This is a genomic window from Pseudolabrys sp. FHR47 (genome assembly GCF_005153485.1).
Lineage (GTDB): Bacteria > Pseudomonadota > Alphaproteobacteria > Rhizobiales > Xanthobacteraceae > Pseudolabrys.
In genome coordinates this window covers 446,547-558,807 of record NZ_CP039740.1, presented here as the reverse complement: position 1 = coordinate 558,807, position 112,261 = coordinate 446,547, and the positions used below count along the sequence as shown (strand labels likewise).

Annotated in this window: 109 protein-coding genes, 1 tRNA gene and 1 pseudogene (2 of these 111 only partly in view); 44 read left to right on the top strand and 67 right to left on the bottom strand. The window is 63.9% G+C overall.

All coding sequences use genetic code 11. The annotated features are described in order from the left end of the window. The 21 genes from hypE to E8Q40_RS02620 form a co-directional block, all read right to left on the bottom strand. A protein-coding gene (hypE, locus tag E8Q40_RS02720; protein ID WP_137042941.1) for a hydrogenase expression/formation protein HypE crosses the window boundary here: on the bottom strand, positions 1–946 show its 5' portion. Its footprint begins 101 nt before the window's first position; only the first 946 of its 1,047 coding nucleotides appear in the window; its start codon is at positions 944–946; its stop codon lies off the left edge, out of view. Continuing rightward, positions 943–2,085: a hydrogenase formation protein HypD gene (hypD, locus tag E8Q40_RS02715; RefSeq protein WP_137042940.1), complete on the bottom strand. Its 1,143-nt coding sequence runs from the start codon at positions 2,083–2,085 to the stop codon at positions 943–945. Before hypD ends, hypE begins: the two co-directional genes overlap by 4 nt. Then, positions 2,082–2,318, bottom strand: coding sequence for a HypC/HybG/HupF family hydrogenase formation chaperone (locus tag E8Q40_RS02710; protein ID WP_137042939.1), 237 nt, complete (start codon positions 2,316–2,318; stop codon positions 2,082–2,084). The genes hypD and E8Q40_RS02710 overlap by 4 nt, the downstream gene beginning before the upstream one ends. Before the next feature lies 1 nt (position 2,319). Next, positions 2,320–4,602 carry a carbamoyltransferase HypF gene (gene hypF, locus E8Q40_RS02705; protein WP_137042938.1) on the bottom strand — a complete coding sequence of 761 codons (2,283 nt, stop codon included), beginning with the start codon at positions 4,600–4,602 and terminating at the stop codon, positions 2,320–2,322. 4 nt (positions 4,603–4,606) lie between these two features. Then, entirely contained in the window at positions 4,607–5,497 is an 891-nt protein-coding gene (gene hypB, locus E8Q40_RS02700) for a hydrogenase nickel incorporation protein HypB (RefSeq protein WP_137042937.1), read from the bottom strand. Continuing rightward, a complete protein-coding gene (gene hypA / locus E8Q40_RS02695) occupies positions 5,497–5,838 on the bottom strand; it encodes a hydrogenase maturation nickel metallochaperone HypA (RefSeq protein ID WP_137042936.1) in 342 nt (113 codons plus the stop codon). Before hypA ends, hypB begins: the two co-directional genes overlap by 1 nt. Next, positions 5,831–6,949, bottom strand: a complete 1,119-nt coding sequence (locus E8Q40_RS02690; protein WP_137042935.1) for a hydrogenase — start codon at positions 6,947–6,949, stop codon at positions 5,831–5,833. The genes hypA and E8Q40_RS02690 overlap by 8 nt, the downstream gene beginning before the upstream one ends. Then, the gene (gene hybE / locus E8Q40_RS02685; RefSeq protein WP_137042934.1) at positions 6,946–7,479 is read right to left on the bottom strand and encodes a [NiFe]-hydrogenase assembly chaperone HybE; all 534 of its coding nucleotides are present in this window, start codon (positions 7,477–7,479) and stop codon (positions 6,946–6,948) included. The genes E8Q40_RS02690 and hybE overlap by 4 nt, the downstream gene beginning before the upstream one ends. After that, on the bottom strand, positions 7,469–7,681 hold the full coding sequence (locus tag E8Q40_RS02680) for a rubredoxin (RefSeq protein WP_137042933.1): 213 nt from the start codon (positions 7,679–7,681) through the stop codon (positions 7,469–7,471). The genes hybE and E8Q40_RS02680 overlap by 11 nt, the downstream gene beginning before the upstream one ends. A 99-nt stretch (positions 7,682–7,780) precedes the next feature. After that, positions 7,781–8,641: a hydrogenase expression/formation protein gene (locus E8Q40_RS02675; RefSeq protein WP_137042932.1), complete on the bottom strand. Its 861-nt coding sequence runs from the start codon at positions 8,639–8,641 to the stop codon at positions 7,781–7,783. Continuing rightward, positions 8,638–9,057 carry a hydrogenase accessory protein gene (locus E8Q40_RS02670; RefSeq protein WP_137042931.1) on the bottom strand — a complete coding sequence of 140 codons (420 nt, stop codon included), beginning with the start codon at positions 9,055–9,057 and terminating at the stop codon, positions 8,638–8,640. Before E8Q40_RS02670 ends, E8Q40_RS02675 begins: the two co-directional genes overlap by 4 nt. 165 nt (positions 9,058–9,222) lie before the next feature. Beyond that, a complete protein-coding gene (locus tag E8Q40_RS02665; RefSeq protein WP_137042930.1) occupies positions 9,223–9,534 on the bottom strand; it encodes a HypC/HybG/HupF family hydrogenase formation chaperone in 312 nt (103 codons plus the stop codon). A 23-nt stretch (positions 9,535–9,557) separates the two neighbouring features. After that, positions 9,558–10,142 (bottom strand): HupE/UreJ family protein, encoded by a 585-nt coding sequence (locus E8Q40_RS02660; protein WP_137042929.1) that lies wholly within the window; start codon positions 10,140–10,142, stop codon positions 9,558–9,560. Positions 10,143–10,159: 17 nt separating this feature from the next. Beyond that, positions 10,160–10,747 carry a HyaD/HybD family hydrogenase maturation endopeptidase gene (locus E8Q40_RS02655; protein WP_137042928.1) on the bottom strand — a complete coding sequence of 196 codons (588 nt, stop codon included), beginning with the start codon at positions 10,745–10,747 and terminating at the stop codon, positions 10,160–10,162. 4 nt (positions 10,748–10,751) lie between these two features. After that, a complete protein-coding gene (gene cybH, locus E8Q40_RS02650; protein WP_137042927.1) occupies positions 10,752–11,483 on the bottom strand; it encodes a Ni/Fe-hydrogenase, b-type cytochrome subunit in 732 nt (243 codons plus the stop codon). A 10-nt stretch (positions 11,484–11,493) separates the two neighbouring features. Further along, positions 11,494–13,287, bottom strand: a complete 1,794-nt coding sequence (locus E8Q40_RS02645) for a nickel-dependent hydrogenase large subunit (protein ID WP_137042926.1) — start codon at positions 13,285–13,287, stop codon at positions 11,494–11,496. Between the two features lie 19 nt (positions 13,288–13,306). After that, positions 13,307–14,413: a hydrogenase small subunit gene (locus E8Q40_RS02640; RefSeq protein WP_137042925.1), complete on the bottom strand. Its 1,107-nt coding sequence runs from the start codon at positions 14,411–14,413 to the stop codon at positions 13,307–13,309. 223 nt (positions 14,414–14,636) lie between these two features. After that, positions 14,637–16,079 (bottom strand): nickel-dependent hydrogenase large subunit, encoded by a 1,443-nt coding sequence (locus tag E8Q40_RS02635; protein ID WP_137042924.1) that lies wholly within the window; start codon positions 16,077–16,079, stop codon positions 14,637–14,639. Continuing rightward, positions 16,076–17,086, bottom strand: a complete 1,011-nt coding sequence (locus tag E8Q40_RS02630; RefSeq protein WP_137042923.1) for a HupU protein — start codon at positions 17,084–17,086, stop codon at positions 16,076–16,078. Before E8Q40_RS02630 ends, E8Q40_RS02635 begins: the two co-directional genes overlap by 4 nt. Positions 17,087–17,409: 323 nt before the next feature. Then, a tRNA-Arg gene (locus E8Q40_RS02625) sits at positions 17,410–17,486 on the bottom strand. Positions 17,487–17,555: 69 nt separating this feature from the next. Next, on the bottom strand, positions 17,556–18,524 hold the full coding sequence (locus E8Q40_RS02620) for a c-type cytochrome (protein ID WP_137042922.1): 969 nt from the start codon (positions 18,522–18,524) through the stop codon (positions 17,556–17,558). Between the two features lie 138 nt (positions 18,525–18,662). On the opposite strand from E8Q40_RS02620, the gene E8Q40_RS02615 reads away from it, so the two are divergent. The 8 genes from E8Q40_RS02615 to E8Q40_RS02580 all read left to right on the top strand — a co-directional run bounded on the left by E8Q40_RS02615 (position 18,663) and on the right by E8Q40_RS02580 (position 27,633). After that, positions 18,663–19,718 (top strand): dipeptidase, encoded by a 1,056-nt coding sequence (locus E8Q40_RS02615; protein WP_205995769.1) that lies wholly within the window; start codon positions 18,663–18,665, stop codon positions 19,716–19,718. Between the two features lie 87 nt (positions 19,719–19,805). Further along, positions 19,806–20,507, top strand: coding sequence for a GntR family transcriptional regulator (locus E8Q40_RS02610; RefSeq protein WP_137042920.1), 702 nt, complete (start codon positions 19,806–19,808; stop codon positions 20,505–20,507). A 167-nt stretch (positions 20,508–20,674) separates the two neighbouring features. Then, on the top strand, positions 20,675–21,673 hold the full coding sequence (locus E8Q40_RS02605; protein ID WP_137042919.1) for a TRAP transporter substrate-binding protein: 999 nt from the start codon (positions 20,675–20,677) through the stop codon (positions 21,671–21,673). A gap of 57 nt (positions 21,674–21,730) precedes the next feature. Next, positions 21,731–22,282, top strand: a complete 552-nt coding sequence (locus tag E8Q40_RS02600) for a TRAP transporter small permease (RefSeq protein ID WP_137042918.1) — start codon at positions 21,731–21,733, stop codon at positions 22,280–22,282. Positions 22,283–22,308: 26 nt separating this feature from the next. Further along, positions 22,309–23,619 (top strand): TRAP transporter large permease, encoded by a 1,311-nt coding sequence (locus E8Q40_RS02595; protein ID WP_137046556.1) that lies wholly within the window; start codon positions 22,309–22,311, stop codon positions 23,617–23,619. A gap of 26 nt (positions 23,620–23,645) precedes the next feature. Then, positions 23,646–25,355, top strand: a complete 1,710-nt coding sequence (locus tag E8Q40_RS02590; RefSeq protein ID WP_137042917.1) for an IlvD/Edd family dehydratase — start codon at positions 23,646–23,648, stop codon at positions 25,353–25,355. A gap of 46 nt (positions 25,356–25,401) precedes the next feature. After that, complete coding sequence (locus E8Q40_RS02585; RefSeq protein ID WP_137042916.1) at positions 25,402–26,142, top strand: thermonuclease family protein; 741 nt, start codon at positions 25,402–25,404, stop codon at positions 26,140–26,142. Between the two features lie 3 nt (positions 26,143–26,145). After that, entirely contained in the window at positions 26,146–27,633 is a 1,488-nt protein-coding gene (locus E8Q40_RS02580; protein WP_137042915.1) for a M48 family metalloprotease, read from the top strand. A gap of 108 nt (positions 27,634–27,741) precedes the next feature. On the opposite strand, the gene E8Q40_RS02575 is transcribed toward E8Q40_RS02580, so the two are convergent. Both E8Q40_RS02575 and E8Q40_RS02570 read right to left on the bottom strand, forming a co-directional pair. Next, entirely contained in the window at positions 27,742–28,704 is a 963-nt protein-coding gene (locus E8Q40_RS02575; protein WP_137042914.1) for a VOC family protein, read from the bottom strand. A 176-nt stretch (positions 28,705–28,880) separates the two neighbouring features. Continuing rightward, the gene (locus E8Q40_RS02570; protein WP_168197721.1) at positions 28,881–29,750 is read right to left on the bottom strand and encodes a DUF2066 domain-containing protein; all 870 of its coding nucleotides are present in this window, start codon (positions 29,748–29,750) and stop codon (positions 28,881–28,883) included. Between the two features lie 170 nt (positions 29,751–29,920). Between E8Q40_RS02570 and E8Q40_RS02565 the strand changes: the two genes are divergently transcribed. The 4 genes from E8Q40_RS02565 (at position 29,921) to E8Q40_RS02550 (ending at position 35,139) form a co-directional block, all read left to right on the top strand. After that, the gene (locus E8Q40_RS02565; RefSeq protein ID WP_137042912.1) at positions 29,921–30,922 is read left to right on the top strand and encodes an ABC transporter substrate-binding protein; all 1,002 of its coding nucleotides are present in this window, start codon (positions 29,921–29,923) and stop codon (positions 30,920–30,922) included. Positions 30,923–30,948: 26 nt separating this feature from the next. Continuing rightward, a complete protein-coding gene (locus E8Q40_RS02560) occupies positions 30,949–31,959 on the top strand; it encodes an ABC transporter ATP-binding protein (RefSeq protein WP_137042911.1) in 1,011 nt (336 codons plus the stop codon). Positions 31,960–31,976: 17 nt separating this feature from the next. Beyond that, complete coding sequence (locus E8Q40_RS02555; protein ID WP_137042910.1) at positions 31,977–33,620, top strand: ABC transporter permease subunit; 1,644 nt, start codon at positions 31,977–31,979, stop codon at positions 33,618–33,620. A 97-nt stretch (positions 33,621–33,717) separates the two neighbouring features. Then, on the top strand, positions 33,718–35,139 hold the full coding sequence (locus E8Q40_RS02550) for a DUF4041 domain-containing protein (protein WP_205995653.1): 1,422 nt from the start codon (positions 33,718–33,720) through the stop codon (positions 35,137–35,139). Between the two features lie 50 nt (positions 35,140–35,189). Here the strand turns inward: E8Q40_RS02550 and E8Q40_RS02545 are convergent, their stop codons facing one another. The 6 genes from E8Q40_RS02545 to E8Q40_RS02520 all read right to left on the bottom strand — a co-directional run bounded on the left by E8Q40_RS02545 (position 35,190) and on the right by E8Q40_RS02520 (position 42,856). Next, positions 35,190–36,026, bottom strand: a complete 837-nt coding sequence (locus tag E8Q40_RS02545) for a hypothetical protein (RefSeq protein ID WP_246662988.1) — start codon at positions 36,024–36,026, stop codon at positions 35,190–35,192. 257 nt (positions 36,027–36,283) lie between these two features. Then, entirely contained in the window at positions 36,284–37,006 is a 723-nt protein-coding gene (locus E8Q40_RS02540) for a CarD family transcriptional regulator (RefSeq protein ID WP_137042909.1), read from the bottom strand. 370 nt (positions 37,007–37,376) lie between these two features. Beyond that, complete coding sequence (gene fdxA / locus E8Q40_RS02535) at positions 37,377–37,715, bottom strand: ferredoxin FdxA (RefSeq protein WP_137042908.1); 339 nt, start codon at positions 37,713–37,715, stop codon at positions 37,377–37,379. Positions 37,716–37,771: 56 nt separating this feature from the next. Then, positions 37,772–38,065 (bottom strand): RNA-binding S4 domain-containing protein, encoded by a 294-nt coding sequence (locus E8Q40_RS02530; RefSeq protein ID WP_370455225.1) that lies wholly within the window; start codon positions 38,063–38,065, stop codon positions 37,772–37,774. Between the two features lie 37 nt (positions 38,066–38,102). Beyond that, on the bottom strand, positions 38,103–41,414 hold the full coding sequence (locus tag E8Q40_RS02525; protein ID WP_137042907.1) for a helicase-related protein: 3,312 nt from the start codon (positions 41,412–41,414) through the stop codon (positions 38,103–38,105). A 557-nt stretch (positions 41,415–41,971) separates the two neighbouring features. After that, positions 41,972–42,856 (bottom strand): DUF3108 domain-containing protein, encoded by an 885-nt coding sequence (locus E8Q40_RS02520; protein WP_137042906.1) that lies wholly within the window; start codon positions 42,854–42,856, stop codon positions 41,972–41,974. 331 nt (positions 42,857–43,187) lie between these two features. Between E8Q40_RS02520 and rpmB the strand changes: the two genes are divergently transcribed. The 3 genes from rpmB (at position 43,188) to E8Q40_RS02505 (ending at position 47,462) form a co-directional block, all read left to right on the top strand. After that, positions 43,188–43,484, top strand: a complete 297-nt coding sequence (gene rpmB, locus E8Q40_RS02515; RefSeq protein ID WP_137042905.1) for a 50S ribosomal protein L28 — start codon at positions 43,188–43,190, stop codon at positions 43,482–43,484. Positions 43,485–43,732: 248 nt separating this feature from the next. Further along, on the top strand, positions 43,733–45,529 hold the full coding sequence (locus E8Q40_RS02510) for an amidohydrolase (protein WP_205995651.1): 1,797 nt from the start codon (positions 43,733–43,735) through the stop codon (positions 45,527–45,529). 184 nt (positions 45,530–45,713) lie between these two features. After that, positions 45,714–47,462 (top strand): amidohydrolase, encoded by a 1,749-nt coding sequence (locus tag E8Q40_RS02505; RefSeq protein WP_246662987.1) that lies wholly within the window; start codon positions 45,714–45,716, stop codon positions 47,460–47,462. A 9-nt stretch (positions 47,463–47,471) separates the two neighbouring features. On the opposite strand, the gene E8Q40_RS02500 is transcribed toward E8Q40_RS02505, so the two are convergent. From E8Q40_RS02500 to E8Q40_RS02485, 4 genes are all read right to left on the bottom strand, one after another. After that, entirely contained in the window at positions 47,472–48,560 is a 1,089-nt protein-coding gene (locus tag E8Q40_RS02500) for an esterase-like activity of phytase family protein (RefSeq protein WP_137042903.1), read from the bottom strand. A 136-nt stretch (positions 48,561–48,696) separates the two neighbouring features. Next, complete coding sequence (cobT, locus tag E8Q40_RS02495; RefSeq protein WP_137042902.1) at positions 48,697–50,601, bottom strand: cobaltochelatase subunit CobT; 1,905 nt, start codon at positions 50,599–50,601, stop codon at positions 48,697–48,699. A gap of 123 nt (positions 50,602–50,724) precedes the next feature. Next, positions 50,725–51,711, bottom strand: coding sequence for a cobaltochelatase subunit CobS (gene cobS / locus E8Q40_RS02490; RefSeq protein WP_137042901.1), 987 nt, complete (start codon positions 51,709–51,711; stop codon positions 50,725–50,727). A gap of 172 nt (positions 51,712–51,883) precedes the next feature. Next, the gene (locus E8Q40_RS02485; protein WP_137042900.1) at positions 51,884–52,483 is read right to left on the bottom strand and encodes a J domain-containing protein; all 600 of its coding nucleotides are present in this window, start codon (positions 52,481–52,483) and stop codon (positions 51,884–51,886) included. A gap of 117 nt (positions 52,484–52,600) precedes the next feature. Between E8Q40_RS02485 and E8Q40_RS02480 the strand changes: the two genes are divergently transcribed. Beyond that, the gene (locus E8Q40_RS02480; protein WP_168197720.1) at positions 52,601–52,882 is read left to right on the top strand and encodes a BolA family transcriptional regulator; all 282 of its coding nucleotides are present in this window, start codon (positions 52,601–52,603) and stop codon (positions 52,880–52,882) included. A 6-nt stretch (positions 52,883–52,888) separates the two neighbouring features. Here E8Q40_RS02480 and E8Q40_RS02475 read toward each other — a convergent pair whose 3' ends face one another. Genes E8Q40_RS02475 through E8Q40_RS02465 form a run of 3 tightly spaced genes read right to left on the bottom strand, consistent with a single transcriptional unit; the run spans position 52,889 to position 55,937 of the window. After that, on the bottom strand, positions 52,889–54,211 hold the full coding sequence (locus E8Q40_RS02475) for a hemolysin family protein (protein ID WP_137042899.1): 1,323 nt from the start codon (positions 54,209–54,211) through the stop codon (positions 52,889–52,891). Next, positions 54,208–55,341 (bottom strand): 3-dehydroquinate synthase, encoded by a 1,134-nt coding sequence (gene aroB / locus E8Q40_RS02470; protein WP_137042898.1) that lies wholly within the window; start codon positions 55,339–55,341, stop codon positions 54,208–54,210. Before aroB ends, E8Q40_RS02475 begins: the two co-directional genes overlap by 4 nt. Then, positions 55,338–55,937 carry a shikimate kinase gene (locus tag E8Q40_RS02465; protein WP_137042897.1) on the bottom strand — a complete coding sequence of 200 codons (600 nt, stop codon included), beginning with the start codon at positions 55,935–55,937 and terminating at the stop codon, positions 55,338–55,340. Before E8Q40_RS02465 ends, aroB begins: the two co-directional genes overlap by 4 nt. Positions 55,938–56,082: 145 nt before the next feature. Here E8Q40_RS02465 and E8Q40_RS02460 point away from each other — a divergent pair, with 145 nt between their 5' ends. Both E8Q40_RS02460 and E8Q40_RS02455 read left to right on the top strand, forming a co-directional pair. Then, the gene (locus E8Q40_RS02460; RefSeq protein WP_137042896.1) at positions 56,083–56,235 is read left to right on the top strand and encodes a histidine kinase; all 153 of its coding nucleotides are present in this window, start codon (positions 56,083–56,085) and stop codon (positions 56,233–56,235) included. A gap of 11 nt (positions 56,236–56,246) precedes the next feature. Next, a complete protein-coding gene (locus tag E8Q40_RS02455) occupies positions 56,247–57,194 on the top strand; it encodes a site-specific tyrosine recombinase XerD (protein WP_137042895.1) in 948 nt (315 codons plus the stop codon). Positions 57,195–57,292: 98 nt separating this feature from the next. Here E8Q40_RS02455 and E8Q40_RS02450 read toward each other — a convergent pair whose 3' ends face one another. Together E8Q40_RS02450 and E8Q40_RS02445 are read right to left on the bottom strand one after the other, a co-directional pair. After that, positions 57,293–58,249 carry a cupin-like domain-containing protein gene (locus E8Q40_RS02450; protein WP_137042894.1) on the bottom strand — a complete coding sequence of 319 codons (957 nt, stop codon included), beginning with the start codon at positions 58,247–58,249 and terminating at the stop codon, positions 57,293–57,295. After that, positions 58,246–59,475, bottom strand: coding sequence for a GNAT family N-acetyltransferase (locus E8Q40_RS02445; protein ID WP_137042893.1), 1,230 nt, complete (start codon positions 59,473–59,475; stop codon positions 58,246–58,248). The genes E8Q40_RS02450 and E8Q40_RS02445 overlap by 4 nt, the downstream gene beginning before the upstream one ends. A gap of 255 nt (positions 59,476–59,730) precedes the next feature. Between E8Q40_RS02445 and E8Q40_RS02440 the strand changes: the two genes are divergently transcribed. The 3 genes from E8Q40_RS02440 to E8Q40_RS02430 all read left to right on the top strand — a co-directional run bounded on the left by E8Q40_RS02440 (position 59,731) and on the right by E8Q40_RS02430 (position 62,795). Further along, positions 59,731–60,699, top strand: a complete 969-nt coding sequence (locus tag E8Q40_RS02440) for an acetyl-CoA carboxylase carboxyltransferase subunit alpha (protein ID WP_137042892.1) — start codon at positions 59,731–59,733, stop codon at positions 60,697–60,699. A gap of 170 nt (positions 60,700–60,869) precedes the next feature. Then, positions 60,870–62,381: a L,D-transpeptidase family protein gene (locus E8Q40_RS02435; protein ID WP_370455224.1), complete on the top strand. Its 1,512-nt coding sequence runs from the start codon at positions 60,870–60,872 to the stop codon at positions 62,379–62,381. A 72-nt stretch (positions 62,382–62,453) separates the two neighbouring features. Continuing rightward, positions 62,454–62,795: a GIY-YIG nuclease family protein gene (locus tag E8Q40_RS02430; protein ID WP_137042891.1), complete on the top strand. Its 342-nt coding sequence runs from the start codon at positions 62,454–62,456 to the stop codon at positions 62,793–62,795. Here E8Q40_RS02430 and E8Q40_RS02425 read toward each other — a convergent pair. From E8Q40_RS02425 to E8Q40_RS02395, 7 genes are all read right to left on the bottom strand, one after another. Next, positions 62,707–62,970, bottom strand: coding sequence for a hypothetical protein (locus E8Q40_RS02425; protein ID WP_137042890.1), 264 nt, complete (start codon positions 62,968–62,970; stop codon positions 62,707–62,709). The genes E8Q40_RS02430 and E8Q40_RS02425 overlap by 89 nt on opposite strands. Then, complete coding sequence (locus tag E8Q40_RS02420; RefSeq protein ID WP_137042889.1) at positions 62,967–63,371, bottom strand: YccF domain-containing protein; 405 nt, start codon at positions 63,369–63,371, stop codon at positions 62,967–62,969. Before E8Q40_RS02420 ends, E8Q40_RS02425 begins: the two co-directional genes overlap by 4 nt. A gap of 103 nt (positions 63,372–63,474) precedes the next feature. Beyond that, complete coding sequence (locus E8Q40_RS02415; RefSeq protein WP_137042888.1) at positions 63,475–64,776, bottom strand: TRAP transporter large permease; 1,302 nt, start codon at positions 64,774–64,776, stop codon at positions 63,475–63,477. After that, positions 64,776–65,267, bottom strand: a complete 492-nt coding sequence (locus E8Q40_RS02410; RefSeq protein ID WP_137042887.1) for a TRAP transporter small permease — start codon at positions 65,265–65,267, stop codon at positions 64,776–64,778. The genes E8Q40_RS02415 and E8Q40_RS02410 overlap by 1 nt, the downstream gene beginning before the upstream one ends. Before the next feature lie 69 nt (positions 65,268–65,336). Next, positions 65,337–66,335, bottom strand: coding sequence for a TRAP transporter substrate-binding protein (locus E8Q40_RS02405; protein WP_168197719.1), 999 nt, complete (start codon positions 66,333–66,335; stop codon positions 65,337–65,339). A 38-nt stretch (positions 66,336–66,373) separates the two neighbouring features. Then, positions 66,374–67,702, bottom strand: a complete 1,329-nt coding sequence (locus E8Q40_RS02400; protein ID WP_137042885.1) for a phenylacetate--CoA ligase family protein — start codon at positions 67,700–67,702, stop codon at positions 66,374–66,376. A gap of 7 nt (positions 67,703–67,709) precedes the next feature. After that, positions 67,710–68,489 (bottom strand): citryl-CoA lyase, encoded by a 780-nt coding sequence (locus E8Q40_RS02395; RefSeq protein WP_137042884.1) that lies wholly within the window; start codon positions 68,487–68,489, stop codon positions 67,710–67,712. Positions 68,490–68,642: 153 nt separating this feature from the next. On the opposite strand from E8Q40_RS02395, the gene E8Q40_RS02390 reads away from it, so the two are divergent. Then, complete coding sequence (locus tag E8Q40_RS02390; RefSeq protein WP_205995649.1) at positions 68,643–69,347, top strand: GntR family transcriptional regulator; 705 nt, start codon at positions 68,643–68,645, stop codon at positions 69,345–69,347. A gap of 34 nt (positions 69,348–69,381) precedes the next feature. Here E8Q40_RS02390 and E8Q40_RS02385 read toward each other — a convergent pair whose 3' ends face one another. Beyond that, positions 69,382–69,954: a Crp/Fnr family transcriptional regulator gene (locus E8Q40_RS02385; protein ID WP_168197718.1), complete on the bottom strand. Its 573-nt coding sequence runs from the start codon at positions 69,952–69,954 to the stop codon at positions 69,382–69,384. A gap of 846 nt (positions 69,955–70,800) precedes the next feature. Between E8Q40_RS02385 and E8Q40_RS02380 the strand changes: the two genes are divergently transcribed. Beyond that, positions 70,801–71,298 (top strand): protoglobin family protein, encoded by a 498-nt coding sequence (locus E8Q40_RS02380; RefSeq protein ID WP_137042882.1) that lies wholly within the window; start codon positions 70,801–70,803, stop codon positions 71,296–71,298. A gap of 56 nt (positions 71,299–71,354) precedes the next feature. On the opposite strand, the pseudogene E8Q40_RS22170 reads toward E8Q40_RS02380, so the two are convergent. From E8Q40_RS22170 to E8Q40_RS02360, 4 genes and pseudogenes are all read right to left on the bottom strand, one after another. After that, positions 71,355–71,438: pseudogene (locus E8Q40_RS22170) on the bottom strand (SEC-C metal-binding domain-containing protein); the annotation flags it as partial. A 47-nt stretch (positions 71,439–71,485) separates the two neighbouring features. Then, positions 71,486–72,799: a TRAP transporter large permease gene (locus tag E8Q40_RS02370; protein ID WP_137042881.1), complete on the bottom strand. Its 1,314-nt coding sequence runs from the start codon at positions 72,797–72,799 to the stop codon at positions 71,486–71,488. Between the two features lie 5 nt (positions 72,800–72,804). Beyond that, the gene (locus E8Q40_RS02365; RefSeq protein WP_137042880.1) at positions 72,805–73,338 is read right to left on the bottom strand and encodes a TRAP transporter small permease; all 534 of its coding nucleotides are present in this window, start codon (positions 73,336–73,338) and stop codon (positions 72,805–72,807) included. A 66-nt stretch (positions 73,339–73,404) separates the two neighbouring features. Then, the gene (locus E8Q40_RS02360) at positions 73,405–74,376 is read right to left on the bottom strand and encodes a TRAP transporter substrate-binding protein (RefSeq protein ID WP_137042879.1); all 972 of its coding nucleotides are present in this window, start codon (positions 74,374–74,376) and stop codon (positions 73,405–73,407) included. A 296-nt stretch (positions 74,377–74,672) separates the two neighbouring features. Between E8Q40_RS02360 and E8Q40_RS02355 the strand changes: the two genes are divergently transcribed. Beyond that, entirely contained in the window at positions 74,673–75,386 is a 714-nt protein-coding gene (locus tag E8Q40_RS02355; RefSeq protein ID WP_137042878.1) for an aspartate/glutamate racemase family protein, read from the top strand. A 73-nt stretch (positions 75,387–75,459) separates the two neighbouring features. Here the strand turns inward: E8Q40_RS02355 and phnC are convergent, their stop codons facing one another. From phnC to secA, 5 genes are all read right to left on the bottom strand, one after another. Continuing rightward, complete coding sequence (gene phnC, locus E8Q40_RS02350; RefSeq protein ID WP_137042877.1) at positions 75,460–76,263, bottom strand: phosphonate ABC transporter ATP-binding protein; 804 nt, start codon at positions 76,261–76,263, stop codon at positions 75,460–75,462. Next, on the bottom strand, positions 76,263–77,087 hold the full coding sequence (phnE, locus tag E8Q40_RS02345; RefSeq protein WP_246662986.1) for a phosphonate ABC transporter, permease protein PhnE: 825 nt from the start codon (positions 77,085–77,087) through the stop codon (positions 76,263–76,265). The genes phnC and phnE overlap by 1 nt, the downstream gene beginning before the upstream one ends. Positions 77,088–77,155: 68 nt before the next feature. Continuing rightward, positions 77,156–78,031, bottom strand: coding sequence for a phosphate/phosphite/phosphonate ABC transporter substrate-binding protein (locus tag E8Q40_RS02340; RefSeq protein WP_137042876.1), 876 nt, complete (start codon positions 78,029–78,031; stop codon positions 77,156–77,158). Positions 78,032–78,131: 100 nt separating this feature from the next. Next, positions 78,132–78,995, bottom strand: coding sequence for a MurR/RpiR family transcriptional regulator (locus tag E8Q40_RS02335; protein ID WP_137042875.1), 864 nt, complete (start codon positions 78,993–78,995; stop codon positions 78,132–78,134). Positions 78,996–79,181: 186 nt separating this feature from the next. Further along, complete coding sequence (secA, locus tag E8Q40_RS02330) at positions 79,182–81,983, bottom strand: preprotein translocase subunit SecA (RefSeq protein WP_137042874.1); 2,802 nt, start codon at positions 81,981–81,983, stop codon at positions 79,182–79,184. Between the two features lie 361 nt (positions 81,984–82,344). Here secA and E8Q40_RS02325 point away from each other — a divergent pair, with 361 nt between their 5' ends. The 4 genes from E8Q40_RS02325 (at position 82,345) to E8Q40_RS02310 (ending at position 85,421) form a co-directional block, all read left to right on the top strand. Further along, positions 82,345–83,304, top strand: a complete 960-nt coding sequence (locus E8Q40_RS02325) for a peptidylprolyl isomerase (RefSeq protein ID WP_137042873.1) — start codon at positions 82,345–82,347, stop codon at positions 83,302–83,304. A 163-nt stretch (positions 83,305–83,467) separates the two neighbouring features. After that, the gene (argJ, locus tag E8Q40_RS02320; RefSeq protein WP_137046547.1) at positions 83,468–84,703 is read left to right on the top strand and encodes a bifunctional glutamate N-acetyltransferase/amino-acid acetyltransferase ArgJ; all 1,236 of its coding nucleotides are present in this window, start codon (positions 83,468–83,470) and stop codon (positions 84,701–84,703) included. Positions 84,704–84,796: 93 nt separating this feature from the next. Then, positions 84,797–85,201, top strand: a complete 405-nt coding sequence (mutT, locus tag E8Q40_RS02315) for an 8-oxo-dGTP diphosphatase MutT (RefSeq protein ID WP_137042872.1) — start codon at positions 84,797–84,799, stop codon at positions 85,199–85,201. Between the two features lie 40 nt (positions 85,202–85,241). Next, on the top strand, positions 85,242–85,421 hold the full coding sequence (locus E8Q40_RS02310) for a Flp family type IVb pilin (protein ID WP_137042871.1): 180 nt from the start codon (positions 85,242–85,244) through the stop codon (positions 85,419–85,421). 16 nt (positions 85,422–85,437) lie between these two features. Here the strand turns inward: E8Q40_RS02310 and E8Q40_RS02305 are convergent, their stop codons facing one another. Continuing rightward, positions 85,438–86,328, bottom strand: coding sequence for a methyltransferase domain-containing protein (locus E8Q40_RS02305; RefSeq protein WP_137042870.1), 891 nt, complete (start codon positions 86,326–86,328; stop codon positions 85,438–85,440). 16 nt (positions 86,329–86,344) lie between these two features. Between E8Q40_RS02305 and E8Q40_RS02300 the strand changes: the two genes are divergently transcribed. From E8Q40_RS02300 to E8Q40_RS02270, 6 genes are all read left to right on the top strand, one after another. Continuing rightward, positions 86,345–87,151, top strand: coding sequence for a ComF family protein (locus tag E8Q40_RS02300; protein WP_137042869.1), 807 nt, complete (start codon positions 86,345–86,347; stop codon positions 87,149–87,151). 27 nt (positions 87,152–87,178) lie between these two features. Next, a complete protein-coding gene (grxC, locus tag E8Q40_RS02295) occupies positions 87,179–87,448 on the top strand; it encodes a glutaredoxin 3 (RefSeq protein WP_137042868.1) in 270 nt (89 codons plus the stop codon). Further along, positions 87,445–88,326 carry a carbon-nitrogen hydrolase family protein gene (locus E8Q40_RS02290; protein WP_137042867.1) on the top strand — a complete coding sequence of 294 codons (882 nt, stop codon included), beginning with the start codon at positions 87,445–87,447 and terminating at the stop codon, positions 88,324–88,326. Before grxC ends, E8Q40_RS02290 begins: the two co-directional genes overlap by 4 nt. Further along, positions 88,323–88,787 (top strand): DUF1178 family protein, encoded by a 465-nt coding sequence (locus tag E8Q40_RS02285; RefSeq protein WP_137042866.1) that lies wholly within the window; start codon positions 88,323–88,325, stop codon positions 88,785–88,787. Before E8Q40_RS02290 ends, E8Q40_RS02285 begins: the two co-directional genes overlap by 4 nt. 96 nt (positions 88,788–88,883) lie before the next feature. After that, the gene (locus E8Q40_RS02280) at positions 88,884–89,507 is read left to right on the top strand and encodes a hypothetical protein (protein ID WP_137042865.1); all 624 of its coding nucleotides are present in this window, start codon (positions 88,884–88,886) and stop codon (positions 89,505–89,507) included. A gap of 159 nt (positions 89,508–89,666) precedes the next feature. Continuing rightward, positions 89,667–89,990 (top strand): hypothetical protein, encoded by a 324-nt coding sequence (locus E8Q40_RS02270; RefSeq protein ID WP_137042863.1) that lies wholly within the window; start codon positions 89,667–89,669, stop codon positions 89,988–89,990. A gap of 45 nt (positions 89,991–90,035) precedes the next feature. Here E8Q40_RS02270 and E8Q40_RS02265 read toward each other — a convergent pair whose 3' ends face one another. From E8Q40_RS02265 to ubiG, 3 genes are read right to left on the bottom strand one after another with little or no spacing between them, the layout of a single operon-like run. After that, positions 90,036–90,923, bottom strand: a complete 888-nt coding sequence (locus E8Q40_RS02265) for a DMT family transporter (RefSeq protein ID WP_137042862.1) — start codon at positions 90,921–90,923, stop codon at positions 90,036–90,038. A 53-nt stretch (positions 90,924–90,976) separates the two neighbouring features. Further along, positions 90,977–91,318 (bottom strand): hypothetical protein, encoded by a 342-nt coding sequence (locus E8Q40_RS02260; protein ID WP_137042861.1) that lies wholly within the window; start codon positions 91,316–91,318, stop codon positions 90,977–90,979. Further along, positions 91,315–92,085, bottom strand: coding sequence for a bifunctional 2-polyprenyl-6-hydroxyphenol methylase/3-demethylubiquinol 3-O-methyltransferase UbiG (gene ubiG / locus E8Q40_RS02255; RefSeq protein WP_137042860.1), 771 nt, complete (start codon positions 92,083–92,085; stop codon positions 91,315–91,317). The genes E8Q40_RS02260 and ubiG overlap by 4 nt, the downstream gene beginning before the upstream one ends. 182 nt (positions 92,086–92,267) lie before the next feature. Here ubiG and E8Q40_RS02250 point away from each other — a divergent pair, with 182 nt between their 5' ends. The 5 genes from E8Q40_RS02250 to E8Q40_RS02230 all read left to right on the top strand — a co-directional run bounded on the left by E8Q40_RS02250 (position 92,268) and on the right by E8Q40_RS02230 (position 99,446). Continuing rightward, positions 92,268–93,521 (top strand): aspartate kinase, encoded by a 1,254-nt coding sequence (locus tag E8Q40_RS02250; protein WP_137042859.1) that lies wholly within the window; start codon positions 92,268–92,270, stop codon positions 93,519–93,521. 316 nt (positions 93,522–93,837) lie between these two features. Then, positions 93,838–96,105 (top strand): phosphoenolpyruvate--protein phosphotransferase, encoded by a 2,268-nt coding sequence (gene ptsP, locus E8Q40_RS02245; RefSeq protein ID WP_137042858.1) that lies wholly within the window; start codon positions 93,838–93,840, stop codon positions 96,103–96,105. Next, complete coding sequence (gene prfA / locus E8Q40_RS02240; protein WP_137042857.1) at positions 96,102–97,181, top strand: peptide chain release factor 1; 1,080 nt, start codon at positions 96,102–96,104, stop codon at positions 97,179–97,181. The genes ptsP and prfA overlap by 4 nt, the downstream gene beginning before the upstream one ends. Further along, positions 97,181–98,086: a peptide chain release factor N(5)-glutamine methyltransferase gene (gene prmC, locus E8Q40_RS02235; RefSeq protein ID WP_137042856.1), complete on the top strand. Its 906-nt coding sequence runs from the start codon at positions 97,181–97,183 to the stop codon at positions 98,084–98,086. Before prfA ends, prmC begins: the two co-directional genes overlap by 1 nt. A 610-nt stretch (positions 98,087–98,696) precedes the next feature. Then, positions 98,697–99,446 (top strand): DUF4167 domain-containing protein, encoded by a 750-nt coding sequence (locus tag E8Q40_RS02230; RefSeq protein ID WP_137042855.1) that lies wholly within the window; start codon positions 98,697–98,699, stop codon positions 99,444–99,446. Between the two features lie 97 nt (positions 99,447–99,543). Here E8Q40_RS02230 and E8Q40_RS02225 read toward each other — a convergent pair whose 3' ends face one another. Continuing rightward, positions 99,544–100,278, bottom strand: coding sequence for a class I SAM-dependent methyltransferase (locus E8Q40_RS02225; RefSeq protein ID WP_137042854.1), 735 nt, complete (start codon positions 100,276–100,278; stop codon positions 99,544–99,546). 162 nt (positions 100,279–100,440) lie between these two features. Between E8Q40_RS02225 and gloB the strand changes: the two genes are divergently transcribed. From gloB to E8Q40_RS02210, 3 genes are all read left to right on the top strand, one after another. Continuing rightward, entirely contained in the window at positions 100,441–101,208 is a 768-nt protein-coding gene (gloB, locus tag E8Q40_RS02220; RefSeq protein ID WP_137042853.1) for a hydroxyacylglutathione hydrolase, read from the top strand. Positions 101,209–101,299: 91 nt separating this feature from the next. After that, on the top strand, positions 101,300–101,989 hold the full coding sequence (locus E8Q40_RS02215; protein WP_137042852.1) for a flavin reductase family protein: 690 nt from the start codon (positions 101,300–101,302) through the stop codon (positions 101,987–101,989). 32 nt (positions 101,990–102,021) lie between these two features. Beyond that, complete coding sequence (locus tag E8Q40_RS02210) at positions 102,022–102,453, top strand: cupin domain-containing protein (RefSeq protein ID WP_137042851.1); 432 nt, start codon at positions 102,022–102,024, stop codon at positions 102,451–102,453. A 143-nt stretch (positions 102,454–102,596) separates the two neighbouring features. On the opposite strand, the gene E8Q40_RS02205 is transcribed toward E8Q40_RS02210, so the two are convergent. The 4 genes from E8Q40_RS02205 to E8Q40_RS02190 all read right to left on the bottom strand — a co-directional run bounded on the left by E8Q40_RS02205 (position 102,597) and on the right by E8Q40_RS02190 (position 107,090). After that, positions 102,597–103,460 (bottom strand): DMT family transporter, encoded by an 864-nt coding sequence (locus E8Q40_RS02205; protein WP_137042850.1) that lies wholly within the window; start codon positions 103,458–103,460, stop codon positions 102,597–102,599. 139 nt (positions 103,461–103,599) lie between these two features. Beyond that, positions 103,600–104,676 (bottom strand): tartrate dehydrogenase, encoded by a 1,077-nt coding sequence (locus E8Q40_RS02200; RefSeq protein ID WP_137042849.1) that lies wholly within the window; start codon positions 104,674–104,676, stop codon positions 103,600–103,602. Positions 104,677–104,872: 196 nt separating this feature from the next. Beyond that, complete coding sequence (gene phbB, locus E8Q40_RS02195) at positions 104,873–105,598, bottom strand: acetoacetyl-CoA reductase (RefSeq protein ID WP_137042848.1); 726 nt, start codon at positions 105,596–105,598, stop codon at positions 104,873–104,875. A gap of 316 nt (positions 105,599–105,914) precedes the next feature. Continuing rightward, positions 105,915–107,090, bottom strand: a complete 1,176-nt coding sequence (locus E8Q40_RS02190) for an acetyl-CoA C-acetyltransferase (protein WP_137042847.1) — start codon at positions 107,088–107,090, stop codon at positions 105,915–105,917. A 250-nt stretch (positions 107,091–107,340) separates the two neighbouring features. Between E8Q40_RS02190 and phaR the strand changes: the two genes are divergently transcribed. Continuing rightward, positions 107,341–107,925 carry a polyhydroxyalkanoate synthesis repressor PhaR gene (gene phaR / locus E8Q40_RS02185; protein WP_137042846.1) on the top strand — a complete coding sequence of 195 codons (585 nt, stop codon included), beginning with the start codon at positions 107,341–107,343 and terminating at the stop codon, positions 107,923–107,925. A gap of 105 nt (positions 107,926–108,030) precedes the next feature. Here phaR and E8Q40_RS02180 read toward each other — a convergent pair whose 3' ends face one another. Continuing rightward, positions 108,031–109,728 (bottom strand): bifunctional diguanylate cyclase/phosphodiesterase, encoded by a 1,698-nt coding sequence (locus E8Q40_RS02180; protein ID WP_168197717.1) that lies wholly within the window; start codon positions 109,726–109,728, stop codon positions 108,031–108,033. Between the two features lie 217 nt (positions 109,729–109,945). Between E8Q40_RS02180 and E8Q40_RS02175 the strand changes: the two genes are divergently transcribed. Further along, positions 109,946–110,239 carry a hypothetical protein gene (locus tag E8Q40_RS02175; RefSeq protein WP_137042845.1) on the top strand — a complete coding sequence of 98 codons (294 nt, stop codon included), beginning with the start codon at positions 109,946–109,948 and terminating at the stop codon, positions 110,237–110,239. Between the two features lie 17 nt (positions 110,240–110,256). Here E8Q40_RS02175 and ggt read toward each other — a convergent pair whose 3' ends face one another. Both ggt and E8Q40_RS02165 read right to left on the bottom strand, forming a co-directional pair. Continuing rightward, a complete protein-coding gene (gene ggt / locus E8Q40_RS02170; protein ID WP_137042844.1) occupies positions 110,257–111,837 on the bottom strand; it encodes a gamma-glutamyltransferase in 1,581 nt (526 codons plus the stop codon). Positions 111,838–111,844: 7 nt separating this feature from the next. Next, a protein-coding gene (locus E8Q40_RS02165) for a hypothetical protein (RefSeq protein ID WP_137042843.1) crosses the window boundary here: on the bottom strand, positions 111,845–112,261 show its 3' portion. The gene runs 6 nt beyond the window's last position; the window shows 417 of its 423 coding nt (coding positions 7–423); the start codon falls outside the window, past its right edge; its stop codon occupies positions 111,845–111,847.

Sequence of the window (112,261 nt, the reverse complement as noted above, 5' to 3'; positions counted from 1 at the left end):
CTTCGCCGACCACGGCCGCGTCGCGGCCGTGCGGATGCGCGCGCATGGCGGCGAGCACGACGGCGGCAGCCTCCGGTGCGACGATGGCAACGAGCTTGCCTTCGTTCGCAACATAGAGAGGATCGAGGCCGAGCAGTTCGCAGGCCGCGGCGACTTCCGGCTTCACCGGCAGCGCGTCCTCGTCGATCCGGAAACCGACCTTCGACTGCTGCGCCAGTTCATTGAGCGTGGCCGCGAGACCGCCACGGGTCGGGTCGCGCATCACCCGCAGACCCGACCCGGCGGCCGCGACCATGGCGGCGACCAGTTCGTGCAGCGCCGCCGAGTCGGATACGATCGCAGTGTCGAAGGTGAGATTCTGACGCTTCGACATGACGGCCACGCCATGGTCGCCGAGCGTTCCCGAGACGATCACGCGGTCACCGGCACGCGCCTTTTCGGCCGACAGATCGAGGCCGGCTGGCACCACACCGATGCCGGTGGTGGAAATGAACACGCCGTCCGCCTTGCCGCGCTCGACGACCTTGGTGTCGCCGGTCACGACCGGCACGCCGGCCGCGCGTGCCGCCTCGCCCATGCTGTCGGCGATGCGTTTCAGATCGGCAAACGGGAAGCCTTCCTCGATGATGAAGCTGGCGGAAAGATAAAGTGGTCGGGCGCCGGCCATGGCGACGTCGTTGACCGTGCCATGCACGGCGAGCGAGCCGATGTCGCCGCCGGGGAAGAACAGCGGCGAGATCACGTAGCCGTCGGTCGTCATCACCATACGGCCGGCGCCGACATCGAAGGCGGCCTGGTCGTTGCCCTGCCGCAGCCACTCGTTGTCGAGCGCCTCATGGAAGACGTCCGCGATGAGCTGCGCCATCGCGCGGCCGCCGGAGCCGTGCGAAAGGTCGACGCGACCGTTCTTGATGTCCAATCGGCGGCGATAGGCTTTCGGGCTCATGATGCTTTCCTTCGGGCATGATCGCGGAAGCGGCCATAGGTCCAATGCGCGGCGCAGGCGCCCTCCGCCGACACCATGCAGGAGCCCATCGGCGTTTCCGGCGTGCACACCGTGCCGAACAGCTTGCAGTCGACCGGCTTCTTGACGCCGCGCAGGATGGCGCCGCATTCGCAGGCTGGATTGTCGCGGGCGGGCACATAGTCGATGCCGAAGCGGCGCTCGGCATCGAACGCGGCATAGGCCTCCTTCAGGCGCAATCCGCTATAGGGCACCATCCCAAGGCCGCGCCATTCAAAGCTCTTGCGCAGCTCGAAAATCTCGGCGACCTCGGCCTTCGCCCGAGCGTTACCGCCCGGCGTGACCGCGCGCACATATTGGTTCTCGACCTCATGACGGCCGTCATTGACCTGCGCGATCAGCATCAGGATCGCCTGCATGACGTCGAGCGGCTCGAAGCCGGCGACCACGACCGGCTTGGCGAATTCCTCGGCAAAGAAATTGTACGGCTCGGTGCCGATCACGGTCGAGACATGGGCGGGGCCGATGAAGCCGTCGATGCGCACGGTGCCGAGGCTGCGCACGTCGGGGCTCTCCAGGATGTTTTGGATCGCCGAGGGCGTCAGCACGTGATTGCAGAAGACACTGAAATTGCTGAGTTTCTTTTGCGCGGCAAGGCGAATGGCGAGCGCGGTTGGCGGCGTCGTGGTCTCAAAGCCGATGGCGAAGAACACGACCTGCCGCTCCGGCTCGGCCTCGGCGATACCGATGGCGTCGAGCGTCGAATAGACCATGCGGATGTCGGCGCCGGCGGCCTTGGCGCGCAACAGCGACGTGCCGTGCGAGCCGGGCACCCGCATCAGATCGCCGTAAGTGCACAGCGTCACCTCCGGCCGTTCCGCCAGCGCGATTGCCGCGTCGATGCGGCCGACCGGCAGTACACAGACCGGGCAACCGGGGCCGTGGATCATGCGCACATTGGCGGGCAGCAGATCCTCAATGCCGTAGCGCGAGATCGCGTGGGTGTGGCCGCCGCAGAACTCCATGAAATGATAGTGTTTCGCCGGATCGGCAATCCGCGTGATCGTCTCGGCCAGCGAACGGGCCAGACGGCCGTCGCGATATTCGTTGACGTATTTCATGGCACACCTTCCGCCGGCGCGGCGGCAAGCTCGGCGAGCAGCGCCAAGGTGTGGCGCGCCTCCTCGGGATCGATCTTGGTCAGCGCATAGCCGACATGGATGACGACGTAGTCGCCGACCGCGACATCCTCGACCAGCGCGACCGAGACCACCTTGCCGACACCATCGAGGCTGACGCGCGCCATGCCGTCGGGCAGCAGTTCGGTCACTTCCGCTGGAATGGCCAGACACATGTTATTGCTCCCCTGCCCGGGCCGCGCGACCGGGCGCATCGAGCGTCAGCGCGGCAACCCACGCCTGGCCGAGACTGAGACCACCATCATTCGGCGGCAGCGCGCGGGCGATGAGCGGTTGCAGCCCGCGCGCACGCAAGGCCTGAGCGGTCGCTTCGGTCAGCACACGATTGAGGAAACAACCACCGCCGAGCGCGACGGTCGAAGTCCCGGTCGCGCCTGCGGCCTGCGCGGCCCAGTCGGCGAGCGCGGCAGCGAGCGTGCCGTGAAACAGCTCGGCGCCGCGCATGCGGTCGAACCCGGGCGTCGCCAGCATCCGCATCAGCACGGCCAGATCGAGCACGCCGTTATCGATGCACCAGCCCTGCTGCAGCGTGCGCGGCTGCCTGACCAGCGCCTCGAGCTGCATCCCCGCCTGGCCTTCGTAAGCCTGCGCATCGCAAATACCGAGAAGACCGGCAGCCGCATCGAACAGCCGGCCGGCGCTGGTCGTCGCCGGTACGCCGCCGGCGGCTAACATCGCTGCAAGATGTGGCGCGAGCGACTTGCCGGTAAAGCGCGTCGCGATCTCGTCGCCACGGCCGAGGCCATGCAGGACGGCGGATGCCATCCGCCATGGCTCGCGCGCCGCCAAGTCGCCGCCGGGCATGGCCATCGGCGCGAGATGGCCGAGGCGGGTAAAGCGCGCGCCATCGGTCAGCAGCAATTCACCGCCCCAAGCGCCGCCATCGCTGCCGCGCCCGAAGCCGTCGAGCACCAGGCCGAGCACCGGCGCCTCGATCCCATGCTCGGCGGCGATAGCCGCGACATGGGCATGGTGATGCTGCACCGGAATCGTCGGCCGGCCGAAAGCTTGCGCAAAGCGAGTCGAGGCAAAGTCCGGATGCAGGTCGTGCGCGATGGCGACCGGCTGCACGTCGAGGAGCGACAGGAGGTGCGAGATCGTCTGCTCGAAGAAGCGGATGCCCTCGGCGGTGTCGAGATCGCCGATATGCTGGGACACATAGGCCTCGCGGCCGCGCGTCACCGTCACCGTGTTCTTGAGCAGGCCGCCGACCGCGAGCACCGACGGCACCGAGCGCACCAGTTGAACCGGCCGCGGGGCTTGGCCGCGCGCGCGCCGCACGAAAGCAGGCGCACCGTCGACCAGCATCGTCACCGAATCGTCCACGCGCACCGCGATCGGCCGGTCATGGGTCACGATCAGGTCGGCAATGCCGGCAAGCCGGCGATGCGCGTCGTCGTCGTCGATCACCAGCGGCTCGCCGCCGGGATTGGCGCTGGTGGCAACCAGGACGAGATCGACCGGTTGTTGCTGCCAGTCGCGTCCAGGCGGGCCGCCAGCGGCGGCATGGAACACAAGGTGATGCAGCGGCGTGTAAGGCAGCATCACGCCGATACGAGACAAGTTGGGCGCGACGGACGGCGCCAGCGCGCGGCGGCTGTCGACCAGCACGATCGGGCGCTCGACGGTCGCCAGCAAGGTGCGCTCGGCAGGCGTCGCGTCCGCGACGAGGTCGAGCGAGGCCTCCGACGCCACCATCACCGCAAACGGCTTGGCGTCACGGCCCTTGCGTTGACGCAAAGCCGCGACGGCTGACTCGTTGCGAGCGTCGCAAAGCAGATGAAAGCCGCCGAGGCTCTTCAGTGCGACGATCTCGCCGTCGCGGAGCGCGGCAACGACGTGCTCGACCGGATGACTGAGCTTTGGCCCACAGTGCGGACAGGCGATCGGCTCCGCGTGGAAACGGCGATCGTCCGGGTCGGCATAGTCGCGCGCGCAATCCGCGCACAGCGCGAAGCCCGCCATCGACGTCTGCCGCCGATCATACGGCAAGCGGCGGGTGATGGTGTAACGCGGCCCGCAATGGGTGCAGTTGACGAACGGATAAAGGTGGAAGCGGCTCGCCGGGTTGAACAATTCGTCGAGGCAGTTGTCGCAGGTCGCCGCGTCGGCGGCGATACGGGTGGTGACCCGGCCCTCGCGGCTGGCGCCGATGGCGAAACCGCGTTCGCCGGTCGCGTGCGCCGCTTCGGTTTCGATCGCATCGACCCGCGCCAGCGGCGGCGTCTCGCTGCCAAGCGCGTCGAGGAATTGCGGCACCTGCGCACCCTCGACCTCGATCAGTACGCCTTCGGCATCGTTGGCGACGAAGCCGTCGAGCGCATAACGCTGTGCCAAGCCATAGACGAACGGGCGGAAACCGACGCCCTGCACCGAGCCGCGCACCCGTACGCGCAACCGGCGCGTCCGAGGGTCACTGTCGGCGAGAGCGGACTGCATCGGTTTACTCGGCCGCCTTGGCGGCACTGCGTGCCGCATCCGCCCGCTTGGCGATCCAGGCATAGAACGCCGGCAGGCCTTCGCCGCTGCGCGCCGAAACCAGCAGCACCTCGATGCGCGGATTGATCCGCCGCGCATATTCGATGGTGCGGGCAAGATCGAAGTCGAGATGCGGCAGCAGATCGACCTTATTGATCAACATCAGGTCGGCGGCGGCGAACATGTCGGGATATTTGAGCGGCTTGTCCTCGCCCTCGGTCACCGACAGCACCACCACCTTATGCGCCTCGCCGAGATCGAAAGCAGCGGGACAAACGAGGTTGCCGACGTTCTCGATGAACATGAGGCCGCCCGGTTCAAGCGGCAGCGCGTCGAGCGCATGGCCGACCATGTGAGCGTCGAGATGACAGCCCTTGCCGGTGTTGACCTGGATCGCCGGCGCGCCGGTGGCGCGGATGCGCTCGGCGTCGTTAGCTGTCTGCTGGTCGCCTTCGATGACGGCGATCGGGAATTTGTCCTTGAGGTCGCTGATGGTGCGCACCAGGAGCGAGGTCTTGCCCGACCCCGGGCTGGAGACGAAATTGAGCGCGAACACACCGGCGGCGGCCAGCCGGGCGCGGTTGGCGGCGGCATGGCCGTCGTTCTTGGCCAGAATGTCGCGCTCGACCTGCACGATGCGCTCCTGGCTCATGCCCGGCACGTGCACGCCGGCCAGCCCGGCGCCGTAATCATGCGTGCCGTGGCTGTGATGATGGTCGTGGTCGTGGCCATGATGGTGATGATGATCATCGTGACCGTGCGCGTGGTGATGGTGATGCTGATGGTCATGCTTGTGATCATGGTCATGTCCGCCCGCATGATCATGCGCATCCGCGCAACCGCAAACCGTGCACATCACTCCACCTCCAATTCCTTGACACGCAGGCCGTCGCCGGCCGTCACCTGCAACTGATAGCTGCCGCAATGCGGACAGGGATCGAACCGCTGCGTCACCGCCACCGTCTTGCCGCACGGCATGCACCAGGCCGCTCCCGGAACGCCGACCACCTCGAAGCGCGCCTGTTCGGCGATGGTGCCGCGGCTTACCGCATCGAAGCAGAAGCGCATGGCCTCCGGCTCGACATGGCTGAGCGCGCCGATCTCCAGGCATACGGCGCGCACGCGCGAAAATTTCTGCCGCTTGGCTTCTTCCTCGACGATCTCGATCACGCCCTCGCAAAGCGCCATCTCATGCATGGCCGGCCTCCGCGATACGGACGCGATAGGCGACGCACGGATCGAAGGCGGCGACGAGACGCTCGACGCGACCGCGCGCGGCGTCACCGGCGTCGAGCGCGGCGCCGCGCAGCGCACGCGCCAACGGCCCCTCGGCGTGAAAATTCCATTCGGTCGGCGCCAGGATCTCCAACCGGTCCACTCGGCCGGCGGCGTCGAGCGCTACCAGATGATGCAGCCGACCCCGCGCGCATTCGACAGCGGCAAGCCCGAGCCGGTCGTCGAGCCGATAGGCCCGAACGACGCTCGCACTGGTTTGCGGATCGTCATCCAGCAGACGGCGCAACAAATCCGGCGCATCGCGAACTTCGATCAACCGGGCCAGAAGGCGAATGGCGGCGCCGTCTGCGCCGTCGAGCGCCGCCAGCAGCGGATGGCCGGCATTGCGCGCGAGCGCGCCGGTCTCCGGCGCGCGTCCGTCGAGGCCCGGCCGGGCCGCGAACGCAGCCCCTTCGGCACGCAGACATTCGCCGACGACACCGTCGGCATCCGCGTCGAGCGGATCGAGCATGAGGCCTAAGGCGGCACCGCGCCACATCAACGGACGCAACAGCTCCGCCAGCGGCGAGGGACCACCGATCCAATCCTCGAACGCCTCGATATCGGCGAAGCATCCCGCGGGCAGGCCGGCCGCGTCGAGCGCGCCGTCGAGCGCTTCAATGTCGGCCGCGCCCGGTGCGGAACGCGCGCCGATGGTGCGCGCCGACGCAAAGACATCGCGCAGCGAAGGCGCGAAGCGGTCGAAGTAATCGCCCGCCAAGGCGACCAGCGTGCCGCGCAGCAGTTCGGTCGTGCGCTCCGCGACCACGGCCACCGCCCGCTGCCGCATGCTCGCGTCGTTGCCGCTCGTGCCACGCGCAGCCTCGATGGCCATGACGCCGGCGACGCTTTGCGCCGCAGCGCAAAGCACGAACAGCCGCGGCAATAACGCCACCGCCTCTTCGCCGGTGCGCCCACGCGCGAGTCGTCCGAATCCAACCGGCCGACGCGCCCCGATCTCGACCTCGGCCACCTGCCCCCCGCTCAGGGCGATGCTCACGTCGATCAGATCCGGGCGCATGGCGGCATTCATGGCCGCGGCTCCCTGAACTCGCCGCGCAGCAAGCTGCGGCGGTCGATGGGACGGTTCGCGGGCCGGCGCGGCGCCGGCATTGAATCAGCATCTATTTGCTCGAACTGCGCGTCGCGAATGGCGGCCAGCGCCGCCTCCGCCGTGGCGCGCGCCGATGCCGGATCGGCGAAGTCGAACATCGGCGAGAACAGCGAACAGCTTTCGATACGGCCGAAACCGTCGAGCGAACCGACGGTGAAGTCGAAAGAACCGGCCGGCAGCACGCGGCGCACGGTGGCTCCTGGTGCGGGACTATCATTGTCGTGCCCGCCGTCGAGCGACGCCCGCACGATATTCATGAACCACGGCGTCACAACGATGCCCAGCGCATGGCCTTCGTAGGCGTGGAAGCCGATCGCCTCGACATCGAGGGCAGCGTTGTAGACCGGCAGATCGCTCATGTGGCGCGCGCCGACGACGCGATAGAGCGCCACGAGCCGCTCCCCGAGCGCCCGCGCGGCGGCATCGCCTTGATCGGCTTCAGCTCGCATCCTCGAGCCTCATGAACTTCGTCTGCGACGCATCGCAGTTCGGGCATGTCCAATCCTCCGGCAGCGCCGCGAACGGCGTACCCGGCGCGATCTGCCAGACCGGATCGCCTTTTTTCGGGTCGTAGACATGCCAGCAGATGCCGCACTCCATCCGCGCTTCCGGCGCGACGCCACGTTTGCCGAAATTCTCGAAGGCGCTCATCAGAGTCTAATCCAGACCAATTGAATCATTCGGCTTGCCTTGTTATTGGCGGCGCATGATCTTGTCCGAAAACCGGTTCCCACTTTTCGGGATCATGCGCTAGAAATACGCCTCGATGATCTCGGTGAGCCGTTCGGCCGAATCCTCGAAATCCTCGTCCGCCGCCCGCGCCACTTCCGGCACGTCGCCGATTTCGAGCGTGTCGAGGATGACCGTGTCCATGGCGTTGGTGAACTGCACCGACCAGACGTGGCGCGCGCCAGTCGCCAGCACGCGGCAGGTACCATAGCCGCGCGAGAACAATTGGATCGGGCCGTTTCCCAAAGACTGCTGCAGGTGCGCCATGTCGGCCTCGTTCATCGGCAGCAGCGTGAAGTTGATGACGTGACTGCGCGCGCCGGGGCGATGCGCCGCCATGCGCTCGCGAATTTCGGCGAGCACGGGCATGACGTTCATGGCATCGGCCGGGGCATCGCCGAGCGCGACTGCGGGCGCGGTGAAATCGAGCGCCGCGCGCAGGACGATCTCGGGCACCGCGCCGATCTCGACATAGTCGCGGGCGTCGACCTCGCCCTCGACACGAACGCGCCATAGTCCGGCCAGCACCGATTCCTGGATCTGGGCGACGCGGCCATCCGGTAGCGCAACGAGCCCGCTCACCTCGCCTTCGCCGAGCACGTCCGCGATGAGCTGGCGCTCCGCGTCGTTGAGGTCTTGAAGCGTAAAGGCGCGCGACGGCGCGGCGGCACGTTGCGTGCTCAGCGCGGCGGCAAGCTGCGGCAACAAGGCCGCCGCGGCCGGACATTGCCGGGCCAGTTCCGCGCTGTCGGCGCTCGCCAGCGCCGCGATGGCGCCGGCCGCGGTGACGCCACGCCGGCCCTCCCCGCCTTCATGACCGACGGGCAGGATTGTGGCCTGCATCTCCTCTTCTTCCGCCTCGCTCCAAAACCCGACTCTCATGCCGTCTCTCCCGTTGCTGCGCAGTGCTCGGCATCCGTCGGTGCGGAGTCGATCATGCGCCCGATACGCTCGACATACGTCGACCAGTTCTGGATCTTGGGGACGACGCCGATCTTGCGGCCATGGCGCACCAGCGCGAGGCTCGGCAGCACGTTGACGCCGAAGCGTTGCATCAGCTTGGCTTCGGCTTCGCGCGTGACGATGGCCGGTCGCAGCTGGCCGGCGAAGGCCTCCACCAGTTGCGGCAGCACCACCATGACGTCATTGGCTTCCGGCCAGCGCACCGGATCGCCCGTGAAGAACAGAATTGCAGTTTCAGCTTCGCCCGGCGCCGTCAGAAAGCGATCGACCGACGCCACATCGACGGCGGGCAGGCCATGCCGTGCCGCCACTTGCGCGATGAGACCTGTGGGCATTTTCCACCCGTGCGTTTCTTATGATCCCGCTCAGGTCAGCAAGGCCTATGCCAGCACTGACAAGATGCAGCTTGGAAGCTAAGTAGTTCTAATGTGGATGCTTTCTGACCAGCGCCAACCTTAAATAACGATCTGCCGGAAATTAACTTTCCGCTTTGATGCAAATCAAACTTCCAGTGTGTCTGCGGCACGCAGAAACTCTGGCAACTGCGGCTCGCGATCAATCAGATCGGCGAACAAATGCTCGAAGCTCTTGCCCTCAAGCGCAGCCGCTAGGCCGTCGAGCGCATCGTCGATATGGCGCGCTTCTTCGGCGTCGAGCACGCGCACGGCGCTGTCGATGAACACCAACACCGAGGTCCCGACCGGCACCTCGCCCAGAAGCAACATCGAGACGCGGCGCTGCTCACCGCGTCGCTCGCATAGAGCTGAGACGCCGTCGGTCTCGACGATCGTCATCGGCAGACCAAGGCACATCGTCCGCGCTCACTTGCCGTCGATCACAGCGGCCACGCGAGGGCGACACCCGTCACCGCGATCGCCCCGCCGGCAGCGCGGGCAAGCACCGGCGCCATCCGGTATTCCCGCGTGGCGCCGAGAATGAAGCCGACGCCGTGCAGGATCGCAGTCGCGGCGACAAAACCGAGACCATAAGCAAGCGGTGAAGCCATCGCCGGCATTTCGCTGCCGTGGGCGTGGCCATGGAACAGGGCGAAGACGGCCACGATCGTCATGGCGACGCCGACCGGCACGCGAACCGCCGCTGCAACCAGCACGCCGACGGCGATGACCGACGCCGCGATCGCGGTCTCGACAGCGGGCAGCGTGACACCGGCAGCACCGAGCGCGGCACCGGCCACCATGACACCAACAAACGCCGCCGGGACCAGCAGACGAGCCGAGCCGCCGAGTGACGCCGCCCACAATCCAACGGCGACCATCGTGAGCAGATGGTCGAGTCCCGAAAACGGATGAGCAAAGCCTGCGTCGGCACCGCCAAGGACGTGCAAGCCGGTATGGGCTTGCGCCACGCCCGGCAGCCCCAGCACGGCGGCGGCGATGGCCAAGGTACGGATGGTCTTCATGAAGCGCTCCCTTAAGTTCAGATGTCCAGTGCGGCGCTGCGCCGCTCGTAAGCGTCGTGATCGATGTCGTTGGCGAGGAGCCGCCGGTCGGCCTCAAGTGGCGTCGCGCGCGGCGTAAGGTCGATGCCCCATTCGGCGAGCGCGGCCCGCGCCGTTTCGACCGCCGGACCGATCTGGTCACACACCGGTCCGGTCAGCGGGCCACCCCAATCCTCGAGGTCGAGCGGCTGACAGCCGATCAGCAGAAGCGATTTCGGCCCGGCGCCGAGCAGGTCGGCCGCGCTCAGCACTTCCTGGAATCCGGTCTGATGCAGGCTCATCTTCTTGATGCCGGTGAACTTGGGCACTTCCTCGTCGCGTACCAACATCAATGTACCGGGCTCGAGTCCGTAATCGACGGCATCGAATACGATCAACCGGTCAGCTTCGTGCACGTATTGCACCAGGTAGAGGCCTTGCGTGCCGCCATCCATGACGGTCACGTTCTGAGGGCACTCGAAGCGGCGGTGGAACTCCTCCACCGCCCGCACGCCGAAGCCCTCGTCGGCCCACAGGATGTTGCCTATCCCAAGCACCAGCACCCGCTCTGATGTCGACACGGACATCATCTCAGTCCTGCCGGTCGTCACGGAATTCGCGTTCGCCGGAGATCATCGACGAGATGATGCTCTGGCGCGACATGATGTCTTCGCGGATCGCGGCGTAGATGTGAATGATGGCGAAGACGACCAGCACCCACAGACCGAGATGATGCCAGGTGTGCACGTCCTGGCTGTTCGGCCAGATTGCGAATACCCAGCCGAACACCTTGTGCTGCCAGCTATCGATGCCGGCGCCCTCGGAATAAAGCGCGAAGCCGGTAACGATCATGAACGCGGTCGTCAGCGTGTACATGAAGAACATGGCGAGCTGCGCCAGCGGATTGTGCCCGACATATTTCTTCGGCTTCTTGACGATGAAGGCGTACCACAGGACTTCGTGCACCACTTCCTGCCAGAAGCTCTTACGCCACACCGGAACGATGAAGATTTGCTTAGCGTGCGGGTTGCCGGCGAAGGCCCAATAGATGCGCAGGAGAAAACCGACGGCAAGAATGTAGCCGGCGGAGAAATGTGCGAAGCGGATATAGCCGAACAGGAAGTTGTCGCTCGCTTCGCCCGGCATGGTCGGCACCGCCGCACCGATAAAATAGCCGGTGACGCCGAGGACCAGAATCGCGAAGGCATTGACCCAGTGCCACAGCCGCACCGGCGCTTCGTAGACATAGACCACATCGCGTTCGACGACGCGGTCGCCCTTTACGACATCGGCGGCGGTGAGACGGTGTGTGGTATCGGTCATGACCGTCCCCTCACCGCACCTTGACCTTGGCCATCTCCTGCCCGTCCGGCGCCATGACGTGCGTCGAGCAGGCCAGGCATGGATCGAAGCTGTGGATGGTGCGCAAGATTTCGAGCGGCTTCTCCGGATCCGCCATCGGCGTATCCATCAGCGACGCTTCGAACGCGCCGATATTGCCGGCCGGATCGCGCGGTGAGCCGTTCCAGGTGGTCGGCACCACGCACTGGTAGTTGTCGATCTTGGTGTCCTTGATCTTGACCCAGTGGGCGAGCGCACCGCGCGGCGCCTCGGTGAAGCCGACGCCCTTGGCTTCCTTCGGCCACGTCTCGGGCTTCCACTTGTCGGTCGAGGCGGTCGAGGAATCGCCGGCCTTGATGTTGGCGACCAACTTGTCCTGAAAGTAGCGCATCTCACGCGCCGCCCAGATGCATTCGAGCGCGCGCGCGGCGGTACGGCCGAGCGTCGAGAACAAAGCGGTCACCGGCAGGCCGAGATCCTTCAAAAGCTTGTCGGTCGGCTCCTTGAACTCCGGCTTGCCTTGGGCGTAACCAATGATGTAGCGGGCGAGCGGACCGACTTCGACCGCATTGCCTTTCCAGCGCGGCGCCTTGATCCAGGAATATTTGGCGCCTTCGTCGAGGGCCTTGATGTCGGTCTTGGTGCCCTTGGCGTTCGGCCCGAGCGCGTAATGCGGCTCGGTGATGCCGTCCCACGGGTGCAGGCCCTTGGTCTCGTCCGGATATTTGTACCAGGAGTGGGTGACGAATTCCTGGATCTGGTTCGGGTCGCGGTGATCGATCGGATAGACCTCTTTGAGGTTGCCGTTGAGGATCACGCCGCGCGGCAGCTTCAGGCTTTCCGCCGAATAGTCGTTGGCACGCTCGGGAATGTCGCCATACGACATGACGTTCTTGCCCGAGAGGCCGCCGCCATGCAGCCAGTCCTTGTAGAACGAGCCGATGGCGGCGACATCCGGGAGGTAGACCTGCTCGCAGAACGCGATCGATTGATCGATAATCGAGGAGACGAGGTTGAGGCGCTCCATGTTGATGGCGCCGACCGCGCCGGTGCCATCGACATTGATGGCGCAGGGAACGCCGCCGACCAGCCAGTTCGGATGCGGGTTCTTGCCACCATAGATCGTGTGAACCTTGACGATCTCCTTCTGGAAATCGAGCGCCTCCAGATAATGGGCAACCGCCATCAGATTGGCTTCGGCCGGCAGCTTGTAGGCGGCGTGCCCCCAATAGCCGTTCTTGAACGGTCCGAGCTGGCCGGATTCGACGAACTTCTTCAGCCGGGTCTGCAGATCTTTGAAGTAGCCGGGCGACGATAGCGGCCAATTCGAAATGCTCTGGGCGAGCTCGGAGGTTTTCTTCGGGTCGGCCGACAGCGCCGAGACCACGTCGACCCAGTCGAGCGCATGCAGGTGATAGAAATGCACGAGATGGTCGTGTACTTGCAGCGCAAGCTGCATGATGTTGCGGATCGAGTTGGCATTGTCGGGGATCTTGATATTGAGGGCGTCCTCGACGGCGCGCACGGAGGTGAGCGCGTGGGTACCGGTGCAGACACCGCAAATCCGCTCGGTGAAGGCCCAGGCATCGCGTGGATCGCGGCCTTTCAGGATCACCTCGATGCCGCGCCACATGGTGCCGGTCGACACCGCGTTGCGGATCACGTTCTTGTCGTCGACGTTCACTTCGATGCGCAGATGACCCTCGATGCGGGTCACCGGGTCGACGACGACGCGGCGGCCGCCATTGTCGAGCTTGAAGCCGTTGGGTGTGGTCATAACGGTCATGGTCGTTTTCCCTTTCGGCTCAACCGGCGGACTTGCCATTATTCGGATTGGTGCCGTTGCGACCAGCCACCACGCGCTTCACCGCCGTGACCGCCGCATGCGCCGCGACCGCGGTGCCGACAACACCGGCCGCCACCATGCCGACTTGGTCGGCGTTCTTCTCGATGCCGAACTGCTTGATGTTGGTCAGCCGCTCGTAGAACGGTCCCTTGTCCCAGAAGCCGTCCTCCGAGCAACCGATGCAGCCGTGGCCGGATTGGATCGGGAACGACACGCCGCCGTTCCAGCGTACCGTCGAGCAGGCGTTGTAGGTGGTCGGCCCCTTGCAGCCCATCTTGTAGAGGCAATAGCCCTTGCGCGCGGCCTCATCGTCCCACGTCTCGACGAACTGACCGGCGTCGAAATGCGGGCGGCGATAGCACTTGTCGTGGATGCGCTGCGAATAGAACATCTTTGGCCGGCCCTGCCGGTCGAGCTCGGGCAGGCGCCCAAACGTGGTTATGTAGGTAACCACGCCGGTCATCACCTCGGCGATCGGCGGACAGCCCGGCACTTTGATGATCGGCTTGTTCTTGATCACGCCGTCGACTGGCGTCGCGCGCGTCGGATTGGGCTTGGCCGCCTGCACACAGCCCCAGGAGGCGCAGGCGCCCCAGGCGATAATCGCCATGGCGTCGTCGGCCATCCATTTTAGCTTTTCGACGAACGGCTTGCCGCCGTCGATGCAGAACATGCCGTCCTCATTGAGCGGCGGATTGCCCTCGACGGCGAGAATGTATTGGCCTTTGTACTTCGCTTTGGTCTCTTCGAGGATCGCCTCGGCCTGATGGCCGGCCGCCGCCATGATCGTGTCGTCGTAATCGAGCGAGATCATCGACAGCACGGCATCCTTCACCAGCGGGTGCGCCGAGCGAATGAAGCTCTCCGAGCAGCAGGTACATTCGAGGCCGTGCATCCAGATCACCGGCACGCGCGGCTTGGTTTCCAGTGCGTTGGCGATGGTTGATGCGCCGATCGGGCCGAGGCCAAGGCTCGTCGCTGTCAGGCTGCAGAATTTGACGAAGCTGCGCCGCGTGATGCCCTGGCGGCGGATCACGTCGTAAAAAGTTTCGATGGCGGCGCCCATGGCCCCTCCCCTTCGCGTTTCCATGCTCCCGCGAAGCGCTTCGATAGGCGCACTGCGGCTGACGATAGGAACAGCAAGAGGCGGGCCAAGTGTTCGCGGTCCGCGTCGCTAATGTTAAGTTATTGAAATTCAAAGACGGCGATTGAGATGGCGATGCTTCGCTTCCCGTATCGATGATAAATCAATTGCAATGTCTGGAAAGCATCTTTCCATGGCGCGTCACTCAATGTGCCGTACACACCATGCAAGGATCGAATGAACGCACGACATGCTGCACTGCCACCGAAGCCGCCCCCTCGGCACCGACCGACGTGCCGACCAGAGCCTGCTCCAGCGGGCCCGGTACACCGCTCGCATCCCGCGGCGAAAAATTCCAAGTCGTCGGCGCGATGATCTGATAGCGGCGAATGCGATCACCCGACAACTCGATCCAATGGCCGAGGCTGCCACGCGCCGCTTCCACCAAGCCCACGCCAGCGCCTTCGGCCCGACGCGCCGGCCGGTGGCAGAACGGCTCGCGCAATCGAAAAGCTTTCACCCAAGTCTCCATTGCGTCGGCGAGCCGCGCGGTTTCAATCAGCCGGGCAATGACGCGGGTCTTCACATTCGCGCCAGTGCGCCGCAACAGATCGACAATGAGCGGGTGACCGTCGATCACCTGCCGCGCCAACGCGCCGACCTCGACCGGACGCCCGGCGAGCCGGGGAGCTTTACTCCATGAATAGCCGTCGGGTTTCTCGGGGTCCGGCCGTGTTTCGCTCAACGCTGGCGCGCCGGGCCCAGACTGCATCCAGGCATGCGACACGTCTTCGACGATTGTCCCGATATCGAGCGTCTCGCGCATCATCGTCGTGACGTCGAGCACACCCGCGGCGAACAGCGGAGCCGCATTCCCGTGATAGGCGCCGTAGCTCATCAGCGGGGCCGATCCGCGGCCGATGCTATCGAGCGCAAGATCATCGGCAAGCGTCAGGAAGCGCGCAAAATCGCCGCCACGACCGTCGCGCCAGCGATCGAGCGCCTCCGCTGAATCGAGCGCGAGCACGGCCTCAAGGGTGTCGTCGAACACGACCCGCTCCAGGAAGCTGCGGAAATCGGCAATGATCGCGAGCAGTCGCATCCGCTCGCCGAGATCGATCGCGCGTGTCGTTCCGCCGGGCTGAAAGGCGAGGCTGTGCGGCCATTTGCCAGCGAGAATTCCCATGATCTCCAGGAGCCGCGCTCGTGCCGGCAGAACCTCGGCTACGCAAGCGCCGTGCATCGCCGTGAACCGTTCGGCAATCAATCCATACCAGGAGCGCTCACGATAGAGGTCACGCGCGAAGTCGGGCATGAAGAAAATATAGAAATGCGTCAGATGGTCGGCGGCATTTTCCGCCGCGTGTGCCGTATTGGCGGCGAGCGTGCCGTTCTCGGCCGGCGCCAGGCCCTCGACCGCCCGCAAGGCCGCGGCCGCCGCCATCGACTGCGACACCGAGCAGATGCCGCAGATGCGCGGCGCCAGCGTCAACGCGTCAAGCGCGGGCCGGCCTTCGAGGATCTGTTCGAAGCCGCGATAAAGCGGCGCGGTTACCTGCGCCGACACCACCGCGCCATCGTCGATGTCGAGTTTGACCTCGAGATCCCCCTCCACCCGGTTGAACGGGCCGACTGTGATGCGTCTCATGGTTTGCGCCTGCCGCCACCGCCTGCCGGTGGGGCCACGATGTGGTCCGCGGTGGCATTCGCGCGCACCCGGCGAGGCGTTGCCGATTTCGACAGCGCCGCCAACGCAACGAACCAAGCCTTGGGCATGTCGAGCGGCAGACCGACGGGAATTCCCGCAAGCTTGGCGGTTTCGAGATAATTGCGCCCCGATTCAAATCCAGGCGAAGTACAGGCGATGCAGGCGAACCCGCCATGCGTACAGGAGCCGCCGCCGTTCCAGGCGCGCTGATTGCAGTCACCGACGGCCTGCGTTGCCTTGCAGCCGAGATGCTCCATCAGACAGCCGCGCTCGGAAAGCGCCTCGGCGCTGGCCTTGAACTCGTAGAACTCGTTGCGCGCACATCCATGATGGGCGAGATGGTCGGCATAGAATTTCGGCCGTCCGTACATATCGAGGTCGGAAGCGGCGAGATCGCCGAGCGCAAGCGCAGCAAGCGTCTCCATAATCCAACCGGGATGCGGCGCGCAGCCCGCGACATTGACGACCGGCAAGCCCCGGCGCGAGCGGAATCCAGCGCCGAGCGCACCGCCCAATTCGGTGTCGAGATATTGCAGCCCGCTCGCATCGGTCGGATTAGTACTGGCCGCCGGCACACCGCCGAAAGCCGCGCAAGAGCCTACCGCGACCACGTAGTCGGCGCGCGGAGCCAGCAACTTGATCCAGTCGAACAGCGAGCGACCGGTGCCGGCCACCATGTTGAAACGCCCGGTGCCGTTGGGACCACGCAGCACCGAGCCTTCGAGCACCAGCGCGTGCAGCGGGAGGCGTCCCCCGGCGATGTCGTCGAACACGGCGATCGCATCACCCGCGGTCGCCTCGCTCACGGAAGGATGCCAGAGAAGATTGATGCCGAACGTCTCCAATGCAGCGAACCAGCCGCCGGCGCCGTGCTCGAGCGCCGCCATCGTGCAGCCGCCGCAACTTCCGCCCTGCAGCCACAGCACGTTAAAGCCCGAAGAATGCATCGCACGGCGCCTATTTATGGTTTCAATGTAAGCATAAACCAAAGCCGAAACGTGTCGATATCCATATGACTCAGATCAAAGGCCTGTTCCGCCCGAGAGGGGGCTCAAGAGGCGTTGTCGATAACGGCGGGCACCCGCCTCGCCCTTGCCGATTGGTCGGTGTGCTCCGTCGGATGGGATTAGCGCCAGGCGACGGAGCACAACGAAGCTGCCGATCGAAGCCCCGACTCGATCACGGAAGGTACCGGCTCGATGAGGAGAGCGATGACTCGACCCTTGCCAGCGCGCCTGGGCTACAAATCAAAAATTTCCGTTTGAAATCATGGCGGTCCCGAGAGGAGTCGAACCTCCGACCTTCGGTTTAGGAAACCGCTGCTCTATCCTGCTGAGCTACGGGACCGTGCGCCGCGATGTAGCACACTGTTTCGCGGCATGCACAGCCCCAGAAAGCGGGCCCTTGCGCCCCAGGCTATGGCTGCCGGGCGCGTTTGAGTTTCGCGATCGCCGCCCGGATCGGCGCAAAGGGTCCGTATTTGTGCTGCGCGGCGCTGAAGCCGTCGGCATAGGGACCGAACGGCGCATCGACCGGCTTGGCGAGCAAATCCGGAAAGTCCTTGTCCAGTCCTTCGCGCTTGGGCCGTGGTTGCGACACGACATAGGCCGCGACGTCCCATGACTGCGCCGACGTCAGCCGCGCGTTGAGATAATCAACCCCGTGCGGCATGTTGAAATGCACGAAGTTGGCGAAGGTGACCAGCCGAGCCATTCCGGCGCCGTCGTTAAAGCTATCGGCGCCCCATAGAGGCGGCACCATGTAGCCCAGCGCATCTTTTGGCGATCCAATGCGAATGCCGGAGCCGTCGGTGTTATGGCATTCGGCGCAGACACGCGCGTAGATGACCTTGCCGCGTTTGGGATCGGCGGCACGCGATAATTCCGGCATTTTTCCGGTGCCCATGCCCGGCAACTGCTCGCGGCCGGGTACGCCGGTGCTCAGGAATTTGATGTAAGCGACGATGGCGCGCATCTCGGGCGCGTCATCCGGCATGACGCGTCCGTTCATGCTGCGCGTCATGCAGGAGTTGATGCGATCCTCGATGCTGATGTCGGCGCCCGAGCGGGCCGAATATTGCGGAAACTGTCCGAACAGACCGAACAGCGGCAGGCCGAATTTCTTCGTGCCGGCCTGGAGGTGACAATTGGTGCAGGCGAGATTGTTGCCGGCATAACGCTTGGCGGAATCCTGAACGTTCGGCCCGATATGCGCATAGGTGGCCGTGATGAGATCGCGGCCTTCGCGTATCCGCATGCCGGCGTCATCGCGCGGCAGTGCACCGACCTCCGGCACCGTCCAGATAGTCTGACCGTTGGCTACGCCGGTAAAGCCGAGCAGCATAACGAAAACCGCAAGCCCGCTTCGCCGAATTTTCGGTCCCATGGTCGCTCGCCCGCTTTGTAAGCCCGACTTTCCGGGCGAAAACATCGCCGGTCAAGTCGAAGCCTCCGACTGCGCCGGCGCCACCCACCCGGGCCGTGCTAGGGTGCGCCGATTCTGGTGTAGTTCAGGCAAAAAATGATGTCTTCTCCCATCCCCGTTTTCGACGGTCACAACGACGTCCTGCTGCGGCTCTATAAATCCACCTCGAAAGACCCGGTCGCCGACTTCCTGCAGGGCGAGGAGGCCGGCCATATCGACCTGAAGAAAGCGAAGGCGGGCGGTTTTGCCGGTGGCCTGTTCGCGCTCTACTCGCCCTCGCCCCGCGCGGCCAATACGACCGAGCCGTCGACCGGCGCATTTTCCCGGCCCCTGCCGCCGCCTTTGCCGATGGACGAAGCGCGGGCCTCGATCGTCGGCGAACTGGCGATGCTGGTGAAGGTCGAACGCGCCTCGCAAGGCGCGGTCGCGATCTGCCGCAACGTCGCCGAGATCAGGGCCGCCATGGCGCGCGGCGCGCTCGCCGCCGTGCCGCACATCGAAGGCGCCGACGCCATCGACGACAAGCTCCACTTCCTCGACGTGCTCTATGCCGCGGGCCTGCGTTCGCTCGGACCGGTGTGGAGCCGACCCAATATCTTCGGCCATGGCGTACCGTTCCAGTTTCCCTCGAGCCCGGACACCGGCGACGGCCTCACCACCGCCGGCGAGGACCTTGTCCGCGTCTGCGATGAGCTGAAGATCCTGATCGACCTGTCGCATATCAACGAAAAAGGCTTCTGGGACGTGGCGCGATTGTCGAAGGCGCCGCTGGTCGCGACGCATTCCAATGTCCACGCGCTGTGTCCGTCGCCGCGCAACCTTACCGACAAACAGCTTGCCGCCATTCGCGACACCGGCGGCATGGTCGGACTGAACTTCGCCACCGGCTTCCTGCGGCCCGACGGCCAGATGCGCGGAGATACCGATGTCGCGCTGATGGTGCAGCATCTCGATTACCTGCTCGAGAAGCTGGGCGAAGATCATGTCGGCCTCGGCTCCGACTTCGACGGCGCCATGGTACCGCAGGCCATCGGCTCGGCGGCCGGGCTGCCTGTGCTGTTCGAGGCGCTGCGGGCCAAGGGTTATTCCGAGGCACTGATGGCCAAGATCGCCTGCGAAAACTGGCTCAAGCTGCTGGAGCGAACCATCGGCTGAAAAGCCCACGGGTTGCCGCATTCCGGTTTATGCATCTATGATTTTGGCCGGGTCCGGCCGCCTCCGCGCCGGACGACAAGGTCAGCGATGATCGGCGACGCCGCAAGCCCGCAGCACAAGCGCACCCCGGACGAAGAGATTGCCGAAGCGCTGGAAAGCGACATCATCTTCGGCCGCCTCAAACCGGGCGAGCGGCTGCGCGAGGAGGCGCTGCTCGAGCGCTTCGGCCATTCGCGTCACTTCATCCGCCTCGCCTTCGCCCGGCTCGAGAAGAAAGGCATCCTGGTTCACACCCGCAATGTCGGTGCCGCGGTGCGCGCCTTCACCATTGCCGAGGTGGAGGAGATCTACGACGTGCGCGAAATGATCCAGCGCCAGGCCGCCTTGCGCATCCGCCTGCCCGCCGAGCCGGACAATGTCGCACGCATCGCCGAGATCCAGCGCGATTACGCATCTTGCGTGAAGGCCGGCGACCTGCGCGGCATCCACGCCTGCAACGACCGCTTTCACCTCGCCATCTTCGCGCTGTGCAGCAACAGCCACCTGCTGGCCTTGGTCAAGCAGTACATGGACCTGACTTACGTGATCCGCACCGTGACCTTCTCCGACCCGAAGGCGCTCGAGGCTTCGCGCAAGCAGCACGAACTGATGATCGAGCAGCTCAAGGGCCGCGACAACTGGGCACTGGCCGAATTGTGCGTGCAGCATCTGCGGCCGAACAAGGAGAAGTATCTCGGCCGGCTGCGCGAGGCCGCCGAGATCGCATCGCACAAGCCGGCGGCCGAATAGTCCCACACCCAAGATTGTTGACAATCTTTCCTTCGCGAGGGCAATTTTGCGCTGCAGCGCGCCTATTCCGCGTCGAATTGTTGACAATCTTGCTGGCATCACGGCACAATTCAAAGAAAAAGCCTTCGTCCAAAGGCGTCTTCAAACACTCTCAGGGAGGGAGTCCGATGCTCATCCGCAAATTGTCGACACTTGCCATATTGCTTGCCGCAACGGCCGTCCTGGCCACGCCGGCGTCGGCGCAGAAGCGTGAATTCTCATTCGCCTACGATCAGCCCAAGCAGAGCGGCTACGGCATCGGCGCCGCGCTGTTCGACAAGAAGCTGCAGGAGCTGAGCAAGGGCACGATGTCGATCAACCAGTATCCGAGCGCGCAGCTCGGCACCGAAGCGCAGACCATGCAGAAGGTGCAGACCGGCGACATCGACTTCGTGATGCTGTCGACCGCCAACGCCTCGACCGCGCAGCCGGAGTCGGGCGTGTTCTCGATCCATTTCATCTTCCGCGACGAGGCGCACGCCATCAAAGTGCTCGGCGACGCCAAGGTGATCGCCGCGATGCGCGAGCTCTACGCCGCCAAGATCAAGGGCGCGCACATGATCGCGCTGGGCTCGCAGGGACTGCGCCACATGTACGGCAAGAAGCCGGTCGAGAAGGTCGCCGATATCAAGGGCATCAAGATGCGCGTGCAGGCGACTGTGACCGAGGACACTTTGTTCCCGGCCTATGGCGCGCAGGTCGTGCACATGCCATTCGGCGAAGTCTACACCTCGTTGCAGACAGGTGTCGTCGACATGGCCGAGAACGGCATCAACAACTACCTCGTCAACAAGCATTACGAGCCGGCGCCGGTTTTGTCGCTCACCGAGCACGAAGCCAACAACGCTGCGCTGTTCGTCAGCGACAAGGCGTGGAAGAGCCTCACCGACGAACAGAAAAAGTGGGTGCAGGCCGCGGCCGATGAAATCTCCAAGAACGAACCAGCTGCCGCCTTCAAGCTCGAGCATGAAGCCCTCGCCAAGCTCCAGAAGATGGGCGTGAAAGTCGTCAGCAAAGTCGACAAGTCCGGCTTTGCCCAGATCAGCAAGCCGATCCAGGACAAGCTCGCCAAGGATCTCGGCCCCAACGCGGTCAAGGTGCTCGAGCTGGTCCGCACCATCCAGTAAGCGCCGAGGCGGGAGCCACCCTACAGCTCCCGCCGCTTCTCCTGCCGAAAGCCAGCCATGCCGCGCTTTGACAGCCTCGTCATCCAAGACCAGCGCCACCTCAAATGGCGCATGCTCGACCCGCTCGAGCAGGGCCTGATAATCCTGTGCGGCATCTGCATCGCCGCCTTCAGCTTCCTGGTGTTCTGCGACGTCGTCACGCGCGCCATCGGCCGGCCCTGGCTGTGGGTGCAGGAAGCCACGATGACGTTCTTCATCTACGGTATCTTTATCGGCGTCGCGGCGGCGACGCGCCGTAACGACCACCTCTATCTCGCCGTCCTGGCCGAATCGATGAGCGGCGGTTCGCGGTTGTTCTTCGAGATGTTCAACCGGGTCTGCGTGCTGGGCGTCGCCTTCGCCATGATCTATTACGGCTATCTGAACTTCCTCGACGGCTTCAAAAGCCTGCGCATGCCGTCGATGACGCCGCTCGCCACGCTCTATGCGGCGATTCCGATCAGCGGCGCATTCGTCGCCTTGTTCACCATCGAGCAGATGGTCAATGGCTTCAGGAACGGCTTCGCCGACCCGAGCGGCGCCGAGGAAGAAAGAAGGCAGTCGCTGTGACCACCAACGGCTTCCTTATCCTGCTGATGGGATTTCTGTTCCTGTTTCTCGGCTATATGGGCGTGCCGGTCGCCTTCGCACTGATCGGCGCGGTGTTGATCATCACCGCGTTCACGCCGGTCAGCCACGCCTCGATGATCGCCCAGATCTTCAACGGCATGGACGTCGAAGCGCTGATGGCGATCCCGTTCTTCCTCCTGGTCGGCGACCTGATGACGTCCGCCAACGTCACCCAGCGCATGATCATCCTGTCGCAAACGCTGGTCGGGCATTTCCGCGGCGGCCTTGCCCAGGTCGTCACCTTGTTCAGCATGTTCTTTGCCGGCATTTCGGGTTCGTCGGCCGCCGACGTCGCGGTGTTGAGCCGCTCCATCGCACCGGAAATGGCGCGCGAAGGCTACAACAAAGCCTTCACAGCGGCCTTGATCGCCTCGGCGGCGACGATGGCCAACCTGATCCCGCCGAGCATCATGGCCGTGGTCTACGGTGCCACCGGCAATGTTTCGATCGGCGGACTTTTCCTGGGCGGCGTCGCGCCTGGCGTGTTCATCGGCATCGGTCTGATGATCTACAGCCACTTCTTCGGCCCGATCGGCATGAAGCACAAGCGCGCGACCTTTGCGCAGTTCACCGATGCCTCCAAGCGAGCCGCAGTGCCGATGATGATTCCGATCATCATCATGGGCGGCATCCTGACTGGCTGGTTCACGCCGAGCGAAGCGGGCATCATCGCCGTCGCTTACATCCTGGTCGTTGTTATCCCACTGCTTAATCCGAAGCATTTTCCACATCTGCCGCGCGATTTCGCACTCACAGGACTTCTGTACTCGATCCCGCTGATCACCATTGGCGCCGCCTCGGCCTTCGGCTGGATGCTCGCCTATCTGCGCGGGCCTGCTGTGGTCTCCGACTGGATCGCGTATTACGCCGGCAACGATCCGCAGTTGATGATGCTGATGCTGGTCGGACTCTTCATCATCGTCGGCGACTTCATCGACGCCGTGCCGGCCATCATCATCTTCATGCCGCTGATCCTGGAGTTGACCAAGAGCGCGGACATCAATGCCGTCCACATGGGTGTCGTGATCATCACCACGCTGGCTTTCGGCCTCATCACCCCGCCTTATGGCCTATGCCTGCTGATGGCCGCCAAGTTCGTCAATGTGAAGTTTTCGCGCGCCATGGTGGCGTCCTTCCCGATCTACCTCATCTTTTTTGCCGCGATCGCTTTCGCCATCTACTTCCCGGAAATCGTGCTATGGCTGCCCAAACATCTTCTGCCCCAGTCGGTCGGCTGCTTCCGCAATCCGAGCGGCGAAGGCTGGATCTGCCCCTAGAATGCGCGACGTAATGGACGGCGTGAATGAGTAATGGACTACGACAAGGCCTGACCAGCTACGGCGACACTGCGTTTTCGCTGTTCCTGCGCAAGGCCTTCATCAAAGGCATGGGCTATTCGGACGACGCCCTCGATCGCCCCATCGTCGGCATCACCGATACTTATTCCGACTTCAACCCCTGCCACGGCAACGTGCCGCAGCTCATCGAAGCGGTGAAGCGCGGCGTCATGCTGGCCGGCGCCATGCCGATGGTGTTCCCCACCGTATCGATCCACGAGAGCTTCGCTTATCCGACCTCGATGTTCCTGCGCAACCTGATGGCGATGGACACTGAGGAGATGATCCGCGCCCTCCCCGTGGATTCGGTCGTGCTGATCGGCGGCTGCGACAAGACCATCCCCGCGCAGGTGATGGGCGCCGCCAGCGCCGACAAACCAGCCATTGTCCTGCCGACCGGGCCGATGCTGGTCGGCCATTTCAAGGGCGAGCAACTCGGGGCCTGCACCGACTGCCGCCGGCTCTGGGGCGAATTCCGCGGCGAGCGCATGAGCGGCGAGGACATCGAGCGCGCCAATGAGCGGCTGGTGCCGTCGGTCGGCACCTGCGGCGTGATGGGCACCGCCTCGACGATCGCCTGCATGATGGAAGCGCTCGGCCTGTCGCTGCCGGGCAGCGCTTCGGTGCCCGCGACCTACGCCGACCGCGTCCGCATCGCCGAAGCCACCGGCAAGCGCGCCGCCGAGATGGCCAAGGGCGCCGGGCCGAAGCCGTCCGACATCCTGACCGAGGCCGCGTTCCGCAATGCCATCGTCATGCTGCAGGCGATCGGGGGCTCGACCAACGGCGTGGTGCATCTCTCGGCCATTGCCGGCCGCACCAAAAACCCGATCGCGCTCGAGACCTACGACGACGTCGGCCGCACCACCCCGGTGCTGGTCGATCTCAAACCGACCGGCCAGCATTATATGGAGCACTTCCATCAGGCCGGCGGCGTGCCGCGCCTGATGCAGGAACTGAAGGACCTTCTGGCGCTCGATGCCAGGCACGTTGCCGGCGGCACGCTGGGCGAAGCCATCAAGGATTTCGAGGATGTGCCGGGACAGACCGTGATCCGTCCGCGCACTGCGCCGCTGAAGAGCGAAGGCGGCCTCGTCGTGCTGCGCGGCAATCTCGCGCCGCGCGGCGCCGTGCTCAAGCAGGGCGCGGCGGCGGCCAATTTGATGCAGCACGAAGGCCGCGCTGTCGTGTTCGATTCAGTCGCCGACATGACGGCGCGTATCGACGATCCAGCGCTCGACGTCACAGCCGAAGACGTCCTGGTCATGCGCAATGCCGGCCCGATCGGTGCGCCGGGCATGCCGGAAGCCGGCTATATCCCGATCCCGAAAAAACTGGCGCAGCAGGGCGTCAAGGACATGGTGCGTATTTCCGATGCGCGCATGAGCGGCACCGCCTTCGGCACCATCGTGCTGCATATCAGCCCGGAAGCGGCAACCGGCGGTCCGCTCGCGCTGGTCAAGACCGGCGATCGCATCCGCCTCGACGTCAAGGCGCGGCGTATCGATGTGCTGATCGACGACACCGAAATGACGAAGCGCCAAGCCGCCTGGCAGGCGCCTCCGGTGCCCGAAGTGGCGCAGCGCGGCTATGCCAAACTCTACCGCGACCACGTCCAGCAGGCCGACGAAGGCTGCGACTTCGACTTTCTGGCGCGGCCCGGCAGCAAAACCTGATTTATAAACATTGACGGCGCGACGCGGCCCTTCCGACAATGGCCGCATGATGGCGCGCGCCTTGTCTGTATTCGCCGCGATTGTCGCGACCGTTCTCCCGGCGCACGCCGAGCCGCCGTGCAAAGGCACTCCGGCCGGCAGCAGCGTGGTCACGGCGGTCCGCGACGGCCGCACGCTCGTGCTGGCCGATGGCCGCGAGATCCGCCTTGCCGGCATCGAGGCGCCGCCCGACGGCGCCGCGCTGCGCGCGCTCATTGCGGGCCACAGCGTCCGCCTCGAACGCGTAGCCGACGACCGCTATGGCCGCGTCGTCGCCTTCGCCGCCGCTGGCGATAGCGTGGAACTTCTGCAAGTCGCCCTCGTCAAAGCCGGATGGGCCCGCGTGGCGGCCCGCACCGGTTCCAGGGCCTGCTCCGAGTTCCTTCTCGCAGCGGAGCGCGCCGCCCGCGCCGACCGGCTCGGACTGTGGGCCGACCCCAATTTCGCCCCTTTGAGTTCCCAAAATTTAACCAAGTTGGCCGCCGAATTGGGGCAATTCGCCCTGGTTGAGGGCCAAGTCTTGTCGGTTCGCGAGAGCGGGGCCACTATTTATGTCAATTTCGGGCGGCGCTGGACGCGGGACCTCGCAGTCACTATCCCGAAACGGGAGGCGCGTAATTTCACAGCCGCCGGGGTTGAGCCGAAAATGCTGGAGCGCCGCCGCATCCGGGTGCGCGGCATTGTCGAGCGGCGCAGCGGCCCGGTCATCGACGTGACCGTGCCCGAACAGATCGAGTTGATTGACTAGAACATGCGTAACACGGTGAGCCAATCGAGTATGCGGAGGCCGCGCACGCGGCGTCTCTGGCTTGCCGTGCCGCTGTCGCTGGCCGTGCTGGCCGGCTGCACGCAAGCGCCGAGCACGCCGCGCCAGGTCTCGCTACCGATCCCGCGCACCATCGAGCGCGAGGCGCCGCCGACGGCAACGGTGCGCGAGAATGCCCGCATCCTCGCCTCCTATGGCGGTGTCTACGAGAACCCGCGGCTACAAGCCGACATCGAACAGACCGTAGCGAAGCTGGTCGCGGCATCGGAGAGGCCGGACCTGAAATATCAGGTCACGATGCTCAACTCTCCGGCGATCAACGCCTTCGCTCTGCCGAACGGCAATCTCTATATCTCGCGCGGTCTGATCGCGCTCGCTGCCGACAAGGCCGAACTCGCCTCGGTGCTGGCGCACGAGATGGGCCATGTGATCGCGCGCCATGCCGCGATCCGCGAAGAGCAGGCGCGCCAGAACGCGCTGGTCAGCCAGGTGGTCAGCGAAGTGCTGAGCGATCCGAACATGGGCGCCCTGGCGCTGGCCAAGTCGAAGCTGACGCTTGCGAGCTTCTCTCGCGCCCAGGAATTCGAGGCCGACGGCATCGGTGTCGGCATTTCCTCACGTGCCGGCTTCGACAGCTTCGGCGCCGCGCGCTTCCTCACCGCGATGCAGCGCAATGCCGATCTCAAGAACGGCCGCAAGACCGAGAACGTCGATCCTCAGGTCGTCGACTTCATGTCGAGCCATCCGGCAACGCCGGAGCGCGTCAAGAACGCGCTCGCCAATGCGCGCCAGGTCGGCGGACCGGGCAACGGCACGCGCGATCGCGACGCCTACCTCGCCGCCATTGACGGGATGGTCTATGGCGAAGACCCGAGCGAAGGCTTCGCCCGCGGCCGACGTTTCCTGCATCCCAAGCTCGGCTTCACCTTCGTCGCGCCGGACCGCTTCTCGCTCGACAACACCGCGCAGGCCGTGCTCGGCCTCAAGGACGGCGGCGACGAAGCGCTGCGGCTCGACGTCGTCAGCGTGCCGGCGGAGCAGCGCCTGAGCGATTATCTGAAGTCGGGTTGGATCGACAATGTCGATCCGTCGAGCGCCGAGGAGTTCACCGTCAACGGGTTCCAGGCCGCCACCGCGGCGGCGAAAGGCGAACGCTGGTCGTTCCGGCTGTTCGCGGTGCGCTTCGGCAGCGATGTCTATCGCTTCATCTTCGCGGCGCGCAGCCTGACGGCGGAGAACGACCGTGCCTTCCGCGAATCGGTCTCGACTTTCCGCCGCATGAGCCTGAAGGAAAGCGCCGGCGTGAAGCCGCTGCATATCCGCGTCGTCACGGTGAAACCCGGCGACACCATCGACAAGCTCGCCGACCGCATGGCGAGCGACCACAAGCTCGCCCGCTTCCTGCTGCTCAACGGCTTCTCGGCGAACGACAAGCTCAAGCCGGGCGAGAAAGTGAAGCTGGTGATGGAGTAACACACCCTCCGTCGTCCTCCGCGAAAGCGGAGGACCCAGCGCTTCCCGACTAGAAGCTAATTAGAAGAAGAGCTGGATCCCCGCTTTCGCGGGGATGACGGGAGCAAGTTACGCTTCGCCCGCCTCGCGGTTGATCGTGAATTCGCGCGGCACCTCGGGACCCCACAAATAGAACGAATCCTCCGGCTTGTGATCGGCGGACGGCCAACGATCTTCCTTCGAGATGTAGTCGATGTCGCAGGAATATTCGGCGAACGAGCCCCACGGATCCATGATGTAGTGGAAGTAGTTCGATCCGAGCACGTGACGGCCAAGGCCCCAGCCCTTCTGGTAGCCCTTGTCGTGCATGCGCGCCGCGCCGAGGCCAATGTCGTTGATCGACGCCATGTCCCACGAGCAATGGTGGAAACCCGGCGCCGATGACTTCACCAGTGCCAGCAGGTGATGATCGCTGCCGTGGATGCCATGCATGAAGGCGACCAGATCGGAGGCGCGGTCCGACAGCCGCAGGCCGAGCGTGCGTTCGTAGAACTCGATCGACTTCAACACGTCGGACGTGAAGATCAGCACATGCGACAGCCGTCGCGGCCGCACCAGCGGCGCGGCGGCGCGCGTCGTCGCCGCCGCCTGGCCGTGACCAACGGTGACCCATTCGCTGACGGCTTTCTGGTCCGGCGACACCTTCGGCGCCACCTTCACTTCCATCAGGATGCCTTCGTGGTTGCGAAACCAGAAGCCGTTCGACTCGAAGCCCGGCGGCGGGTCGATCAGCTTGATGCCCTGGCCCTCGATGCGCTTCTTGAGGCGGTCGATATCTTCGGCGTAGCAGCCGAATGAGAGATGGTGCAGCGCTTTGGTCTTGCCTTCGACCACCGAGCCCCAGGCGTGGTCATGACCGAAGGTCTTGAGCTGCAAGGTATTGCCCTTGCGCACCATGTTGAGGCCGAAATTCGTATAGAACTCGTCGGCCGCGTTCACGTCCGGAACGGCGAGAACGAACTGGTCGAGCGAGTGGATGCCGAACTCGTCAGAGCTGGCGGTCGGCGCGACATAGCCGCCAATGGCCGTCATCGCAGTCTCCCTGGGGTTTATTGTTCTCTTGTGCCGCATCATACCTCCCGCCCATAGAGAGGCAACTGCCCGACCGATAGCTTAATGATCGCTCCGATACCGACTTATGATCAGGAACCTCGCCAAATCAGGTCGATCCGTCCTGCCCACTGCGTCCAATAACTGCCCATCCTGCGCTATGGCCGCCCGTTGCCGGACAGCGCGCGCATTGCACCGCGCACGGCCACGCGAAAGGCTTCGTCGTAATTGATGCCGCGCGCCGACCAGGTGAAGGCACGGCCCTGCGCCTCGATCTGCCAGGTCACGATCCAGCCATGCGCCTGGTCGCTCCAGCTCAGATCGCCGATCAGCGGCAGGTCGCCGCCCGCGAGCGACGTCAATTGCTCCGCTCTGGTCCTGATCGCCTTGACCGGCGTCTTCGGCGTGATACCGGCGGCGCGCAGCGGCTCCGTCGCCGGTAGCACCACCTGCAGGCCAAAGCGTTGCACGGCGTTGCTGAGCGCCTCGCGCATGTCGGGATCGAAATCGCCATCGGCCGCAAGAACGCCGTTGAGCTTGCGGCCAAAGCTCGGGCCATGGACCGTGACGATCATGGTCAGGATCGGGCGCTTGCCCTTCCATGTCTTGCGGCCGAGCGAGGCCAGTGCCTTGTCGATCTTGCCCGGATTGAAGTGGCAGGTCAGAAAGTGCGGCCGGTCGTAGCTGCCCTGTTCGTCATGAATGTCCCGCCCGTGCAGGCGATCGAAATAGGAGAAGCTGTCGATATAGTCGGCGGCTTTCGCGACCAGCGCCGGCACCCCGCGCGCACCGAGAATGGTGGCGTCGCCTGAAGCCTTTATCAGCACGTCTTCGAAGCACAGCCTGAAGCCGAGCGGCCGGTTGCGCTCGTCTTTGCCGGTCACCACGGCCTGCGTCGTATAGATGTCCTCGATGGCAACCGGCGGCGGCGGCTTGGTTTCCGCGGCAAGGACGGTGCCCGTCAAAGCCACGAGAACCGCGGCGGCCCTTGCCGTGACAAGCGCGGCCGGATTGAAAATCCCGCGCAAAGGCACCTCCTTCTTCAGCCGTTCCCACCGCTCAGCATACCCCAGGTTGCCCGGGAGGAATGAGCCCGCTTCCCGGATCGTCGGGCTCGGGACTTCGCGGGACCACATGGACAAGTTCCATCCGTGGTGCGATGCTTTATGACGTTTTTATAACAGTCTTGGGGGCTCCGATGCGCAGTTTCTGGAAAGCCTGCATTGTCTCGCTGTTGTTGGGGACCACCGCCGCTCAGGCCGGCACGGTGACCGCCTACACCGCTCTGGAAGAGGACGAGATTGCCGAATACGTCGCGGCCGCCAAAAAGGCACTGCCCGGCATCGACCTCAAGGTGCTGCGCCTGTCCACGGGTGACCTCGGCGCCCGCATTCTCGCCGAAGCCTCCAACCCGCAGCACGACGTGATCTGGGGCTGGGCCGTCACCAACATGATGGACCCGCGCGTGCTCGCTCTGGTCGCGCCTTACAAGGCGAAAGGCGCCGACAAGCTCGCTGCGCCGTATCGCGCCGCCGACGACAAGTGGTTCGCCGCGACCGGTTACATGGCGGCATTCTGCGTCAACAATGAGCGCATCAAGGCCAAGGGATTGCCGACGCCGAAGGACTGGACCGATCTGCTCGATCCCAAATTCAAGGGTGAGGTTGTGATGCCGAACCCGGTCTCCTCGGGCACCGGCTATCTGCAGATCGTCGGCATCCTGCAGAAGATGGGCGACGAGAAGGGCTGGAAATTCCTCAAAGACCTCGACGCCAATGTCGCGCAATACATCAAGTCCGGGTCGCGTCCGTGCAAAGCGGCGCGCGCCGGTGAATTCGCCGTCGGCACGTCGCTCGCGTTTGCCGCCATCCAGTCGATCCAGGAAGGCTTCCCGCTCACCATGGTGATCCCGGCTTCCGGTGCCGGTTTCGAGCTCGAAGCCTCGGCGTTGATGGCATCGTCGAAGAACAAAGCCGATGCCGAGAAATTCCTCGACTGGACCTTGTCGCCGGAAGCGGCCGCCATCTACGGCAAGTACAAAGAGATCGTCACGATCCCCGGCATCAAGCCCGCCGCCGCATCGGAAAAGGCCGGATTGCCGGCCGATGTGACCAAGGTGCTGCTGCCGATCGACTTTGCCAAATCGGCAGCCCAGCGCGCGGCCATTCTCGAGCGCTGGCAAAAGGAGATCGGCCGCTAAGGCGGCTGCCGCCAAGCCGGCCCGCGATGAGGCTCGATCTCGAAGGACTCGGCAAGCATTTCGAGGGCGTATTCGCCCTCGAAAACATTTCGCTGAGCGTTGAGGCGCCGGAGTTCGTTTGCCTGCTCGGCCCCTCCGGTTGCGGCAAGACCACCCTGCTGCGGCTGATCGCGGGCCTGACAACGCCGGATGAAGGCCGCATCATGCTCGACGGCGCCGACCTGTCGGCCGTTCCGGCGCGCGAGCGCGGCTTCGGCATCGTCTTCCAGGCCTATTCGCTGTTTCCCAACATGACGGTCGCGGCCAATGTCGGCTATGGCCTGCGCATTCGCGGCGTCGCGCCGGCGAAAATTGCGGCCCGCGTTGCCGAGCTCCTGGAATTGACCCAGTTACCGCATCTCGCCGATCGCTATCCCTGGCAGCTTTCCGGCGGCCAGCAGCAGCGTGTCGCGCTCGCCCGCGCTGTCGCCGTCGAACCGAAGCTGCTGCTGCTGGACGAGCCGCTGTCGGCGCTCGACGCCAAGGTGCGCGTCGAACTGCGCGCCGAAATTCGCGCATTGCAGCGCCGCCTTGGCATTCTGACCATCATGGTCACGCACGATCAGGAAGAGGCGATGTCGCTCGCCGATCGCATCGTCTGCATGCAGAAGGGCCGCATCGCGCAGGTCGGCACGGCGCAGGAGCTTTACCACCATCCGGCAAGCCGTTTCGTTGCCGACTTCATGGGCGTGAGCAATCTCATCGACCTGAAAACCGCCGAACGCTACGCGCCGGCCTTGCTCGCCGATCGCCGCAGCGGCGACGGCGACATCGCCTGCGTGCGCCCGGAAGACGTCATCGTCGGCGCCGACGGCCCCCAAGGCGCCGACGCCCGCGTCGCCTCGGTTCAATTTCTTGGCAACATTTCCCGCCTCGTGCTCGACTGGCCGGGCGGCGAATTGATCGCCGAACAACCCGGCGAGACTGCATTGCAGCCCGGCGCCGAGGTCACGATCGGCTTTGCGGCCAACAAGCACGCCTGGGTCGCCAACTCGTGAGCGCATTGGCCAGAACAATGGTCAGGGTCGCCGACCGCGACCGGCTGTTCGTCGCGGTCTGCCTGATCGCGCCGCTTGCTTGCCTCGTCGTATTCTTTCTCTACCCGCTGAGCATGGTGGTGGTGCGCAGCATCACGCAGCCCGATGGCAGCATCGGCCTCGGCAATTTCGCGGCGATCTTGAGTTCGCCGAACTTCTGGCGCGCCACCTGGCACAGCCTGGCGATGAGCGGCACGACGACGGCGCTGGTGTTGGTGCTTGGCCTCGTCGTGTCCTTTGCCCTCCACCGTTGCCGCATCCCCGGCAGCGCATTGATCATGGCCGCGGTGTCGCTGCCGCTGCTGATGCCGTCGCTGGTGCAAGGCCTCGGCCTCATCTTCCTGCTCGGTCGCAACGGCCTGTTGACCAAGGCCTCCGGCATCGAGATCAACATCTACGGCTTCTGGGGTCTCGTCATCGCCAACGGACTTTACAGCCTGCCGCAGGCCATTCTGATTATCAGCGCGGCACTGCGGAGCGCCGACGCCCGCATCTACGAAGCGGCGGAGATCCTCGGCACCTCGGGCTGGCGGCAATTTCGCGACATAACCTTGCCGAATATCAAGTTCGGCTTGCTGAGCGCCGGCTTCGTGGCCTTCACCGTCACCATCACCGATTTCGGCAATGCCGCGACCATCGGCGGCGACTATTCGATCCTGGCCACCGAAATCTACAACCAGGTCGTCGGCCAGATGAATTTCAATCTCGGCGCTGTCGTCGGCATCATGCTGCTGTTCCCGACCGTGCTGGCCTTCTATCTCGAGCGCGTCGCTTCGCAGCGTCAATTCGGCAGCGGCAGCGACTCCGCGGTGCCGATCGTGCCGCGATTCACGCCCCGGCGCGACGTGCCGATGACGCTGGCCGCCTGGCTGGTGGCGTTAATTCCAGTCGTAACCGTTGGCGTCGTCGTGTTCGGCAGCTTCGTCTGGCTGTGGCCCTACCGCTTCGACCTGACCTTGCGCCACTACGCCGTCAAGGTCGCCGGCGGCTACGACCCGCTCTGGACCACCGTCTATATCTCGTTCTGGGCCGGCCTCATTGGCACGGCGCTGATCTTCGCGCTCGGCGTCGCATTGCAACGCATGCCGCGCGCTTTGGTCAAGCCGATCTATTTCTTATGCATGCTGCCGGCGGCGGTTCCGGGGCTGGTGCTCGGCCTGTCCTATATCTTCGCCTTCAACGTACCGAACACGCCGCTGTATTTTCTCTATGGCACGGCGATGCTGATCGCGCTGTGCAACATCTTCCATTACTGGACCCAGGGTTTCCTCACCACCATGACCGGCCTGCGCCTGGTACCGGCCTCGCTGCAGGAAACCGCGGCCTGCCTTGGCGCCAGCCTGCCGCGCGTCATGCGCGACGTGGTGGCGCCGCATATGGCGCCGACCATCATTTCGGTGTTCTTCCTGCTGTTCATGCAGTCGATGGTGACCTTGTCGGCGGTCATCTTCCTGATCACCGCCTCCGTCAGCGTCGCCTCGGTGTCGATCATGCGGCTCGACGAAGCCGGCTTCACCTCGCAGGCCGCCGCCTATGCGACCTGCACCATGGGCGTGGTGATCGCCGCCTCGATCTTGCTGCGGCTCCTGCTGGCATTGGTCGGCCGCAGGGCGCAGGGCTGAAAACCTGCCCCTGAACCCATTATCTTTACAACCATACATTGCGTCGACTGCGCCACGCGGTACAGTTGTTCGGTTTCGAGCAACTCTTCGAGGCGGCATGACACAGCCTGTGGACGAGCAGTCTATCTCTCCGAAAAAGCGGATTCCCTGGTTCGGCGCCGGCAAGGTGGCTCGCCAACTTTCCAACGACCTAATTGAATCGGAGGCGGAGCTTGAGAGGACAAAGGCTCAACTGAAACGAATAGGTGACATGTCCCTTCGAATTGTGCACGAGGTCAAGATATTGCGTGCCCAACGCGAAATCCTTTTCGAAAAACTCGAAACACTTGGCGCGTTATCCGTCGTCGAGATCGAGCAGAAGCGCAAGGAAGCTCAGAAAAAGGCTGCCGAAGAAGCCCTATCGTTCGCACAAGAACGGAGCACGGCAGAGGCTAAGCTCAAGGCACTCAATGACGAAATCGCTGCCGCGCGCCATGCAATCGTAGCCTCGTCCGACGAGGCGCTCCTTCAAGAAGTCGGCATCTATAAGTACCGGCACCCATTGACTGATGCAGTTTCATATAAGGCCGCATTAGATCGTATTGACGATCAGATTCGGTCGATGGCGCGCAAGGACGGTGCCGCCGTCCAATCAATCACTACGTGGACGGTGAACGGATCGGTTACCGAGGGCCGCGCAATGGTGCGCGACTTCTCAAAACTTATGTTGCGCGCATTTAACGCGGAAGCTGACAATCTCGTAAGAGGACTCAAGCCATACAAACTCGATGCCGCATTGGATCGACTCAAGAAAGTATCCGAAACGATTGAGCGCCTCGGGAAAACGATGCAAATCAAGATTTCTCCACTCTATTATCTAGTCCGCGCACAAGAACTCGAGCTGACCGCTGATTTCCTTCAGAAGCAGGCGGAAGAGAAAGAGGCCGAACGCTTAGATCGCGAGCGCCTCCGGGAGGAGAGGAAGGTGCAACAGGAGATTGAACGGGAACGAGCGCGCCTAGACAAAGAACGTCAGCATTATGCCAATGCACTGGCTGTCTTGGAGCAGAAAGGCGACAGCGAAGCAGCTGAGAGAGTTCGCGAGCAGCTGTCCGAGATAGACAACAGTTTAAAGGCCGTTGATTTCCGCGCGGCCAACATTCGAGCAGGATATGTCTACTTGATTTCGAACATCGGGTCATTCGGTGAGAACATAGTAAAGGTCGGCATGACGCGGCGACTGGACCCCATGGACAGGATTAAAGAGTTGAGTGACGCGTCTGTCCCATTTAATTTTGATGTACACGCATTGTTTTTCTCGAAAGATGCGGTCGGAATCGAAGGAGCATTGCACGACAGACTTGAGAATGTCCGCGTAAATGTCGTGAACCGGCGCCGCGAGTTCTTTCGCGCGACCCCTGCACAGGTAAAGTCTCATCTAAGCCAGCTTGCCGGCGAATTGCTGCAATTTCAGGAGCTGCCCGAAGCACTTGAGTATCGGCAAAGCATCACCGTTCAACTGGAGCCCTCCCGGCTTTGATAAAATTAAAGCCGGCGATAACAGAGCCGCGTCGAGGTCGCATCACCCGTCTAAAGATTTGCAACCAGACTAATCGGCGCCGCGGCTTCTTCCGGCTCACTGGCGCCGAAGCGCAAGGCCGGCATGCCGATGAAGTCGTGCGGCCCGGTGTGAGTGAGCGAGCCCTCGACGTCGAGCCAAATCTTGCCGCCGAGGTTTCGCCACATGCGGCAGAAGCCGAAATCCTCGCTGAGATATTCGCGGGTCTCGGGATCGATCATGCACTCGAACAGCGCGTAATAGTGCCGCCCGCCCTGACCCGGCGAATAGACGTGATCCGAAGTGTACATGCATTCCGGATGCGCCTCGATCAGCTGCTCGATCACCCGGCGCTTGATCATCATGAAGCCGGTGGCGCAATAGACCCCGGTGGCGAAAGGACCGCGCCGCTCGAGCTCGTCGCCCTCGCAAAACTTGCCAACATATTGCAGCGTCGCGGTGTTCATCGGCTCGCGGCCCACAATATTCGCCGACGGCTGCCAGTTGAGCGCCTTGGCCGGATACATGCCGCCGACCACGTCCTCGTCGAAGGCCAGCATGCGCAGGACCAGTTCGGGGTCGAAAGCGATATCGGCGTCGATAAACATCAGGTGGGTCGCCTCCTCCGTGCTCAGGAAGTGCGACACCAGAGTATTGCGCGAGCGCGTGATGAGCGAGTCGCGACCGAGCATATTGATCCCAACCGAGATGCCGTGCTGCTGCGCGAGCTGCATCAGCATCATGATCGACGACATGTAGCCGGTCGTCACCATGCCGCCGAAGCAGGGCGTGGCGATGAAAAGCTGGATGTTATTGTTGCGCTGTGCGGCGTTGTCGTTGGACGGAGAAGGCGAGTCCGATACGGGCATGAATTCCAATTCCGGCGTCGTGCGGCTTGCGGGGGTACGCGAGATGAACAGACGCGGCCGGCGATTACGATCCGACGAATCGCCGACCAACTGGATAGTCGTTCATCACGCCCAAATTGTCATGACGCAAGCTTGAAGTCGGCGCGCACTGTCGCGCGGCAATGAAAAAGCCCGGCATCGCTGCCGGGCTTCTTGGTTTGAATATCTCGTCCGTCTTGTCTGAGGGCTAGAGGCATTCCGCCTCAGTCCTCATCCTTTCAGGCGGCCTCTTCCTCGGCGGCGTCGTCGGTGCCGGCCTCTTCGGCGGGCTTGGGACCGCGGCGCGGCCCCTTGGCGAGTGCGCCTTCGATCTCCTTGACCGCTTCGGTCTCGGTCACTTTCTGCACGGCCGCGATTTCGCGCGACAGGCGGTCGAGCGCCGCTTCGTAGAGCTGCCGTTCGGAGTAGGACTGCTCCGGCTGGGTGTCCGAGCGATACAGATCGCGGACAACCTCGGCGATGGCAACGATGTCACCCGAGTTGATCTTGGCTTCGTACTCCTGCGCGCGGCGCGACCACATGGTGCGCTTGACGCGGGCGCGGCCCTTGAGGGTCTCGAGCGCCTTCTTCACCAGCGGCGGCTCGGCGAGCTTGCGCATGCCGACCGAGACGATCTTCGCGGTCGGCACGCGAAGGGTCATCTTGTCCTTGATGAAGTTGATGACGAACAGTTCCAGCTTGGCGCCGGCGATTTCCTGCTCCTCGATCGCCATGATCTGGCCCACGCCGTGGGCCGGATAGACGATAAATTCGTTGGTCTTGAAGCCTTGACGCTGAGTGGTCTTCTTATTGGGGGCAGTCGACATTCCGGGCATTGCTCCTTCACCGGCGACCTTGCGGGCGCCGGCCACTTTGGCTGCGGGTGCCGCGGCACGGGGCGTAGCCCGGGCGGCAGGCGGTTTCCGCCGGGGTTCGGCGGGTTTTTTCGGCTTCCGGCTCATACCGGAGGACCCTTTCTTGGACTTTTGACGCGATTTACCAGCCACAGCTCACGCGTGGATCGCACGCCCTCTATGGAACCTTGGGGAACCCGCGAAAAATAATGCTCCCGTACAGAGGGAGCCGATCCGTGTGCGGTGATTGTTCATATTCATTGGGATTTCAGCTTATATAGCACATTTTTGGCCAAAATCAAAGCCTTATGACGTTACAAAACCGCAATAAGACCGCCATTGCGGTGCCTGTTGGCGGTTCGGTTAACGCCGGTACCAGTGTCGGCTGGAAAACTGTCGGCGGGCCGGCAAGGTTCCGGCTACGCGTGAGGAACCGCGCGCGCCGTCCGCGACCCAAATCGCAGCGAAAGACGGCCGATCAGTCGCCCTCGCCCGGCTTCGGCGAAAAATGCTTCTCGAGCTTGTCTGCCACGCCGTCCCATTCCTTGGCGTCGGCGGGCGGATCGCGCTTCACGGTAATATTCGGCCAGCTTTTGGCGTATTCGGCATTGAGTTCCAGGAACTTTTCCAGCCCCGGTTCGGTGTCCGGCTTGATTGCTTCAGCCGGGCATTCCGGCTCGCAGACGCCGCAGTCGATGCATTCGTCCGGGTGGATGACGAGCATGTTGTCGCCTTCGTAGAAGCAGTCCACCGGACAGACTTCGACGCAGTCCATATACTTGCACTTGATGCAGTTTTCGGTGACGACATAAGTCATTCAAACCACTCCGGGGCGGCGGCACGCCGGCTTGCTATCGCAAGCCTACATACACTTCAAGCAGCCCCTTGAGGCCGGTATCCGGCGTTATTTTCCAGCGTCCGGTAGGTCACCGCCGCATCGCGCGCCGCCCCGCGCCGCTCGCAAAAGCCCACAACCTCGATCACGCGCACCGAACGATCGAGGGCCAGCGTCACGACATCGCCGGACCGCAAAAGGTGTGCCGGCGCCGTGACGCGCTGGCCGTTGACGCGGGTATGGCCGGCGTCGACCAGCCGGGCGGCATCGCTGCGGGTACGCACCATGCGCGCATGCCATAGCCATTTATCGATGCGCTGCCGCTCGGACACGGCCTCCTGTCCGGCAGCGCCATGCGCCACGGGGGCCCTAGTCCTTGCTTTCAAGCTGCTGCTTGAGCGCGGCGAGCTTGGCAAAGGGCGAGTTCGGATCCGGGGCCTTGTCACGGCCACCCGAGCCGCCGCCAGGACGAGCGTAATACTTGTCGCGGTCGGCGCGATCGACCTGGTCGCGCTCACGGCCGCGGCGCGGGCCGCGCGATTGACCATCTCGGCCTTCGCCAGGCCGGCCCTGATCGCGCTTGTTGTCCGATGGCTTGCCACCGAAACCCTTCGCAAAGCCTTGGGATTGCCGCTCCATGCGCTGACGACGCTCGTTGCGGTCAGGGCCCTGCCGCGGTTCGCGGCGCTGTTCATTGTAGCGCACACCGCTCTGGTCGGCCGGCGCGGATACAGCAGCGGCATCCGGCGCGGGCGCTCCCTCAGCCGTGGCGGCCGCCTGCGGCGGACGCTGGCCGCGACGCGGACGATGATGCTGTCGGCGTTCGCCGCCGCCATGTCCGCCCGGCCGCCAGACCTCGATGGTTTCCGGTTCGGCCTTTTGCTCGGCCGCTGGCGCAGCCTGCGGCGCAGCGGCTTCGGTCTCTGTCATGCCGTCGCCGGCGATCGGCGGAGATGCCTCGGCGGCTTCCGCAATATTCGCCACCTCGCCGCCGACGTCCGGCGCGGCAGCCGCGACAGGTTCGGCGCTGACGTCAGGAGCCGTCGGCAACAGTTCGGCATCCGGCAGCAGCGACAGCGACGAGGTCTCTGTCGTCTCAGCGCCAGGTTCGGCCGCAGATTCGGCCGATGTTTCCGAGGCCGTGCTTTCTGTGGCGGCAGCTTCCGTGGTCGGTTCGGCTGGCTTCGCTTCCTCCACCGGCTTGGCTTCCGGCGGTTTCGGCTTGCGATCCATGCGATAGCCGAGCGAGCGCAGGATCGAAGCGAAGTCCTCGCCAGAGGCACCGGTCAGCGAGGTCATGGCGCCGGTGATAACGAAGCCGCGGCCGTCGAAAGCGCCGTCGGGCTTGGGCGTCATGCCCTCGCGCCACGACAACGCCGGGCGGATGAGATCGGCAAGCCGCTCCAGGATATCGACGCGCACCGCACGCTCGCCGCAGATGCGGTAGCCGGAAGTCCGGTACAGCGCCTTCGGCGTTTCCTTGTCGACCGGAATCGAGGTGCGGCCGGACGCGGCGAGGTGCAGTAGCTCGGTGACGCCCTTGGCGTCCGGCGCCTCGTGCTTCAAAGCCCAAAGCTGCGTCGCCAGCGATCGCGGCGCCGGCTTGAGCAGCAGCGGCAGGTAGATGTGATAGGCGCCGAAGCGCACGCCGTATTTGCGCAAGGTGGCGCGCGAGGGCTGATCGAGCCCCTTCACTTCCTCGGCGACCTTCTGCCGTTCGAGCACGCCGAGCGCCTCGACGAGCTGGAACGCGATGCCGCGGGCAACGCCGGTGATATCTTCCGCCGCCGACAGCGAGAACAACGGCGCGAGCAGCTTCTCGATGTGGTTTTTGATCCAGAGGTCGAGGCGATTCTGCACCAGTTCGCGCGCCGGGCCCGTCAAATGCTCGTCGGCAATGATGCGCACGCGCGGACGCAGCGTGTCATCGCCCGCCACGAGCTTGCCGACCAATTCGCCGGTCCAGCGCAAAACGCCGTCATTGGCGAGCACGACCTGATCGCTGGAGGCCTGAGACAGCTTGGTGGCCCGCGCTTCGATCTCGACGGCGAGCACTTTCTGCGCGGCGGCATTGAGCGCCTTGGCTTCCGAGCCGGCGGCCGAAGCGTCAGGTGCGAACATAAAGCCGTCGAGACGGCCGATGACATGGCCCTCGACAGTGACTTCGCCGGTTTTTCCGATTTGTGTTTCGAGCATCGCGTTTTCTCGCAGCCTCCGCATCAAGACGCTGGTGCGGCGGTCCACGAAGCGTTCTGCCAGACGCTCGTGCAAAGCGTCCGACAATTTGTCTTCGATCGCGCGGGTGACACCCTGCCAATGCTCAGGGTCGGCAAGCCAATCCGGCCGATTGGCAACGTAAGTCCAGGTCCTGACATGCGCGATCCGGTTGGAGAGGGTGTCGATGTCGCCGTCGGTCCGATCGGCCAGAGCGAGCTGACGGGCGAACCAATCTGTAGGGATGTTACCCTCTCGCATCAAGAAACCATAGAGGGTCACGGCCAATTCGGCATGGGTCGCCGGCGCGATCTTGCGATAGTCCGGGACCTGACAGACGTCCCAAAGCCGCTCGATCGCCGCCGCGCTGCGCGCCAGCGCCTTCACGTCGTCATCGCGGCCGGCGTGTTCCAGCACCAGAATGTCTTCGCCGGTGGGCGCGCGTGTCAGACCCTGCTCCTGCGGCGGCATCGACAGCGATGCCTGCAGCGCGCCGATCGAGGCGAAATCGAGCGCGGAATTGCGCCATTGCAGCATCCGCACCGGCTCGAAGGTGTGACTTTCCAGCGCATGCACCAATTCCTGGTCGAACGGGTCGCAGCGCCCCGTCGTGCCGAAAGTGCCGTCACGGGTGGCGCGGCCGGCACGGCCGGCAATCTGCCCGAGTTCGGACGGGTTGAGTTTGCGGAACTGGTAACCGTCGAACTTACGGTCGGAGGCAAATGCGACGTGGTCGACGTCGAGATTGAGACCCATTCCAATCGCATCGGTAGCGACGAGATAATCCACATCGCCTGATTGGTACATCGCGACCTGGGCATTGCGGGTGCGTGGCGATAGCGCACCGAGCACAACGGCCGCACCGCCACGCTGGCGGCGGATCAGTTCGGCGATCGCGTAAACTTCCGCCGCGGAAAAGGCGACAATGGCCGATCGCGTCGGCAGCCGCGTGATCTTCTTTTCGCCCGCATAAGTGAGCATCGAAAGTCGCGGCCGCGACACGATATTGGCGCCGGGCAGCAGCCGCTCCACGATGCCGCGCATGGTCGCTGCGCCGAGGATGAGCGTTTCCTCGCGGGCGCGCATGTTGAGGATGCGATCGGTGAAAACGTGGCCGCGCTCGAAATCGGCCCCGAGCTGGATTTCGTCGACCGCGAGAAAAGCGACGTCGAGATCGCGCGGCATCGCCTCGACGGTCGAGACCCAGTATCGCGCCTTCGGCGGCTTGATCTTCTCTTCACCGGTGATGAGCGCGACGGAGGCTTCGCCGGCCTTGGCCACGACCTTGTTGTAGACCTCGCGCGCCAGAAGCCGCAGCGGCAGGCCGATCACGCCGGAGGAATGCGCGAGCATCCGCTCGATGGCGAGATGGGTCTTACCGGTATTGGTGGGACCGAGAACCGCCGTCACACCTGAACCGCGTGCGTGCGGCTGGCATTTGGCCTGCGGAGAGAAGGAAATCGTCATTACTCGTCCAGACGCGTCATCGCCTCAAGGGAGGCGAGGCCGCAAGGTCATCTATCACATCGCATCTTCATGCGAGCCCTAAAAGGCGCCACCGTTAAGCTTTGGAACAGCGCTGGAACGAACACCGTCCGAATCACTGAAAACAGTCGAATGCGGGTTCGTTCACGGCGACATGTCGGTGGCAGTCATGCGGTAGCCACTAGATAGGGTTTGCCGTCGCCGCCGACTAGAGCGAAAAAACAATTCAAATCTTAACGAGACGGCTCGCCTGTCTCGTTTCGCTGCAAGCGCCGGAACCGTCACGCCAAGCGATCTGTCTCATCCTGCAACAGTTAGAAGAGCCCGGTTTTAAAGGCCGGAACGAGTCTGGAACGAAGCAGGGGCGAATCAGTGACTCAGCACCACTTCGGATTCGTTCACGGCGATATGTGGGAACGGATTCATCCTTTGCCACCACATCCTGTGGCGAGGAACAGATTCATTGAGCTTTTTCGGCCGGGATTTATTAACGCGCCGGCGAGTCGGCCCTCGCGCGCCGAGTCAAGCCGGATTCGACATCACGGCGTCGGTTTGGTCTCGCTCGCCGCCGCCTTGGTCGGCTTGTCTTTTTCTTTGGGCTTGATCGAGGCCTTGATCGGCTCCTTGGGCGGCAACGCGGTCACGACAAACTCGTCGGCTTCCAAAGCCGCGCGGCCGACCGGCGTCGGGCCCTCGATCCGGAACGGCACCAGCACACGCGTGCCGCCGATCGGCGCCAGCCAGATCTCGATGTTGCGCTGTTCCTGGAGGTATTTGATCGCCGCACGGGTGGGGATGTAGCCGGCGACCGGGGTGAAGATGACGCTGCACACCACGACCGGCCCGGCATAGCCCTTGTCCGCCTTGACCTGATCCATACGCTTGAAGGCCAGATTGAGGTCGTAGCGCAGGCGCCCGTCGAACACCGGCAATTTACGCTGGCAGGCCTCCGGCGACATGACGTCGCCATTGCCCGTCATCCGCACCAAGGTCGCCGTCATCGGATCGAGCACGCCGCTCTTGCTGGCCTCGGTCACCGGGACACGCTCCGGCTCCGTTTCAGCGGGAGGATCGAGCTTCAGGTCTTTGACGGCGCCGCCATCCACTTTTAGGCTTACTTCATTGCCTTTTTTGTAGGACTGGATGCTGGCCGTGTAACTGGACAGAACCGGCTTACCGGCCTGTAGCGTGCCCTGGGTGATGGTATGGCCATAACCGCCGGTGAAGGCTTTCATCAGGCCGGTCGTCGAGCCCTTGGCCGTGGCCGAATAATCGCCCTCTCCGATCACGATCTGCCAGGTGCCCTCGCCGATGGGCAGGCCGGCCAGCGAGGCCGTATAGCGCGCGTCGAGCCGGGCCTGTGCCCCTGCGTCCCCGGGCGCGAACGCCGCGCACAGCGCCGCCACAGGCGCTGCCAGCGTCATCCGTCGCCTCGCTTCCCGGACCTTGAGCACCGGACATTCCTTCCTGATGGCGCAATTGGTCGGCGCGCATTGCGCCAAATGTTTGGTACCGGTCGCGCCGCGGTTAATTTACGCCAGTCAGCCGCCGAAAAGCCCAAAAATGGCAGAAACTAAGGTCAAATCCCCAACTTGACGCCCAAGCCACGGCTCTTTATACGTCCTGCCGTCCAAGCCCACATTTTCGGAACGGACCGGCGCGAGCCAAACAGCACGTGCAGGCCGGCCTTTTGCAGGGCGACCACAATTCCCGCGGCGCTTATCAAGCGACGCACCATTTGCGAAGGATGATGCCATGTCCTGGCGTTGCGATCTGACCGGCAAGAAGCCGCTCTCGGGCCACAAGGTGAGCCACTCGAACATCAAGACCAAGCGGCGCTTCATGCCGAACCTGCAGAGCGTCTCGCTGACCTCGGAGATCCTCGGCCGCACCGTGCGCGCCCGCATCTCGACCAACGCGCTGCGCACCGTCGATCACCGCGGCGGCTTCGATGCCTTCCTGCTCAAGGCCAAGGACGCAGACCTCGCGCCAAACATGTTGGCGCTCAAGCGCCAGATCGTGAAGAAGAGCGCTGCCGCGAAAGCGAGCTGATTTCTCTACGAATAGTACGAATTCGAAAACGCCGCCCTCTCGGGCGGCGTTTTTTATTGTCGCAAACACGGCACGATAACATCGTCACGTCAGTACATGGCGCCGTGATGTGGCAACCCTCCACACGGGGACGGGGCTACCTCTCCACTTCATTTAAAATTCGCCGCGCCTTACCGGCGATTGACTTATGTCATTGCCGTTAGTGCCGCGAATTTAGATCAGATAGCCCTCCTGGTTGAAAGCGCATATTGATTCGATCAGAGGGCGTCGAGATGTGCATTGCCTGCGCGATGGGAGAGGCGATTTTCGCCGGCGTCACTGTCAACCGGCGTGGCTTCATGCAAAGCGCCGGCGCCGCGGCGTTAAGCGCCGGCTTCGCCGCTGCTGATTTTTCCTGCTCGGAAGTCTTCGCGCAAACCGCCGGCGACAAGATTTTTACCGGCGGCCCGATCATCACCATGGATGACCGCCAGCCCAGCGCCGAGGCGGTGCTGGTCCGTAACGGACGCATTGCCGCCGTTGGCGCGCGCTCGCAAATCGACAGGCAGACACAGGGAGCCGCGGAAGTCGTCGATCTCAAGGGCCGCACCTTGCTGCCCGGTTTCTTCGATCCCCATGGCCATGTCGTCATGGTCGGCTTGCAGGCCTTGTCTGCGAACCTGCTGCCGCCGCCCGACGGCGAAGGCCAGGACATCGCCTCCATTCAGCGCCTGATGAAAGAATGGATCGGCAAGAACGGGCGCGTGATCGAGCGCTACAAGCTCGCGGTCGGTTTCGGCTACGACGACTCCCAGCTCAAGGAGCAGCGGCATCCGACGCGCGACGATCTCGATGCCGTGTCGAAAGACATTCCGATCATTCTCGTTCATCAGTCCGGGCATCTCGGCGTCGCCAACAGCAAGACGCTGGAAGTCGCGAAGATCTCCGCCGCGACCAAGGACCCCAAAGGCGGTGTGTTCCGGCGCCGCGCCGGCAGCCAGGAACCGAACGGGGTGTGCGAGGAATACGCCTTCTTCCAGGTCATCGGCATGCTGGCGTCGAACTTCGACCAAGATGCCTATCTGGCGATGATCAAGGCCGGCACGAAGTCTTACGCCAGCTTCGGATACACCACCGCGCAGGAAGGTCGTGCGATGAAGGCGACCGCCGCCATGCTGAGCAAGGCGGCGGATATGAACATCCTGCCGATCGATGTCGTGTGTTACCCGGATATCATCGACTCGATGGACGCCATCCAGCCGTCGCGGCAGTACCGCAATCGCTATCGCATCGGCGGCGCCAAGCTCACGATCGACGGCTCACCGCAAGGCAAGACCGCCTGGCTGACCAAGCCCTATTTCGTGCCGCCTGCCGGCAGGGATGCCAGCTACGTCGGCTATCCGGCCATCACGCCCGAACAGACGGTCAATGCCGTCGACATTGCTTTCAGCAAAGGCTGGCAGATCCTCACCCATACCAATGGCGACGCCGCGATCGACGCCTTGATGAGCGCCATCAGCAAGGCGACCGCGAAGTACGGCAAGGCCGACCGGCGCGCCGTCATGGTCCACGGCATGACCTGCCGCGAAGACCAGCTCGATCAGGCCAAGGAGCTCGGCATCTTCCCGTCGCTATTTCCCATGCACACCTTCTACTGGGGCGACTGGCACCGCACCTCCGTGCTCGGGCCGGAACGCGCCGCGCGCATCTCGCCATGCGGCTCGGCGTTGCGCCGCGGCATGATGTTCACGTCGCACCATGACGCTCCGGTCGCCAAGCCGGATTCCATGCGGGTCTTGTCGGCGACGGTGACGCGCGTGACCCGCAGCCGATTCATCCTCGGTCCGGATCAACGCGTCAGTGTGCCGGTGGCGCTCAAGGCGATGACCTTGTGGTCGGCCTATCAGCACTTCGAGGAAGCCAGTAAAGGCTCGATCGAAACCGGCAAGCTCGCCGATTTCGTCATCCTTTCCGACAATCCCCTGACCATCGCCCCGGAAAAATTGTCGGCGATCGCGATCGAAGAGACGATCAAGGAGGGCACTACCGTCCACAAGCGCGCCTGATCGCCACTGACGGCCGTTTAAGACCTAGCCTCGATCGTCAGCGGAAGACGGCGCGTAACGGTGCCCGCATTCACATTGAGCGAAGGGTCACAACATGTGCCTCACCTGCAATCCAGCTTTCGCCGAAGCGCTGCGTCGTTCTTTTTTTCCGTCCCGCCGACATATTCTGAAGTCCGCCGCCGCGGTGACAGCAAGCGTCATGGCTTGCGAGGCGGTTCGTCCCGGTAGCGCTATCGCCGAGACGGTGTCGCTTCAGGACATGGCCGCTCAGCTCAGGAAAAATCTGCCGCGAGCGACGATATTTCGCGCGAAGGAAATCGTCACCCTCGATCCCGCGAGGCCCACGGCCACTGCGGTCGCGGTGATCGACGACCGCATCGTCGCAGTCGGCTCCGTGGACGACTTAAAAGCGAAAGCGGGCAACCAGCCGTTCGCCATCGACGAGACATTCGCCGACAAGGTGATCGTGCCCGGCTTCGTGGCCCAGCACGATCATCCTTTCCTGACCGCCTTGACGATGACCGCGGAAATCATCGCCATCGAGGACTGGGTGTTGCCTTCCGGCACTGTGCCGGCCGCAAAAAATGCCGATGAGTATCGCAAGCGGCTTATCGAAGCGAACGCCAGGCTGAAAGACCCGGGCGAGACTCTGGTGACCTGGGGCTATCACCACATTTTCCACGGTAAACTGACCCGCTCGGATCTCGACAATATCAGCCGCACACGGCCGCTCATCGTCTGGCACCGCTCGTGCCACGAGTTGATCGTCAACACCAAAGCGCTCGAGACTTTCGGCATCGACGCCGCCTTCGTCTCAAGCCTGCCCGCAAGCGCCAAGGAACAGGTGAACTTCCAGGAAGGGCACTTCTGGGAACAGGGTCTGTTTGCCTCGGCCCCGAAACTGCTTCCCGCCATCGCCACGCCCGACCGGCTGCGGCGCGGCCTCGAATTCATGGCGCGATACTATCATGCCAATGGCGTGACCGTCGGCTGCGAGCCCGGCGGAATCTACTCGAAGCAATTGCAGGATGCCGTCAACACGGTCCTGTCCCGGCCGGAAACACCGTTCCGCTTCTATTTCATTCCGGACGGCAAATCGATCTACGCGATGTTCCCCGACAGCGCGGTCAGCGAAGCGGAAAAGACACTGAGCTGGGGCAGCGGCATGACGGTCATGGTGCCGAAGCAAATCAAGCTTTTCGCCGACGGCGCTGTCTATTCCCAGTTGATGCAGCTGCGCGACCCCTATCTCGACGGCCATCATGGCGAATGGATCATGGATCCAGCGGTCTTCGCCAAGGCGTTTCAGATATTCTGGAACGCGGACTATCAGATCCATATCCACGTGACCGGGGACGCCGGGGTCGACATGATCCTCGACAATATTGAAGCAAACATGCGCCGGCATCCGCGCTACGATCACCGCACGGTGATCGCTCACTTCGGCGTCGCGCAAAAGGATCAGGTCGCGCGTATCAAACAACTCGGAGCTATCGTCAGCGGCAATCCTTATTATGTCACGGCGCTGGCGGACATCTACGGCAAGCAGGGCCTCGGACCGGAGCGGGCCGACAACCTGGCGCGTCTGGGCGACGTCGAACGCGCGGGCATTTCATACTCGCTGCATTCCGACATGCCGATGGCGCCCGGCCAACCGCTGTTTCTGATGCACTGCGCGGTAAACCGCGTCACCACATCCGGACGCGTCGCCGCCCCCGAACAACGCATCAGCGCGCTGTCGGCGCTCAAGGCGGTCACAATCGACGCGGCCTATTCGCTGCAGTTGGAGAACAACATCGGAAGCATTACGCCGGGCAAGCTCGCCAACCTCACGGTGCTCGCCGACAATCCGCTGACCGTCGATCCGGCGAAGATCAAGGACATTGCCGTCGTTGCGACCGTCCAGGAAGGACGCGTCCTGCCGGTGAATTAAGCGCCTCGGCTACTCCACCAGTGCGAATTGCAGGATCAGATTGCGCTGGACCGCCGAGAAATTGTCGTCGGAAACCAGCGTGACGATGGTCTCACCGGCGGCGTTCTGCGTAACCGCGATGCCTTCCATATTGTCGATCTGATAGCCAAGATCCGCCTCGATCAGCGTCGGACTGTCGAGCACGGCGCCTTCCCTGATGGCTGAAAGCGGCAGCTTGCGGATACGCATGGCAGCGCCGCGGGCCGGCGAGAAGCGCCGTTCCAGAACGAGCAGATCGCCGGACGCCAGATACGTGCAATCGGTCACGTCGAAATCGTCGCTGCGTTTGAGCGTGAAGCGGACCACGCCGGAATCGCCATGTTTTTGTTTGGTCGCGTTTCCGGACGGCGAACCGGTTGCCACTTCGCCTGGAAACGGTCCGGTCGGATCGAGCACGAAGGCGCGATGATTCCCGGCCGCATCGAGGCTGCGTTCGGTGATGGCGATGAGCTTGCCGGCGTGAGGCTGACCCGCCGGGGGCGAGGCCAGGCATTCGAGGCTGGCGTTTTTCTTGAAGCTCTTGAAATCGCCAGGTACGCGAATGTCCTCGCCACGCGCGTTCAAGTCGTCTCTGCCATAGGCAAAGCGCACGATACGCTCGACGCGTTCAAAACCGACAAAGTAATCGCCACCGATACGCGTCAGCGACTCAGCGTCATAGGCGCCCTGCGCGGCGAGCGGTTTGCCGTTCTCGCCGATCAGCGGCGCCATCTCGGCATCGGCCAGGCCGTCGAGCCTGCCGTCACGATAGACGAGACGCGCCTTCAGCCACGAACCGTTGTCGGTAACGGCGATGAGATGATCGTTGTCCGACATGACGAGGCCGGAGAGACCGCCGAAGACGGAAGCCTTCGACGTCAGTTCGAGGCCGCCGCGGAATTCAAGCGCGCCGAAGCGCACGCGCGTCGGGTCGCGATTGTCGAAGGAGACAATCGGCAGCGCGCGGATTTCGACCTTTTCGGGAGCGTCCGCATAGCGCAGGTTCTGCGCCAAAGCGAAGGTGCCGATCGCGGCCAGAGCCACAACGACAACGACGATACGGCGGCTAACGTATCGCATTGGCGTCGAACCCAATCTCCGTTCGTCCCCGCGAAAGCGGGGACCTATCTTATTTCTACGTAAACGTGATTTAGAACTGGGTCCCCGCTTTCGCGGGGACGAACGGAGTTATGTGGCTACGCAAGCGTATCGTACCTCACGCCACCCGCTTGCGCGGCCGACGGACGCGTGGCTCCGGCGCGGGCGATGCGCCCTCGGCGAACAGCTCCGCCAGTTTCTCGGTCATGGCACCGCCGAGCTCCTCCGCATCGACGATGGTGACGGCGCGGCGATAGTAGCGCGTGACGTCGTGGCCGATGCCGATGGCGATGAGTTCGACCGGCGACCGGGTCTCGATATCCTCGATGACCCAGCGCAGATGCCGTTCGAGGTAATTGCCGGGATTGACCGACAGCGTGGAGTCGTCGACGGGCGCACCGTCGGAGATCATCATCAGGATCTTGCGCTGCTCGGGTCGAGCCAACAATCGCTTATGGGCCCAGTCCAACGCCTCGCCGTCGATGTTCTCCTTGAGCAGGCCCTCGCGCATCATCAGGCCGAGATTCTTGCGCGCGCGCCGCCATGGCGCGTCGGCCGATTTGTAGATGATGTGGCGCAGGTCGTTGAGGCGGCCGGGATTGGCCGGCTTGCCGGCCGACAGCCAGTGCTCGCGCGATTGCCCGCCCTTCCAGGCGCGCGTCGTGAAGCCGAGAATCTCGACCTTGACGCCGCAGCGCTCCAGCGTGCGCGCCAGAATATCGGCGCAGGTGGCGGCGACCGTAATTGGCCGGCCGCGCATGGAGCCCGAATTGTCGAGCAGCAGCGTCACCACGGTGTCGCGGAATTCGGTGTCCTTCTCCCACTTGAAGGACAGAGCGTGCATCGGGTCCATGATGACGCGGGTGAGGCGCGCCGGATCAAGAATGCCTTCCTCGAGGTCGAAGTCCCAGGAGCGATTCTGCTGCGCCATCAGGCGGCGCTGCAAGCGGTTGGCGAGACGCGCGACAACGCCCTGCAGCGCCGAGAGCTGCTTGTCTAGATAGCCGCGCAACCGATCGAGCTCTTCCGGCTCGCACAGGTCTTCGGCGGCAATAGTTTCGTCGAACTTCATGGTGAAGGCGCGATAGTCCGGCCCGCGCGGCTCGTTCTGGCCGTACTGGCGCGGTCGCTGCGGTTCGCCCGGTGTTTCGGCATCGCCGAGTTCCGAGTCGTCGGCCATGTCGGATGTCGGTGCCTCGGCGGCTTCCGCCGCGTCGTCGGGCATGTCTTCGGTCGACATCTGCGTGTCTTCCGACGACATGCTCTGTTGGTCGTCGGATTCGGCGGCTTCGCCGTCGTCGCCGGATTCCTGATTCTTCTGCTCTTCCTCGCCGTCCTCGTCATCCTCTTCGTTGTCGGAGGAACGGTCGTCGCCCATCTCGAGCGCGTCGAGCAGATCGTGAATGACGTCGGAGAACTGGCGTTGGTCCTCGATGATGTCTTCAAGCCGGTCGAGGTCCTCGCCGGCGCGTTCCTCGATCAGCGGCCGCCACAGCTCGACGAGGTTCTTCGCCGCGGCCGGCGGCGCGAGACCCGTGAGACGCTCCCGCACCATGAGCGCCAGCGCTTCCTCGATCGGCGCGTCGGCGCGCTGCGACACCTGCTCGAACTTGCCGCGGGCGTAACGGTCGTCGAGCATGGCGGTGATGTTCTGCGCCACACCGGCCATGCGCCGCGCGCCGATCGATTCGACACGGGCCTGCTCGACCGCCTCGAACACCGCTCTGGCCTGCTGGCCCTCGGGCAGGCCGCGGCGATGAATGGCGGCGTCGTGACAGGCAAGCTTGAGCGCAATGGAGTCGGCATTGCCGCGCACGATCGCGGCTTCGCCGCGCGTCAATTTGCGCGCCGGTTCCGGCAGCCGCGCCTTGCCGCCGAGGAGGCCAGGCCGTTCGGCGGCATAAGTGATCTCCAGGTCCGGCTTGCGCGCGATGGCACGCAGCGCGCTCGCCACCGAGCGCTTGAACGGCTCGGTCGGCGATTCCTTGGACGACGGCTTGTTGATCTTGATGTTGGAGGCCATTTTATTTCCGTCGTTCCGGAGCGCCGCTTCTTAGCGGCGAGTCCGGAACCCATACTCACTGACGTCTCGGCTCAATCGCAACACAGGGGTTATGGGTCCCCGCCTTCGCGGGGACGACAACCGTTACGACAACGCCACGTTCACCGAGCTCTCCGGCAGTTCGACGCCGAAGCAGCGCTGATAGAACTCGGCGACGATCGGACGCTCGAGCTCGTCGCACTTGTTGAGGAAGGTGAGCCGGAACGCGAAGCCGACATCCTTGAAGATATCGGCGTTTTCCGCCCAGGTGATCACCGTACGCGGGCTCATGACGGTCGAGAGGTCGCCGTTCATGAAGGCGTTGCGCGTGAGGTCTGCGACGCGCACCATCTTGCTGACGATGTCGCGCCCCTTCTCGTTCTGATAGTGCTTGGCCTTGGCGAGAATGATCTCGACCTCGTTGTCGTGCGGCAGATAGTTCAGCGTCGTCACCAGGTTCCAGCGGTCCATCTGCGCCTGGTTGATCTGCTGCGTGCCGTGATACAGGCCCGAGGTGTCGCCGAGGCCGATGGTGTTGGCCGTAGCGAACAATCTGAATGCAGGGTGCGGCTTGATCACGCGGCTCTGGTCGAGCAGCGTCAGGCGGCCAGACGATTCCAGCACGCGCTGAATGACGAACATCACGTCCGGACGGCCAGCGTCGTATTCGTCGAAGCACAGCGCGACGTTGTTCTGGTAAGCCCAGGGCAGAATGCCGTCGCGGAACTCCGTGACCTGCTGGCCGTCCTTGAGCACGATGGCGTCCTTGCCGATCAGGTCGATACGGCTGATATGGCTGTCGAGGTTGACGCGCACCATCGGCCAGTTCAGCCGCGCCGCGACCTGCTCGATATGCGTCGACTTGCCGGTGCCGTGATAGCCGGTGACAATGACGCGGCGATTGCGCGCAAAGCCGGCGAGGATGGCCAGCGTGGTCGGACGGTCGAAACGGTAATCCGGATCGACGTCGGGGACGTGATCGTCGGTCTTGGAATAGGCCGGCACTTCCATGTCGCTGTCGATGCCGAAAACCTGCCGCACCGACACCTTCAGATCGGGCAGATTGGGGGATTCTTGAACTGCGGTCGCCATTGCTTCTCCGTGGCCCCGGAACGGCACGGGGCCGCACTTCTCACCGGGATGAGGCTATTTCGGGATTGAGACGGCGCAACGCTACCAGAAAGCCGGGGGACAACGAAAGCGCCCCGCGGCATAGCTAGAATACCTTATAATTTCAGTGCGTTAGCGGTTCAGAGAACGGGCCTCAGCCCATACCGACCGACTTGAGGTACTTGTAGGCGTTGATGATCTCGATGAGGCGGTCTTCGTGGCTGCGGTCGCCGCCATTGGCGTCAGGATGGTGGCGCTTCACAAGGTCCTTGTAGCGGGCCGACACCTGGGCCTTGGTGGCGCTGACCTCGAGGCTGAGCGCCTCGAACGCCTTGCGCTCGGCGTTGCGAATAACGCGGGTTTCGGCCTTGGCCTTCTGCTCGGCGCGCGCGCCGTCGCCGAACAGACCGAAGGGATCGCCCTCGCCGCCAAGCGCGCCAAGACCGGGCTTGGCGCGGCTTTTCTTGCCGGTGCCCATTTTCCAGGTCGGACGATGGCCGGTGAGCGCGTCCTTCTGGTAGGCAAGCACGGCGTCGTCGGCCATGCCGGCGAAGAAGTTGTAGTTCTGATTATAATCACGCGCGTGCTTGAGGCAGTAATGCCAGTAGCCGGACGAGTTCGGCCCTTTCGGCGCCTTGTTGGTCGCCTTCTCCTTGCAATTCGGCCATTGGCAGGCGGGACCGTCGTTCTTAAGACGACGATCCTTATCCGGCTTGACGCGAATGCTGTCGAAAATCGAGGAAGGGTTTTTCATGACCGGACGTTATGCGCTTATTCCAACAATGGCCGCAAGTCTTGACACGGGTATGGCGCCGACGATTCGACGGGCATTGACCGGGCCCGCGCAGTTTCCTAACTGCGTGATATGCCCATGCAAAAATTGCGAACCGCTGACCTGATTACAAAAAAGCTCACCGAAGCCCTGGTTCCGGAGAGCCTGAAAGTGGTGGACGAGTCCCACCAGCACGAAGGCCATGCCGGCCACCGCCCGGGCGGCGAAACTCATTTCAGGGTTTATATCGTGGCTGAGGCCTTCTCCGGCAAGTCCCGCGTGGAGCGGCACCGCATGGTCAATGCCATCCTTTCGGATGAGTTAAAGGGCAGCGTCCACGCGCTCGCCATTCACGCCCAGGCGCCGGGCGAAACGCGGTAAGGCGCGCTACTTTTCCTTCGCCCCCGCCACGCGCGGCAGCGGCTGGATGCGCAGCGCGGTGATGCGATTGCGCGCGCGGCGCAGCACCCTGAAACGGAAGCCGTGGAAGGTGAAGGTCTGGCCGACTTCGGGAATGGTGCGCGCCTCGTGAATGACAAGGCCGGCAATGGTCGTCGCTTCTTCGTCCGGTAACTGCCAGCCCATCACGCGATTGAGATCCCGGATCGGCACCGCGCCATCGACATTGGCGGAGCCGTCCGGCTGACGTCGCACGCCGGGAATGGCGACGTCGTGCTCGTCGGTAATGTCGCCGACGATCTCTTCCAGAATGTCCTCGAGCGTAACGAGGCCTTCGACCTCGCCATACTCGTCGACCACCAGCGCGAACGGCGTCTTGCGCCGGCGAAAGGCCTTGAGCTGTTCCGACACCGGCCGCGTCTCCGGCACAAACCAGGGCTGGGTCAGCAGCGCCGGAATGTCGACCTTGGCCGCATCGCCGTCGAGGGCGTGCAGCGCGCGCAGCAGGTCCTTCACATGCAGAATGCCGATGATGTTCTCCGGATTGCCGCGCCATAGCGGCAGGCGCGTCACCGGCGAGGCGATCACGGTGTTGACGATGTCCTCCGGCTTCTGGTCGGCATCCACCGTGATCATGTTGGTGCGGTGGACCATGACGTCGGACACTTCGAGCTCGCCGACGCGAAACACATTCTGGATGTATTCCGCCTGGCCTTCTTCGAGCTTGCCGTATTCGGCCGAGGTCGCGACCAGGCCTTCGAGTTCGACATCGCTCAGCACCTCGTGCGGCAAGGCCTCCTTGACGCCAAGCAGGCGCAGGATCCAGGCCGACACCGAGTTGAGCATCCAGTTCAACGGATAGAATGCGATGAAGGAGACATAGAGCGGATAGGCGACCCAGAGCGATACCGGCTCCGGTTCGCGGATCGCCAAGGTCTTCGGCACCTGCTCGCCGATGACAATGTGCAGCGACGAGAAAACGAGAAAGCCGACGATGAAGGCCGTGAAATGCACCGCCTTCTCCGGCATGCCCAGCGGCTCGAGCACCGGCGTCAGCAGCGCCGCGACCGTCGGCTCACCGACCCAGCCGAGGCCGAGCGAGGCCATGGTGATGCCGAGCTGACAGCAGGCGAGATAGGCCTCGATATGGCCGAGGATGTGCTTGACCAGCCGCGCGCCGAAGCGGTTCTCCTCCACCATCGCGTCGATGCGGAAGCCGCGGCTCTTCACCAGCGCGAATTCGGCGGCAACATAAAAGGCGTTGGCGGCCAGCAGCAGAAATGCCAGCAGCAGATTCAGCGTCGCGCTCATGACCCGCGTTTCTCGTCGAGGAAGGCGCGAATGGCGCCGGGATCGACATCGTTGGCGACAAAGGCCTGGCCGACTCCGCGCACCAGAATGAAGGTGAGCCTACCGCGTTTCACTTTCTTGTCCTGCGCGATCAGCTCCATCAGCCGGTCGACGTCCGGCACGCCGCCTTGCACGTCGCTTATTTTGGTCGGCAGGCCGGCGTCGGCAAGATGCGCGCGCACGCGGGCGACGCTGTTGCCGCCGAGCAGGCCCTGCTGCTCGGAAAACTCGAAAGCCAGTACGCAGCCGAGCGCCACCGCCTCGCCATGCAGCAGGCGCTGCGAGAAGCCGGCGCCGGCTTCGAACGCGTGGCCGAAGGTGTGGCCGAGATTGAGCAGCGCGCGGTCGCCGGTCTCGCGTTCGTCGCGCGCGACGATAGCCGCCTTGGCGCGGCACGACACGGCGATAGCGTGTTCGCGCGCGGCACCACCTCCATGGACCTCGCGCCAGTTCGCCTCCAGCCAGGCGAAGAAATCGGCGTCGCCGAGCAGCCCGTATTTGACGACCTCGGCATAGCCCGCGCGAAATTCGCGCGCCGGCAACGTGTCGAGCATCGCCGTGTCGGCGATGACCAGAATCGGCTGGTGGAATGCGCCGATCAGATTCTTGCCCCGCGGCGAATTGATGCCGGTCTTGCCGCCGACCGATGAATCGACCATCGCCAGCAGCGAGGTCGGCACCTGCACGAAATCGAGGCCGCGCCGCACACTCGCCGCGGCAAAGCCGGCAAGGTCGCCGATGACGCCGCCGCCGAGCGCGACCACGAGATCGTTGCGCTCGATGCGCGCGGCGATGATCGCTTCGCACACCGTCTCGAAAGTCGCGTAGCTCTTGGAGCCCTCGCCCGGCTTGACCACGATCGGCGTCGACTCGATGCCGCTGGCCTTGAGAATTTCTTTGACGCGCGCGAGATGCGCGCGCGCGACGTTCTCATCGGTGAGGATGGCGACGCGCGCGCCCGGCCGCAGCGCCTTGATGCGCTCGCCCAAAGTCCTGATCGCGTCGCGGCCGATGACAATGTCATAAGCGCGGTTGCCGAGCGCGACCGGCACGATGGTTTCTGTTGCAGGCTGACGCAGCGATGCGGTCATCGCGTCGGCTCCGGAAGTTCGAGATGTTTCGGCAGAGCCGCGATGATGTCGTCCACGATCACGTCGTGCGGTTCGTCGCGCGACTGCACGATGATGTCGGACATGGCATAGACCGGCTCGCGCAGCGGCAGCAACTCCTTGAGGCGGTCGACCAGCGGGCGGTCGCCGGTGCCGCGCTTCTTGGTCCGCTTGGTGAGTACATCGAGATCGGCCTTCAGCCAGATCGAGATGCCCTTGATGTTGATGAGATCGCGCGTGCGCGGGTCCATCACGGCCCCGCCCCCGGTCGCCAGCACCTGCGGGCCATGATCGAGCAGGCGGGCGATGACGCGGGCCTCGCCGGCGCGGAAATAGGGCTCGCCATGGAGCGCGAAAATTTCCGGGATGCTCATGCCGGCCGCGGTCTCGATCTCGGTGTCGGCGTCGGTGAAATTGAGCCCGAGCCGCGTCGCCAGCCGGCGCCCCACCGACGACTTGCCGGCTCCCATCATGCCGACCAGCACCAGCGAGCGCGACCCGAGCGCGGCCACGATCGCCGCCCGAAGGGCGGGATCGAGCGCGCCTTCGGCGGCTTTCTGGACGGTGGTATTAACCATGATAGGGTTTCCGAACCGGCGTAACGGTTCCATATAACAATTATTGCAGAACCGCGACTGCTTCGGCGGCGAAAGGGTTGCCAGAGGGTGGGAACCGTGGTCGTAGGGCGTAAAGTCAAAATCTTGATTCGAGCCGGGTAGCGCCATGCCGAGCCTGTTCCGATTCCTCGTCATCGTCGGGATGATCGCCGCTTTGGGCTATGTCGGCATTTTCGCGCTCGCCAATTTCGTCAAGCTGCAGCCGCGCGAAATGGTCGTCACCGTGCCGCAGGACAAGTTCTTCAAACAGCCGCGCTGAGCAAGGGCCAGATGGCCAAAGCCCGCCAGACTGATGACGCCCTGATCGAGCTGTTTCTCGACATGCAGGCGGCCGAGCGCGGCGCCGGTGAAAACACTTTGGCCGCCTACCGCAACGACCTCGCCGACCTGTCGTCGCATCTGCGCGCGGCCGGCACGTCGGTCGCCCAAGCCGATACCGACGACCTGCGCGGCTTCCTCAAGAGCCTCGACGAGCGGGGCTTTGCCGCCTCGTCGCTGGCGCGGCGGCTGTCGGCGACCCGGCAGCTCTATCGCTTTCTTTATGCCGAAGGAAAACGGGGCGACGATCCGGCCGCGGTTCTGGAAGGGCCCAAGCGCGGCAAGACGCTGCCCAAGGTGCTATCCATCGCCGAGGTCGATACGCTGCTGACGCAGGCGCGCGCCAATGCCGAAAATGCCGAGCAGCCGAAAGCGACACGCCTGCGCGCGGCGCGACTCCTTTGCCTGCTCGAGGTTGTGTATGCGACCGGCCTGCGCGTCTCCGAACTCGTCGCCCTCCCCGCCTCCGCGGCCCGGCCGCAGCAACAGATGCTGGTGGTGCGCGGCAAAGGCAATAAGGAGCGGCTCGTGCCGCTGAACGCAGCCGCCAAACGAGCGATGAGCGAATATCTCGCGCTGCGCGGTGAAGCGAAGAAGGAAGCGCCATCGAAATGGCTGTTTCCGTCCTTCGGCGAGCAGGGCCACATCACGCGGCAGCATTTCGCCCGCGAGCTAAAGGCGCTCGGCGCGGCCTGTGGCATCCCGCCGTCGCAGCTATCGCCGCATGTACTGCGCCACGCCTTCGCCAGCCATCTCCTGCACAACGGCGCCGACCTGCGCATCGTGCAGACCTTGCTCGGCCACGCCGACATCTCGACGACGCAGATCTATACCCATGTGCTGGAAGAGCGATTGAAGTCGCTGGTGCGGGATCTGCATCCGCTGGGGGATGATTCGTAGCCGTCATCACCCGCGAAAGCGGGTGATCCAGCACTTCTCGAAATGTAAGAGCTGGATCGTCCGCTTTCGCGGACGATGACAGCGCACGACGAGGCCGCTTACGCCGCCTGCTTCGTCTTCAAGTAATAATTGGCGTTCCGCCCAAGCACGAGCTTGCGGATCAGCGCGCGCATGGCGAGGCTCTTGCGCAGCGGATCGACCACCGCCTTGACCGAGCGGAACACTGCCAGCTTCACGGTGTCGAGCGCCGGATTGCGCCCCGGCGCGGCCTGCGGCATGCCGAAACGGCGCAGCAGAGAATTGACGACGAACACGTCGTTCTTGCGCATCACCGCCTTGGTCTTCCACGTCACCGCCATCGAGATCGAATACTGCGAGCCCGTCCGCACCCAGTGCGGCCAGAGATACGGCACGAACACGCCGTCGCCGTCCTTTAGCGAATAGCAGACCGACTTCTTCTCGAAATCCGGGCTGTAGCTCACATTGCGGTGCTTGGTCAGCGAATGCTCGATAGCGTCGTCGCTGACCACCGAGCCGTCGCGGTTGTCGCAGATGGTGAAAAACTTGTCGCCGTGAATCTGTACGAAAATATTGTCCTCGGCATCGACATGAAACGGCGTCGTGGCGTTCGGCGACGACACGAACATGAAGCCGCGGATGTCCTCGAAGCCCGCCTCCTCGAGATCGGCGTGGCCGTGCGCGCGGGCGAGCGCGTTGAGGCAATCCTCGATCACGGCGCGATAGGCGGGGTGCTGCTCGACGCGCTTGAGCACCATCCAGGCACCCGCGGTCTCGATGCTGCGCACCACCTCTTCCGGGTCTAGATCGATGAATTTTGTTTCCTTGGCGTCCTGACCGATAGCCGCGTCGCCGGAATTATATTCGATGGAATCGGCCGGCAGGTGGCGCACCAGATCGACGATCTTCGGCAGCGTGAATAGCGGATTGCCGGCCAGTTGGTGACGCAACGAGAACGGCTGCATCGGGAAACTGGCGGCGAAAGCGGAGCGGTCGGCCGGTTCGACGACGGCAGCGGCGGCGGTCATGGCATTCATCCTTTCAACTTGCGAAGGCGGTGATAAAGCGAGCGCGCAGCGTCACGCAGCGCGCGGCGCGCATCGATGAGAGCGGCGAGAAGCCTGAAACCGGAAGCGCCGGCCTGCGTCGGCAGCATCAGATCGGCGATCGGCTGACGATCGCGCCAGATGTGGTCGATCATCGGATGGTTGGCGACGGCGTTGGAATCGACGCTGTCGATCGCCGCGTCGGCGCACATCGCCCGCGTGATGTCGAGCGTGAGCAGCACGCCGGGCGACATCTTGGCGAAAGCCTCATCATAGGCGATCTTGAAGAAATAGGCGCGGCCCGCATGGCGCAGCAGCACGCCGGCGGCGACCACCTTGTCGCCACTCGTCAGCGTCACGATCTGCGCGGCGCCCTCACGCACCATCGCCGGCAAGGCCTCTTTCATGAAAGCGACGTCGCCCTGCCTGGCGGCGAGCGCGGTCCCGGCCGCGCCTTTCCAGCCGGCGGCCTCGAGCGCGAGGAACTGTTCAAGCGCGGTTACGGCCTCGGCACCCGGCGCGGCAACGCGGTATTCAACGTCGCCGGTATCGGCCAGACGATTGCGCTGACGGCGCAGTTCTTTCAGCTTCTTGGCGCCGAGTGCGGCCAAGGCCTCATCGATGTCCTGCGTCGCATCGAGGCGCGCGCGCTCATGCGCGTTGAAGACACGAGGGCTGATAGCAAATGGTTCGGTCGCGCGGCGCAGCGCAGCAGCGACCGCGCCATCCATCGCCAGCGCCGGCAGGAGCAATGCCTGCGCGCCGGCTTCGCGCGCGGCTTTCATCAGCGCATGCGCGGCGTCATCCGGTTGGTCGCGATCGAGCAGCGGCGTCGTCAGCGGCGCGTAAGCGTACCAGCCGACGAAAACGGGAAGCGGCAGGCGCAGGCAATTCCAGGCGGGAGCCACCAGCATCAGCCCGATCAAGCGGCGCTTGCGCGGACCATCCCAGGCGAGCAGCGCTCGCATGCCGACCTGGCCTTTGACATGCCGCGCCACGGCGCGCGCCCAGGCCGGATGATAGAAAGCATTGGCCTCGACCGCGCGCGCGGAAAGATCGGCCCAGGCCGCTTCTGGCACAGCCAGAATATCGACGACTTCGGAGATCGCCTGCTCGCTACGCGCCAAATCACCGAACGCACCGCGATCACGTGCCAGCGCGGCGCGCGCGCCGGCAATCCAGCCTTGCACGTTGTGACGAGTATCGACGACCGACATAACGCTCCCCCGCGTCCCTGCGTGGGGACCGTGCGCGGTACGCCGTTAAAGCCTTTGTAAAATGATCGCAGAAAGTCGGGGATTGGCGGGTCTCGGTTAAAGAGCGGTGAGCCGGGCGGTCCGCATTCGCGGCGAAACATTAAGGATTTAGAGGGCATTATCCCTGTCGCTTGACTAACGCCCCACTATGGGTCAGTTGGCCCACCGACCGGACCGCCGGTTTCCCGACTTTCAGCGAAGCATCGCCCGGACCTCATGCGCAGCTATCTCGACTTTGAAAAACCGGTGGCCGAGCTCGAGGCCAAGGTCGAGGAATTGCGCGCCATGGCGGCGACCGACAATGCCGTTTCGGTGACCGAAGAGATCGGCCGCCTCGAGAGCAAGGCCGCGCAGGCACTCAAGGAGCTCTACGGCGAGCTTACGCCCTGGCAGAAGACACAGGTCGCGCGCCATCCGCAGCGTCCGCATTGTCTCGATTACGTCAAAGGCCTCATCACGGACTTCGTGCCGCTCGCCGGCGATCGCAAGTTCGGCGACGACGCTGCCATCATTGCCGGCTTCGGCCGCTTCCGCGGCGACAGCGTCTGCATTCTCGGTCACGAGAAGGGCAGCGACACCGAGAGCCGCCTCAAGCACAATTTCGGCATGGCGCGCCCCGAAGGCTATCGCAAGGCGGTGCGGCTGATGGAAATGGCCGACCGTTTCGGCATTCCGGTGCTGTCGCTGGTCGACACTGCGGGCGCCTATCCCGGCATCGGCGCGGAAGAGCGTGGCCAGGCCGAAGCGATCGCGCGTTCGACCGATGTCTGCCTGTCGCTCGGCGTACCCAATGTCGCGGTCATTCTCGGCGAAGGCGGCTCAGGCGGTGCCATCGCGCTCGCCACCGCCAACAAGGTGCTGATGCTCGAGCACGCAATCTACAGCGTGATCTCGCCGGAAGGCGCCGCCTCGATCCTGTGGCGCGACTCGTCCAAGGCGCAGGACGCCGCCACCAACATGAAGATCACCGCCCAGGACATGATCCGCTTCGGCGTCATCGATGGGATCATCGCCGAACCGACCGGCGGCGCCCATCGCGATCCGGGCGAGACCATCGCCTCGGCGGGCGATGCCATCGCCGCCGCCTTCGCCGAACTCAGCGGGCTCGGCCGGGATGCCGTCCGCAAGGCCCGCCGCGACAAATTCCTGGCCATCGGCCGGCTCCCGGCGAAAGCCGCCGGTTAAGCCGGATTCGGGGGCCTGAAACGGGGCTGCCCGGCCCCGCCACCACGTTTTAGGCAAGATTTACCATAGGGTTAGCAGGCGCTCCGGCTGCCGGAGATTGCCTTGCAGATGCCATATCTTATGGATAACGATAGCCTGACAGGGGCTCGTCCTCCCGGGGAGTACCAGTTTTGAAGTCTCGCTTCGTCCGCGCCATGTTGGCGTCCGCTGCACTCGTGGCGGCGATCGCGCTTGCCGGCTGCAATGCCGACATGGTGCCGAATGGACGCGCCCAGGCGCCGCTGTCGGAAAAGATGCTTTCCGAAATTGCCTCCAAGAACATGGACAAGGAATCGCCGATCCTTGTCCGCATCTTCAAGGAAGAATCCGAGCTCGAGGTCTGGAAGCAGACCCGCGACGGCGAATACGCGTTGCTCAAGAGCTATCCGGTCTGCCGCTGGTCCGGCGATCTCGGCCCGAAGAAGAAGGAAGGCGACCGCCAGGCGCCGGAGGGCTTCTACACGATCACGCCGGGTCAGATGAACCCGAACTCCAGCTACTACCTCGCCTTCAACACCGGCTTCCCGAACGCCTATGACCGGTCGCACGGCTACACCGGCTCGGAGCTGATGGTGCACGGCGACTGCTCGTCGCGCGGCTGCTACGCGATGACCGATGAGCAGATCCAGGAAATCTACGCGCTGGCCCGCGAGTCGTTCTTCGGCGGCCAGAAGGCGTTCCAGCTGCAGGCCTTCCCGTTCCGCATGACGGCGATGAACATGGCCCGGCATCGCAACAGCCCGCATTTCGCGTTCTGGAAGATGCTCAAGGAAGGCTACGACAATTTCGAAGCCAGCAAGCAGGAGCCGAAGGTCGCGGTCTGCGAGAAGAAATACGTGTTCGATCCGGCAGCGACCGACGACAAGCCGCTGAAGTTCAATGCTGCCGGCAAGTGCCCGGCCTATCAACTCGACCAGAGCATCGCCGACGCCGTGCTTGAGCATCGGCGCAAAGAGCAGGTCCAGATGGCGCAGTACATCGCGCAGGGCGTCGCCACGGCGAAGCCGCGTCACGGCATCGACGGCGGCATGAACCAGGTATTCGCCGAGAAGCTGGGCACGCAGGACGGTTACGACAGCAAGGGCCGCCCGATCCAGGTCGCCACCGCGCCGGGCTCGCTGCCGCGCGGCGAGAACATGCCGGCTCCGGCGACGGTTGTATCGGTGCCGCGTGCGCCCGACGCCCAGCCCGAACCCCAAATTCAGCTCGCCAGCGTGCCAGTGCCGCAGCCGGCGCCCAACGCCAGCCAGGCAGCGTCCAGATCGGGATCGATCGGCGGCCTGATCGGCAATCTCAATCTGTTCGGCAATTCCAGCACCGCCGCCGCTCCGGCGCAGGTTCAGGCTCCGCCGACTGCCGCAGCCGCGCCGCGCCCAGCCCCGCGCCCGCTGACCCGGACCGCCAATGCGGCGCCCGCCAGCGCCCCAACAACGCCGCCGGCGAAGCCGAAAGCCGTCGCCGCTGCGCCGGCCCCCGCCTCGCCGCGCGTCGCCCAGGCTGAGCCCAGCACGGCCGAACCGGCGCCGCAGTTGCGCACCGCCTTCTCGGCTCAGCCTGCGAACAGCGGCTCCACGCTCACCGGCGCGCAGCCGGTCATGCCGGTCGGCTCGTTCGACCAGCGCTGGTCCGGTAGCGCTCGCTGATCAAACGCTCGCGTTGTGGCATCCTCGCGCGCCCGGCTTGAATGCCGGAGCGACGGTGCGAGACTGAGAATCATGGATTGCTACGTCTACGTCCTCGGCTGCCGCAGCAACGGCCGCATGCTGACTTATGTCGGCTGGACCAACGATGTCGAGCGGCGGCTGGCCCAGCACAATGCCGGCAAGGGGGCGCGCACGACGCGCGGCCGCACCTGGCAATTGCTGCATTCGGAGTGTTTCGCCAGCAAAGCCGAAGCCATGAGCCGGGAATGGCATCTCAAGCGCGAGCGCGCCTTCCGCAAGGAACTGGCGAAGCGGATCGACGCCGCTAATGCGGCTTCCCCTCATCAGCCGAAGCCGCCATCGCGCGGGCGAGGTCTACAATCTCCTGCTCCACGTCGCTCAGGCGCTCCGTGACCGCGAGATAGCGCTGGGTCGACGCGCCGTCGGCGGCCCATGCGCCGGTTTTGCGCGCCACTTCGGGTTGATCCGCCATGTCGGCGATCATGGTCTCTATCTCGGCTTCGAGCCGATCGCGTTCTTCCGCCAGCGCATTGAGACGCGCGGCGCGTTCTTCCGTCTTCTTGCTCATGCCGGCACAATAACCTTACCAATCGGCCATAGCGCAAGGCCCGCGAGCTTGAGATGAGCCCAGGCAAAGGGAATGCCGATAATGGTGATCGCCAGCAGCAGCGCCGTCAGCAGGTGTCCCAGCGCCAGCCACCAACCGGCCAATACGAACCAGACGATGTTGCCGACAAAGCCGAGTGCTCCGGTGCCGACGTCCTCACGGCCGAAATATTCATCGCGCGACACCGCCCGCTGGCCGAAGGGCAGTAAGGTATAGGCGGCAATGGTGAAAGCGGCCTTGGTCCACGGCAGGCCGATGATGGTGATCGCCATGATCACCGCCGCGATGGCCCAGCCGACGGCCATCCAGAAGCCGCCGAAGACGATCCACAACAGGTTGAACAGCAGCGACATCGGTCCCATGGCAAGCCTCCCGTGCGCCTACGCGCCGGGGTGGATGTAGGGGAGCGCACGCGGCATTTAAAGAGGCGCTGTTATTGCCCTGTCCGAAGCGCAAGCTGCCCGGCTACATCAGCAGCCGCGGCAGGAACAGCGACAGGCTGGGTATGCTGGCGAGCAACAATAGTCTGACGCAGTCGGCGGCAAGGAAAGGCAGCACACCCTGCGCCGCGACCTCGAACTTCAGCTTTTCGGTCACGGAGGCGATAATGAACAGGTTCATGCCAACCGGCGGCGTGATGAGGCCGATCTCAACCACCGAGGTCACCAGCACGCCGAACCAGATCGGGTCGTAGCCGAGCTTGATGATCAGCGGGAAAAAGATTGGCAGCGTGATCAGCATCATCGACAGGCTGTCAAGGAAACAGCCAAGGATGATGTAGACCAGCAGGATGATCATGATGACGCCGAAAGGCGGCAGGTTGAAGCGGTTGATCAGCTCCAGAAGCAGCGTCGGCAGCGTCGACGTCTCGATGAAGAACTGCAGCACCGAGGTGCCGACGAGAATGAGGAAAATGACGGCGGTGGTTTGCGCCGTTTCAACAAGCGCCTCGCGCATCACCTGCCAGGTCAGTTTGCGTCGCGCCGCGGCGAGCACCACGGCGCCAAAGGCGCCGACCGCGGCCGCTTCCGTCGGAGACGCAACATTGAGATAGATACTGCCCATCACCGCGCCGAAAAGGAGAGCGACCGGTGCAAGCTGTCCGAACGCAGCGCGCTTCGCGGCTCCATTCGACCGTGGCGCGCGGGGCGCCATCGCCGGCCTAAGAGTCACGACGATCGTCACCGCGACGACGTAAAGAACAGCGGCGAGGATGCCGGGAATCATGCCGGCCAGGAACATGCGGCCGATCGATTGCTCGGTCATGATCGCGTAGATGACCATGATGATGCTCGGCGGGATCAGGATGCCGAGCGTGCCGCCGGCGGCGACGACGCCGGCCGACAGCCGATCGTCATAGCCGAGCGCGCGCATCTCCGGGATAGCGACGCGGGCCATGGTGGCCGCGGTAGCTAGGCTCGATCCGCAGACCGCGCCGAACAGCGCGCAGGCGCCGACCGTCGCCGAGGCGAGGCCGCCACGCCAGTGACCGATCAAAGCGTGCAGCGCCTGATAGAGCGAGGCGGACAATCCGGCACGCGCAGCGAAGGCGCCCATCATCACGAACAGCGGAATGACCGACAGCGAATACGGCACGACCGTGACGAAAGGCTGCGAGCCAAGGACGAAACCGAGACTCGTCCAGCCGTTGATGGCGACGCCGCCAACGATGCCGACGATGCCCATGGCGATCGCGACCGGGACGCGCAGCCCGATCAGAACCAGAAGCGCGAAGACGCCGATGGCGCCAATAATGGGAGGAGACATTATTCGACAGCCTTTGCCGGCAGGCCGTGGCGCCACAACTGCACCATCAGCACGATATTCGCAAACACGGACAGTGCGATGCCGATCAGGAACGGCGCCCAGTACCACGTCATGGGAATGCCGATGGTCTGGCTGGTGTCATGCGCCTCATTCAACGCCTGCTGATAGGAGAACCAGAGCACGCCGGACAGAAAGGCGATTGCGAGCAGTGCGGCAATGATGCGCAGGGCGAGTTGCACTCGGGTCGGCGCTCTTTCAACGAAAAGGTCGATGGCAACATGCTGATCGGACAGGAAGGCGTGTGGAATGGCCAGCATGGCGCCGGTCAGCACGCAGAGCTGCATCATGTCGACCATGCCCTGGACCGTCAGCGTCGAGACGCTGCGCAGGAAGATATCGGTCATGGTAAGAAGCACGCCGACGACGAACATGAACGTCGCGGCGAAAGAGACGAAACGGAGAGCCCGCTCGCTCGCTGATTCGAATGTCATCTCAGCCCCGAGCTGTTGAAGATCGGCGCCGGGAGGATTAAGTCCAGCCCGGCGCCAGGTCTTGTAACTTTACTCGTACTTCTTCAGCGTCGTGACCATCGCGTCATAGATCTCGCGCGAATTGGGAACGGTTTTCGACTGCTCTTCGATGTACTGATCGACCACCGGTTTCATCTTGGCACGCCATTCCTCGCGGCGCGCGTCCTTCAGGTCGACGATCTTGTTGCCGGCCTTGCGGGCGGTCTCGATGGCCGCGTCGTCGGTTTCCTTCCACAGCTTGGTCCAGATATCGACGAGGAATGGCCGGCTGTCGTCGATGACCTTACGGATGTCCGGCGGCAGCGACTTGTAGCGGTTCTCGTTCATCAGCGTGTACATCGCGACCGCATCGATGCGGGCGTTCAAGTGGTTCTTGAAGATCTCGTAGATCTTGAAGGCGCCGACCGGGCCCCACGGCATGACGTTGCCGTCGATCACGCCGCGCTCGGCGCTTTCATAGATCTGCGTCGGCGGCATGCCGACCGGCGTCGCACCAATAGCGTTGAGCATCGCGGTGACGCTGGGCGTCGGCGCGCGGGTGCGCACACCTTTGAGCTGGTCGAGATCGGTGATCGGATTGCGGGTATGCACCGCGCTCGGCTCGGTGATGGTCATGTTGAGCATGACCGCGCCGGGATAGTCGGCCTTGAGATATTTGTCGTAGAGCTCCATCAGCGCCTTGGTGCCGGCTGCGGACGTCTTGATGGTGAAGGGCAGCTCCATCAAAGTCGTGCGCGGATGACGGCCGCGCGGGATCGCCGGAATGCTGACGGCGACATCGACGACGCCGGTGCGGACCTGGTCGAACTGCTTGGTCGCATCGCCGAGCGCGGAGCCGGCCGAGAAGATGGTGAAGTGCACCCGGCCGCCCGTCTTCTCCTCGATCATTTTCGCCCAGGGCTCCATCGCGCGCGTCGTGATGAAGTGAGTCGGCGGAAACATCAGAGACATCTTGAGTTCATACTCAGCGGCCATCGCGGAGTTGCCGGCCACGAGGGCGACAGCCGCCCCGAGCAGTATCGATTTCATTCGCATGCTTACCTCCCTGGCTTTTTTCATTGTCATGGTCATGCACCGCTTGGCGCGGCTTCGGAAAAGTCCACGATCTTGGACTTGTAGTCGCTTCGCGGCAGCGAGCCGAAGGGCACGAGTTCGACGGCTGCCGAGAACACAAGTTTGGCGCGGATATCGTTTTCGATCTGCCTGGCGAGGCCGTCGGCGCCCGCCGCCTTCTCCGCCATCTCGACGACGACCTTGAGTGGCGGGCTCTGCTTGACGCCCTTCACCCCGGGCCGGATCGAAATCACGCCGCTGACATCCGGCTGGAAGCGGTGCACCACTTCGCGAACGGCGGATGGGAACACGTTGACGCCGCGCACGATCAGCATGTCGTCGGTGCGGCCGATACAACGCACGCGCGGCGAAGTGCGGCCGCAGGCGCAGGGCTCGGTCCAGATCACGACATGATCGCGGGTGCGGAAACGCAGCAGTGGCGCGGCCTGCTGGCGCAGATGCGTCAGCACGAGTTCGCCGCGCGCGCCATTGGTGAGTGGCACGGCAGCGCCAGTGTCGGGATCGATCAGTTCGATATGGACGTAGCCGCGGCCCCCGAGATGCATGCCCTGCTTCTCCGGACACTCGCCCCACAGCGACGGCGAGATATCGCCGATGCCCATGGCTTCGGTCACCTGCGCACCCCAGGCGTCCTCGAGTTGCGCGCGCATGGCCGGCTCGCCGCCGCCGGGCTCGCCCGCGACCAGCAGGTTCTTCACGCTGCTGGTCCGGAGATCGTATTTGCGGTCGCGCGCCCATTCGGCGAGATGCAGCGCGTAAGACGGGGTCAGCGCGATCGCTTCGGCCTTGAGCAGTCGCACCGCCATCATCAGCCGTTCGGTATTTCCGGCGCCGACGGGAATATGACACGTGCCCAGCTTGGCGAAGGCATCGAGCGCCGCGCCCGCGACGAAAGGCCCGGCACCGTAGGTCGTGATGATGCGCGTGCCAGGGCCAATGCCGGCGGCGGTGTAGCTGCGCGCCGAAGTCGTCACCCAATTGTGCACATCGCCGGCGGTCAGCGGGATGTAGCTCGGCACGCCGGTGGTGCCGCTGGTCGAGTAGATACGAGCGACCTTGTCCATCGACACCGCAAGATGCGTTCCGATCGGCTGGTCGTCGGTGCGCGTCGCGCGAAGCTCGTCCTTCTCCGTAGTGGGCAGCTTGGCGATGTCGTCGAGACCGCCGACATCGGACGGCGTCTCGAAGCCAGCCTTGCGCAGCTTCTGCTGATAGAAAGGCGAATTGGCGAAGAGATACTTGATCTGCTCGCGATATAGCGCATCGTCCAGGCGGACCTGCTCGGGCCAGGGAAGTGTTTCGACGGTCGGTTCGAGAATCATGCGACTGCTATTTCTTCGCGTATTTGATGGCTTCTTCGCCGTGGTGAGCCATGAGGAAGCCGATGGGCGTTTCCTGCTCTTCGGCCAGATGACCGAGCAATCCCGCGGTGCGCGCCAGCAGCGGAATGCCCTTGATGATGGCGGGCGGAAAATCGAGATCGAGCAGCACCGCCGCGATCGCCATTGAGACATTCATCGGCAGTGGCCGCTTCCAAACTTCAGCGGCGGCGGCGGGAAACAGCCGCGCCAGCGCGACGTGAGGACCGGCGGCGCCTTCGCGATCGGCGAGTTCAAGAATGCGCTCTGAGCGCGGATCGACCGGGTGATGAACCGGATGACCGAAGCCGGGGAGCTTGCCGCCGCTGGCCCGTGTTTCCTGCGCGATGGCGAGGACCACGGCGGCGGGCGTCGCGCCGGCTTTGACGCGCTCCTGCGCTGCCATCAGGACACGCCCGCACAGTTCTGAGGTACCAAGAACAACCGACCCGCAGCCGAGAATGCCGGCGGCGACGGCCGCCTGCAGGCAGGCCGGATCGGCGGCATAGGTCATGCGCGAAGCCTGCGCGGTCGGCGTCAGGCCATGTTCGGCGATCGCCACCAGCAGCAGGTCGAGAAAGAAGCGCTGCTTCTCCGTAGGTTCGCGGCCGGTGACCAGCAGGAAGAAATATTCAGTGAAAGTGATGCGACCCATCAGATCGCCGCACAGGTCCTTGCCGCGCACCTCGATGCTGGACGCATCGGACGTGCAGATCGACGTCGTGGCGGGGCCAGCCTTGCCGATCAGCATGCGCCGACTCCCGCATGCGAATGAGCCGCCGCAAAACAAACGCGCTGCGTCGCCGCCGCCCTCATAAGCTCCGCTCCCTGCCAGACTATTTTGTAGGACAATACTGCCCGGCAGAGAGTTGTCAACCGGCGCGAAGCACCTTATTGAAAGGACGTGCTCGATCACCCTGACCCAGAACTGACCGATGAAGGCACCGGCGCCAAAGGCCGCGGCACGACGGTTGAGCGGCTGGTCGAAAACCTGCGCGAGGGGATTCTCTATGGCCGCTACGCCGCCGGTCAGCGGCTGATCGAGGCGGACCTGACGCGGGCGTTCGGCGTCAGCCGCGGCCCGTTGCGCGAAGCCTTTCGCCGGTTGTCCGCCGAGGGCCTGATCGAAAGTGTGCCGAACCGCGGGGCGGTGGTGCGCCGGCTGACGCTCAAGGAGACCCGCGAGCTATTCCAGATCCGCACCGCGCTGGAAATGCTGGCGGCACAACTTGCGGCCGCCAACATTTCATCACCTGGTGTCCGTGAGAAGTTCGAGGCAGCGATCGCGCCGATCTGGAACGACTCGCCGCGCAACATGCCGCTTGCCTATCTCGATGAGAACAAGCTGTTCCACCAGGCCGTTGTCGATGCCAGCGGCAACGAACAACTGGCCTCGGTCGGACGCCAGTTGCAGCTGCCTCTGATCATGTTTCAACTGAGCGGCGCCCTGACCGTCGATATCCTGGCGCAATCAAATGCCGAGCATCGCGCAGTGGCCAAGGCGATCCTCGCAGGCGATGGCGCCGCCGCGGCCGAGCAGATGCGCAAGCACCTCGAACGCGCCAACCGCTTTTCCGAGCAGTTGCCGCCGCAGGTTTTCAGGCAATAGCACTGTACGCGACATCGATCGGCACGACGTGGCGTCACGGCCCGGCGATTTGCCGCAACTGCACCATGTCGGAAACGGTCAGCGACCGCGATTCGAGATCGATGACGCGGTCTCGCCGCAACTGACGCAGCATCTTGCTGGTATGCACCGGCGTCAGCCCTGTGGCGTCGGCGATGTGGCGTAAGCGGAGCGAGAATCTGATCGTCTGATTCTTGGCGAAGCCGCGGTCGATGAGCTTCATCGCCAGATCGAGAATGAATCGCGCGATGCGCTGCAGTGCGTCGCGACGGCCGAGGGTAAGCGCCAGATTGTCGCCTTCGTTCTTCCTGCGCGTGCAAGTCTGCATGAAAACATCGAACATATCGGGCCGCTGCGCGAGCAGCAAAAAGAAGTCCCTGCGCGCGATTTTTCGGTAGGTTGAATTCTCGGTCGCTTCGATGAGGCGGCCCGACATCGGCTCGAACAAATCGGTCCAGTAGACGACGTCACCAGGGAGCAGGACCTCGACGATCTGCCGGCGGCCATCGGGTAACGCGATCGACGACACCGCCTGCCCCGCACAAAGACAGAGCACGTAATCCGAAAACTCCCGCGGACTGTGAATCATCTGCCGCGCCAAAATCGTGTGCCGGGACATGCTCGGCAGGGCGGCGCCTATTTGTTCGCTTGGCTTGTCTCGAACCTCTGCGTCGCGACACTGGCCCGCTTTGTAGAGCAGGCAGAACGAGCAGCCCTGGAAGTCTGCGCTTGGTCGATGGCTTGAATTCAGGATACGAGCACCTTGGTTCGTCGTCGTATTGTTTATTCTATTGAATCAAGTCCTCTGCAAAAAATTGTATTTGGAACTTTGATTGGATTCCATCGGTTTATGTTAACGACGGCCGCCAGTCGCTGTGGCGCCACACCACATGTTGCCGGTGCAAACTCGTGGTTCGCGCGTTACGCGCACAACTTCGTGTCGCGATTCAACCACTTATTCCAAGCAACGTGCAGTGAATGGACAACGCAGAGTACGTGCGATGCACGCGCGTCTTAATCCAGATCGCAATCTGGATTGCGATCCAGATTTCGTAAATGCTCCGATTTCCACGCAGTTTTTCTGCATTAATCTTGTTGGCCGCACCGCGCGGTCTTTGGCATGAAAAGGCGACCGGCCGCACGACCGAACAGGCTTTTGTGCAACCTGCGCGATCTTCGTTGCAGATGCGCCGACGGAGCTGTCTTGCCGGTATCCGAGGCCGGTACACGCAAAGCGATGCGTCCCCACGACGCACATTATCAATCAAGTGACGAGGCGAATTAAGGAACCCAATACCATCGGCGACGCTCGACTTCGAGCGCAACTCGTCGCTTGATGCCGCAACTGATTCGGCGCGCGGGTCTCGTTGCCATTCGGCAATAGATCCCACAATCAGACAAAACGTTAGAACTCGTTGCAAGACAGGAAAGGTGAATGCAGGTGCCTGTTCCGCAGTTCGGCGAAAGAGCCGCGATGATCGCGCAACTTCAGAATTTTATCGGCATCACCGAAGAGACCAAGCAGCAAGGGCCCGAGATCTGGACGCTGATCGAGCCCCAGGCAGACGAACTCCTCAGGGCTTTCTACGCCAAGGTGCGGGCGGCGCACATCAATGCAAACGTAACCGAAGCCGCCATTCAGCCGCTGATCGCCAAGCAGAAACGGCACTGGGCTGCCTTGTTCGGAAGCCGCTTCGACGAAGACTATACCAGCGGCGTTCGGCAGCTCGATGCCCGTCACCGCGAGGTCGACGTCGACAGGATGTGGTACGTGCTCGGCTGCGAGGCGCTCAAAATCGCCTTCACCGAGACGATCGTCGACAGTTCGCTGCCGCCCATCAAGAAAGGGCGCCTGATCAAAACGCTCGGCAAATATATGGCCTTCGACGTTGCACTTTCACTCTCACCGTATCAGACCGAATTGGTCGATTGAGAACCGCCGGGCGGCGTGCCTTGCGGCACGCGCGCTGTCGCGGAGGCCTTACGCGTACTGCCGTGGCAGTGCTTGTACTTCTTGCCCGAGCCGCAGGGGCACAGCCCGTTGCGGCCGACCTTGCCCCAGGCCATAGCGTCTTTCGTCTAACGCACGAGGGCATCAACCGCGGCTAGGTCACCGTCGGTCAGCCGCCCGGTCGCAAACTGATGTGGTCCGGCAGCCAGGTCGCCATGGCCGGGTACCACATCAGCAGGAACGCCATCACCACCATAATCAGGAACATGGGAAATGCGGCGCGGGCGATGAAGTTCATTTCGTGCGCCGTCATGCCTTGCAGCACGAAGAGATTGAAGCCGATCGGTGGCGTGATCTGCGCCATCTCCACAACGATGACGATGAAGATGCCGAACCAGATGATGTCGATGCCGGCCTGACGTATCATCGGCTCAACCACGGCCATGGTGAGCACCACCGATGAGATACCGTCGAGAAAACAGCCCAGCACGATATAAAAGGCCAGCAACGCCAGCAGCAGCTCGAAGCGCGTGAGCTGCAGCGAGGCGATCCAGGTGGCGAGCGCGTTCGGCAATCCGGTAAAGCCCATCGAAAGCGACAGGAACGACGCGCCGGACAAAATCAGCGCAATCATCGCCGAGGTCCGCATCGCCCCCATCAAGCTGTCGATGAAGCTCTCCCACGACAGCGAGCGTTGCGCGGCGGCGAGAACCATGGCACCAATGACGCCGATGGCCGCCGCTTCCGTAGCGGTTGCAAAGCCGAGATACATCGAGCCGATGACGCACAGGATGAGCAGCAACACCGGGATCAGGAAGCGCGACGCCGCGATCTTTTCCGCGATGCTCAGGCGCGGCTCCGGATCCGGCTTGTAATCCGGGGAAATCAGCGCGTACACCGCGATATAGGCCATGAACAAGGCTGCCAGCACGAGACCCGGGATGATCCCAGCGATGAACAGCTTGGTGATCGACTCGTTCACCGTCACGCCATAGACGATCATCGTCAGTGATGGCGGGATCATCAGCCCCAAAGTCGCGGCACCGGCGAGCGTACCGATGACCATGTTTTCCGGATAATTTCGCCGGCGCAGCTCGGGCACCGACATCTTGCCGACGGTCGTCAGCGTCGCGGCCGACGATCCCGAGACGGCGGCAAACACGGTGCAGCCGACGACATTGGTGTGGAGCAAACCGCCGGGCAGACGCGCCAGCCAGGGCGACAGGCCGCGGAACATGTCTTCCGACAAGCGCGTGCGATAGAGGATTTCGCCCATCCAGATAAACAGCGGCAGAGCGGTCAGCGACCACGACGACGCCGAGCGCCAGATCGTGGTCATCATCGCATCGCCGACCGGGCGCATAGTAAAGAGCTCCATGCCGACGAAAGCGACACCGAGCAGCGCAAGGCCGACCCAGACGCCGGTGCCGAGCAGCAGAAACAGCACAAAGAGGAAAATCGCAATCGGTGCAAATTCGGCCATGATCGCTATTCCGCGTGGCTTTGTTCGATCGCGCTGCTGCCGATATTGTCTTTTCGTGTCATCAGCAGCGCGACGAGGTTGTCGACAAAACACACGGCCAGAAGAACCGCGCCGGCGGCCATCGGCGCCTGAGCAATCCAGAGCGGCGTCACGTCCTGCCCCTGGCTCAGATCATTCAATACGTAAGACCAATACACCAGGCGCACGGCATACCAGGCGAGATAGCAGGCGGCGGCGGTGGATATCACCATGCACCACAGTTCGCCCCAGAACCGGCGCTCGCCCAGCGCGGTCAGAAACAAGCCGACCCGAATATGGGCGCCGCGGTTGAGTGCATGAGCGAAGGCGAGAAACGAAGCCGAGGCCATCAGATAGCCGGCATATTCCGACAGCCCGGGCACCTCGATGCTCAGCCAGCGCGCCACCATCTGCGCAACAATGACCAGCAGGATGGCGGCGAGGCAAAACGCTGCGAGCACCGCGGCGAAATCGTAGAGCCCGTCGAGGGTACGGCGGAGCACAGGCTTCGGCGTGTTCATGAAAACCTTTTCCGGCGGAAGGAGGAGCACCCGGTTGCCCGGGCGCTCCTTGGACGATTGCCGGGGTTACTTCTCGTAGGCGTCGATGAGAGCCTTGCCGTTGGCGCCGGCGTTCTTGACCCATTCGGAGGTCATGGTGGCGCCGATCGCCTTGAGATCGGCCTTCAGCTTGTCGCTCGGCGGCTGCACTTTCATGCCATTGTCGGCAAGCGTCTTGAGGTACTTGGCCGACAGCGCCTTCGCCGTCGCTTCACCATTCGTGGCCGCTTTGGCGGCGCAGTCCGTCAGCGCTTTCTTCGACGCCGCGTCGAGCGCGTTGAAGGCCGCCTTGTTGGCGAAAACGATGTTGCGCGGCAACCAGGCCTGGACGTCGTAGAAATGCGTCAGGCTTTCCCAGACCTTGGAGTCGACGCCGGTCGATCCCGACGAGATGAAGGCTTCAGCCACGCCGGTGGCCAGCGCCTGCGACAGCTCGGCCGCTTCGATCTGCACCGGCACCATGCCGGCGAGTGCGGCGATGCGCGCCGTCGCGGCATTGTAGGCGCGGAATTTGATGCCCTTCATGTCGGCGACGGAATTGACGGCCTTCTTGAAATAGAAGCCCTGCGGGGGCCACGGAACGGCATAGAGGTAGACCAGGTTCTGGGCATCGAGCGCCTTGGCGATCGCCGGCTGCGCGACCTTCCAGAGCTTGTCGGAATCCTCGAACGAGGTCGCCAGGAACGGAATTGAATCGATGCCGTACAGCGGGTTTTCGTTGGCGTGCGCCGAAATCAACCGCTCGCCGATCGGCGCCTGCCCGGTCTGAACCGCGCGCTTAATGTCATTGCCGGCAAAGAGCGAACCGCCCGCGTGGGTGACGATATCGAGCTTGCCGCCGGTCGCGGCCTTCACACACTTGCCGAATGCCGCTCCGTTTTCAGAGTGGTAGTTGCTGGCCGGATAGGCCATCGGCATATCCCACTTTTCCGCGCGCGCGCCCGTCCCGGCGACGATGGTCAATGCCGCCGCCGCTGCCAAGATTGTGCGAAGTTTCATGTTGCCCTCTCGGTTGTGGTCGTTGATTTTACTAATTTTCCCGGGATGAAACCGCGTGCCGACGAAACGTGCAAGGTCAATGTTTGGCGCCGCGGTGGGCGTTCGCTAGGCAGAAAGTCTGGCCTCAACGGCCGACAGCCTACCGCGGGGTGCCAGACGAGATGGATTGGCCTTGCCATTGAAGGCGACGTCGAGGTTGTTGCATCGCGATATGCAATGGGCCTAGTTCTGCACGGTAACGCCGCACGGGCGGCACGCCGATGATCTTATCGAAACCCCACTCAGGACGGCTTGCGATGCGTGTAACCGGCGGCAAATCTGTCTATGGCGCGTCCGTCGGCATTCTGATGCTTGACGCCCGATTCCCGCGCATTCCGGGCGACATGGGCAATGCCACGACCTGGCCCTTCCCGGTGCAGTATCGCGTCGTGCAGAACGCAACGCCCGACGCGGTGGTACGCAAAGGCGCGCCGGGGCTTCTCGATGCCTTCATCGACGCGGCACGCGATCTGACCCGTCACGGTGTCGACGGCATTACGACCAACTGCGGCTTCCTCTCGCTGTTTCAGCAGGAGCTTGCCGACGCCGTCGCCGTTCCGGTGGCGACGTCGTCGCTGATGCAGGTCGAATTCGTCAACCGCCTGCTGCCCCGCGGCAAGCGCGCCGGCGTGCTGACCATTTCCTCGTCGACCCTGACGCCGGTGCATTTGCAGAAGGCGCGCGTGCCCGAGGGCACGCCGATCGGCACCACCGAAGGCGGCCGCGAATTCACCCGCGCCATTCTCGGCAATGAATTCGAGCTCGATGTCGAAGCCGCGCGACAGGACAATGTCGAGGCCGCCGTCGCCTTGCAGAAGGCCAATCCCGATCTCGGCGCCATCGTGCTCGAATGCACCAACATGATCCCCTACGCCGCCGACATCCGCCGCGTAACCGGACTGCCGGTGTTTTCGATTTACAATTTCGTCTGCTGGTTTCAGCAGAGCCTGGTGCCGCGGACGTTTCCTTAAGCCGTATGAAACAATCGACATGAAAATGCCGGGGCCAAGGGCCCCAGCATGAAGCAATTACCGGCGCTGGTTTTCAGGCAATAAGCGCGGCTTTCGCAGGCACGGAGACTCGAACAGCCGGCGGACTGCCTCGGCCGTAAATGGCCGTCAGTTGTTCCTTGCCGAGCGCGGCCGTCGGCGCATCGAGCACGACGCGGCCGTCTTTCATTGCCACCACGCGGTCGGCGAAACGGCGGGCTAGATCGGTCTGGTGTAGACTGCACAGCACGGCGATACCTTGCTCATGGGCGATCGAGCGCAACAGGCCGAGCACGTTCTCCGCCGCCGCGGGATCGAGGCTCGCGACCGGTTCGTCGGCGAGGATGATGCGGCTTTGCTGCGCGACAACGCGGGCGATGGCGACGCGCTGCTGCTGGCCGCCCGACAGACTGTCCGCCCTCTGATAGGCTTTCTCCAACAGACCAACGCGATCGAGCGCAGCGAGAGCAAGCTGGCGGTCCTCGCGACTGAAAGCCCGCAGCACCGCGCGCAGGGTGCCAATGCTGCCAAGACGACCGGCCAGCACATTGTCGATGGCCGAGAGGCGGCCGATCAGATTGAACTGCTGAAAGACAAGGCCGATGACGCGCCGCTTAAGCCGCAGACGACGGCCTTCGAGCCGGTCGATGCGCTGATCGTCGAGGTAGACGCTGCCCGCATCGGGCCGCGCCAGACGGCTGACGCAGCGGAACACCGTGGACTTGCCCGAGCCCGACGGCCCGAGCAGCGCGACGAACTCTCCCGCTCCGATCGACAGCGACACATCGTTGACAGCGCGCAGCGCGCCAAAGGATTTGACAAGATTGTCGATACGCAGCACTGGCGACAATAGGTCCATCACACCAGCCTCCGCCGCAGCCAGGCGCTGAACTGGTCGATGATCGTCACCATGACCAGCACGATGGCCGTGAGCGTCAGGAGACGCTGGAAGTCGAGGAGATCGATGGCGGCCTTGATCTCGATACCGATGCCGCCAGCGCCGACGATGCCGAGAATCGTCGAAGTGCGGACATTGGCTTCCCAGACATAGAGCGAAACCGAAGCGAGATTGGGCAACGCCGAGGGCAGCAATGCATAAGTGACGATGCTACTGCGGCCGGCGCCGGTCATGGCCGCCGCTTCGAGCGGCGCCAGCGGCACCGTCTCGATCGCCTCGCTATTGAGCTTGGCGATAACGCCGATGGAATGAACGATCATGCCGAGCACGCCGGCGAATGGACCGAGACCTACGGCAGCGACAAACAAGATGGCGAACACTACCGTATCGATGCCGCGAAACGCATTGATCAGCCAGCGCATCGGCACGCCGAACCATGGCCAGGGCATGACATTGCGCGAGATCAGGACGCTGAGCGGAAAGGCCAGCACGGTCGCGACCGTCGTCGCCACCGTGGCGATGGCGACCGTTTCCAGCGCACGCAACGACATGACGTCGAGTTCATTAAGCTGCGGCGGCCAGCCCCGAGCCGCCCAGGCCGCCAGACGCGGCAGGCCGGCGGCGAGCTTGCCAAGATCGACTTCGCTGAGCCGGACGCAAAGCGCAAAGAAGGCAATCAAAACGATGGCAATCGTTATGCGACCGATGATCGTCGCCGACAGCCAGACGATGGGCGGTTCGCGATAGCTACCATCGTTCAGATGAACCGGGGTCTGTGTCTCCACAATCGGGCACCTCGCAAATGGCGAAGGCGCGCCGCGAGTTGCGGCGCACCTTCTTTCTGTCGGTTGGCTCAGGACGACTTCTTCAGCGCGCCGAGGTCGTAGCCCATCTGCTCGAGCATCTTGTACGGCTCATCGGTGCCGACAACGTAGCCGGTGTAGGGATAGGGCATCTGCTTGGCGATCTCGTCGGCAGTGATCGCGGCGAATGCGGCCTGCAACTCCTTGGCAACGCTTTCGGGCAGGCCCTTGCGCACGGCGACGACTTCATTCGGCAGCGGCGCCGATTCCCACACCACGGTGTTTGAGTCGGCTTTGATGGTGCCGTTCTTGATCATGATGTTGCGATGAGTATCCCAACCCGTCGCGAGATCGACCTGACCGTTGATGGTCGCCATCTGCGCAGCTGCGGCGGAGGCGCCTTCGGCGTATTTGCTGAAGAATGTCTTGGGATCGATTCCCTTGCTCTTGAGGAAGTGCGTCGGCACCAGCCAGCCGGAGGTCGAACCGACGTCCAGCATCTGCATCGAGAGGCCCTTGGCGTCTTCCGGGAATTTCGCCACCGTCAGGCCGGGGCGGGCGACGATGATCGCCTTGTAGGTTGGCTTACCGTTGACCAGCATGGTGTTGATGATGCGCGCGCCGCCGTTGATCTTGGCGAGCACGTAGCCCCACGGGCCCATCTGGGCGACATCGATCTGCTCGTTGGCGAGCGCGGTGGCGATACCGGCCCAGTCATTGGCGACCTGCAATTCCAGCGTCGCACCGATCTTGTCGGTGACCGCCTTGTAGACCGGCTCCCAGACGCGGCGCGTGTCGGCCTGCGTCGGCTGTTGCGGCCCGAGGCCGACCTTGATCACGGGTTTGGTTTGAGCGCGCAGCACGGTTGGTGCGGCGACAACAACGGCCGTGCCTGCTGCGAGGCGGATAAAGTCACGACGATGCATCTTATTTCTCCTCTGCCGACGACCGGCGACCCGGACTTCGATGGTGCAGAGGATGTACAAATACTCAATGACATAGACATGACAACTGAGGAAAGCTCAGTTAGCGATCTTCGGAGCCTGACTTCAACCGCTTCTCGGACAGGATCGCGTAGGACCGCTCGATGGCGGCCAGCGACGGCTCCCAGCGCTCCAGCGCCAGCCTTGCATACAACGTGTCGATGACAACCAGTTGGGCGACGCGGCTGGCCATTGCCTCCATGCGATAGCGGGTCTCGACTGCGGCCGTGAACAGCGCGATCTCGCAATATTTCAGCAGCGGCGGCTTGCCGAAATTGGTGATGCAGATGGTGCGCGCGCCCGCTTCCCGAGCGACGCGCGTGGCGGCCAAAGTCTCGCGCGTGCGCCCGGAATGCGAGATCGTGACGGTTGCGACGTGTGGTCCGGTGAAGGCGGCGCTCACCGCCTGCGAATGAGAATCGGTCATGGCGCGGGCGTCGAGGCCAAGCCGGAGGAATCGATAGGCCGCGTCCTCGGCAATCGGCGCCGCCGTTCCGACGCCATAAAGCTCGATCCGGCGGGCGTTTTTGAGAACGGCCACCGCCTTGTCGACTACTTTGGGATCGAGCACCTTCACCGTATCGTCGATCGCGGTGCGATGGCTGGCCGCGATCTTGGCGATCACGCTGACACTGTTATCGGCGCGCACGATATCTTCGTGAAGCAGGTCACGGCTGCTGCCGAGTTCGCGCGCGATGGCGATTTTCAGTTCGGGGAACCCTTTGGCCCCGAGCTGCTGACACAGCCCGATCACGCTGCCTTCGCTGACCTGCGCCGTTTTCGCTAGGTCGGCGATCGACATCTCGACGACGGCTTCCGGCCGGTCGAGGATGACGGTGGCAAGACGCTTGGCCGCGGGAGGCATGTTCGGCACCGCCGATTTCAGGCGCGCGATAGGCGAGTTCATGATCGTGTCCCCTCAACGACAGGCCCAAACCTGACGCTCAGGAAGGAATCCTGAGGATTCCTCAAATGTCACGTTACAATTACTGAGGTCAATAACGGCCGCGACCAATCAGAAGTTCTGCTGGCCCGCCAAAAGAAAACGCCGCGCTGGTGAGCGCGGCGTCTTTAATTCGGAATGCGCGGACGGTCAGGTGTACTGGCCGTGGCAGTGTTTGTACTTCTTGCCGGAGCCGCAGGGGCACAGTTCGTTACGCCCGACCTTGCCCCAGGTCGCCGGATTCTTCGGATCGCGCGCCGCGGCTTCCACCACGGCCGTATTACCGGCGGCGAGCGTTGCGGTCCCCGATAGAGACTGCGGCGCCAGTTCGTCCTCCCCGGTCGTCGGATCGACGTGGTGCGCTTCCATGTAAGGCAGCTGCGATTCCTCAGCCGGCTGCGGCATGATCTCGACGCGCATCAGTTGCGCCGTCACCGCCTCGCGCAGGCCCGCCACCATGCCTTCGAACAATGCGAAAGCTTCCGCCTTGTACTCGTTCAGCGGATCGCGCTGCGCATAGCCGCGCAGGCCGACGACCTGGCGCAGATGCTCGAGCATGACGAGATGCTCACGCCACAGATGATCGAGTGACTGCAGCAGGATCGACTTCTCGACGTAACGCATCACGTCGGGGCCCCACTTGCCGACCTTGGCGGCCATCCATTCGTCGGCGGCACGCTTGATGCGCTCCTTGACCTCTTCGTCGGCGATGCCTTCTTCCTTGGCCCAGTCCTTGACCGGCAGGTCGAGCGTCAGGACATGGCCGACGGCATCATGCAGACCGTCGACATCCCACTGTTCGGGATAGGCGTTCTCCGGAATGTGCTTGCCGACCAGATCGTCGATGATCTGATGGCGCATGTCGGCGACCGTATCCTCGACGTGGTCGTCGCGCATGAGATCGAGCCGCTGCTCGAAGATCACCTTGCGCTGATCGTTCATCACGTCGTCGTACTTGAGCAGGTTCTTGCGGATGTCGAAGTTGCGCGCTTCGACCTTCTGCTGCGCCTTCTCCAGCGCCTTGTTGATCCACGGATGAACGATGGCCTCGTCCTCCTTGAGACCGAGCTTGGTCAGCATGCCCTCGAGCCGGTCCGAGCCGAAAATGCGCATCAGGTCGTCTTCGAGCGACAGGAAGAACTTGGAGTGGCCCGGATCGCCCTGACGGCCGGAGCGGCCGCGCAGCTGGTTGTCGATGCGGCGGCTTTCGTGGCGCTCGGTGCCGAGCACGTAAAGGCCGCCGGCGGCCAGCGCCTTGTCCTTGAGCTTGCTCACCTGTTCGCGGATCGCCGCCGCGCGCGGGCTCTTGTCGCGCTCGTCGCCCTCGATGTCGGTGATTTCCTGGCGAATGCGCATGTCGGCATTGCCGCCAAGCTGAATGTCGGTGCCGCGGCCCGCCATGTTGGTGGCGATCGTCACCGCGCCCGGCACGCCGGCTTGGCTGACGATGAAAGCCTCCTGTTCGTGATAGCGCGCGTTCAGGATAGCGAAGACCTTCTTCTTGGTCGCACCGTCGTCGCCGGAATAGAGCGCGGCGAAAGCGTTCGGATCGGAAAAGTCGTGCGCTTCCCAGCCGGCCTCGCGCAGCAGGTCGGCGAGCTGCTCGGATTTCTCGATCGAGGTGGTGCCGACCAGCACCGGCTGGCCGCGCTTCTTGCAGTCCTCGATCAGGGTGATGATGGCGCGATACTTCTCGGCCTGCGAGCGATAGACCTCGTCATGATCGTCGATACGCGCCAGCGGCTTGTTGGTCGGCACCTCGAGCACTTCGAGGCCGTAGATGTCCATGAACTCGTCGGCTTCGGTGAGCGCCGTGCCGGTCATGCCGGCGAGCTTCTCGTACATGCGGAAGTAATTCTGGAAGGTGATCGAGGCGAGCGTCTGGTTCTCCGGCTGGATCGCCACATGCTCCTTGGCCTCGAGCGCCTGATGCAGACCCTCCGAATAGCGGCGGCCCGGCATCATGCGGCCGGTGAACTCGTCGATGATGACGACTTCGTTGTTGCGGACGATGTAGTCCTTGTCTCGCTGGAACAGCTTGTGCGCACGCAGCGCTTGATTGACGTGATGCACGACGGAGACGTTCTCGACGTCGTAGAGCGAGTCGCCCTTGAGTTCGCCGGCGGTCCGCAGGCGCTGCTCCAGCTTTTCCATGCCCGCCTCGGTCAGGGTCACGGTGCGCTGCTTCTCGTCGACTTCGTAATCGGTCTTGTCCAGCGCCGGGATGTAGCTGTCGATGGTGTTGTAGAACTCGGAGCGATCGTCGAGCGGCCCGGAGATGATGAGGGGCGTGCGCGCCTCGTCGACCAGGATCGAGTCGACTTCGTCGACGATGGCGAAGACATGGTCGCGTTGGACCATGTCCTCGGGCCGATACTTCATGTTGTCGCGCAGATAATCGAAGCCGAGTTCGTTATTGGTGCCGTAGGTAACGTCGCACTCATAGGCGGCCTTGCGCTGCGCATCGTCGAGACCGTGAACGATGATACCGGTCGTAAGACCGAGGAAGCCGTAGACCTTGCCCATCCACTCGGCGTCGCGCTTGGCGAGATAGTCGTTGACGGTGACGACGTGGACGCCGCGCCCGGCCAGCGCGTTGAGGTAGACCGGCAGCGTCGCGACCAGGGTCTTGCCTTCGCCCGTCTTCATTTCGGCGATCCGGCCCTCGTGCAGGATCATGCCGCCGATGAGCTGGACGTCGAAATGCCGCTGGCCGAGCACGCGCTTGGCGGCTTCGCGCACGGTGGCAAAGGCGGGCTCCAGGATGTCGTCGAGCGACTTGCCGTCGGCGAGCTGTTTCTTGAAGTCGGCGGTCCGGGCTTTCAGCGCTTCATCGGACAACGCGCCTACTTCCATCTCCAATGCGTTAATAGCCTTAACCCGTGGCTGATAGCTGCGGATCCGCCTTTCATTGGCTGAGCCGAACAGCTTGCGGGCAACGGCGCCTAACATCGGTGGAGCTCCTGATCGCTGGCCGGGGCGGTTCTAGCACGCCACAACGACCGGTATTTGGGACCGGTGGGACCGGTTGTCACGTCCGGCACGCCGGAAAGCAGGCTCATTTTAGGGCAAAAACGACGTCAAAATCGGGGTTTGGACGCCACCCGCCAAGGTCCCGGGAGAGATAGGAGGGGGTGGAATCAATGTCAATTGGCCGCGGAACATGGGCTTAACCATTAGCCGGCCGGGCTGACAATCATGACGACAAGTTTAGGTTCCGGTGTCCAACCACGCCATTGCAAAGCCATGGTTGTTGGGTGACAAGGGCGCCGTTCGCCCTTTGAAGGCGGCCTCTTTTCCAAGGACACTCGAGATGACGATCCCGACCCTCGCCGGTGTGCCGGCCATTGCCCAGACTTTGGCCCCGACCGTGCCGCGCCAAGCTCATCTGATTGCCCGCCTGTTCGCCGGCGCGCTGGTCCTGACGCTCGCCGCCACCGCGCCGCTGGCCGCGCAGGACGCCAAAGACCCGGTGGTGGCGACCGTCAACGGTACGCCGATCACCCAGAGCGACCTCGCCGTCGCCGAGGAGGAAGCCGGTCAGCTGCCGCCAATGTCCGACAGCGCCAAGAAGGACTACCTGGTCCAGTTCATGGCCGACGCAATCCTGATCACCAAGGCCGCCGAGGACAAGAAGCTCGCCGACGACGCGGCCTTCAAGCGCAAGCTGGAATTCGCCCGCCAGAAGCTGCTGATGGAAGCATTGCTGAACCAGGTCGCCAAGGACGCGTCCACCGACGCCGCCATGCGCGCGGTCTATGACGATGCCGTGACCAAGATCCCGGCTGAGGAAGAGGTCAAGGCGGCCCACATCCTGATCCGCGCCACCGCCGGCGACGAGAAGGCAAGCAAAGCTGCCGAGGACAAGATCAAGGCCGTGATCGCGCGCCTCAACAAGGGCGAGGATTTCGCCAAGGTCGCCGGCGAAGTCACCGAAGACCCTTCGGGCAAGGCCAATGGCGGCGATCTCGGTTACTTCACCAAGGAGCAGATGGTGCCGGAATTCGCCAACGTCGCCTTCTCGCTCGACAAGGGCAAGATTTCCGCGCCGGTGAAGACCCAGTTCGGCTGGCACGTCATCAAGGTCGAGGACAAGCGCGTGAAGCCGAAACCGAGCTTCGAGGACGTCAAGCCGCAGGTTGAGCAGTTCGTCGCCCGCAAGGCGCAGGCCGAGTTCGTGACCAAGCTGCGCGCCGAGGCCAAGATCGAGAAGAACTATAAGGTCGAGGAGCCGAAGGCGGACGCGCCCTCGGCGCCTGCGGAGAAAAAGTAAGCTTCTTCGTATCTTCCCAAATATGGTGCCCGGCCTTCGCGCCGGGCATTTTGTTTTTACCGATGTCATAGCCGGGCTTGTCCCGGCCATCCACGTCTTCTATTCGAGTGCTGGAAAAGACTGGATGCCCGGCACAATGCCGGGCATGACGCTGGAGAGCGCAATGTCGACTGCCGTTTCCCCCCTCGCCCCGACCAACGTTCCCGACATGCCGGCCATTGCCGGCGTGCGCATGGCGACCGCGGAGGCCGGCATCCGCTACAAAGGCCGCACTGATGTGCTGCTGGCGCTGTTCGATCCGGGCACCACCGTGGCCGGCGTGTTCACGACGTCGAAGTGCCCCTCGGCGCCGGTGGAATGGTGCCGCGCCAACTTGAAGTCGGGCAAAGCGCGCGCGCTGGTGGTGAACTCCGGCAACGCCAATGCCTTCACCGGCAAGACCGGGCGGGCCGCGACCAAGCTCACTGCCGACATCACTGCCAAAGCCATCGGCTGCAAGCCGAACGAAATCTTTCTCGCCTCGACCGGCGTCATCGGCGAACCGCTCGACGCGAACAAGTTCGCGCCGGTGATGCAGAGCCTGACCAACAGTGTCTCAGGCGCGTTCTATCACGAGGCCGCCAAGGCCATCATGACCACCGACACCTTTCCGAAGGTGGCCACCGCCACCGCGAAGATCGGCAAGGCCAAGGTCACGATCTGCGGCATCGCCAAGGGCGCCGGCATGATTGCGCCCGACATGGCCACGATGCTCTCCTTTGTTTTTACTGACGCCGCGATCGCCGCGCCGGCCCTCCAAAGCCTCCTGAAAGAAGGCGTCGGCTCAACCTTCAACGCCGTCACCATCGATGGCGACACATCCACGTCGGATACTTTGATGATGTTCGCGACCGGTCAGGCGAAAGACTGCCCGAAGATTTCGCGCGCCGCCGATCCGAAGCTAAAAGCCTACAAGAAGGCATTGCACGGCGTGCTCGCCGATCTCGCCGAACAGGTGGCGCGCGACGGCGAAGGCGCGCGCAAGCTCGTGGAGATCGTGGTCGAGGGCGCTGTGTCGGACAAATCCGCGCGCAAGATCGCGATGTCGATCGCCAACTCGCCGCTGGTCAAGACCGCGATCGCCGGCGAGGACGCCAATTGGGGCCGCGTGGTGATGGCCGTCGGCAAGGCCGGCGAGCCGGCCGACCGCGACAAACTGTCGATCTGGTTTGCCGGCGTGCGCGTCGCGCACAAGGGCGCACGCGATCCGTCCTATGACGAAGCAAAGGTATCGGCCGAGATGAAGAAGCCGGAGATCTTCCTCAAGGTTGCCCTCGGCATGGGCAAGGGCCGCGACCGCGTCCTGACCTGCGACCTGACCAAGGAATATGTCGCGATCAATGGGGATTACCGCTCTTAACCGCGCGGTAATCATACCGGGATGGCACGCATTGCCGCCGTATTCATTGGTCGGACCTTAACCCGACTTCTCTAGCGTCGTGGATAATTGGCTGTGAGCGTCAAAATCGTCCTTGTCGCTGCCTGCGCCCTTATCGATGCCGACGGCCGCGTGCTCATCGCACAGCGTCCGCAAGGCAAACCGATGGCGGGCCTGTGGGAGTTTCCCGGTGGCAAGGTCGAAAGCGGCGAGCGGCCGGAAATAACGCTGATCCGCGAACTCAAGGAAGAACTGGGAATATCGGTCAAGGAAGACTGCCTCGCGCCACTGACTTTCGCGAGCCACGCCTATCCGGACTTTCACCTCTTGATGCCGCTTTATGTCTGCCGGCGCTGGGAGGGGACGGTCACTGCACTCGAGGGACAGAATCTCACCTGGGTGCGGCCGAACAAACTGCGCGACTACGAGATGCCGCCTGCCGATGTGCCGCTGATTGCGCATCTGATGGCGCTGCTCTGACAAGCTGCCAAGGGCCAAGAACGGGCCACAGGGGAAGCCGATGCGTACCGCTCAAGAGCACAGAACACTGCTCGCTTTCATCCGCAACGAGAGCGGCGCCACCGCGATCGAGTATTCGCTTATCGCCGCCGGCATCGCCAGCGCCATCGCCGCGGCCGTGACTGGCCTCGGAACTTCGGTGAACGGCGCCTGGGAAAAGGTCGGCAACATCTTCAACTGACCTCGTGGGACGGCGATTATTTTTCGCCCGGTTTTTCTCCCGTCGTAATCTCCTTCGTTCCCAAGGCATCCGCCAGACGCCGCGTCGCCGAGCCGGGCTTCAGCGGCTTCTGCTGACTCTCATGCGGCGCCCAGCCGGACAGCCACACGATTTCGAAGGTCGCACGCACGCGGCCGTCGCTATCGGCAAATCGCTCCGCATAGACTTCGATCATCCGCCGCAACGTCGCGCGCTTGAGCGGGGCGCGCCGGCGCTCGATCAGGATGTTGGTCGCGCCCATGGCGCGCAGGTCGCGCATCAGCGCGATCGGCGACTCGTAGCGCACGGTGACGCGATCGGAATCGACCACCGGCAGCGCAAAGCCGGCGCGCTGCATGAGCGAACCCAGATCGCGAATATCGGCGAAGGGCGCGACGCGCGGCGACAATCCCCCTTCGACCTCACTCTCGGCTTGGGCGAAAGCCTCGCGCAATTCGGTCAGACTATCGCCGCCGATCATCGCGGCGAGCAGCAGGCCATCCGGCTTGAGCGCGCGGCGCACCTGAATGAGCGCGCCCGGCAGGTCGTTGACGAATTGCAACGCGAGACCGGAGACGACGAGATCGAGCGAGGCATTGGCGAAAGGCTGCGACCGCTGGTCGGCCATGACCTCGAGCCCGGCCTCGCTGACGATCGATGCCCGCTCCAGCGCAGGGACCTTGCCGCTCGCGACCAGCGCGGCACGCAGAGTGTCGAGCGGCGTATCAAGGTCGGCGGCACGGTCGAATGTACGCAGCACCACCGCGAGCCGGTCGATCATTTCCTCCGTGACGCGGTCCAGCAGAAACGTCGCCGCCCCACGCGTAGCGGCACGCCGTTGCCGGGCGCGCAGGAGGGTGCGGTCGAAGATGGTCGGGTGTACGGTCATCTGCTAGCGTTGCAGCATGAACGAGCTTGTTGAGGCAAGCGAGGAACAGCGGCCGCCGAGCCTGGTCACTCGGGTCAACAGCGGCTTCCGCAGTCTGTTCCGCTTCGCGCTCGATGCGGCGCTGCCGCAGCTCTGCCCGTCCTGCCGCGAGCCGCTGGGTGACGGCGCCGGGCTGTGTGCCCAGTGCTGGTCGAAACTGTCGCCGATCGAGAAGCCCTATTGCGCCCGGCTCGGCATTCCCTTCGTCTACGATCCCGGGCCCGGCCTCCTGTCCATGGAGGCGATGGCCAATCCGCCGGCCTATGACCGCGCCCGCGCCGCCGTGCGCTATGACGAGATCGCCCGCTCGCTGGTGCTCGCCTTCAAATTCGGCGACCGCATGGACCTGGCGCCGATGATGGGCCGCTGGATGGCCCGGGCCGGCCACGAACTGCTGCCCGGCGCCGATGCCCTGATTCCGGTGCCGCTGCACTGGCGAAGGCTATGGTCCCGGCGCTTCAACCAGGCGGCGGCGCTGTCGAAGGCCATTTCGGCGACCTCCGGCGTGCCGGTCCTGTTCGATACCCTGCGCCGCGTGCGGGCCACGCCGCAGCAGATCGGCCTGTCCAAGACCGACCGGGCCAGCAATGTTCAGGGCGCCTTCCGCGTACCCAACGACCGAAAAGCAATGATTCAGGGCCGCCGGGTTATCCTGATCGATGATGTCCTCACCTCCGGCGCGACCGTCGATACCTGCGCCCGGGCGCTACTGAAGGCCGGGGCGCGGCAGGTGGATGTGCTTGTTTTCGCACGGGTTGTCGCCCCGGCCCGCAGCCCCATATAAAAGGCATACGAACCCGGACGCGGCCTCATGCAAGTTGTCGACATCTACACCACCGGCTGGTGCCCCTACTGCCACGCGGCCAAGGCGCTGTTGAAGCGCAAAGGCGTCGCCTATAACGAGATCGACGCCTCGAAGCGCGACGTGCGCGAGGCCATGATCCAGCGCGCCAACGGACGGATGACCGTGCCCCAGATCTTCATCGGCAAAACCCATGTCGGCGGCAGCGACGACCTGCACGCGCTGGAATACGCCGGCAAGCTCGACGCCCTGCTCGCCGGCGAAGGCAGCGCGGCATGACGTCCGCTCCGTCGAAATTCAAAGCCGGCCTCATCCAGATGCGGACCGGCGTGACGCCCGCGGCCAATATCGACACCGCGTCGCGTCTGATCGCCGAGGCCAAGGCGGCCGGCGCCGATTACGTGCAGACGCCCGAGATGACGAACGTGATGGACGTCAACCGCGAGCGGCTGTTCCAGAATATCCGTGAGGAAGAGAGCGACCCCTCGCTCGCCGCCTTCCGCGAGCTGGCGAAGAAGCACGGCCTCCATGTTCACGTCGGCTCGCTGGCGATCAAGCTGTTGCCGGATCGCGCCGCCAATCGCGGCTTCGTCATCGATCCGCAGGGCGAGATCGTCGCGCGCTACGACAAGATCCACATGTTCGACGTCGATCTCGGCAATGGCGAGAGCTATCGCGAGTCGCGCACCTATCGTCCCGGTGAGATCGCCATCACCGCCGATCTGCCCTGGGGCCGCCTCGGCTTGACGATCTGCTACGACCTGCGTTTCCCGGCGCTCTATCGCGCGCTGGCGGAGGCCGGCGCAACGATGCTCGCCATTCCCTCGGCCTTCACAAAGCAGACCGGCGAGGCGCACTGGCATGTGCTGATGCGCGCCCGCGCCATCGAGACCGGCTGCTTCGTGCTGGCGGCGGCACAAGGCGGGAAGCACGAGAACGGCCGCGAGACCTTCGGCCATTCGATCGTCGTCGATCCGTGGGGCCGCATCATTGCCGAAGGCGGCACTGAGCCCGGCGTCATCATGGCCGAGATCGACCCCGCGCTCGTGGCGGAAGCGCGCGGACGCGTGCCATCGCTCGAGCACGGCCGCCGTTTCGAAGTGCCCGAGCCGATGGCGGAGCCAGCGCATCTCCATCTCGTGAAGGGCGCGGAATGATCAAATACGCGCTGGCCTGCGACAAAGGCCACACCTTCGAAAGCTGGTTCGCGGACAGTGCAGCCTACGACAAGCAGGCCAAGCGCGGCCTTGTCACCTGCCCGGTTTGCAATTCGGCCAAGGTCGAAAAAGCGATCATGGCGCCGCGGCTGGCCGGCACGCGCAAGCGCGCCAAGGCACAGGATGTTGAAACGATACCGGCGCCCGACAAGGCTCCGATGGCGATGATGTCGCCAATGGAGATGGAGCTGCGCGCCAAGCTCAAGGAGCTGCGCGAGCACATCGTCAAGAACGCCGACAATGTCGGCGAGAAGTTTCCCGAAGAGGCGCGCAAGATGCATTACGGCGAGACCGAGCACCGCTCGATCTATGGCGTCGCCTCGCTTGACGACGCCAAGGAGCTGGCCGAGGAAGGCATCGACGTGCATCCGATCCCCGCGCTGCCGGACGAGCGGAATTGAGCACAGCTCTTTTGCGCACGCGCGCTCGCCTTGCCCTGTTAAACCACCTAGGATTCCCCCAGCGGGTGGCGCCGGCCTCGGCGCGGGCGGCGGGACATGGAAATTGCAGATTATTTGGTGATTGGCTGGTGGCTGCTCGCAGCCGTGACGATAATTCCAATCCCATTTTTGTTACGGAAGTTGCGAGCCGTTGACCGCAAGACGACTGGTTTCGGTCCTCCGCACGGACAAGGCGCCGGCCCACTCAAACTTCCGCTGTTGACGTCGATCTTGCCCAGACCCGCCGTTTGGGCGCTCGCGGTTTCGTGGGTGGTGTTGGCGCTGAGCCTTGTACCGCTGACTTGGATGAGCCACTGGTCGCGGCTGACGTATCTCAACTTGCAGTTCCTACTCGCAGGTTTCGGTGCCTTGATGATCTGGAGCGGCCCGTTGCGCAAGACCAGGCCTGCGCGGATTTTTATAATCTTGCTGGGGGTCGCCGTGCTCGGCGTCGCGGGCTACGCGACGGCAGCCGATTTATTCTTTCCTTCATTGACGGTGGAAGGCCGCGTCAGCGACAAGATCGAGCGCCGGAACAAAGGCGTCAGATACGAAATCGTCGTGAACGGTATCGTTTACCAGACGATCCGTCCGGTCTACCTGCCTCTTCGTATCGGTGACCGCATCAGCGCCGAAGCTGGCGCAGGCTCCAAGATCATTTTCTCGGCAAGAAAACTCTAATCGCCTGATGCCTGGCGCACCCACATCAGCAGCACGGCGCCGTCGATAATCGCCCCATCTGAAAAATATGTGCCGGCCATCACGCCAAACGTCGCGGCGCGCGCTACCATGCGCGCGTGGGGACTTTGCGAACCTTCGGGTTCAAATGAGGAAACGATGATGAGCGTACTGAAAATGTCGGGCACCGCCGCCCTGCTGGGCGCGGCGGCTTTGTTGGCTGGCGTCATGGGCTCCGCCGGCCCTGCCGAAGCGGTGGTCTATTGCAAGACCGTCGGCGTACCGAAGGGCTGTGTCATGCGGCGGGCGCCGGTGGTCTATTGCACATCGCCGGGGCTACCGGTCGGCTGCGTCGCTCGTCCGGCCCGGGTTGTTTACTGCACCGCGCCCGGCCTGCCGGCGGGTTGTGTAGCGCGTCCAGTCGCCGGACCGAACGTCGTCTACTGCAGGCGTCCCGGCGTGCCGAGAGGCTGCGTCGTGCGCTGAGCTCCGGGGCGCGGCGAGCATCGTCTCGCTGCGCCCCGTTTGCGCTCAATGCGCCCAGATCAGCAGCACGACGCCGGCGATGATCATCGCGATGCCTATGATTTCGCGCGGCGCGGTCTTCTGCTTGAAGGCGAACTTGGACACCCCTTGCGCGAACAGCACTTCGATCAACGCTAATGTGCGCACACTCGCCGCCGACGCGATCGAAAAACCCAGGAACCAGAACTGCGAAGCAAACGCGCCGAGGAAACCGGCGAGTATCGACGGCCGCCACGCTTTCAGGATGGCTCTCATGGTCGCCGGCTCGCGCAGCAACAAATAGCCCGACAGCAGCGCCGCCTGGATGACGAGACTCACCGCCAACGTAAACGTGGCCCCCAAAACGAACTGCCCTGGAATATCGAGCGACAAAATCGCGCCGCGAAAGCCGATGGCAGAAAGGCCGAACAGGCCACCGGCGACGATGCCTTTGACCGCCGGCTTGATGCCGTTGGCCTTCACTGCGCCCGGCTTGAACGCCATCAGCACCACGCCCGTGGTGGCGATGACAATGGCCAGCGCCAGCATCGGCGTCAGCCTGTCGCCGAGCAACACCAGTCCGAACACTGCGGTCTGCACCGGCTCGGTCTTGATATAGGCGGTGGTGACGACAAAGGATGAATCGTTCATCGCCGCCAGCATCAGAGCGGTCGCCACGATCTGCCCGACGAGGCCGACAGCGATCCACGGCCAATACTCGCGCGGCGGCATCGGCAGGCCGCTGCCGGTGACGAGGCACACCCCGGCCAGAAAGATCAGCGCGAAGGGAAAACCGAACAGGAAGCGCACATGCGTGGCGCCGACGGTGCCCAGCGTCGCGGTGAGTTCGCGCTGCATGGCGTTGCGCGCGGTTTGCGCCGCCGCGGCGATGATGGTGAAGACGGCCCAGAGCATTGCGTATACCCGCTGTCAGGCGCGGGCGTAGGCCGCGCATCAAATGAACCGGCTTAAGAAACGGCCGGCTCGAACGGGTTTTCCGCGAACTCGGTGACCTTGCCGGCCTCGTTGTCGACCAAAGCCAGAAGATCGAAATAGCGGATGCGCGCAGCGCCGCCCGTGCGCTGGACTACCGACTGCTGCCACTCCGCATTATGCGCGCGCTTGGCCGCTTCGATCGACGGCCAGATGTAAACGCCGGCAATGGTCTTGCCGGTCTCGTCGAGCAGGAAATGCTTGCGCTTGAGGTCGGCGTTGGCCTGCCACTTGGCGAAGACCTTGCGGGCGTCGTCCATCACCTGCTCGCGCCCCCAACCCTTGGGCGTGTCGAACTCGACCAACTCGAGAATCATGTATTCGCTCCTGAAGAAGCCCGCTTCGTCGCCACCAGCATGTAGTTCACGTCCATGTCGGACGACAATTGCCAGCGGTCGGCGAGCGGATTGAAGATCACGCCGCGCTCGCCGATGACGTCGAGGCCGGCGCCTTCGATGGCGCGCTCAAGTTCGGCCGGGGTGACGAACTTGTCCCACTGATGGGTGCCGCGCGGCAGCCAGCGCAGGATGTATTCGGCGCCGACAATCGCCAAGGCAAAACTCTTGAGCGTGCGGTTCAGCGTCGCCGCGATCATCAGCCCGCCGGGCTTCACCATCGACGCACAAGTGCCGACGAATTCCGGCACGTCGACGACGTGCTCGACCACTTCCATGGCCAGCACCACGTCGAAAGTCTCACCGGCTTCGGTCAGGGCCTCCGCCGTCTCAGCGCGGTAGTCGATGACAAGCCCCTCGTCCTCGGCATGGGCGCGGGCGACCGCGATGTTCTCTTCGGCCGGATCGACGCCGACCATCGTCGCCCCGAGCCGCGTCAGCGGCTCGGACAGGATCCCGGCGCCGCAGCCGATATCGAGCATGCGCAGGCCCGCGAGGCTGTCGAGCTTGTTTGGATCGCGTCCAAAATGCGCGGTCACCTGATCGCGGATATAGCCGATCCGAACCGGGTTGAGCTTGTGCAGCGGCGCCATCGGGCCGCGCGGGTCCCACCAGCGCTCCGCCATGCGGCCGAAGCGCGCGACCTCGGCGTCGTCGATCGATGAGCCGCGGCTTTTCGTGTTCACCATCCGGTCCTTCTTTTCGCCCGCCAGCGCCCTGGGTAGCCAAATCCGGCGGGGGCCGCTCGGTTGCAGGCCGCCCACCCGTTCGGTATACGCGCCTTCCATAAAGCGGCGCGGGACCAGCTTGTTAGCGCATTTTGGCGCCCGCCGCGAATACCGGGATTCAGGGTCTTAGGTTCCTAAACGTCATGCCTCGCCTCGTCATGAAATTCGGCGGTACGTCCGTCGCCGATCTCGACCGCATCCGTAACGTCGCCCGCCACGTCAAACGCGAGGTCGACGCCGGCTATGACGTGGCCGTCATCGTCTCGGCGATGTCGGGCGTGACCAACCAGCTCGTTGCCTGGTGCAAGGATGCCGCGCCGCTGCACGACACCCGCGAATACGACGCCGTGGTTGCGACCGGCGAACAGGTCACCGCGGGCCTGCTCGCCATCGTGCTCGAGGGCATGGGCGTCAACGCCCGCTCCTGGCAGGGCTGGCAGCTGCCGATCCTGACGTCGAACGTCCACGGCTCGGCGCGCATCGAGAGCGTCAACGGCGACGAACTCATCAAGCGCTTTGCCGAGATGAAGCAGGTCGCCGTCATCGCCGGCTTCCAGGGCATGCACGAGGGCACGCGCCGCATCACCACGCTCGGCCGCGGCGGCTCGGACACCTCCGCCGTGGCGGTCGCCGCCGCGATCGGCGCCGAGCGCTGCGACATCTACACCGATGTCGACGGCGTCTACACCACCGACCCGCGCGTCGATCCGTCGGCCCGCCGGCTCGACAAGATCGCCTTCGAGGAGATGCTGGAAATGGCCTCGCTCGGGGCCAAGGTCATGCAGGTGCGCTCGATCGAGCTCGGTATGCTGCACAAGGTGCGCATCTTCGTGCGCTCGAGCTTCGTCAAGCCGGAAGACATCGATCCCAAGGCCAACTTCATTGGTACGCTTATCTGCGACGAGAGTGAGATCATGGAACAGCAAACCGTCACCGGCATCGCCTTCTCCAAGGACGAGGCGCAAATCTCGATCCGCCGCGTGCAGGACAAGCCCGGCATCGCCGCCGCGATCTTCGGGCCGCTGGCGGATGCCAGCATCAATGTCGACATGATCGTGCAGAACATCTCGCCGGACGGCTCGACCACCGATCTCACCTTCACCGTGCCCTCGTCCGACTACGAGCGGGCCCGCGTCACCATCGAGAAGGCCAAGGCCCAGATCGGTTACGAGCGCCTCGATGGCGCGACCGACGTCGCCAAGGTTTCGGTGATCGGCATCGGCATGCGCAGCCATGCCGGCGTCGCGGCTTCGGCCTTCAAGGCGCTGGCGCAGGAAAAGATCAACATCCTCGCCATCACGACCTCGGAGATCAAATTCTCCGTCCTGATCAACGCCAGCCAGACCGACCAGGCCGTCCGCACCCTGCACAAGCTCTACGGGTTGGATAAGGGCTAGGCTTCCTTCACCTCTCCCCGCTTCCTTCACCCTCCCCCTTGTGGGGAGGGTCGACTGCTTGCGCGGAGCGAAAGCAGTCGGGGTGGGGGTAGAGGATTTCTGCGCTACCCCCACCCCACTCGCTTCGCTCGCGACCCTCCCCACAAGGGGGAGGGTAAGGAAGGGGCTTTTCCTTGCCCCCCTCCATCCCCAGCGGCTATAGCCCTCCCCATATGTGGTTTGAGGGCATGCCGGGGCCGTCAGGCCGCGATTCGTGCATAATCGAGCCGCAATCGGGGTCCAGACCTCGGTTTCCGGGCTGAAAAGGGCTTCTTCAATGCGTGGCGCGCTGGGCGGCCCACGCGTGCTGTTGCGTCGCCTCCGCGAAGTCATGGCGGAGCCGGTCAGCGCGCAGGACCGACTCGACAAGGTGGTCGTTCTGATCGCCGCCAACATGGTGGCGGAGGTGTGCTCCGTCTACGTGTTGCGCGTCGACGGCACCCTTGAGCTTTACGCCACCGAAGGCCTCAAGCGCGAGGCCGTCCACAACACCGTCATGAAGGCCGAGGAAGGCCTGGTCGGTCTGGTCGCCAGCGAGGCGACCAAGATCAACCTCTCCGACGCGCAGAACCACCCGGCCTATTCGTTCCGCCCGGAGACCGGCGAAGAAATCTACCACTCCTTCCTCGGCGTGCCGATCCTGCGGGCCGGTAACACGCTCGGCGTGCTGGTGGTGCAGAACCGCGCGCGGCGAACCTATACCGAGGAGGAAGAAGAAGCCCTCCAGACGACGGCGATGGTGCTCGCCGAGATGATCGCCTCGGGTGAGTTGTCGTCGCTCGCCCGTCCCGGCGCCGAGCCCGTCGCCCGCCACGCCATCCATATCGAAGGCTCGTCGCTGTCCGACGGCATCGCGCTCGGCCATGTCGTGCTGCACGAGCCGCGCGTCGTCATCACCAATGTCATAGCCGACGACGTGCCGCGCGAACTCAAGCGCCTCGACGCGGCGCTCGCCACCTTGCGCGCCGACCTCGACCGCATGGTCGAGCATCGCGACGTCGCCGACGGCGGCGAGCATCGCGACGTCCTCGAAGCCTATCGCATGTTCTCCTACGATCAGGGCTGGGCGCACAAGCTGCGCGAGGCGGTGTCGACCGGCCTCACCGCCGAAGCCGCGGTCGAGCGCGTTCAGTCCGACACCCGCGCCCGCATGCTGCGTGCATCCGACCCCTATCTGCGCGACCGGCTGCACGACCTCGACGATCTCGCCAACCGTTTGATGCGCGTGCTGATGGGCCAGGATCACGCGCCGCGGCGTGACCAGTTGCCCGACAACGCCATTATCGTCGCCCGCTCGATGGGCCCGGCGGCGCTGCTCGATTACGACCGCAAGAAAGTCCGCGGACTCGTGCTCGAGGAAGGCGGCCCGACCTCGCATGTGTCGATCGTCGCCCGCGCGCTCGGCATTCCGGCGGTCGGCGACATCGCGAACGCCACCGGCTTGGTCGAACAGGGCGACGCCATCATCGTCGACGGCGCCACCGGCCATGTGCATATGCGGCCGCCGCAGGACATCCAGGCGGCCTATGGCGAACGGGTCAAGCTGCGGGCGCGACGGCAGGCGCAGTATCGCGCGTTGCGCGACAAGCCGTGCGTCACCAAGGACGGCTGCGCGATCCAGCTCATGATGAATGCCGGCCTTACCATCGACCTGCCGCATATGGTCGAAACCGGCGCGACCGGCATCGGCCTGTTCCGCACCGAGATGCAGTTCATGGTGGCGCCGACCATGCCGCGCGTGTCGGATCAGCTCGCGCTCTATCGCGCCGTGCTCAATGCCGCCGACAAGCGGCCGGTCACCTTCCGCACGCTCGATATCGGCGGCGACAAGGTGCTGCCCTACATGCGCAATGTCGCGGAGGAGAACCCGGCGCTCGGCTGGCGCGCCATCCGTCTCGGCCTCGATCGGCCCGGTCTCTTGCGCAGTCAGGTGCGGGCGCTGCTGCGCGCCGCCGGCGGCCGCGAATTGCGCGTGATGTTTCCGATGATCGCCACGGTCGAGGAATTCGACCAGGCCAAGAAGCTCGTCGACATGGAACTGACGCATCTGCGCCGGCACGGCCACGCTCTGCCCGAGCGCGTCCATATCGGCGCCATGCTGGAAGTGCCGTCGCTGCTGTTCCAGCTCGACGAGTTGCTCGAGCGCGTCGACTTCCTCTCCGTCGGCTCCAACGACCTGATGCAGTTCCTGTATGCCGCCGACCGCGGCAACATGCGTGTCGCCTCGCGCTTCGACATTCTGTCGGCGCCGGTCCTGCGCGCCCTGAAGGATATCGCCGACAAGGCCGCCAAACACGGCAAGCCGGTCGCTCTCTGCGGCGAGATGGCGTCGCAGCCTTTGGGCGCGATGGCCCTAGCAATCCTCGGCTACCGGACGATGTCGCTGACGCCGTCCGCCGTCGGTCCGGTCAAGGCAATGCTGCTCGGCCTCGATTGCAAGAAGGGTGCCGAGGCGCTGCTGCCGGCGCTGGCGCAGCCGGTCGGCAGCGTGCCGATTCGCGCCAGACTCGAAGAATTCGCCCAAGCCGAAGGCCTGCCGATTTGATCGCCATTCCCGAACACCGCCTCGATGCCCTGCTGCACCGCCATGCCTTGGTGGAGCGCGAGCTCGCGACCGACCTCAAGCCCGACGACTACGTCAAGCTATCGCGCGAGTTCTCGGAGCTCACCCCGGTCATCGACACCATCAAGGAGTATCGCGCGATCGTCCGCGAGATCGCCGATCTCGACGCCATGATCGCCGATTCCGGCACCGACGCCGAAATGCGCCGCATGGCCGAAGCCGAGAAGCCGGCGCTGAATGAAAAGCGCGAGCAGATCGAGAAGAATATCCGCCTGGCGCTGATCCCCAAGGATGCGATGGACGATCACGACGCCATCCTCGAAATCCGCGCCGGCACCGGCGGCGACGAGGCGGCCCTGTTCGCCGGCGATCTGTTCCGCATGTACGAGCGCTACGCCGCGCGCCAGGGCTGGACCGTCGAGATCATCTCCATGAGCGAAGGCGCTCATGGAGGCTTCAAGGAAATCATCGCCGAAGTTCATGGCCGCGGCGTCTTCGCCAAGATGAAATTCGAATCCGGTGTGCACCGCGTGCAGCGCGTGCCCGATACGGAAACGCAGGGCCGCGTCCACACGTCGGCGGCAACCGTTGCGGTGCTGCCGGAGGTGGAAGACGTCGACATCCAGATCAAGGACGACGACCTCAAGATCGACACCATGCGCGCCCAGGGCGCCGGCGGTCAGCACGTCAACAAGACCGAGTCGGCCATCCGCATCACGCACATCCCCACGGGCACCATCGTTTTCGTGCAGGAAGAGCGCTCGCAGCACAAAAACAAGGCCAAGGCCCTGAAGATGCTGCGCGCCAAACTCTATGACGAGCAGCGCTCCAAGCTCGACCGCGAGCGCTCCGCCGACCGCAAGAGTCAGGTCGGCTCCGGCGATCGCTCCGAGCGCATCCGCACCTATAATTTTCCGCAAGGCCGCGTCACCGATCACCGCATCAACCTGACGCTCTACAAATTGCCGGAAGTGATGCAGGGCGATATCGGCGACCTGATCGATGCGCTGATCACCGAGCACCAGGCGGAGATGCTGGCGGCCGAAGCCGCAGCTTGATGATGCGCGTGATCCCCGGCCTCAAGACAGACGCCTCGATCGCCGAAGCGCAGCGGCTGGTGGCGAATTCATTTCGCCTGGCTGGTATCGATTCACCGGATGCCGATGCGCGCCTTCTGCTCGGCCACGCGCTGCGACTTAACCGCGCTCAACTGCTGTCACAGTCCGACCGCCTGCTCGAAGCACGCGAGGTCGAGTTCGTTCAGGCGCTCTCCGCGCGCCGGCTCCGTCACGAACCGGTGGCGCGTATTCTCGGCCGCAAGGAATTCTGGGACCTGACGCTTCATGTCAGCGACGCAGTGCTGGTGCCGCGGCCCGAGACCGAGACTATCGTCGAGGAAGCGCTCGATCGGATTGCGCGCGACGGCCGCCAGCGCGAGCCACTACGCATACTTGACATCGGCACCGGCTCCGGCGCGCTGCTGCTGGCGCTGCTCAGTGAATTAAAGAACGCAACGGGCATTGGCACCGACATCAGCATGGCGGCCATCGAGGTGGCGCTCGGCAACGCCGAGCGAAACAAACTCATCTCTCGCGCCCGGTTTGTTTGCTGCAATCTTGCGGGCGGCCTCGGCGGCCAGTTCGATCTCGTTGTCTCGAACCCGCCTTACATTCCAAGGGCCGAGATCGCGACGCTCGAGGCCGAAGTCCGCGAATACGATCCCTTGCTGGCGCTCGATGGCGGCGCCGACGGGCTCGATTTTTACCGCGCGATCGCCCGCGAGGCGCCCCGGCTCCTGACACCGGGCGGCCATCTCATCGTGGAACTGGGCTTCGGGCAGGAAGGGCCGGTTGCGTCCCTGTTTGAGACGGCAGGGTTAACGGTTGCGCCGGCCCGGCCCGATTTGGCCGGAATTCCTCGCGCTTTGGGGGCCACGAAAGCGACAAAAAGCCGTCATGACTGAGGTGCATTGAGGTATTCCAGACGGTCCGGGCGGCAAAAAACTGCTTGGAAAGGGGCCCGGAAACGACTAGCTTCCGGTTACGGAATCGACCCGCGACGGTCGCGCAGTTTCTGAAGGCCCAGGGCTAATGGCTCGGCCGGACAGCGCAGAAAACCGACGTAAAAATCGAAGTCGATTGAGCCGGTTGAAAGAACTCGGCAAACCGAACAGATCGTAGTCGACGGTAACCCGAGATCGGCATTTGATCGAATTCAACGATAGTGCATCGAAACCGACGATGACGGGTCGCACGACTTCACCAGTTGAGCGCATCGCTGTTTGAACGATGGGCGAAGGGCGCGACAGAGGGTTGGCGACGCCGTGGCAGGAGACCGCGGCTGAATTCGGTGAAGCCTTTGGGGTTGCTGAAGCCATCGCGAAAGCGGGCACACGAAAGTGAGACGATCGCGGACCTGTCGGGGCGGGTCCGCTACGCACGAGGGAACGTGCGAATTCAGCAGTGGGAGTTGAACCGTTCAGGCGCCAGGTGGCGCCGAGCGGCGATGTGGGATGGGGCTTGCGGAACGCACCGCGGCCCGGAAGAGAATTTTGACTAGCGAATAGGATGAGCATGAGAAACGGTCAGAAGCGTATGCGCGGTCGCGGTGGTGGTGGCGGCGGCGGTGGTGGTGGCGGCGGTGGCGGCAATCATCGCAAGGGCCAGAATCCGCTGACTCGCGTTTACGAGTCGAACGGACCCGACGTGAAAATTCGCGGCACCGCCTCGCACATCGCCGAGAAATACATGCAGCTCGCGCGCGATGCGCAAGGATCGGGCGACCCGGTTGCGGCGGAGAATTATTTTCAGCACGCCGAGCATTACTTCCGCCTGATCGCCGCGGCGCAGGAACAGCTCCGCCAGCAGAACCCCTATTACAATCAGCAGCCGCCTCAGCAAGGCGTGCCGCAGGGTGCCGCCGACGAAAACTATGACGACGAACAGGAAGGGCAGCCCTTCGCCGCGCAGGACCCCGGCTTCGCCCCGCAGCCGCAGCAAGGCCAACCCTATGTGCCGCGCGATACGCAGTTTGCGCAGCGCGCCCAGCAGCAGCCCCAACAGCAGCCGCAGCCGGACGTGTCCGGCAACATGGGTGGCTTGCCCGCCTTCATCACCGGCGGCCAGCCCGCTGCCGGCGGCGAGCATGCCGCGCAGAACGGTGGCAATGGCCACGAGCAGGGTGAACGTCCGGATCGCTTCGGCCGCCGGCGCCGCCGCCATCGCAACAATTTCCGCGGCGATCGCCCGGATTACAATGCGAGCAATGCCGAAGGCGGCGCCCCGGCGCCACAGCCGGCCGGTGACGAGCCGCCCGCGGAGTAAGGTCTTCCGCTTTAGCGAGATCGCGATGGCCGGGCCCAAAAGGGCGTTTACGCCCGTCTTCGACGGGCTAATGCCCGGCCATTTGCATTTTTAGTAGCTACACGCCCGGCGTTGGCGACAGCGCCGGCTCCAAAGCGGGTACGAGGACGCGCCGCTCGCGTCGCCGCGTCGGGATCGCGCGGTACACCTGCTTGGTCGCTTCGACGATATGCACACCGGCAAACGGCGCCGACAAGGTCGCGCCGGTGCGCTCCCACGCCACGGCCGAGCGCAGAAACCAGCCGCTCGACACCGGCGGCACATACAGCGCCTCGCTCCAACCCGTCGGCGAGAACCAGGTCTCGCGCAGCAATTGATTGATCTGGCTGCGCGAGAACGGCCGGCCATGACCGAAGGGCGTGGTATCGGTACGCGCCCAGACACCGCGCCGGTTCGGCACCACCGCGAGCAACCGCCCGCCGCTGGCCAGCACACGCCATACTTCGCGCAGCAGGCCGGCCGGGTCGTGTGTCATCTCAATGGCATGAACCAGCAGCACGCGATCGACCGCGCCGTCGGTGAGCGGCAACTCATTCTCCTCGACCAGCGCCGCCAATGACGGCCGCGCCGTGGGCCACTTCACCACGCCCTGAGCCGCCGGCATGAAGGCGAGGCAGCGCTCGGCCTCCTCGCGGAACAGGCCGAGATAAGGCGGCGTATAGCCGATGCCGAGCACGCGCTCGCCGGTGGTGTCACGCCATTGCGCGCGCACGCCGCGGCCGATGATGCGGCGCGCCACCTTGCCGAGCGGCTGGCCATAGAAATTGCGCAGATCGACGACGTCGATGGACATGAGATCAAGGTACCATGGAATTCTGTCCGCGCGGGACGCCGTCCAAATTACAGTCTTTCACCATCCGGCGTGAATATGCCAAACCTCGGGTGATCGCGCGGGACCCTTTTGTCCCGTGCCAAGGTTAACGTTCATACCGCCGACCCGTTGCCGGAGACCATCATGCCCGCAGAAATCCGCCTGTTTCGCTGCCTGTCCGACAATTACGGCGTGCTGATACATGATCCTGACACCGGCGCCACGGCCTCCATCGACGCGCCGGAAGCGTCGCCGATCGAGGCCATGCTGCAGGAGACCGGCTGGAAGCTGACGGACATTCTCGTCACGCACCATCATGCCGACCATACCGACGGCATCATGGCGCTGAAGGACAAATACAAGTGTCGTGTTGTCGCGCCCGCCGCGGAAGCCGGGAAGATTCCCGGCGTCGACGAAACGGTCAAGGAAGGCGACCGCGTCAAGGTCGGCGGCCTCACCGGCAACGTCCTGGAAACGCCCGGCCACACGCTTGGCCACATTGCCTACTGGTTCCACGGCGACAAGGTGGCCTTCGTCGGCGACACGTTGTTCTCGATCGGGTGCGGCCGCGTCATCGAAGGCACCATGGACCAGATGTGGGACTCGCTGAAGAAACTCCGCGACCTGCCGGACGACACCCGCGTCTATGTCGGCCACGAATACACCTTGGCCAACATCAAGTTTGCGCTCACCATCGAGCCGAACAACGCCGCACTCAAGTCCCGCGCCGCGGAAGCCGAGAAGCAGATCGCCGGCGGCCACTTCACCCTTCCGGTCACCATCGGCGCCGAGAGACAAGAAAACCCGTTCATCCGCGCCGACATTGCGGAAGTCGCCGCCGGCATCGGCATGGCCGGCAAACCGGCCAACGAGGTGTTCGCGGAGATCCGGTTGCGGAAGAACAAGTTTTAAGGCGGGTCGTCCGAAACCGGGTGCAGAAAACGGGTCGAGCGAATCCGCGCCGAGCCGTAACGCATGGGCCTCAGATTGAAGCGAGGCCACCATGCAATCCGAATCTCTGCCCCAACCCAACAGGCTCGAAGTCATCGAGCCGTCCATTCTCTACTTCGGCACGCCAGTCGCTCTGATCGGCACGCGCAATGAAGACGACACGCCCAACCTCGCGCCGATGTCGTCGGTTTGGTGGCTCGGCTGGCGCGCGGTCCTCGGGCTCGCCATTGCGTCCAAGACGCCGCAGAACATGGCGCGCACGGGCGAATGCGTCATAAACCTGCCGTCGCAAGACATGGTGGATGCCGTCGATCGCATCGCGCGCACCACCGGCTCGAATCCCGTCCCGCCGGGAAAGGTGTCGCGCGGCTATCGCCATGAGAGGCGCAAGTTCGAGGCCGCCGGCCTCACCGCCGTCCGCGGCGAAATCGTTGCCGCGCCGCGGGTGCGCGAATGTCCGGTGCAGCTCGAGGCCAAGGTCGAAAAGGTACACGAAATGGCGACTCTCGATCCGGTCTGGGCCGGCAGGGTCAGCGCCATCGAAGTGCGTATCGTGCGTGTCCACGCCGACCGCTCGATCCTGGTGGATGGCGAGACCAACCGCATCGACCCCGACAAGTGGCGGCCGCTGATCATGAGCTTCCAGCAGTTCTACGGACTTGCGCCCGACAAATTGCGGCACTCGACGCTCGGAGAAATACCGGAGCAGGCCTACCGGCCTCCAAACGCGCGAATGGGATGAGAATTGCCGCGCGGTCTGCTAACTATGACCCCATGCCGACCTCACCAACCGCCGCCGACATCATCAAGAAGCTCGCGCTACAGCCGCACCCCGAGGGCGGGCACTACCGCGAGACCTTCCGCGACACGCACTTGATCGGCGGCCGCGCCGCCTCGACCGCGATCCTGTTCCTGCTGGCCGAAGGGGAGCGCTCGCATTGGCATCGTGTCGATGCGGTCGAAATCTGGCACTGGCATGCCGGCGCGCCGCTCAAGCTCGAAATCGTCGACGGCTCGAAGGAAGAAATCATCCGCCTCGGCGGCGACGTTCATAACGACGAGGTGCCGCAGGTCACCGTACCGGCGCGCGCCTGGCAGGCGGCGCAGTCGCTCGGCGCATGGACCCTGGTCGGCTGCACCGTGGCGCCGGGATTTCAGTTCGAAGGTTTCGAACTCGCGCCCGTGGATTTTACGCCGCGCAAGTAACAACTTATCTCGCTTCACCTCTCCCATAGGGAGAGGTCGGCGCACGAAGTGCGCCGGGTGAGGGGTTACAAACTATCGGGCTCACTTGCCCCCTCACCCCAGCCCTCTCCCCAAAGGGGAGAGGGAGCGCGCTGAGCAAGCCGCTATTTCCTCCGCAGCATGTCCTGCGCAGCCAGCAAACCACCGCCGGCGATCAGCAGCGCCGAGAGCAGCAAGGTGATGCGCGCGTCGGCGAAACCGGCGAGCACGAGAAACAACGTCGACAGCACCGGCGCGGCATAAGAGGCGACGCCGAGCAGGCGAATGTCGCCGCGCTTGACGCCGATGTCCCAGGCATAGAACGCGGCGCCGACCGGACCGACGCCGAGCGCGATCACCGCCTCCCATTCCTCCAGGCCCTGCGGCCATACAGTGGTTTCGAGCATCAGGTGGCACAGCGCCGCCAGCGCCGCCGTTACCAGGCAAAAGCCCGCGACCGCCGCGGTCGGCACACTCGCCAGGCGGCGCGACAGCACCGAATAGCCGGCCCAGACGAAGGCCGCCATGAAGGCGGCGGCATAGCCTGTGCTTGCGCCGGCGGTCGGAGCCAATCCTTTACCGACGAAGAGGATCGCCGTTCCGGCGAAGCCGATGAGCGCCCCGGCGACCGAATACCAGCGCAGCTTCTCGCCAGGGAGCAGGCCGGAGAACAACACGATCAGCAGCGGCCAGAGGTAATTGACCAGCCCCGCTTCGGCCGGCGGCGCCAGCCGCAGCGAGATAAAGTAAAGCGCGTGATAGCCGAACAGGCCGCCGACACCGAGCGCCCAGGCGCGCGGGCTCTGCCGCAGCGCGCCCCACGATCCGCTCCACGTCACCCAGACCGCGCCGATCGCGCCGCCGATGGCGAAGGTCATCGCCGCCAATTGGAATGGCGGCACCTCGCCCGACGCCACCGTGAGCAGCGCGAGCAGCGACCACATCAGGATCGCGGAAAAGCCGATGAAGGTGGACTGGAGGGAGGACATGGCAAAGGCGCGGGCTACATACTCCGTTCGTCCCCGCGAAAGCGGGGACCCAGAACGAAGCAAGACTGGATTCCCGCTTGCGCGGGAATGAACGGAGTTTGGATCGAACTAGTCAAACAATCGCAGACGCGGGCACACGTCAACCCAGCGCCTCCGCAACCGCCTTGCCGCATTCGGTGGTGCTGGCCGGACCCTTGAGATCGCGCGTGCGCAACTTGTCCTGCGCCAGCACGGTCTCGATCGCCTTGACGATGGCGGCGGCCGCATCGTGCTCGCCGAGATGATCGAGCATCATGGCGCCGGACCAGATCTGACCGATCGGATTGGCAATGCCCTGCCCATAGATATCGGGCGCCGAACCATGCACCGGCTCGAACACCGACGGGAAATTACGCTCGGGATTGATATTGCCCGACGGCGCGATGCCGATGGTGCCGGTGCAGGCCGGACCAAGATCGGAAAGAATGTCGCCGAACAGGTTCGATGCCACGACCACGTTGAACCGGTCCGGGTTCATGACGAAATGCGCGGTGAGAATGTCGATGTGAAACTGATTCCACTTCACATCCGGATAGTTCTTCGCCATCTCCTTCACGCGCTCGTCCCAGTACGGCATGGTGATGGCGATACCGTTCGACTTGGTCGCGGAAGTGAGATGCTTCTTCGGCGTCGACTTGGCGAGTTCGAAGGCGAATTTTAAAACGCGATCGACGCCGATCCGGCTCATCACCGTTTCCTGCACCACCACTTCGCGGTCGGTGCCGGGAAACATCTTGCCGCCGATGGCAGAGTATTCGCCTTCGGTGTTCTCGCGCACCACCCAGAAATCGATGTCGCCCGGCTTGCGGTTTGCGAGCGGCGACGGCACGCCCGGCATCAGCCGCACGGGACGCAGATTGATGTATTGATCGAACTCGCGGCGGAACAGGATCAGCGAGCCCCACAGCGAAATGTGGTCGGGCACCCGGTCCGGCATGCCGACGGCGCCGAAATAGATGGCGTCATGCTTGCCGATCTTGTCCTTCCAGTCCTCCGGCATCATGCGGCCGTGCTTGTCGTAATAGTCGCAGGACGCGAAATCGAAATCGTCAAGCTGGAGCTTGAAGCCGAATTTCTTCGCCGCCGCCTCGAGCACGCGCACGCCCTCCGGCATGACTTCCTTGCCGATGCCGTCTCCCGGAATGACGGCGATGCGGTGGACGCGATTGGTGGTCATGCGGAAAATCCTCGGTGTGGGCCGCCGAATGTAGCAGCGGCCCGGTGGCTTAGGACATCACCGGACTATTGATCAAGCGGCGCGAAGGCCCATGCCACGGATGGCACCGGCCGGAGCATTCCGGGCTGATTTTATGGATGCGGCGGCAGATCGTGCGGCTGCCGGCACGGCCGTGAGGCCATGCCGGCATTGCGTCTCACACGAAATATTGCCCACCATTGGCGGTCAGCGTCGCGCCGGTGATGAGCCCGGCATCGTCGGCGGCGAGGAAGACGACGCAGCGCGCGATCTCTTCCGGCTCACCGAGGCGGCCGATCGGGATTTGCGGCAGAATCGACTTCTCCAGCACATCCTTCGGCACCGCCTGCACCATTTCGGTGTTGATGTAGCCCGGGCAGATGGCGTTGACCGTGATGCCGGCTTTGGCGCCTTCCTGCGCCAGCGCCTTGGTGAAGCCGAGTTCGCCGGCTTTGGCGGCGGAGTAGTTCACCTGGCCCATCTGGCCTTTCTGGCCGTTGATCGAGGAAATATTGATTACCCGGCCAAACTTGCGCGCGCGCATGCCTTCCCAAACCTGACGGGTCATGTTGAACAGCGAGCCGAGGTTGGTGCCGATCACCGCGTTCCACTGCTCGACCGTCATGCGATGGAACATGCCGTCCTTGGTGATACCGGCATTGTTGACCAGCACGTCGATCGGGCCGACCTCGGCCTCGACCTGCTTGATGCCCGCGCCACATGCCTCATAAGACGACACGTCCCATTTAAAGACAGGAATGCCGGTCTCGGCCTTGAATTTCTGCGCGGCTTCATCGTTGCCGGCGTAGCTCGCCGCGACCTTGTAGCCTTTGTCCTTGAGCGCTTTTGAAATCGCAGCCCCGATGCCGCGGGTACCGCCAGTTACCAATGCAACGCGAGTCATTCCCCTCTCCCAGATCGTTCCTCGAAACTTTTCTTACCCGACGCTCGGCAAAAGCCCTTCGCCAATCTCCCTAGCGGAGCAATTCTTATGCCTGCCATCGCGACTTGTTGATGGCAGCTTAAAGAACAGCCCGGCAATCGCAACACGCCACAAGCGCACATGGTCTAAAGACTATGGCCTAAAGACTTGGGTCTAAAGACCGAGGCCGCACTTCGGATAATCCCGAAATGCGGCCTCGGCTGTGACTCACATCAACTTTGTGGATGGTGCGCTGCGAAGGCCGCTAGCGCTCCCCGCACATTTTCGCAGTGTCGAACTAGCGTTCCACGCACATGGCAATGCCCATACCGCCGCCGATGCAGAGGGTGGCAAGGCCCTTTTTGGCGTTGCGCTTCTGCATCTCGAACAGCAGGGTCGTCAGTACGCGGGCGCCCGACGCGCCGATCGGATGGCCAATAGCGATGGCGCCGCCGTTGACGTTGACCTTGGAGGTGTCCCAGCCGAGATCCTTGTTCACCGCGCAGGCCTGCGCGGCGAAAGCCTCGTTGGCCTCGACCAGATCGAGGTCCTGGTGATTCCAGCCCGCCTTTTTGAGCGCAGCGCGCGAGGCCGGGATGGGGCCCGAGCCCATGACCTTGGGATCGACACCGGCCTGTGCCCAGGACACGATGCGGGCGAGCGGCGTCTTGCCGAGCTTGGCGGCTTCGGAGGCGCGCATCAGCACTACGGCGGCGGCGCCGTCATTGATGCCGGAGGCGCTGGCCGCGGTCACCGTGCCTTCCTTGTCGAAGGCGGGGCGCAGCTTGGCGATCGATTCCAGCGTCACGCCCGCCTTCGGATATTCGTCGGTGTCGACCACGATATCGCCCTTGCGCGACTTGACCGTGACCGGCGCGATCTCGTCCTTGAACTTGCCGGCCTTCATCGCGGCCTCGGCCTTGTTCTGCGAAGCGACGGCGAACTCGTCCTGCTGCTGACGCGTGATCTGCCACTGCCGGGCGACGTTCTCCGCGGTATTGCCCATGTGATAGCCGTTGAAGGCGTCCCACAGGCCGTCCTTGATCATGGTGTCGATCATCTCGAAGTTGCCCATCTTCACGCCCGAACGCAGGTGCTGAGCATGCTGCGCCATGCTCATCGACTCCTGGCCGCCGGCGACGACGATGTCGCTGTCGCCGTTGAGGATCGCCTGATAGCCAAGCGCGACGGCGCGCAAACCAGAACCGCAGAGCTGGTTCACGCCCCAGGCAGGGCTCTCCACCGGAATGCCGGCGGCGATGGAAGCCTGGCGGGCCGGGTTCTGGCCCTGGCCGGCAGTGAGGATCTGCCCCATGATGACCTCGCTGACCCGGTCGCCCTCAATGCCGGCACGGGCAAGCGCGGCCGAAATCGCGGTTTTTCCCAGCTCGTGGGCCGGCAGATTGGCAAAAGCGCCGTTAAAGGCGCCAACCGGCGTGCGGGCGGCGCTGACAATGACGACATCGTCTTGCATCGGGAACTCTCCTTAAGCGGGGGCTGTGAAGGCTCTAGGGGGCCTTTTGGCGGTGCCGCATCCTCGACAGGGCACCCCACCCTGTCAACAACGGCCGCCCATGAAGTTATGGCCGAAAACTGGTCACTTCCTTGTGCTAGCGCAAGTCATGGTGCGGTGCTTCAGGGGCATTCCGCGCCGCCATAAAACATCTGGCCCGCGCCGTCAGAATACGGTTATGCTTATGGCAGGGCAGAGGAAACGTGAACCCATGGCAGACAATAAAGAGCCGGTCACTATCAAGAAATACGCCAACCGGCGGCTCTATAATACCGGCACCAGCACCTATGTGACGTTGGAAGACCTCGCCGTGATGGTCAAAAACGGCGAAGACTTCGTCGTTTACGACGCCAAGAGCGGCGAAGACATCACCCGTTCGGTCCTGGCTCAGATCATCTTCGAGCAGGAGAACAAGGAAGGACAAAGCCTACTTCCAATCGCCTTCCTGCGGCAGCTCATCCGCTTCTACGGCGATTCCATGCAGATGATGGTGCCGCACTTCCTCGAACAGTCGATGTCGACGCTGACCAGCCAGCAGGGCAAGTTCCGCGAGCAGATGGAAAAGGCCTTCGGCGGCGTCGGCGGCTTTGGGCCGATGGAGGATCAGGTTCGGCGCAACATGGAGATGTTCGAGAAGACCTTCGCTATGTTCACCCCGCCCTTCGCCCGCAACAAGACGAGCGAAGCCGCGCCCGACAAGCCGTCATCCGCCTCGTCCGGGTCCGACATGGACGAGCTCAAGCGTCAGTTGGACGAGATGCAAAAGCGGCTCGACCGAATGGGCGGCAAGGAATAGCGCGGAGATTGTCATGGCCGGGCTTGACCCGGCCATCCCGCTTATATGGGCACTGCGTCCCTAAGCGGAATCACCGGGACAAGCCCGGTGATGACAGGGCAGTTTCTAGAGCGTCGCCTTTTTGTTTTGGCCGCCAAGCCACGGCCTGTCGCTGGAGGCGAGGCCGACGAAGGCGCCCTGGATGTAGTCGCAATTCCAGTCGCGCAGGAGCGCGGCGGCGGCCTCATCCTGTACCCATTCAGCCACCGCCTTGATGCGCAAGCGATGTGCCAGGTCGATCATAGACTGGACGAAGGCGCGGTCGTCTTCCGAGCGCGTGATGTTCTGCACGAAGGCGCCGTCGATCTTGACGATATCGACGCCAAGCCGGCGCAGGTTACGGAACGAGGTATGGCCGGCGCCGAAATCGTCGATGGCGATCCGGCAGCCGAAATCCTTGACCCGGGTAACGAAGCCGCGGGCGTCGTCGATATCCTGGATCGCCACGGTCTCGGTAATCTCAACGATCAGCCGCTCGCCAACGCCGGGATTGGCGCGCAGCATGGCTCCCAAGCCGCTCCACCACGCCGGATCAAGGGCCGAGGCCGGCGATACGTTGACGCTGGCCGAGAGCTGCGGTGCAGCCACAAGCTCGGCGACCACCAGCTCCAGCACGCGGTGATCGAGCATGCGAACCAGACCCAGCCGTTCGGCCGCCGGGATGATGTCGGAGGCGTTGAGCGGCGTGCCGTCCTCACGATGGGCGCGGATAAGGCACTCATAAAAGGCAACCTCGCGCGAGCGCGCTTCGACGACCGGCTCGAAGGCCAAAGCGATGCGGCGGTCGTTGAGGGCAGCGATGATCTCGTCAGTGGCGCGCAGGCTCTCCTTGCGCAGCGCGTCGCGCTCGACGTTCGGGCGGTAGGCGGCGAAGGAGCCGCGGCGCTTGTCGCGGGCCGCGCTCAACGCATCCTGCGAGCGGCTCAGCACTTCGTCGAGGGTCGAGGCATGGCGCGGAGCAGTGATGCCACCGATGGTGATGGTGACGGCGACCGACCCCGCCGAGGTCGAAACCGGTTCCTCGCGCACGCTGGCGAGCAGGCGCTCGGCGGCGACCGACAATTCGTCGGGCGTGCAGCTCGTCAGCACTATGGCGAATTTGTTGCCGGAGATGCGGCCGAAATAATCCTTGCCGCGGACGCGGGTGCGGATGCGCTTGCCGACCTCGGCGATCACGTTCTCGGTGACCTCGAAACCATAGGCATCATTCAGGTTGCCGAGATGATCGATGGCGGCCAGCAGGAAGCCGCAGGAGCCGCGGAAACGGATGGTCTCATCCAGCGTCTTCGACAGGATGTCGATAATCGACGCGCGGTTGAGCTCGCCGGTCAGCGGATCGAATTTCGCCAGCCGCTCCAGTTCCTGCTCGCGGTGATGCCGGGTATCGATCGAACGCACGACCCCGCAGGCGCGCGCCGGCTTGCCGTCGGCGCCGGCGAACCAGCGGCCGATATCTTCGATCCAGGTCGTCGTGCCGTCGGCGCGTTTGAAAGCGTATTGCGCCTCGTAGGGCACGCCGTCGCCAGCGTCTCGCAGCGCGCTTTTTGTCACGGCATCGAGGCGGCTTAGGCCGCCGGTAGCCTCGACGCAGCGCGCAAAGCCGGTTCCCGTCTCCAACGCCGCCATATCGGCAGCGCCGAGCACCGCGGCCGCGTGGCCGCTCCACGACAGGCGGTCGGTGTCGAGCCGCCATTCATAGGTGGCTTCGCCAACCAGACGCAGGATGTCACCGGCACCGAGCGCGGTTTCACCGACCTTGATCACGCAAGTTCCTTTTTGTCCCGTTCCGGGAACGCCGCACCGCGCGGCGAGTTGTCCCGCAAATGAACACGGTACAAAAGCTACGCAGCAACACTTAAACAAATGCGTGGAAACCGCGTGTTGCCGCGCTTTAACCACGACGAAGTGTTAACGGCACAGGGCTTGCCAATGAGAGGGGGAACACACGGCTCCTGTCTCTCTTTGAAACAGAACTGACCCGATGCGGATCGAAGCGGCCAAACACCTTAACCACCAGCGTCTCGATATGACGACGCCGGATGAGTCGCGGCAAGGCCCCGTTAGCCAGGAATCCGGCGACGCGGCCGAGCCGGGCCGCGCGCTGGTGGCGACCGGACCGCAACCAATGGCCGAACCGGCACCTAACTACCGCCAGGCGACGTTCCTCGCGCAGTTAATCGCGACACGGGATCACGCTCCGCAGACCCGCGAGCGCCGCCGCGCCGAGCCCGTGGAGGCGCTGGCGGCCTACCGGGCCACAGCCGCCTTGGTCTAGGTTTCTCTGTCCGAAAATCAGTAGCCGAGCGCCAACCCGTCCTTGCGCGGATCGGAACCGCCGATCAGCACACCGCACTGCCAGTCGATCTTGACCGTCTGGCCGCCGCCCCAGGGGTTGAGCGGCTCACCAATGATGTGGCCACGCGCCTTCAGGCCATCGATCGTCTTCTGCGACGCGCCGCGCTCGACCAGCACCTTGCCGCTCTCGACCAGGAAGCGTGGGAAGTCGATCGCTTCCTGCACGTCCATGCCGTAATCGAGCATGTTCATGACGATCTGCGCGTGGCCCATCGGCTGATATTCGCCGCCCATGACGCCGAAGCTCATGTCGCAGCGACCGTCCTTCATGGTCATGCCGGGAATGATGGTGTGCATCGGCCGCTTGTTCGGGCCGAAGGTGTTGGCGTGATCCGGCTTGAGCGTGAAGCAGGCGCCACGATTGGTGAGCATGATGCCGGACTTCTCGGTGCAGACGCCGAGACCGAAAGCCGAGTAAAGCGAATTGATGAAGGAGACCGCGGTACGGTCCTTGTCGACGACCGTGAGATAGATCGTGTCGCTGCCCGGCGTCGGCGCATCGGGAAAATCGGCGCGTTTGTTCATGTCGATCTTGGCGGCGAGCTTTTTGGCAAAGCCCTTGTCGAGAAGATCGGACACTTTGACCCGCATATGCGCGATGTCGGCCAGATGTGCATCGCGGATGGCATAGCCGAGACGCGCGGCTTCAAGCTGCAAATGAAAGCGCTCGGGCCCGAACGGATCGAGCGCCTTGACGTCGAAGTTCTCGAGGATGTTGAGCATGATCAGGGCCACGATGCCCTGCCCGTTCGGCGGGATCTCGAGGAGATCGAGGCCGCGATAATTCGTCGAGATCGGCGTGACTTCATCGCCGCGATGCGCGCTGAAATCTTCCGCGGTCAGGAACGAGCCCTTGGCGGCAAGCGTCCTGGCCATGTCGTCAGCCAGTTCGCCTTCGTAGAAGGCGCGCGGACCTTTGGCGCCGAGCGTGCGCAGAGTCTGGCCAAGCGCCGGCGATTTGACGATGTCACCTTCCTTCGGCGCCTGGCCGTTGAACAGATAATGCTTCGTCGCGCCGGCATCCTTGCTGAGCTTGGCGACGTAGCGGTTCCAGTCCCAAGCCACTTTCGCCGCGACCGGCCAGCCGTTTTCGGCGTAGTGAATGGCGCGCTGCAGAACGCGATCGAGGCCGAAGCGGCCATGCGTCTTCAGCACCGCGCCCCAGGCGTCGAGCGCGCCCGGCACGGTGACGGCGTGAATCGAGTCGCCAATCTCTTTCAGACCTTGCGAGCGCAGCGCGTCAACGGACGCCTTGGCACCAGCGCGACCTGAACCGTTGTAGCCCCACACCGGCTTGCCGGGCTTCGACACCAGCGCGTAGCAATCGCCGCCGATGCCGGTCATGTGCGGCTCGACGACACATAAGGTGGCGCAGGCCGCGACCGCGGCGTCGGCAGCAGTGCCGCCATCGCGCAGGATATCGATAGCGGCGAGCGTCGCCAGCGGATGAGAAGTCGCTGCCATACCGTCGCAGGCGATTACCGGCGAACGGCCGGGCAACTGGAAGTCACGTGACATGGAAAGCTCAGGAGGTGGGAGAGGAAGTTGGGAAACCGTCGACCGAGAGGTCGCGCTGCGCGGTGCGCAAAGTCACGGCGAAGCCGGCCAGCACATCGACAAGACTGATCGCCATCAGCAAGAAGAACGTCGCGGTCGCCGCCTGCGGCACGAGTAGAAACTCGACCATCATGGCGAGGAACAGGAGCAGCGACAGCGCGTGATCGACCACCGCACGGGTGCCGATGCGCGTCGCTTTGACGATTTCACCGAACAGGAAAACGAGCGACACCGCGATCAGGATATCGCCCGCGGACATCGTCCACTCGCCACCGGACACCAGGTGTACGCGCGTAGCGACATCGGACCAGCTCACACCGGCCCAGAGAAAAGCGATGATGTTGTAGATCGCGAAAGGAACCAGCAGCAGGGGAAAGCCGAGCAG

Excerpts from the sequence above, each read along its gene's own strand:
- E8Q40_RS02395 (WP_137042884.1), bottom strand. The coding sequence starts at position 68,489 with ATGCTGATCGGCAAGGCTGGCCCCGCCACGACGTCGATCTGCACGTCC.
- ubiG (WP_137042860.1), bottom strand. The coding sequence starts at position 92,085 with ATGGTGAACACGAAAAGCCGCGGCTCATCGATCGACGACGCCGAGGTC.
- secA (WP_137042874.1), bottom strand. The coding sequence starts at position 81,983 with ATGTTAGGCGCCGTTGCCCGCAAGCTGTTCGGCTCAGCCAATGAAAGG.
- E8Q40_RS02615 (WP_205995769.1), top strand. The coding sequence starts at position 18,663 with ATGTCTTCTCCCATCCCCGTTTTCGACGGTCACAACGACGTCCTGCTG.
- E8Q40_RS02525 (WP_137042907.1), bottom strand. The coding sequence starts at position 41,414 with ATGACGATTTCCTTCTCTCCGCAGGCCAAATGCCAGCCGCACGCACGC.
- grxC (WP_137042868.1), top strand. The coding sequence starts at position 87,179 with ATGCAAGTTGTCGACATCTACACCACCGGCTGGTGCCCCTACTGCCAC.
- E8Q40_RS02680 (WP_137042933.1), bottom strand. The coding sequence starts at position 7,681 with ATGAGCGCCTTCGAGAATTTCGGCAAACGTGGCGTCGCGCCGGAAGCG.
- E8Q40_RS02430 (WP_137042891.1), top strand. The coding sequence starts at position 62,454 with ATGGATTGCTACGTCTACGTCCTCGGCTGCCGCAGCAACGGCCGCATG.
- E8Q40_RS02250 (WP_137042859.1), top strand. The coding sequence starts at position 92,268 with ATGCCTCGCCTCGTCATGAAATTCGGCGGTACGTCCGTCGCCGATCTC.
- E8Q40_RS02655 (WP_137042928.1), bottom strand. The coding sequence starts at position 10,747 with ATGTCCGTGTCGACATCAGAGCGGGTGCTGGTGCTTGGGATAGGCAAC.
- E8Q40_RS02580 (WP_137042915.1), top strand. The coding sequence starts at position 26,146 with ATGCGTAACACGGTGAGCCAATCGAGTATGCGGAGGCCGCGCACGCGG.
- E8Q40_RS02210 (WP_137042851.1), top strand. The coding sequence starts at position 102,022 with ATGCCGACCTCACCAACCGCCGCCGACATCATCAAGAAGCTCGCGCTA.
- E8Q40_RS02360 (WP_137042879.1), bottom strand. The coding sequence starts at position 74,376 with ATGAAACTTCGCACAATCTTGGCAGCGGCGGCGGCATTGACCATCGTC.
- E8Q40_RS02190 (WP_137042847.1), bottom strand. The coding sequence starts at position 107,090 with ATGCAAGACGATGTCGTCATTGTCAGCGCCGCCCGCACGCCGGTTGGC.
- E8Q40_RS02540 (WP_137042909.1), bottom strand. The coding sequence starts at position 37,006 with ATGAGCCGGAAGCCGAAAAAACCCGCCGAACCCCGGCGGAAACCGCCT.
- E8Q40_RS02675 (WP_137042932.1), bottom strand. The coding sequence starts at position 8,641 with ATGAGAGTCGGGTTTTGGAGCGAGGCGGAAGAAGAGGAGATGCAGGCC.
- E8Q40_RS02575 (WP_137042914.1), bottom strand. The coding sequence starts at position 28,704 with ATGACGGCCATTGGCGGCTATGTCGCGCCGACCGCCAGCTCTGACGAG.
- E8Q40_RS02300 (WP_137042869.1), top strand. The coding sequence starts at position 86,345 with ATGAACGAGCTTGTTGAGGCAAGCGAGGAACAGCGGCCGCCGAGCCTG.
- E8Q40_RS02645 (WP_137042926.1), bottom strand. The coding sequence starts at position 13,287 with ATGACCGTTATGACCACACCCAACGGCTTCAAGCTCGACAATGGCGGC.
- E8Q40_RS02550 (WP_205995653.1), top strand. The coding sequence starts at position 33,718 with ATGACACAGCCTGTGGACGAGCAGTCTATCTCTCCGAAAAAGCGGATT.
- E8Q40_RS02400 (WP_137042885.1), bottom strand. The coding sequence starts at position 67,702 with ATGATTCTCGAACCGACCGTCGAAACACTTCCCTGGCCCGAGCAGGTC.
- hypF (WP_137042938.1), bottom strand. The coding sequence starts at position 4,602 with ATGCAGTCCGCTCTCGCCGACAGTGACCCTCGGACGCGCCGGTTGCGC.
- E8Q40_RS02600 (WP_137042918.1), top strand. The coding sequence starts at position 21,731 with ATGCCGCGCTTTGACAGCCTCGTCATCCAAGACCAGCGCCACCTCAAA.
- E8Q40_RS02520 (WP_137042906.1), bottom strand. The coding sequence starts at position 42,856 with ATGACGCTGGCAGCGCCTGTGGCGGCGCTGTGCGCGGCGTTCGCGCCC.
- E8Q40_RS02455 (WP_137042895.1), top strand. The coding sequence starts at position 56,247 with ATGGCCAAAGCCCGCCAGACTGATGACGCCCTGATCGAGCTGTTTCTC.
- phbB (WP_137042848.1), bottom strand. The coding sequence starts at position 105,598 with ATGACTCGCGTTGCATTGGTAACTGGCGGTACCCGCGGCATCGGGGCT.
- E8Q40_RS02280 (WP_137042865.1), top strand. The coding sequence starts at position 88,884 with ATGGAAATTGCAGATTATTTGGTGATTGGCTGGTGGCTGCTCGCAGCC.
- E8Q40_RS02285 (WP_137042866.1), top strand. The coding sequence starts at position 88,323 with ATGATCAAATACGCGCTGGCCTGCGACAAAGGCCACACCTTCGAAAGC.
- prmC (WP_137042856.1), top strand. The coding sequence starts at position 97,181 with ATGATGCGCGTGATCCCCGGCCTCAAGACAGACGCCTCGATCGCCGAA.
- E8Q40_RS02410 (WP_137042887.1), bottom strand. The coding sequence starts at position 65,267 with ATGACATTCGAATCAGCGAGCGAGCGGGCTCTCCGTTTCGTCTCTTTC.
- gloB (WP_137042853.1), top strand. The coding sequence starts at position 100,441 with ATGCCCGCAGAAATCCGCCTGTTTCGCTGCCTGTCCGACAATTACGGC.
- E8Q40_RS02385 (WP_168197718.1), bottom strand. The coding sequence starts at position 69,954 with ATGATTCACAGTCCGCGGGAGTTTTCGGATTACGTGCTCTGTCTTTGT.
- E8Q40_RS02230 (WP_137042855.1), top strand. The coding sequence starts at position 98,697 with ATGAGAAACGGTCAGAAGCGTATGCGCGGTCGCGGTGGTGGTGGCGGC.
- E8Q40_RS02585 (WP_137042916.1), top strand. The coding sequence starts at position 25,402 with ATGATGGCGCGCGCCTTGTCTGTATTCGCCGCGATTGTCGCGACCGTT.
- E8Q40_RS02630 (WP_137042923.1), bottom strand. The coding sequence starts at position 17,086 with ATGCATTCTTCGGGCTTTAACGTGCTGTGGCTGCAGGGCGGAAGTTGC.
- E8Q40_RS02605 (WP_137042919.1), top strand. The coding sequence starts at position 20,675 with ATGCTCATCCGCAAATTGTCGACACTTGCCATATTGCTTGCCGCAACG.
- argJ (WP_137046547.1), top strand. The coding sequence starts at position 83,468 with ATGTCGACTGCCGTTTCCCCCCTCGCCCCGACCAACGTTCCCGACATG.
- E8Q40_RS02355 (WP_137042878.1), top strand. The coding sequence starts at position 74,673 with ATGCGTGTAACCGGCGGCAAATCTGTCTATGGCGCGTCCGTCGGCATT.
- E8Q40_RS02270 (WP_137042863.1), top strand. The coding sequence starts at position 89,667 with ATGAGCGTACTGAAAATGTCGGGCACCGCCGCCCTGCTGGGCGCGGCG.
- phaR (WP_137042846.1), top strand. The coding sequence starts at position 107,341 with ATGGCAGACAATAAAGAGCCGGTCACTATCAAGAAATACGCCAACCGG.
- E8Q40_RS02595 (WP_137046556.1), top strand. The coding sequence starts at position 22,309 with ATGGGATTTCTGTTCCTGTTTCTCGGCTATATGGGCGTGCCGGTCGCC.
- E8Q40_RS02265 (WP_137042862.1), bottom strand. The coding sequence starts at position 90,923 with ATGCTCTGGGCCGTCTTCACCATCATCGCCGCGGCGGCGCAAACCGCG.
- E8Q40_RS02325 (WP_137042873.1), top strand. The coding sequence starts at position 82,345 with ATGACGATCCCGACCCTCGCCGGTGTGCCGGCCATTGCCCAGACTTTG.
- hypA (WP_137042936.1), bottom strand. The coding sequence starts at position 5,838 with ATGCATGAGATGGCGCTTTGCGAGGGCGTGATCGAGATCGTCGAGGAA.
- hypB (WP_137042937.1), bottom strand. The coding sequence starts at position 5,497 with ATGTGCACGGTTTGCGGTTGCGCGGATGCGCATGATCATGCGGGCGGA.
- E8Q40_RS02405 (WP_168197719.1), bottom strand. The coding sequence starts at position 66,335 with ATGAAATCGATACTGCTCGGGGCGGCTGTCGCCCTCGTGGCCGGCAAC.
- E8Q40_RS02590 (WP_137042917.1), top strand. The coding sequence starts at position 23,646 with ATGAGTAATGGACTACGACAAGGCCTGACCAGCTACGGCGACACTGCG.
- rpmB (WP_137042905.1), top strand. The coding sequence starts at position 43,188 with ATGTCCTGGCGTTGCGATCTGACCGGCAAGAAGCCGCTCTCGGGCCAC.
- E8Q40_RS02290 (WP_137042867.1), top strand. The coding sequence starts at position 87,445 with ATGACGTCCGCTCCGTCGAAATTCAAAGCCGGCCTCATCCAGATGCGG.
- E8Q40_RS02425 (WP_137042890.1), bottom strand. The coding sequence starts at position 62,970 with ATGAGCAAGAAGACGGAAGAACGCGCCGCGCGTCTCAATGCGCTGGCG.
- E8Q40_RS02460 (WP_137042896.1), top strand. The coding sequence starts at position 56,083 with ATGCCGAGCCTGTTCCGATTCCTCGTCATCGTCGGGATGATCGCCGCT.
- E8Q40_RS02620 (WP_137042922.1), bottom strand. The coding sequence starts at position 18,524 with ATGGGACCGAAAATTCGGCGAAGCGGGCTTGCGGTTTTCGTTATGCTG.
- E8Q40_RS02485 (WP_137042900.1), bottom strand. The coding sequence starts at position 52,483 with ATGAAAAACCCTTCCTCGATTTTCGACAGCATTCGCGTCAAGCCGGAT.
- E8Q40_RS02450 (WP_137042894.1), bottom strand. The coding sequence starts at position 58,249 with ATGAATGCCATGACCGCCGCCGCTGCCGTCGTCGAACCGGCCGACCGC.
- E8Q40_RS02445 (WP_137042893.1), bottom strand. The coding sequence starts at position 59,475 with ATGTCGGTCGTCGATACTCGTCACAACGTGCAAGGCTGGATTGCCGGC.
- E8Q40_RS02175 (WP_137042845.1), top strand. The coding sequence starts at position 109,946 with ATGCGGATCGAAGCGGCCAAACACCTTAACCACCAGCGTCTCGATATG.
- E8Q40_RS02710 (WP_137042939.1), bottom strand. The coding sequence starts at position 2,318 with ATGTGTCTGGCCATTCCAGCGGAAGTGACCGAACTGCTGCCCGACGGC.
- E8Q40_RS02635 (WP_137042924.1), bottom strand. The coding sequence starts at position 16,079 with ATGAGACGCATCACAGTCGGCCCGTTCAACCGGGTGGAGGGGGATCTC.
- E8Q40_RS02670 (WP_137042931.1), bottom strand. The coding sequence starts at position 9,057 with ATGCCCACAGGTCTCATCGCGCAAGTGGCGGCACGGCATGGCCTGCCC.
- cybH (WP_137042927.1), bottom strand. The coding sequence starts at position 11,483 with ATGACCGATACCACACACCGTCTCACCGCCGCCGATGTCGTAAAGGGC.
- E8Q40_RS02440 (WP_137042892.1), top strand. The coding sequence starts at position 59,731 with ATGCGCAGCTATCTCGACTTTGAAAAACCGGTGGCCGAGCTCGAGGCC.
- E8Q40_RS02690 (WP_137042935.1), bottom strand. The coding sequence starts at position 6,949 with ATGAATGCCGCCATGCGCCCGGATCTGATCGACGTGAGCATCGCCCTG.
- E8Q40_RS02310 (WP_137042871.1), top strand. The coding sequence starts at position 85,242 with ATGCGTACCGCTCAAGAGCACAGAACACTGCTCGCTTTCATCCGCAAC.
- E8Q40_RS02215 (WP_137042852.1), top strand. The coding sequence starts at position 101,300 with ATGCAATCCGAATCTCTGCCCCAACCCAACAGGCTCGAAGTCATCGAG.
- E8Q40_RS02665 (WP_137042930.1), bottom strand. The coding sequence starts at position 9,534 with ATGTGCCTTGGTCTGCCGATGACGATCGTCGAGACCGACGGCGTCTCA.
- E8Q40_RS02560 (WP_137042911.1), top strand. The coding sequence starts at position 30,949 with ATGAGGCTCGATCTCGAAGGACTCGGCAAGCATTTCGAGGGCGTATTC.
- E8Q40_RS02500 (WP_137042903.1), bottom strand. The coding sequence starts at position 48,560 with ATGCGATACGTTAGCCGCCGTATCGTCGTTGTCGTTGTGGCTCTGGCC.
- E8Q40_RS02340 (WP_137042876.1), bottom strand. The coding sequence starts at position 78,031 with ATGCATCGTCGTGACTTTATCCGCCTCGCAGCAGGCACGGCCGTTGTT.
- hybE (WP_137042934.1), bottom strand. The coding sequence starts at position 7,479 with ATGCGAGCTGAAGCCGATCAAGGCGATGCCGCCGCGCGGGCGCTCGGG.
- ggt (WP_137042844.1), bottom strand. The coding sequence starts at position 111,837 with ATGTCACGTGACTTCCAGTTGCCCGGCCGTTCGCCGGTAATCGCCTGC.
- E8Q40_RS02640 (WP_137042925.1), bottom strand. The coding sequence starts at position 14,413 with ATGGGCGCCGCCATCGAAACTTTTTACGACGTGATCCGCCGCCAGGGC.
- E8Q40_RS02415 (WP_137042888.1), bottom strand. The coding sequence starts at position 64,776 with ATGTCTCCTCCCATTATTGGCGCCATCGGCGTCTTCGCGCTTCTGGTT.
- E8Q40_RS02465 (WP_137042897.1), bottom strand. The coding sequence starts at position 55,937 with ATGGTTAATACCACCGTCCAGAAAGCCGCCGAAGGCGCGCTCGATCCC.
- cobT (WP_137042902.1), bottom strand. The coding sequence starts at position 50,601 with ATGGCCTCCAACATCAAGATCAACAAGCCGTCGTCCAAGGAATCGCCG.
- E8Q40_RS02370 (WP_137042881.1), bottom strand. The coding sequence starts at position 72,799 with ATGGCCGAATTTGCACCGATTGCGATTTTCCTCTTTGTGCTGTTTCTG.
- hypD (WP_137042940.1), bottom strand. The coding sequence starts at position 2,085 with ATGAAATACGTCAACGAATATCGCGACGGCCGTCTGGCCCGTTCGCTG.
- E8Q40_RS02200 (WP_137042849.1), bottom strand. The coding sequence starts at position 104,676 with ATGACCACCAATCGCGTCCACCGCATCGCCGTCATTCCGGGAGACGGC.
- E8Q40_RS02365 (WP_137042880.1), bottom strand. The coding sequence starts at position 73,338 with ATGAACACGCCGAAGCCTGTGCTCCGCCGTACCCTCGACGGGCTCTAC.
- E8Q40_RS02260 (WP_137042861.1), bottom strand. The coding sequence starts at position 91,318 with ATGATTCTCGAGTTGGTCGAGTTCGACACGCCCAAGGGTTGGGGGCGC.
- ptsP (WP_137042858.1), top strand. The coding sequence starts at position 93,838 with ATGCGTGGCGCGCTGGGCGGCCCACGCGTGCTGTTGCGTCGCCTCCGC.
- E8Q40_RS02420 (WP_137042889.1), bottom strand. The coding sequence starts at position 63,371 with ATGGGACCGATGTCGCTGCTGTTCAACCTGTTGTGGATCGTCTTCGGC.
- E8Q40_RS02545 (WP_246662988.1), bottom strand. The coding sequence starts at position 36,026 with ATGCCCGTATCGGACTCGCCTTCTCCGTCCAACGACAACGCCGCACAG.
- E8Q40_RS02475 (WP_137042899.1), bottom strand. The coding sequence starts at position 54,211 with ATGAGCGCGACGCTGAATCTGCTGCTGGCATTTCTGCTGCTGGCCGCC.
- E8Q40_RS02660 (WP_137042929.1), bottom strand. The coding sequence starts at position 10,142 with ATGAAGACCATCCGTACCTTGGCCATCGCCGCCGCCGTGCTGGGGCTG.
- E8Q40_RS02555 (WP_137042910.1), top strand. The coding sequence starts at position 31,977 with ATGGTCAGGGTCGCCGACCGCGACCGGCTGTTCGTCGCGGTCTGCCTG.
- fdxA (WP_137042908.1), bottom strand. The coding sequence starts at position 37,715 with ATGACTTATGTCGTCACCGAAAACTGCATCAAGTGCAAGTATATGGAC.
- phnC (WP_137042877.1), bottom strand. The coding sequence starts at position 76,263 with ATGGACCTATTGTCGCCAGTGCTGCGTATCGACAATCTTGTCAAATCC.
- E8Q40_RS02565 (WP_137042912.1), top strand. The coding sequence starts at position 29,921 with ATGCGCAGTTTCTGGAAAGCCTGCATTGTCTCGCTGTTGTTGGGGACC.
- E8Q40_RS02335 (WP_137042875.1), bottom strand. The coding sequence starts at position 78,995 with ATGAACTCGCCTATCGCGCGCCTGAAATCGGCGGTGCCGAACATGCCT.
- aroB (WP_137042898.1), bottom strand. The coding sequence starts at position 55,341 with ATGACCGCATCGCTGCGTCAGCCTGCAACAGAAACCATCGTGCCGGTC.
- E8Q40_RS02610 (WP_137042920.1), top strand. The coding sequence starts at position 19,806 with ATGATCGGCGACGCCGCAAGCCCGCAGCACAAGCGCACCCCGGACGAA.
- E8Q40_RS02225 (WP_137042854.1), bottom strand. The coding sequence starts at position 100,278 with ATGTCCATCGACGTCGTCGATCTGCGCAATTTCTATGGCCAGCCGCTC.
- E8Q40_RS02205 (WP_137042850.1), bottom strand. The coding sequence starts at position 103,460 with ATGTCCTCCCTCCAGTCCACCTTCATCGGCTTTTCCGCGATCCTGATG.
- E8Q40_RS02305 (WP_137042870.1), bottom strand. The coding sequence starts at position 86,328 with ATGACCGTACACCCGACCATCTTCGACCGCACCCTCCTGCGCGCCCGG.
- E8Q40_RS02480 (WP_168197720.1), top strand. The coding sequence starts at position 52,601 with ATGCAAAAATTGCGAACCGCTGACCTGATTACAAAAAAGCTCACCGAA.
- E8Q40_RS02380 (WP_137042882.1), top strand. The coding sequence starts at position 70,801 with ATGCAGGTGCCTGTTCCGCAGTTCGGCGAAAGAGCCGCGATGATCGCG.
- cobS (WP_137042901.1), bottom strand. The coding sequence starts at position 51,711 with ATGGCGACCGCAGTTCAAGAATCCCCCAATCTGCCCGATCTGAAGGTG.